Genomic DNA, 113,501 nt, shown 5'->3' with positions numbered 1-113,501 from the left:
GGTGATCCGGCCGCTGCAGGGTCAGGGCCACATCGATTTCCCGCATCAGCAGGTTCTGCACCAGTTCGCGACTATGGGCACTGGACAGTTCGCACAGGCTGTCCGGGTAGCGGCGGGTCCATTCGCTGATGGCCGGTGGCAGCAGCGCCAGGGCCAGGGCCGGGGTGGCGCCGATGCGCAGGCTCAGGCCCGGTGTCCGGCGCAGGTTCTGCGCCAGCCGCCGTACCCCTTGCAGGCTTTCGCTGACCTTGTCCACTTCCCGCTCCAGCTCCAGGGCTTCGGGCGTGGGCTGCAACTTGCCTCGTACCCGCAGGAACAACGGAAAACCCAGTTGCAGTTCGGCGTGCTGCAGGACCTTGCTCACTGCCGGCTGGGAGACGTGCAGCAGCTGCGCGGCGCCGCTGATGGAGCCGGTCTGGCGAATGGCCTGGAAGATTTCGATGTGACGCAGTCGCATGGGCAGTCCATAACCTTTGTTTATGGGTGGTCCATCTTTATTCATTGTTCGGCGCCTGTCACCTGCCCCTAACCTTGCGTCATTCAACAAGCGGTCGGGGACGGTCATGAGTCAGCGGGTTTGCATCATCGGCGGTGGAGTCATTGGCCTGGCCAGCGCCTATGCCCTGGTTCGTCAGGGCCTGGAAGTGACGCTGGTGGAAGCCCAGGACGCCCTCGGCAGCCAGACCAGCTTCGCCAATGGCGGACAGTTGTCCTATCGCTATGTCGCGCCCCTGGCTGATGCCGGTGTGCCTTGGCAGGCCCTGGGCTGGATGCTCAAGGGCGACTCGCCGCTCAAGCTGCGCCCGCGCCTGGACCCGGCGCAATGGCGTTGGTTGGCGGGGTTTCTCGGTGCCTGCCGGCACTCGGTGAACCAGCGCAATGGCGCCCACCTGCTGCGTTTGGCATTGCTCAGCCAGAGCACCCTGCAACGCTGGCGCGAAGAGGATGGCCTGCAGGGCTTCGACTGGCGGCGCAACGGCAAGCTGGTGACCTTTCGTGAGCCCGGCAGCTTCGAGCATGCTCGGCACAACCTGGCGGACAGCCGCCAGCAGCAGGTGTTGTCCGCCGCCGAATGTTCCGCGCTGGAGCCGACGTTGGGCGACAGGTCTTTTGTGGGCGGCATCTACACCCCCGACGAGGAAGTGGCCGACTGTCACGCGTTCTGCCAGCAACTGGCGGCGCGGCTGCGGGCTTCCGGGCGTTGCGAGATGCTCCTGGGCCAGCGAGTCCGGGCCATTCATCACCAGGGCGACCGGGTTCAGGCCATCGATCTGGGCGACCGGCACTTACCTGTGGAGCACTTGGTGCTGGCGGCCGGTCACCGCAGCGCCGAGCTGCGCCTGCCCGGGCTCAAGCTGCCGCTGTATCCGCTCAAGGGCTACAGCCTCAGCGTGCCCATCGGCCCGCAGCACCGGGCGCCGGATATCAGCATCACCGACTACAACCGCAAGATCGTCTACGCCAGGATCGGCCAGCAATTGCGGGTGGCGGCCATGGTCGACATCGTCGGCTTCGACCCGTCCCCGGACCCGGCTCGGCTGGCCTTGATGCGGCGTCAGGCCGAGCAGACCTTCGCCGCCGCCGGTGATTATGCGGCAGCCATCGAATGGGCCGGTATGCGTCCCGCCACTCCCAGCGGCGTGCCGCTGATCGGAGCCACCGCCTATCGCAATCTGTGGCTCAACCTTGGCCACGGCGCGCTGGGATTTACCCTGGCCTGCGGCAGTGGCCAGCTGCTTGGCGAACTGATCGGCCAGCGTTCCACCAGCATCGACATGCAGGGCCTGGCGCCCCGCGTCGCCTGAATGTTCAACAGGAGTCTTCAGATGAGTATCCAGCGTATCCACAGCAACAATCGCCTCAGCGGCGCCGTCACCTTTGCCGAACTGGTGTTCCTTTCCGGCCAGGTGCCGGGCTCTAGCAGCGACATCGGCGGTCAGACCCGGGAGGTCCTGGAGAAGATCGACGCCTTGCTGGTCGAAGCCGGCAGTGACAAGGATCATCTGCTCAGCGCAACGCTCTACCTCAAGGACATCCAGGCGGACTTCGCGGCCATGAACGTGGTCTGGTCGGCCTGGCTGTCTCCGGGCCAGGCACCGGCTCGCACTACCTTGCAGGCGGCCCTGGCACGTCCGGAGATCCTCATCGAAATCAGCGTCATCGCTGTTCGCCGCTGAATCACTTCTACCCACAACGGAGAATAACAATGCATAAGATCACGTTGCTCGGCTGCACCCTGGGACTGTTGTTCAGCGCCATTTCCAACGCCAGCGAAGTGCCCCTGGACGGCACCCTGGCCAAGATCGCCAATAGCTCCACCATTACCTTGGGTTATCGCGATGCATCGGTGCCGTTCTCCTATGTCGGCGACAACAGTGGCCAGCCCATGGGGTATTCGGTGGAACTGGCGGGCAAGGTGGTGGAGCGCATCCAGCAACAGTTGCACCTGCCCAAACTCGCAGTGAAGTACAACCTGGTGACCTCCCAGACGCGCATTCCCCTGGTGCAGAACGGCACCGTGGACCTGGAGTGCGGTTCCACCGGCGTGACGGCCGAGCGGCAGAAGCAGGTGGCGTTTTCCTATGGCTTCATCTACGTCAAAGGTCAGTTGCTGACGGCCAAGGACAGCGGAATCAAAAGCTTCGCCGACCTGCGGGGCAAGAACGTGGTGACTACGGCGGGAACCACCAACGAGCGTTTTCTCAAGAGTTACAACGTCGAGCATAAGATCGACATGTTCGTGATCAGCGCCAAGGACCACGGCGAGGCGTTCCAGATGCTGCAGTCGGGGCGTGCGGCGGCGTTCTATATGGATGATGCGCTGCTTTACGGCGAGCGGGCCAAGGCGCGGGACCCACACAACTGGGTCGTGGTGGGGGAGGAGCAGTCGCGGGAGATCTACAGCTGCATGGTGCGCAAGGATGACCCGCAGTTCCTGGCCCTGGTCAACGGCGTCCTGGCGGATCTGTATCGCAGTGGAGAGATCAACGGCATCTATCAGCGCTGGTTCCAGCAGCCGATTCCGCCCAAGGGCCTGAATCTGGAGTTCCCCATGACTGCCGAGCTGAAGGCGATCATTGCCCAGCCCACCAGTGACCCGGTGCAATAACCAGCGAAGGTGACTTTGAGACGTGCACAGGACTGATGGGCGCCTTCGCTGGCAAGCCAGCTCCTACCCAAACCGGCCTTGCTGGGCTCAGAAATCGCCCCACAGTTGCTGGGCCACGGCCAGGGCGACCACGGGGGCGGTTTCGGTGCGCAGCACGCGAGGGCCAAGGCGGGCGGGCAGGAAGCCTGCGCCGTGGGCCTGCTCCACTTCGGCATCGGACAGGCCGCCTTCCGGGCCAATCAGGAAGGCCAGGGTCTGCGGTTTGGCATGGCTTTCCAGAGGTTGGGCCACCGGATGCAGGACCAGTTTCAGGTCCGCCTGAGTCTGCTTGACCCAGTCCGCCAGCAATACCGGTGGATGAATCAGCGGAACGCGGGAACGACCGCATTGCTCACAGGCGCTGATGGCCACCTGGCGCCAATGCAGCAGGCGTTTGTCTGCGCGTTCGTCCTTGAGCCGTACTTCACAACGCTCACTGAAGATCGGGGTGATTTCACTGACCCCAAGCTCGGTGGCTTTCTGGATCGCCCAGTCCATGCGCTCGCCCCGGGACAGGCCCTGGCCCAGGTGAATCTGCAGTGGTGATTCGTCCTGGCCGGCAAAGCTTTCATCCAGCTGGACCCGTACCCGCTTCTTGCCCACTTCCACCAGCGTGCCGCGAAACTCCATGCCCGAGCCGTCGAACACCTGTAGCGCATCACCTTCGGCCATGCGCAGCACGCGTCCGATGTAATGGGCCTGGGCTTCCGGCAGTTCATGTTCGCCGAGGCTCAAGGGGGCATCGATAAAGAAGCGGGACAATCTCATCTGGTTTCTCTGTTGAATGTGAATCGGTAAACAGCATTCCATGGCGAGGGAGCTTGCTCCCTCGCCACAGTCAATGAACCGCTCTAGCCCGGATCGCGAAAGCCCGGGTGGAAGTCCTTGGGCACGGCCACGCTGACGGTGTCGCGGGTGGCGATGTCGATGCCTTCGCTGGCGACTTCGGCGAGGAAGTCGATCTGCTCCGGGGTGATCACGTAGGGCGGCAGGAAATACACCACGTTGCCCAGGGGGCGCAACAGGGCGCCGCGTTCCAGAGCGTGCTGGAAAACCTTCAGGCCGCGACGTTCCTGCCACGGATAGGCGCTCTTGCTGGCCTTGTCCTGGACCATCTCGATGGCCAGGACCATGCCGGTCTGGCGCACTTCGGCCACGTGGGGGTGATCCACCAGATGCGCTGTGGCGCTGGCCATGCGCTGGGACAGGGCCCGGTTGTTCTCGATGACGTTGTCCTGTTCGAAGATGTCCAGGGTCGCCAGCGCCGCCGCACAGGCCAGCGGGTTGCCGGTGTAGCTGTGGGAGTGGAGGAAGGCGCGCAGGGTTGGATAGTCATCGTAGAAGGCGCTGTAGACCTCGTCGGTGGTCATGCATGCGGCCAGGGGCAGGTAGCCACCGGTCAGGGCCTTGGACAGGCACAGGAAATCCGGACGGATGCCGGCCTGTTCGCAGGCGAACATGCTCCCGGTACGGCCGAAGCCCACAGCGATCTCATCATGGATCAGGTGCACGCCGTAGCGGTCGCAGGCTTCGCGCAATAGCTTGAGGTACACCGGGTGGTACATGCGCATGCCGCCGGCGCCCTGGATCAATGGCTCGACGATGACCGCGGCTACCGTGTCGTGGTGTTCGGCCAGGGTCTGTTCCATGGCGGCGAACATGTTTCGCGAATGCTCTTCCCAGCTCATGCCTTCGGGACGCAGGTAGCAGTCCGGGCTGGGCACCTTGAGGGTGTCCAGCAGCAGGGCCTTGTAGGTCTCGGTGAACAGCGGTACGTCGCCCACCGACATGGCGGCGATGGTCTCGCCGTGGTAGCTGTTGCTCAGGGTGACGAAGCGCTTCTTGGCCGGCTGACCGCGGTTGAGCCAGTAGTGGAAGCTCATTTTCATCGCCACTTCGATGCACGACGAACCGTTGTCGGCGTAGAAGCAGCGGGTCAGGCCTTCGGGGGTGATCTTCACCAGGCGCTCGGACAGCTCGATCACCGGCTGGTGGCTGAAACCGGCGAGGATCACGTGCTCCAGCTGGTCCACCTGATCCTTGATGCGTTGGTTGATGCGCGGATTGGCGTGGCCAAACACATTGACCCACCAGGAGCTGACCGCGTCCAGGTAACGTTTGCCTTCGAAGTCTTCCAGCCAGACACCTTCACCGCGCTTGATGGGGATCAAAGGCAGTTGTTCGTGGTCTTTCATCTGGGTGCAGGGATGCCACAGCACCGCGAGATCGCGTTGCATCCACTGATTATTCAGGCCCATGTAGAGTCTCCTGGAGGCGGAATCGGGCAAGCCTATGCAATGCATGGCCGCGGGACAACCTATTGTGTGGTGCGGCGGTCAGACAGCCGCACTCTGTACGCAAAGACGTGTCTGAGAGCTGCCAGGGCACCCGCCCTTGGTTATCCCTGATTCTTCTGAAAATCCCCTTAATCTTTTCTTAACGAGCCCAGTCCAGACTATCGATCGTATTTCTCGATATTTCAAAGCAAAAATTTCCGCTTTAATTCGATAGGTAAATCGCTAGTCTTGGTCAGCGTTTCTTACAGGATGCAACTAGATGCAGTTACGTAATTCTTCTTCGCGCTACGGCTGGGTAAGCATTGTTCTGCACTGGGGGGTGGCACTGGCAGTCTTCGGATTGTTCGCTCTGGGCCTGTGGATGGTCGGTCTCGACTACTACAGCACCTGGCGCAAGGACGCCCCGGACCTGCACAAGAGTATTGGCCTGACGCTGTTTGCGATCATGCTGCTGCGGGTGTTGTGGCGTTTTGTCAGCCCACCACCACCGGCACCGGCCAATCATGGACGTCTGACCCGCTTGGGGGCCAAGTTGGGACATGGGTTCCTGTACCTTGGCCTGTTCGCGGTCATGATGGCCGGTTACCTGATCTCCACCGCAGACGGCGTCGGTATCCCGGTGTTTGGCTTGTTTGAAGTTCCTGCCCTGGTTTCCGGACTGCCGGACCAGGCAGATGTAGCAGGTGTGGTGCATTTGTACCTGGCCTGGGCGCTGGTGATCTTTGCCGGTATCCATGGCCTGGCTGCCTTGAAGCACCACTTTATCGATCGTGATGCGACCCTTACCCGAATGCTGGGTCGCAAAGCCTGATGTTCAACCTTGACTCAAAAGGAATAGAAAGCATGTTGAAAAAGACTCTCGCCGCTCTGGCAATCGGATCTGCTGTATTGGCGGCCGGTCAAGTGATGGCAGCGGACTACGTGATCGACAAGGAAGGCCAGCACGCCTTCGTCGACTTCAAGATCAGCCACCTGGGCTACAGCTTCATCACCGGTACCTTCAAGGACCTGGACGGCAAGTTCAGCTTCGACGCGGCCAAGCCTGAAGACGCCAAGATTGAAGTCAACGTGCGCACCGCCAGCGTGTTCACCAACCACGCCGAACGTGACAAGCACATCACCAGCAAGGACTTCCTCGACGCTGGCAAGTTTGCCGATGCCAAGTTTGTCTCCACCAGCGTCAAGCCTACCGGCAAGAATGCCGACGGCAAGCTGACCGCTGACGTGGCTGGCGACCTGACTCTGCACGGCGTGACCAAGCCGGTCGTGGTCAAGGCCACCTTCCTGGGTGAAGGCAAGGACCCATGGGGCGGCTACCGTGCCGGCTTCGAAGGCACCACCAGCATCAATCGCCAGGATTTCGGCAAGATGATGGACCTGGGCCCGGCGTCCAACAACGTCGACCTGTACATCAGCTTCGAAGGTGTGAAAGCGAAGTAAATCTCGCTGGTAGTCACGAAACGCCGACCTTGTGTCGGCGTTTTGCTTTGCTGGCGAAGGCGGCGTTGAGCGTTAGCGAGTGTTCGCTGGCAAGCTGGCCTCTACGAAAAACGCCCCGGGTCTTGCGACCCGGGGCGTTTTTCATTTCAACCTGCGGACTCAGCGATTGCGGGTCAGCAGTGCCGGCTTCTCGCCCCGTGGGCGGCTTGGCAACTGGTCCAGTTGCTCAGGCGTCGGGAAGCGATCGGCCTTGGACTCCTTGTGCATGATCTTCGGCTGATTGCCCCGAGGATTCTGCACTGCCGGTTCCTGGCGTGGCTGTTCGTCACGGTTCGGGCGACGATTGCGCGATTCGTCGCGACGGCCCTGGCTGTCACGAGGGGCGCCGTTGCGTGGGCCGCCGCTGCGCTTGGCCGGCGCGGTGCCGGTGGTGCTGCCGTTGCTGTTGCGTGGGTTGCCGGAGCGACCCTGGCCACCACCAGCGCCACCACCAGCACCACCGCGTGGCGGATTGCCGGCACCGGCGCCTGCGCCCTGGGCCGGAGCCCCTGGACGGCGACCACGGCCCTGGTTGTTCTTGTTCTGGTACGGGCTGACGTAGTCAGCGCGGTTACCGAAGTTATCCACGTCGTCGTCGAGGAACTCATCCGGTGCCCGGTCGGCACGTGGAGTCGGCTGGCGCTGTTCGCGGGCCGGAGTGCCTTCACGAGGTTTCTGCTCGCGGGCGGGGCGCTCGCCACGGGCCGGCTTGTCTTTGCCGCCCTTGTCCTTGCCCTTGTCCTTGCGACCACCGCCGCCGCCACCGTTCGGGCCATCGCCACGAGGGCCGCGGGAGTTGCGCGGGTTGCGCACATCCGGACGCTCGCGCACTTCCGGCTTCTCGGCTTCCACAGCGCTGGCATCGAAGCCCATCAGGTCGCCGTCGGCGATCTTCTGCTTGGTCATGCGCTCGATGCTTTTCAGCAGTTTTTCTTCGTCAGGGGCTACCAGGGAGATGGCCTCCCCCGAGCGGCCGGCGCGGCCGGTACGACCGATACGGTGCACGTAGTCTTCGTCGACGTTAGGCAGTTCGAAGTTGACCACGTGGGGCAGTTGGTCGATATCCAGGCCGCGGGCGGCGATATCGGTGGCGACCAGGATGCGTACGTCGCCGGCCTTGAAATCGGCCAGGGCCTTGGTACGGGCATTCTGGCTCTTGTTACCGTGGATCGCCACAGCGCTCAGGCCGTGCTTGTCCAGGTACTCGGCCAAGCGGTTGGCGCCGTGCTTGGTACGGGTAAACACCAGCACCTGTTCCCAGGCACCGGCGGTGATCAGGTGCGCCAGCAGCGAGCGCTTGTGACTGGCAGGCAGGCGGAACACCCGCTGCTCGATACGCTCCACCGTGGTGTTCGGCGGGGTGACTTCGATGCGCTCGGGGTTGTGCAGCAGCTTGCCGGCCAGGTCCGTGATGTCCTTGGAGAAGGTCGCGGAGAACAGCAGGTTCTGACGCTTGGCAGGCAGGCGGGCGAGGACCTTCTTGACGTCATGGACGAAGCCCATGTCGAGCATGCGGTCGGCTTCGTCGAGCACGAGGATTTCCACGTGGGACAGATCGACGCTGCCTTGGCCGGCCAGGTCCAGCAGACGGCCGGGGCATGCCACCAGCACATCGACGCCACGGGCCATGGCCTGGACCTGCGGGTTCATGCCGACGCCGCCGAAGATGCAGGCGCTGACGAACTTAAGGTCGCGGGCGTACAGCTTGAAGCTGTCATGCACTTGCGCGGCCAGTTCGCGAGTCGGGGTCAGGACCAGTACGCGCGGTTGGCGCGGGCCGTGACGCTGGGATTTGTCCGGGTGACCGTTGGGAAACAACCGCTCCAGGATCGGAAGGGCGAAACCGCCGGTTTTACCAGTACCTGTCTGTGCCGCGACCATCAGATCGCGACCTTGCAACACGGCGGGAATGGCCCGCTGTTGCACCGGAGTAGGCTGGGTGTAGCCGGCGGCTTCAATGGCACCGACTAAAGCCTCGGAGAGACCGAGGGAAGCAAAGGACATGAGTAATCCTGTTTTAGTGAGGGCTTGGCCCAAAGGGATAATCTTGCCGAGCGTGAATCGCGTTTAAGAGGACGCAATCCCGTCCGGTCCTGCTGGCCTGAAGACTCATCCATCGCAGGCTCGCGCGGGCCGGTTGGCTGCGCCGTAGCGGGGTGGAGATGCCTTGAACAGGGTCCAGCGTCCGGGCGTAAGCCTGGCGGGAGGCCGGAGTATAACAGAGCAATCAGTGTGCGCTGCTTTCCTGCTGCTCAACGGTTTTTTCTGACTCCCGGGTGGAGGAGGACCTGACAGGGGGCAGCACAGGTTCTGCTCCGTACTTGGCGCTCAACTCGGCGTAAGCCGGTTCGCGCTTGAAGCGCTTGAGTTCGGCGCCGAAGCGTTGCACCAATAGGTCCATCCCGGCGTTGCGGCGTACCGCCAGGTACTGGCTTTGGCGGCTGATGACCGCGGGGTTCTGGCTGACCTGATCGCGAATGCCCAGGCTGTCCAGTAGATGCTGACCCACTCGCTTATCGGTAATCAGCAGGTCGATCCGCCCCAGTAGCAGCTTGCCGAAGTTGGCTTCATGGGTCGGTGCCGGCTCGCGGTTGAACAGGGTCGAGTTGCTGAAGTCATCGCTATACAGATAGCCGGGAGAGGTACCGATGGTCAGCCCCTTGAGTTCATCCAGGTGCTTGAACGGATGGGGACGCTGCTTGGCGTAGAACATCACGAATTCCACGTCCGAGAGAGGCTCGCTGGGGTAGAGCAGGGTGCTGTCGCGCTGGTCGCTATGAAAGATATCCAGGGCTCCGTCGGCCTGGCCGGTTTCCAGCATGGCCAGGCAGCGTTTCCACGGCAGGAACTGCCACTCCACTTCTATCCCCAGGCGCTGAAAGACAATGGCCGTGGTTTCGTAGTCCAGCCCCCGGGCCTTGCCGTTTTCCTCATAGACATAAGGTGCCCAGGGTTCGGTGACAACGCGCAGCTTCTCGCCATGGGCAGCGAGGCTCAGGCAAGTGCAGAGAAGGGCTGTCAGCAGCTGGGCAATGACGGACATTGCTGGAGATTACGACGAGAGAACATGCAATTGCTAGGGGCAGTTCCAGCCGCTCTAGATCAAGGCTGAGGCAAATAAAAAGGCCCCGGTTTGCGCCGGGGCCTGGTGAAGCGTTGCCGATCAGCGCGGCAGCTTCAGGTTGTTCCAGATTGCCAGGCTCGGGTCGGCCTGGTTCAGGGTGTAGAAGTGCAGTCCTGGTGCGCCGCCCTGCAGCAGGCGCTCGCACATCTCGCTGATGACCTGCTCGCCAAAAGCCTGGATGCTGGCGCTGTCGTCACCGTAGGCCTCCAGCTGCTTGCGGATCCAGCGAGGGATCTCGGCGCCGCAGGCGTCGGAGAAGCGCGCCAGCTTGCTGTAGTTGGTGATCGGCATGATGCCCGGCACGATCGGGATGTTCACACCCATCTTCTGCACGCGCTCGACGAAGTAGAAGTAGCTGTCGGCATTGAAGAAGTACTGGGTGATCGCACTGTCGGCACCGGCATTGGCCTTGCGTACGAAATGGGTGAGATCGTCTTCGAAGTTGCGTGCTTGCGGGTGCATCTCCGGGTAGGCGGCGACTTCTATATGGAAGTGGCTGCCGGTTTCTTCACGAATGAAGCTCACCAGATCATTGGCGTGGCGCAGCTCGCCGCTGGCCATGCCCATGCCCGAAGGCAGGTCGCCGCGCAGGGCTACGATGCGCTTGATGCCGGCTGCCTGGTATTGCTGCAGCAGGTCGCGCAGGTCGTCCTTGCTGTCGCCAACGCAAGACAGGTGCGGAGCGGCAGGGACTTTTACTTCGCTCTCCAGTTGCAGCACGGTGTTGACCGTACGATCACGGGTCGAGCCGCCGGCACCGTAGGTGCAGGAGAAGAAGTCGGGGTTGTAGCCAGCCAGCTGACGGGCAGTGGCGAGCAGTTTTTCATGCCCAGCATCGGTCTTGGTCGGAAAGAACTCGAAGCTGTAGCGACGATCTTGGGACATGGAAGCAACCTCCAGCTACAAGTCACAAGCTGCAAACGCCAAGAGAAGCGTGGGTGCGCTCATCTCCTGATTCTGGAGCCTGTTGCCTGACGCTGTTTAAGCAAATAGGGGCAAAGCTTGAGGCTTTGTGCGGCAAGCCTGGCTTGTGGCCCTGGCTTGCCGCTTGAAGCTCAACGCTTGCAACTGCTCTTAGTAGCGATAAGCGTCTGGCTTGAACGGACCTTCAACGGTCACGCCGATGTAGTCAGCCTGTTGCTTGGTCAGTTGAGTGACCACGCCGCCGAAGCCGCGCACCATTTCCAGGGCCACTTCTTCGTCGAGTTTCTTCGGCAGTACTTCAACGGTCAGGCGCTCGGCTTTCTGGGCCGGCGACAGGTCGGCGTACTTCTGGCCGAACAGGAAGATCTGCGCCAGAACCTGGTTGGCGAACGAACCGTCCATGATGCGGCTTGGGTGACCGGTGGCGTTGCCCAGGTTTACCAGGCGGCCTTCGGCCAGCAGGATCAGGTAGTCGTCGTTCTGTGGGTCGAAATCGCCATGGCCGGTACGGTGGATCTTGTGTACCTGTGGCTTCACTTCTTCCCATGCCCAGTGCTTGCGCATGAAAGCGGTGTCGATTTCGTTGTCGAAGTGGCCGATGTTGCAGACCACGGCGCGCTTTTTCAGGGCCTTGAGCATGTTTGCGTCGCAAACATTGACGTTACCGGTGGTGGTCACGATCAGGTCGATCTTGCCCAGCAGGGCCTTGTCGATGCTGGCTTCGGTGCCGTGGTTGATACCGTCGATGAACGGCGAAACCAGTTCGAAACCGTCCATGCAGGCTTGCATGGCGCAGATCGGGTCGACTTCCGAAACCTTGACGATCATGCCTTCCTGGCGCAGGGACTGGGCCGAGCCCTTGCCCACGTCACCGTAGCCGATGACCAGCGCTTGCTTGCCGGACAGCAGGTGGTCGGTGCCGCGCTTGATGGCGTCGTTGAGGCTGTGACGGCAGCCGTACTTGTTGTCGTTCTTGCTCTTGGTCACCGAGTCGTTGACGTTGATCGCAGGAACCTTCAGCTCACCCTTGGCCAGCATGTCCAGCAGGCGGTGTACGCCAGTGGTGGTTTCTTCGGTCACGCCGTGAACGCGCTCCAGCACCTGTGGATACTTGTCGTGCAGCAGCTGGGTCAGGTCGCCGCCGTCGTCGAGGATCATGTTGGCGTCCCAAGGCTGGCCATCCTTGAGGATGGTCTGCTCCAGGCACCACTCGTACTCTTGCTCGGTCTCACCTTTCCAGGCGAACACAGGGATGCCGGCGGCGGCGATGGAGGCGGCGGCCTGGTCCTGAGTCGAGAAGATGTTGCAGGACGACCAGCGAACTTCGGCACCCAGGGCAACCAGGGTTTCGATCAGCACGGCGGTCTGAATGGTCATGTGGATGCAACCGAGGATTTTCGCGCCCTTGAGCGGCTGTTCGGTCAGGTACTTGCGGCGCAGACCCATCAGGGCCGGCATTTCCGACTCGGCGATGATGGTTTCGCGGCGGCCCCAGGCGGCCAGGGAAATGTCGGCGACTTTGTAATCGGTAAAATCTGCAGGCGTGTTTACAGCGCTCATGAAGAGCCTCCATTCGTAATGTGCGAATGGGCGCCGTTGTGCGTTTAGTGTCCGTACAGGGAAGCCTGTACCGACAACGCCCCATCCGAGCCTGACAGGTCATGCCTGCTGCAGCGCCCCTCGGACAGGTGGCGGGAAAACGGTATCAAGTGCAGATGACCGTTTTGAAACGGTGGCGATTATAGCCGCCTGGGCCAGACTTCCAAAAGTGTTTCTGTTGCCTGGATGAAGATCGTTAATCGCGACCATAGTCGATGTTGCATAGAGCATGACTGCCCGGTCTGCCATTATGCCGGGCATCAATTGGCAGGACGGTCAGGAGTGCATATGAATTTCCACACCCGCAAGTGGGTAAAACCCGAAGACCTCAACCCCAACGGCACGCTGTTCGGCGGCAGCCTGTTGCGCTGGATCGACGAAGAAGCGGCGATCTACGCCATTGTCCAGCTGGGCAACCAGCGAGTGGTTACCAAGTACATCTCGGAAATCAACTTCGTCAGTGCCTCACGCCAGGGCGACATCATTGAGCTGGGCATCACCGCCACCGAGTTCGGTCGTACGTCTATTACCCTGACTTGCGAAGTGCGCAACAAGATCACCCGCAAATCCATTCTCACCGTAGAGAAGATGGTCTTCGTCAACCTCGGTGAAGATGGCCTGCCGGCGCCCCATGGCCGCACCGAGATCAAGTACGTCAAGGATCAGTTCAAGGACGAAGCCTGAAACCACTCGCCGGCGAGGGCCTTGGTCCCATTCGCCAGGCAGGACGGAACAGCCCTGAACCCCGCATGTCGTAATTCATACGGCCCACTTGGTTCAGGACTCTCATGGACACTCGAAACGACGGTAAAACCCCCGGTCTTTCGGCCGCGGAGCAGCAGGACGTCGACCGCAACCAGCCGCCCCGCGCGGCGGTCCTGCACGAAATCATCCGCACCCAGGGCGATCAGGAGCTGGAGCGTAGCGTCGCCGCCCTGTGGTGGTCGGCTCTGGCGGCCGGCCTGACCATGGGCCTGTCCCTGATGGGCATGGGCCTGCTCAACTCCCGTCTGCCGGATGGCGAAGCCTTCAAGGTGATCGCCAGCTTCGGCTACTGCGCGGGCTTTCTGGCGGTGATTCTCGCGCGCCAGCAACTGTTCACGGAAAACACCCTGACCGCGGTACTGCCGGTGATGAGCAAGCCGAGCCTGAGTAACTTCGGGCGGTTGCTGCGCTTATGGGGCGTGGTGCTGGTGGGTAATCTGTGCGGCACCCTGCTGGTGGCTTACGTCATGCTGCATCTGCCAATCTTCGACAGCCGGACCGACCAGGCCTTTCTGGAAATCGGCCGCAAGGTGATGGAGAACGACAGCTCGCAGATGTTCGCCAAGGGCATCATCTCCGGCTGGATGATCGCCACCATGGTCTGGATGATTCCGTCCATGGAGAGCGCCAAGATGTGGATCATCATCCTCATCACCTACCTGATGGCGCTGGGGGATTTCACCCACATCGTGGTGGGGTCGGCCGAGGTCTCTTATCTGGTGTTTGCCGGCGAGCTGGGGTGGCGGGATTTCTGGCAGGTTTTCGCCGGGCCGACCCTGGCGGGGAACATCATCGGTGGCAGTTTCATCTTCGCCCTGATCAGCCATGCCCAGGTGCGCAGCGAGAGCGGCACAGCGAACAAAAACGCGGATCGGGCAGCGGCGCCCGATCCGCGACAGATCAAGAAGTGATCAGTGGGCCTCGGTCTTGGCTACCGGGGCATCCTGGGTAACGTGACGCACCAGCTTGCCGATGCTCAGGCCCTGCAGCAGGATCGAGGACAGCACCACGATGTAGGTGATGCTCAGTACCAGGTCGCGCTCCGGCCCCAGGGGCAGAGCCAGCGCCAGCGCCACCGAGACGCCACCGCGCAGGCCGCCCCAGGTCAGTACGCGAATGGTGCCCCGGGGCACGCTGCGCCAGCGGCGCAGCAGGAGGATTGCCGGGGCCACGGTGAGCAGGCGCGACAGCAAGATGGCCATGGCCAGCAGGCTGGCGGCCGCCAGGTGCAGCCAGTTGAACGGCAGTAGCAACAGTTCCAGGCCGATCAGGGCGAACAACAGGGCGTTGAGCATGTCGTCCAGCAGCTCCCAGAAACCATCCAGGTAACGCCGGGTCATGTCGTTCATCGCCAGGTTGCGCCCCAGATTGCCGATGATCAGGCCGGCTACCACCATGGCGATCGGCGCCGATACGTGGATCTCGCTGGCCATGGCCGAACCGCCGATCACCAGAGCCAGGGTCAGCATCACTTCGATCTGGTGCTGCTCGATGCTCTTGATCATCAGGTACACCAGGTAGCCGATCAGGCCGCCGAACACTACGCCGCCAATGGCTTCATGCACGAACAGCCAGGCAGTGGCGCCCACCGTCGGGGTTTCACCCAGTTGGGCGATGCCCAGCAGTACAGTGAACACCACTACCGCTGTGCCGTCGTTGAACAGCGACTCGCCGACGATAGTGGTCTTCAGCGGCTTGGAGGCGTTGGCAGTCCGCAGTACGCCCAGCACTGCGATGGGGTCGGTGGGGGAGATCAGTGCGCCGAACAGCAGGCAGTAGAGGAAGCTCACATGCCAGCCGAACAGACCGAAGATCCAGTAGGCCAGGCTGCCGATGACGAAGGTGGCGATCAGCACGCCGACGGTGGCCAACAGGCCGATGGGCCAGCGGTAACTGCGCAGATCGTTGAGGTTGACGTGCAGGGCGCCAGCGAACAGCAGGAACGACAGCATCCAGTTCATCAGCAGGTCGCCGAAGTCGATCTTGCCGATCAGTTCCTCGACATGTTCCTCCAGGCCGGGGAAGCCGAGGTAGCTCAATCCCTGCAGCAGCAAGGAGAAGAGCAGGGCGGTGACCATCACGCCGATGGTCGGCGGCAGGCCGATAAAGCGGAAATTGACGTAGGTGAGCAGGGTGGTCAGGCAGATAAAGGCAGCGACAAGTTCAAGCATCCGGACTCCTTTGGATGATCACAGGAAAAGCAGCCTGAACTCTTTCAGGCCAAAGGTTTGATGTGCCAGCGGCGGGACGGGACACAGTTTGTTATGGCGCGGGCGTCTGCTCCCTTGCCATGGCAGTGCTATTCAGTCGCACCCATTGACCGCAGCGCGGGGGTGACGTTGCAGGTCTATCGGAAAAAAGCCCCGGGCAGGCCCATGCTGCCGAATTCGCTGCCGCCACTGCCAAAAATGCCGGCGGCCAGTGCAAGCCGGGCAGCTGCTATGCGAGGATTCCCCCTCTGTGGTTGGGCGCTCTGGCCAGGCATGGCTGTACCGCACGAGATTCGATGACCTTCAGGCAAACAGGGAGTGCGAGGTGCTAGCGACAAGTCTGGTTCTGGTGGCGGCGCTGCTGCATGCGGCATGGAACACCCTGATCAAGTTCAGCGGTGAACGATTGCTGGTGGTGGCCTGCATGGACAGCGTGGCGCTGCTGTTCGTGGCAATCATGCTGTTTTTCCTGCAATGGCCGCCGCTGGAAATCTGGCCCTGGATCATCGCCTCGGCGGCCTTCGAGCTCTTGTACCGCTATTTGCTGATCCAGGCGTATCGGGTAGGCGACCTGGGACTGGTCTATCCACTGATGCGCGGCTTGTCGCCCCTGGTGGTGCTGGCCCTGACCCTGATCTTTGCCGGCGAGGCCCTGAGCACTCAGCAAATTCTCGGCATCCTGCTGATTCCCTTCGGCATGCTTTGCCTGCTCTGGCAGGGTGGAGGTGGCGCGCGCCTGCCCTGGAGCATGCTGCCGGTGGTGGCGCTGATCGGGCTGTGCATTGGTTGCTACACCTTTATCGATGGCCAGGCCCTGCGCCGCTGGTCACACCCGCTGGACTACCTGACCTGGGTCACGCTGCTCAGCGCCTGGCCTTTTCCCCTGGTGGCCGTGGTGTGGAAACGGCCCGCGTTTGTGCAGTTCTGGCGTGAACAATGGCGCCTGGGGCTGAGCGTCGGCTTCTGTGTACTGTTCAGCTACGCTCTGGTGCTTTGGGCCATGCAGTTGGGCTCGATTGCAGAAGCGGCGGCGCTGCGTGAAATCAGTGTGATTCTGGTGGTGCTGTTCGGTATGCGCTACCTGAAAGAACCTTTCGGCCGGCCACGGCTCTTAGCCTGTGGATTGGTGCTGATTGGCATGTTGGTGATGAAGTTCTGAACACTCCCTAAAATTCTAAAAAAGGATTTGCTCCATGACTGTCGCTTTCTGGTGTGTGTTGATCGCAATTGTTCTGCCCTATCTGTGTACCGCCATCGCCAAGGGCGCCGGCAAATACGGGCTCCGCTACAACCATGACCCACGGGCGTTCCTGAGTACCCTGGAGGGTCTGCCCAAGCGTGCCCACAACGCGCAGCTCAATGGTTTCGAGGTGACCCCGGCATTCGCAGCGGCGGTGATCATCGCCCATGTGGCGGGTAACGCCGAACTGGTGACCATCAACGTGCTGGCGGTGCTGTTTGTCACCAGCCGCCTGCTGTACATGATCTGCTACCTGGCGAACTGGGCGATCCTGCGCTCCCTGGTGTGGTTCGTGGGCATGGGCCTGATCGCCAGTTTCTTCTTCGTTTCAGTCTGACCCTTGCCTTCGTAGGAGCCGGCTGCGGGCAGGGGCACCCGCAAGATCGTCTTCGCCGGCAAGCCGGCTTCTATACGGGGTTAAGGGGTATTGGGAACTTCCGGCACTTTGGGCAGCGCCGCCCCCTTGGGCCAGAGCATCCAGATCTGGCCGGACTGCTTCATGTCGCCGGCCAGTTGTCCGGCGGCGTCGCCAGTGCCCCAGAACAGGTCGGCGCGCACTTCGCCGGTGATAGCGCCGCCCGTGTCCTGGGCGGCCACGGGACGTACCAGGCTGCTGCCGTCGGGACGGGTGGTGGACAGCCACAACAGGCTGCCCAGGGGGATGACCTTGCGATCCACTGCGACGCTGTAGCCAGAGGTCAGCGGTACGTTCAGCGAGCCCCTGGGGCCTTCGTTGCTGTCCGGGTTGCGATTGAAGAACACGTAGCTCGGGTTGCTGCCCAGCAGTTCGGGAATCCGCGTCGGATGGGCCTTGGCCCAGGCGGCGATGGTGCCCATGGTCACGTCTTCTTTTTTCAGTTCCCCCTGCTCCACCAGCCAGCGGCCGATGGGCCGGTAGGGATGGCCGTTCTGGTCGGCATAGCCGATCCGCAGTTGGCGTCCGTCATCCAGCTGGATCCTTCCCGAGCCCTGGATCTGCAGGAATTGCAGGTCCATCGGATCAGTCAGCCAGGCCAGCACCGGAGCCTTCACCCCCTTGGTCTCGATGGTCGCGGCATCGTCATAGGGCTTGAGGACCCTGCCTTCGAGGCGGCCCCTCAGGCGCTTGCCCTTGAGCTCCGGATAGATGCTGTCCAGAGCGACGATGATCATGTCGTCCGGCACGCCGTACACTGGCACATTGGCCGTCTGGGTCTGGGTCAGGCTGCCGGGATACACCGGTTCGTAATAGCCGGTGATCAAGCCGGTGCTGCTGCCGCTGCCCGAGCGCAGCCCATAGACCTCCAGGTGCTCCTTGAGAAAATCGCGGATAGCGGCCGGGGTCTGTGGCACGTTGGCTGCTGCAGCGCAGGTGGCGCCCCACACCGGGTCGGCTTTGAGGCGGGTGCAGGCGCTGCGCCAGGAGCCGAAACCGGCCAGCAGGTCGTTATCGGCAACACTGGGCAGAGAGTCCCACGGTGCACTGTTGTAGGTGGCCAAGGCGTGAGTTGGCGCAGGCTTGCCGTTGTCGCCGCCGTTGCAGCCGGCGAGCAGTGCCAGGGCCGGCAGGGTCCAGAGCAGGTGGCGACGCCAGCGGGGGAAGCTCGGGTTCATGCTGTATTTCCTTTAAGAGTTATCCACAGACTGCGTGACTGCGAACAACCCCTATTATTAATAGGGCTATTGGTGTTTGCCGGGGAGGCGAGGATACTGGCCGCCGTTTCCGTGACCTGACCTGAAGCCACCATGACGCTAAAAAGACTTTCTGTTGTATTGCTGGCCTGCCTGACGCTTTCCGCCTGTGGCGGTGTCGACCCCAACTCTCCCCTGGGTCAGCGCAAGGCGATCTTCAAACAGATGCTCAAGACCGGCGAGGACCTGGGAGGCATGCTGCGTGGGCGGATTCCTTTCGACGGTGCACGTTTTGCCGAAGGTGCGGTCAAGCTCGACAGCCTGTCCCATGAACCCTGGAAGCACTTCCCTGAGGTCAAGGAAGAGGATCACACCAGCGCCACCGATGACGTCTGGCGCAAGCAGGCGCGATTCCAGGAGCTGGCGCGCAACCTCGAGGCGGCCACCGGCGAACTGGTGACCATCAGCCAGGTTCAGCCTTACAAGGCCAGTAACCTGGGGCCGGCAGTGCAGAAGGTTGAAGACGTCTGCAGTGCGTGCCACAAAGAATTCCGCAATCACTGAGTGGCGCTTCTGACAAGCTGGTTTGCGCTGGCGAGGGAGCAAGTTCCCTCGCCACGACAAGCGCCGCTTACTTGTCCAGTTCGTCCAGGGCTTGCTGCAGTTCCTTGCGGGACTCGGCGAGCTTGTCCTTGCGCTTGTTGATCTTCTCCGAGTCGCCTTTTTTCATGGCCTTTTCCAGGTCGGCCTGGCGCCGGCTGACTTCGTGCTTGGCTTCCAGCACCTTGTTTTCCCGATCCTTCTTCAGCGAGGCATCAGTGCAGTGGGCGGTGACTTCGCTCAGGGCGCGCTCCAGGCCGGCTTGCTGATTGCTGTTGTCATGGGCCTTGGCCTGTTCGATCTGGGTCATGATGGCTTGGCGCTTGGCGGCGCAACCGGTCAGTTGCGGGGCTTGCTCGGCGGCCAGCAGGGGCGCGCTCATCAGGCTGCACAGGGTCAGGGCAGCGAGGGATGGAAACAGTTTCATGGAAGGCTCCAGGTGAAAAAAGATCAAAAAATAACCAATTTAAATATTGACGCTGGTATCGGGAGTGGGTTGTTGGAACCCAATCACGCCTGGGTGGTTCAACCTGCGCCCCAGGATGACGGATTAAAAACCATCGATACCCGCTTCACTCAAGGTGGCACGCAGGGCCAGTACCTGTGAATCACGAAAGAATGCCGTCAGTTGCGCAGCACGTTCCGCTCCTATTCCTGCTTCGTCCTGCCAGTCCTGGCTGCTTTTGCGCGCCAGGGTTTGCCATGGCCCGCTCAGGTCAGCTGAGCCACTGGGTGGCAATCCGAGGGATTTCAGCCAGCGAGGGAAGGGTTGCTGCCTTGCCCGGTGCAGGCTCTCGAGCAAACGAGAGCTGCTGCGTTTGCCGAAGCCGGCAATGTTAGCAAGCTCTGCCTGATCCAGGGTCAGCCAATCCAACAGGCCTTTGATACGCCCTGTTTCAACCAGCCTGGTCCAGGTCTGCTCGCCGATATTCTGCAGGTCCAGGCCCTGCCTGCTGCTGAGCCAGGTCAGTCGCGCGAGAAACTGACTCTCGCAACCGGGAGATGGCTGCCAGCAGCTCAAGCCATGAAAGTCCTCCTGGGCCGGAGCCTGGATGGCCTGGCGTTGCGGGCTCCTGAGTACCACACCCTCCAGGCGAGGAATGGTCAGTCCGGCAAGGCTGATGGCCACCTGATCGCCGGGCACTATATCCAGCGCCCGCCAGCGTTGTAGCGAACCGACGCTGACCCGGCGGATTTTTCGGTCATCGAGGGTGACAGGCTCGACATCCAGCAAGGGGGTGATGCGTCCGGTGCGGCCGATCCGGAATCGCACCTGGCGCACATGGGCCAGGGCCTGGGCGTAGGGATATTTCCACGCGGCAATCCAGTGTGGAGCTTTGGCCTGCCAGCGCTCGGCAGCCGGGCGCTGGCTCTGTCGCAGAATGATGCCGTCGCTGGCAAAGGGCAGGGGCGAGCGGTACCAGTGCTCCCGCCATTGCCGGGCCTCGCTGAACCCGTTGATGGGCCGGCTGTATTCGCGGCCTTCGGCAAAGCCCAGTTGCGCCAGTTGCTCCAGGCGTTCACTCAAGGTAGCGGGGCCTTGGGGCCAGTCCCAGACAAACAGGCCGATCTGTTCTGCCTCCGCCATCGACAGGTGTTTGCGCGCCAGCCATCCGGCGACTCGGCTGCGAGCATTGAGACTGCCTGCGCGGGCCTGGATGTGTTGATCCAGTCGTTGATACAGCTCCCCTTGCAGCAGCAGATCCACGGGTTGTGGCAATTGTTTGGGAATGGCCGGGATCTGTCGGGCATTGGCGCTCCAGTCATGGCCCAGCACCCCGTCACCTCGGCTTAATGCCTGGCGGAAGCGGCCCTGGCGGTAGATCAGGGTCACGGCCACGCCGTCGATCTTGGGCTGCGCCCAAATACCTTCGCGGCCTTTTAGCCAGAGCTGTACGGCGTTGTCGTCGGGGAGTTTTTCCACTCCGGTGTGAGCAATGGGGTGAGGGATGCTGCCCCGGGCGTCAAGCAACGGCCGGTCAGCAGTCACGGGTATCTGTGGGAAGCAGCGCTGCAAGTTGGCCAGGCGCTGACGGGACTGGTCGTAGAGTTCGTCGGCTACAGGCGATTGGCCGTGCCGGTGGTAGCGGGTGTCCCAGTTCTTGAGCTGTTGTTGCAGGGCGCTGATTTCCAGGTCGGCCTGGGACGTTGGCCATTTGGGACATTGGGCCAGGGCGGGTAGGCCTGCGAGGGCCAGAAGCAGCAGGAAGAGTCTTGGCAGCATGGGGAGCATCCTTGCTCTGATGGGCATGCGCTAAAGGCTAGAGGGGATTGGCGGCGGGCTTGGACGAAGGTGTTTGCTGGGTGTTTCATCGGGCGCCAACACTCGTCGTCAATGGCCCGGAGCCCTGTATCGACGGTTGTCGGCTGGCTTTGGAAGGAAACCTTCAGCCACAAAAAAGCCCCGCCGGGCGAGCCGGGCGGGGCTTTGGATGTTGCCAGGTGAAGCTTACAGGCCGGCAGCAGCGCGCAAGGCGTCGGCGCGGTCGGTTTTTTCCCAAGTGAAGGTGGTGAAGGTGTCCTCACCCACGGTCTTGGTTTGTGGCGCACGGCCGAAGTGACCGTAGGCCGCGGTTTCCTGGTACATCGGGTGCAGCAGGTCGAGCATGGTGGTGATCGCGTAAGGACGCAGGTCGAAGTGCTCGCGGACCAGTTTGACGATCTTGTCGTCGCTGATCTTGCCGGTGCCGAAGGTGTTCAGCGAGATCGAAGTCGGTTGCGCCACGCCGATGGCGTAGGACACCTGGATCTCGCAACGCTCGGCCAAGCCAGCGGCGACGATATTCTTGGCGACATAGCGGCCGGCGTAGGCTGCCGAACGGTCGACCTTGGATGGATCCTTGCCGGAGAACGCGCCGCCGCCGTGACGGGCCATGCCGCCGTAGCTGTCGACGATGATCTTGCGGCCGGTCAGACCGCAGTCGCCCACTGGGCCACCGATGATGAACTGGCCGGTCGGGTTGATGTGGAATTGGGTGTCTTTGTGCAGCAGTTCAGCAGGCAGCACGTGCTTGACGATCAGTTCCATCACGCCTTCGCGCAGGTCGTTGTAGGACACTTCCGGGTTGTGCTGGGTCGACAGCACTACCGCGTCGATGCCGACCACGATGCCGTTTTCATAGCGGCAGGTGACCTGTGACTTGGCGTCCGGGCGCAGCCACGGCAGCAGACCCGATTTGCGCGCTTCAGCCTGGCGATGTACCAGCTGGTGCGAGAACGCGATCGGAGCCGGCATCAGCGCTGCGGTTTCGTTGCTGGCGTAGCCGAACATCAGACCCTGGTCGCCGGCGCCCTGATCTTCAGGCTTGGCACGGTCGACACCCTGGTTGATGTCAGGGGACTGCTTGCCGATGATGTTCATCACGCCGCAGGTCGCGCCATCGAAGCCGACTTCGGAGCTGGTGTAGCCGATGTCGCAGATCACGTCGCGGACGATCTGTTCCAGGTCGACCCAGGCGCTGGTGGTGACTTCGCCGGCGACGATGGCAACACCGGTCTTGACCAGGGTTTCCACCGCTACGCGGGCGTGCTTGTCCTGGGCAATGATGGCGTCCAGCACCGCATCGGAAATCTGGTCAGCGATTTTATCCGGATGCCCTTCAGACACGGACTCGGAGGTGAAAAGGGAGTATTCGCTCATCTCGACGGTTTCCTAAAATTTACCGATGGTGAGTGTCGCCAGCCGGTCGCTGAAAATGGCGGACCTGGATCTGGAAACCATTACGTAAGCCTACATAGAGACTTTCCCCGGGAGTCAGTCCCGCAGCGGTGGCCCAACGAGCCAAATCATCTTGTTCGAACCCTAGCCAGAGATCGCCGCAAGCCTCTTTGGCCCAACTCTGGTTGTGGCTGCACAAGTCTGTTACCAACAGGCTACCGCCTGGTTGCAGCAATTGGGCCATCTGCTTGAGGGCTTCGGCCGGTGCGGCGAAATGGTGCAGGACCATGTTCAGCACTACGCAATCGGCCGTCAGCTGTACGCCATCCAATGCATCGGCCAGTTGCAGGCTGACGTTAGCCAATGTTTCGCGCTCACACAGCTGGCGCGCCAGTTCAAGCATTGCCGGACTGTTGTCCAGCGCGGTTACCCGGGCAAAGCGTCGGGCCAGTTCAGGGAGAAATCCACCGTCACCGGGACCCACTTCAATGGCTGTGGCCATTGGGTTGAAACTCAGCTTGTCCAGCAGCGCGAGAACACTGTCGCGGTACTGGGGCAGTCCTGCGATCAGGTCCTGCTGGGCGCGGAATTTCTCCGCCACCCGGGAAAAGAAGTCTTGGCTGGCCGCGGCCCGTTGCCGGTGCACCAGGCCGATCCGGCCCTGGACATCCACCGGCAGCCGTACCTGGTCGACTTCGTCCAGCAGGGCTGCGTGGAGCTTGCCCCCCAGAAGTTCGGTATGGGGCAGGGCACGGCGATAGAAAATCGCATTGCCTTCACGGCGGGTCGCCACCAGGCCGGCCTGGGCCAGGACCTTCAAGTGGTGACTCATGCCGGACTGGCCGATAGCAAAGATCTGAGCCAGTTCCAGTACGCCGAACGAGTCGTTGCTCAGTGCGCGCAAGACATTGAGCCGTAGAGGATCGCCGCCGGCCTTGCACAGGGCTGCCAGTTCGTCGCAATCGTCATGCTCAATGGAGGGTGCGTGCAGGTTCATAGGGGCGCAGTCTAGAGGTGCCTGCAAAGGCCTGCAACACCAATATCAAAAAGTTTTGATATTGGTGTTGCAGGGGCCTTTGCCAGAGCTGTTCGTTGCCTTGTCAACGAACGGCAAGCGGGTTTCTCCAGTGGATTGAGTGCTTATCCATGGGAAAAACATGCCTGAGTGACTATCTGTCATTGCCCCCGCCAGACGCCTGAGGGAAAATGCAGGCCTTTTTTCCGTTTCGTTTTATTCAATCCTCAGGAGATCAGCGATGCCCAGCCGTCGTGAGCGTGCCAACGCCATTCGTGCCCTCAGCATGGATGCCGTGCAAAAAGCCAACAGCGGCCATCCAGGTGCCCCTATGGGTATGGCGGATATCGCCGAAGTACTTTGGCGTGACTACCTGAAGCACAACCCGAGCAATCCATCCTTCGCCGACCGTGACCGCTTCGTGCTGTCCAACGGTCACGGCTCGATGCTGATCTACTCGCTGCTGCACCTGACCGGCTACGACCTGTCGATCGATGACCTGAAAAGCTTCCGCCAACTGCACAGCCGCACTCCGGGTCACCCGGAATTCGGCTACACCCCAGGTGTGGAAACCACCACTGGCCCACTGGGCCAGGGCCTGGCCAATGCCGTGGGCTTCGCCCTGGCGGAAAAAGTCCTGGCGGCGCAGTTCAACCGTCCAGGGCACAACATCGTCGATCACCACACCTACGTGTTCCTGGGTGATGGCTGCATGATGGAAGGCATTTCCCATGAAGTCGCTTCCCTGGCCGGTACCCTGGGCCTGGGCAAGCTGATCGCTTTCTACGATGACAACGGCATTTCCATCGACGGCGAAGTCGAAGGCTGGTTCACCGACGACACGCCGAAGCGTTTCGAAGCCTACAACTGGCAGGTGATCCGCAATGTCGACGGCCACGATCCGGAAGAGATCAAGACCGCCATCGACACCGCGCGCAAGAGCCCGCTGCCAACCCTGATCTGCTGCAAGACCACCATCGGTTTCGGTTCGCCGAACAAGCAAGGCAAGGAAGACTGCCACGGCGCGCCACTGGGTGCCGAGGAAATCGCCCTGACCCGCGCTGCGCTGAAGTGGAACCATGGCCCGTTCGAAATCCCGGCTGATATCTACGCCGAGTGGGACGCCAAGGAAGCCGGTCGCGCCGTGGAAGCCGAGTGGGATCAGCGCTTCGCTGCCTACTCTGCGGCCTTCCCAACCGAAGCCAATGAACTGGTACGTCGCCTTGCGGGTGACCTGCCGGCAGACTTTGCCGAGAAGGCCGACGTCTATATCGCTGAAGTCGCGGCCAAGGGCGAAACCATCGCCAGCCGTAAAGCCAGCCAGAACACCCTGAACGCCTTCGGCCCGCTGCTGCCTGAATTCCTCGGCGGTTCGGCTGACCTGGCCGGTTCCAACCTGACCCTGTGGAAAGGCTGCAAGGGCGTCAGCGCTGAAGACGCCAGCGGCAACTACATGTACTACGGCGTGCGCGAGTTCGGCATGACCGCCATCATGAACGGCGTTGCCCTGCACGGTGGCCTGGTGCCTTACGGCGCGACCTTCCTGATGTTCATGGAATACGCACGCAACGCAGTGCGCATGTCGGCGCTGATGAAGCAGCGAGTGATCCATGTCTACACCCACGACTCCATCGGTCTGGGCGAAGACGGCCCGACTCACCAGCCGATCGAGCAACTGACCAGCCTGCGCACCACCCCGAACCTCGACACCTGGCGTCCAGCCGATGCCGTGGAATCGGCGGTGTCCTGGAAGTACGCCCTGGAGCGCAAGGACGGCCCATCGGCGCTGATCTTCTCCCGCCAGAACCTGCAGCACCAAACCCGTGATGCCGGGCAGATTGCTGACATCAGCCGTGGTGGCTATGTGTTGAAAGACTGCGCAGGCGAGCCTGAGCTGATCCTGATCGCCACCGGTTCGGAAGTGGGCCTGGCGGTGCAAGCCTTCGACAAACTGACCGAGCAAGGCCGCAAGGTGCGCGTGGTTTCCATGCCGTGCACCAGCGTGTTCGATGCCCAGGATGCGGGCTACAAGCAATCGGTTCTGCCGTTGCAGGTCAGCGCGCGGATCGCCATCGAAGCTGCTCACGCCGACTTCTGGTACAAGTACGTCGGTCTGGAAGGCCGTGTGATCGGCATGACCACCTACGGCGAGTCGGCGCCAGCGCCGGCCTTGTTCGAAGAGTTCGGCTTCACCCTGGACAACATCCTGGGCCAGGCTGAAGAGCTGCTGGAAGACTAAAAAAGCACGCGGTGGCCCAGCCACCGCGATCCCTTTGTAGGAGCTGGCTTGCCAGCGATTCGCGGTCTGCCTGGCACACCGCTGATCGCTGGCAAGCCAGCTCCTACGATGGGGTGCGTATAACAAGTTCGTCTGCCTGTGCCTGATCGAGAACCCCATGCCTCAACCGCGTCCCTATAAAGTTGCACTCAACGGCTACGGCCGGATTGGTCGTTGCGTCTTGCGTGCTCTGTTCGAGCGGGGGGCTGCGGCCGGATTCGAGATCGTTGCAATCAACGATCTGGCCGACATGGCCAGTGTCGAATACCTGACACGCTTCGACTCCACCCACGGCCGGTTTCCCGGCGAGGTGAAGGTCGATGGCGACTGTCTGCATATCAATGGCAACTGCGTGAAAGTGCTGCGCAGTGCCACCCCTGAAGGCATCGATTGGGCGTCCCTGGACGTCGATCTGGTGCTGGAATGCTCCGGCGCCTACCACACCCGTGAAGACGGCCAGCGTTTTCTCGACGCCGGCGCGCCGCGGGTGCTGTTCTCCCAGCCGATGGCCAGCGAGGCGGATGTCGACGCCACCATCGTTTATGGGGTGAATCAGGAGTGCCTGACCGGCGCCGAGCTGCTGGTTTCAAACGCCTCCTGCACTACCAACTGCGGTGTGCCGCTGTTGCGCCTGCTGGATCAGGCCATCGGCCTGGAATACGTGTCGATCACCACCATTCACTCGGCGATGAACGACCAGCCGGTGATCGATGCCTATCACCACGAGGACCTGCGCCGTACCCGTTCGGCGTTCCAGTCGGTGATCCCGGTGTCCACTGGTCTGGCGCGTGGTATCGAGCGCCTGTTGCCGGAACTTGCCGGGCGAATTCAGGCCAAAGCTGTGCGAGTGCCGACGGTCAACGTGTCCTGCCTGGATATCACCATGCAGACCGTGAGCGATACCGACGCCACCGAGGTCAACCGGATCCTTCGCGAGGCCGCCACCAGCGGTCCGCTCAAGGGCCTGCTGGCGTATACCGAGCTGCCTCACGCCAGCTGTGATTTCAATCATGATCCCCATTCGGCGATCGTCGATGCCAGTCAGACCCGCGTTTCCGGCCCCCGGCTGGTGAACATCCTGGCGTGGTTCGACAACGAATGGGGTTTTGCCAACCGGATGCTGGATGTTGCTGGGCACTACCTGCAGACAGCCACTCCACGCTCTGACTCTAAACTCTCTGTTTCTGAAGAACAGTAACCCAGGAATTGCGACCCATGACCGTGTTGAAGATGACCGACCTCGATCTGCAAGGTAAGCGCGTGCTGATCCGCGAAGACCTCAACGTCCCAGTCAAGGACGGTGTTGTCACCAGCGATGCGCGGATCCTGGCTTCGCTGCCGACCATCAAGCTGGCCCTGGAAAAAGGCGCGGCAGTGATGGTCTGCTCGCACTTGGGCCGCCCGACCGAAGGCGAGTTCTCCGCCGAGAACAGCCTCAAGCCGGTAGCTGACTACCTGAGCCATGCCCTGGGCCGTGAAGTGCCGCTGGTGGCCGACTACCTGGGTGGTGTCGAGGTCAAGGCCGGCGACATCGTGCTGTTCGAGAACGTGCGCTTCAACAAGGGCGAGAAAAAGAACGCCGACGAGCTGGCTCAGCAATACGCTGCCCTGTGCGACGTGTTCGTGATGGACGCTTTCGGCACCGCGCACCGCGCCGAGGGTTCGACCCATGGCGTGGCCAAGTTCGCCAAAGTGGCCGCTGCAGGTCCCCTGCTGGCTGCTGAGCTGGACGCACTGGGCAAGGCCCTGGGCAACCCGGCCAAGCCGATGGCGGCCATCGTTGCCGGTTCCAAGGTGTCCACCAAGCTGGATGTGCTCAATAGCTTGAGCCAGATCTGCGACCAGTTGATCGTCGGCGGCGGCATTGCCAACACCTTCCTGGCCGCTGCCGGGCATCCGGTGGGCAAGTCGCTGTACGAGCCGGACCTGCTGGACACCGCCCGCGCCATCGCCGCCAAGGTCAGCGTACCGCTGCCGGTGGACGTGGTCGTGGCCAAGGAGTTCGCCGACAGCGCCGAAGCTACCGTCAAGCTGATTGCCGACGTGGCCGCTGACGACATGATCCTGGACATCGGCCCGCAAACCGCGGCCCAGTTCGCCGAACTGCTGAAAACCTCCAAGACCATCCTCTGGAACGGTCCTGTAGGTGTGTTCGAATTCGACCAGTTCGGCAACGGCACCAAGGTACTGGCCCAGGCCATCGCCGACAGCGCCGCGTTCTCCATTGCCGGCGGTGGCGACACTCTGGCGGCCATCGACAAGTATGGCGTTGCCCAGCAGATCTCCTACATTTCTACCGGTGGCGGCGCCTTCCTCGAGTTCGTCGAGGGCAAGGTGCTGCCGGCGGTTGAAGTCCTGGAAGCCCGGGCCAAGGCCTGAGATTCCCGTTGGCCGGGCAAAGGAGTGTTCTGATGGTCAAGACATTGCCACTGTTGATCGCCGTGGCTTTGCTGGCGGGGTGCTCCGGCACTCCACAGGCAAAGTCGGCCGATGAGGCCGGCGAGCCGGACAAGGGCTGCTACCAGGCCGATTGGCAGGCCGAGACGGCACCGGTGATTAACAAGCGCCTGGGCCCTGAGGGTCTGGAGAAGTACGAGACACCGTCAAAGACCAGGGAACAGGGTTGCCCTTGACGGGTCGGATTGGATAACGCAACGCGCTGGGGCCTGTGGGCTGCCGGCCGAGGAACATCGATGAAAGGTTTGATCGCCGTGGCGATGCTGGGCTTGCTGGCAGGTTGCGCCAACCTGAACCTGCTCAAGTCGCCGACCACTGACAACTGGACGACCTGGACCTGTGACAGCCAGGCCCAGGTGCTCTGGCGCTACACCGACGATAGCCGCAAGGCGGTCGATGTGCGCCTGGGGGGCGACGATCAGGTTCGGCGCCTGAAGCTTGAGCCCAGTGGTTCGGGTTCGCTGTACAGCGATGACATGCTGGCGTTTCACGTCAAGGGCGAGGAGGGCCTGGTCTACTGGGTCGCCACCAACGACCTGATCGGCCGCGGCTGCAAGGCCATGTAGGTGCTGGCTTGCCAGCGAAGGCGGCCTCCAGACCTGTGCAAGGTTCAAGGCCCCTTTCGCCGGCGAGCCGGCTCCTACAGGGCTGTAGAGATTTGGTTTTAACGGATAGAGCAGGGCGGGCTGACCCCCGATCTGCAATCACTTGAATAGCAGTCGCCGCTACGGCAGGCTTGCACGATTAACGACCCTCGACCGGGAGAGACACACACAATGGCACTCATCAGCATGCGCCAGATGCTGGACCACGCAGCCGAGTTCGGCTACGGCGTTCCAGCCTTCAACGTCAACAACCTTGAGCAGATGCGCGCCATCATGGAAGCCGCTGACAAGACTGACTCCCCGGTGATCGTTCAGGCGTCGGCCGGTGCGCGCAAGTACGCCGGTGCGCCGTTCCTGCGTCACCTGATCCTGGCGGCGATCGAAGAATTCCCGCATATCCCGGTGTGCATGCACCAGGACCACGGCACCAGCCCTGACGTCTGCCAGCGCTCGATCCAGCTGGGCTTCTCCTCGGTCATGATGGACGGCTCCCTGGGCGAAGACGGCAAGACCCCGACCGACTACGAATACAACGTGCGCGTCACCCAGCAGACCGTGGCCATGGCCCACGCCTGCGGCGTGTCAGTAGAAGGCGAGCTGGGCTGCCTGGGTTCCCTGGAAACCGGCATGGCCGGTGAAGAAGACGGCATCGGCGCCGAAGGCGTGCTGGATCACAGCCAGATGCTGACCGACCCGGAAGAGGCTGCGGACTTCGTCAAGAAGACCCAGGTCGACGCCCTGGCCATCGCCATCGGTACCAGCCACGGTGCCTACAAGTTCACCAAGCCGCCTACCGGCGACGTGCTGGCCATCGACCGCATCAAGGAAATCCACAAGCGCATCCCCAATACCCACTTGGTGATGCACGGTTCTTCGTCGGTTCCGCAAGAGTGGCTGGCGATCATCAACCAGTACGGCGGCGACATCAAAGAAACCTACGGCGTGCCGGTTGAAGAAATCGTCGAAGGCATCAAGTACGGCGTGCGCAAGGTCAACATCGACACCGACCTGCGCCTGGCGTCCACCGGTGCCATGCGTCGTCTGATGGCCACCAACCCGAGCGAGTTCGACCCGCGCAAGTTCTTCGGTGCCACCGTAACCGCCATGCGCGACGTGTGCATCGCGCGTTACGAAGCCTTCGGTACTGCCGGCAACGCTTCGAAGATCAAGCCGATCTCCCTGGAAGCGATGTTCCAGCGTTACCTCAAGGGTGAGCTGAACGCCAAGGTCAACTAAGCCTTAGCGTCATCCGGAAAGCCCGCAGCGATGCGGGCTTTTTTGTGCCCGCAATTCCCGCCTCCTACAGGTGGCCGAGGTGTTTTTTTGTAGGAGCTGGCTCGCCAGCGAAGAGGACCTTTGGGATTGCGCTGTGTTCAAGGGCGCCTTTGCCGGCAAGCCGGCTCCGACAGGTGGTCGAGGTGTTTTTTTGTAGGAGCTGGCTTGCCAGCGAAGAGGGCCTTTGGGCATGCGCTGGGCTCAAGGGCGCTTTCGCCGGCAAGCCGGCTCCTGCAGGAGAAGGGGGTCAGATTTTGTTGTGGTCGATATCCAGCTTGGAGAAGGTCACTTTGCCGCCCTCGCTGGTGTAGCCGCTGTTGTCCTGGACATAAACCCCTGCCTTGAAATACAGCGGCTTGTCGCGCCAGGTGGCGCTCAGCTGGCCATCCCATTGATAGCCTGCCGCACTGATCCCCAGGGCGCCACCGGGACTCAGATGAATCAGGTAGGAAAATTCACGATCCAACGGCACGTTCTTGGCGAGGGTAATGACCCGGCCTTCGTCGTCATCCGGACGCATGCGCACCTTGGCCACGATATTGCCGCTGCCTTTGCTGGCCTTGTACTGGTACTCCACTTTCACCAGGGGCTTGGTGCTGTTGTAGGCATGGATCTGGCCAACGACGATCTTGCCCGTCGAGGGCACCTGTTTCACCGCCAGGGTGGCGTACAGCAGGTTGTCGGCTTCGGGATAGGTCCAGTTGCGCAGGTTGCCGTTGGAATAGGTTTCCCGCAGCTCGGTGCGTGGGTAAATGGCGTTCTCGGTTTTCGAGCCGGTGACCGGTGACCAGAAGAACAGGGTGCCGCTGTCGGAGTGGAAGTACTGGTCCTTGAAGCCTTTGACCAGGGTTGGGGTGTCAATGGTTGCCGGTGGGCTGCCGACGGGAACGCTGAGGTTCCAGGTTGCCAGATCGATCATGGTGAGGGGTCCGCAAGGATAGGTCTGGAGCAGGTCGCCGAGGGCTTTAGCCTGCGCTTCTTCGGGCGTCTTTATAGCGCAGAACTGATGCCGGGCGAGGTCCGTACGGCGGATATATGACGTCAGCAAAATGTCGAAATGCCATCTTTCCCGGTTTTTATGAGGCAAAACTGTGACCGTTAGTCGGGAGCCGGTGCCATTGGTGGAGTGATGGCGTGATGGCAGCTTCTGCTTTTGAAGAACCGGGTCTAGAGTGAGTCCACAGTTTTAGTCAGGTTTTCTCACCCGTTCAGTCTTATTACAGACAAGAGAAGCAGCATGGAATGCGTGCACCCGGAGGTAGCCGAAGGCCACTCCACTCTCCTGATCGTTGATGACTATCCTGAAAATCTCCTAAGCATGCGCGCGCTGTTGCAGCGTCAGGACTGGCAGGTGATGACCGCTGCCTCCGGTGTCGAGGCCCTGGGCCTGTTGCTCGAGCATGAAGTGGATCTGGTGCTGCTGGATGTGCAGATGCCCGGGATGGATGGTTTTGAGGTGGCTCGCCTGATGCGCGGCAGCCAGCGTACCCGGCTGACACCAATCATCTTTCTCACCGCGAACGAACAGTCCCAGGACGCCGTGATCAAGGGCTATGCCAGTGGCGCGGTGGACTACCTGTTCAAACCCTTCGATCCGCAGATCCTCAAGCCCAAGGTCCAGGCCCTGCTGGAGCACCAGCGCAATCGCCGGGCCCTGCAGCACCTCAGCCATGACCTGGAGGTGGCGCGAGCGTTCAATGCCTCGGTGTTGGATAACGCCGCCGAAGGCATCCTGGTGGTGGACGAGGGCGGCCATGTGCGCTTCGCCAATCCAGCGGTTTCGCGCTTGCTCAATGCCCAGGTGAAAGATCTGGAAGGCTCGCCCTTCCTCGACTATCTGCAAAAGCCCCACGTCCCCGACTGGAACGAATCCGAACTCTATGCCTGCTACCGCCGGGGCGAGACCTATCGTCTGCATGATGCCCTGTTGCGTACCGTCCCCGGTCAGCAGCTCAGCGTGGCCCTGTCCTGCGCGCCCCTGCCCAGCGAGCAGAAGGCCATGGTGGTGACCTTGCTGGACATGTCCGAGGTACGACACCTGCATCAACAGCTGGAGTACCAGGCCGTTACCGATCCGCTGACGGGCCTGCTCAACCGGCGCGGTTTCTATCAGACGGTGGAGAACATCCTGCTGCGCAGCGATCGCTCGGGAAAGTCTCTGGTCCTGCTCTATCTGGACCTGGATGGCTTCAAGCGGGTCAACGACTCCCTGGGGCACGATGCCGGCGACCGGGTGCTGCGCTGGGTCTCCGAACAGTTGAAGGAATGCCTGCATTCGTTCGACATTCTCGGGCGCATGGGCGGCGACGAGTTCACGGCCTTGCTGGAGCTAAGCTTCCCTGAGCAAGCGGCAAAGATCGCCGAGAAGCTGATCGAGCGCCTGTCCATCAGCCAGCAAATCGATGGCATGGAGGTGGTGCTGGGAGCCAGCATTGGCATCGCCATCTACCCTGACTGCGGTTCCAATCTGGAAGGCCTGTTGCGGGCAGCGGATATCGCCATGTACGAGGCCAAGCGTGCCGGCCGTCAGCAATACCGTTACTACGATCATGAAATGAACGGCCGTGCCCGTTCCCGGCTGATGCTTGAAGAAAGCGTGCGCAGCGCGGTGGAACGCAAGGAGTTCACCCTGGTGTATCAACCCCAGGTGGCCATTGCCGATGGCCGCTTGCGGGGATTCGAGGCGTTGCTGCGCTGGCGGCACCCGAGTGTCGGCGATGTACCGCCGGGGCTGTTTCTACCGTTGCTGGAAGAGGCCCGGTTGATCAGCCGCCTGGGCAGCTGGATCTATCAACAGGGGGCCGCTCAGCGCAAGGATTGGGAGCAGGTGTTCAGCCCGGACCTGGTGCTGGGGGTCAGCCTCAGCGCTACTCAGTTCGGCATGCCCAACCTGGTTACCGAACTGCGCCAAGTGCTGTTGCGCCATGGCCTGCAGCCTCGTCAGCTGGAGGTGGAGGTTACCGAGGCGGCACTGACCCAGAACCTGGACGAGACCCGCAAACAGTTGCAACAGCTGCATGAACTGGGGGTGCGGGTCGCCCTGGACGATTTCGGTTCAGGCAGTTGCTGTTTGGCGTACCTGCGCGACCTGCAGTTGGACACCCTCAAGCTTGACCGGCACCTGATCGCTCGCCTGCTCACTTCGCCGCGAGATGCCGCCATCGCCCGCAGCGTAATCGACCTGTGCAAACAGTTCGGCCTGCTGGTGATTGCCGAAGGTGTGGAAACCCTCGAACAATACGAGTGGCTCAAGGCCAACGGTTGTGAATACGTGCAGGGTTTCCTGGTGGCTCGCCCCCTGACTGCCAACAGTGCCAGCCAATTTGCCCAGCCTTTTGACTGGAGCGCGTTGCCGGCCTGAATTCGCTACACTGGCGCTCTTTGCACCTTGCGTTGCCCCTTCATGACTGCACTCAAATACCTCCAGGCCTACCCCGTCGCCCTGCAACAGCAGGTGCGCCAGCTGATCGACGAAGATCGCCTGGGGGACTACCTGAGTCGGCGTTATCCGAACAAGCACGCGGTGCAGAGCGACAAGGCGTTGTACAGCTACGCTCTGGAGCTGAAGCAGGAGTACCTGCGCAACGCCCCGGCCATCGACAAGGTGCTGTTCGATAACCGCCTGGACCTGACCCACCGCGCCCTGGGCCTGCACACCACGGTGTCCCGGGTGCAGGGCGGCAAGCTCAAGGCCAAGAAGGAGATCCGCATCGCCTCCCTGTTCAAGGAGGCGGCGCCGGAGTTCCTGCGGATGATCGTGGTGCACGAGCTGGCGCACTTCAAGGAGTCGGACCACAACAAGGCGTTCTACAAGCTCTGCGAGCATATGCTGCCGGGCTATCACCAGATGGAGTTCGACCTGCGGGTCTACCTGACCTGGCGCGACCTGCATGCCAAGGCGGGAGCGGCGGATTAGTGCTTAGTGAAAGGGAGTAGGCGATGGATGTAAGCAAGACCAAGAGCAGTTTCTACCGCCGCCTGTATGTGGCGTATCTGATCGACAGCGGCCTGGCCAGCAGTGTGCCGGCGCTGACCGAAGTCACCGGCATGCCTCGACGCACGGCCCAGGACACCATCGCCGCCCTGGCGGACCTGGATATCCTCTGCGAGTTCGAGCAGCAGGACGGCGCCCGCAATCATGCCGGGCGCTACCGGATCCATAGTTGGGGTGCCATCGACAAGGGCTGGATCGAGCCCAATCTGCGGCAAATCAAGACGGTGCTGGGTTATCCCTGAGTCTCAGGCCCGGCGCATGCCGATATGGGGAATGCCGTCTTCCAGGTACTCCTCGCCCGCGACGATGAAGCCGTAGCGTCCGTAGTAATCCTGTAGATGGGCCTGGGCCGAGAGGTAGATCGGGGTTTCTGGCCAGTGTCGTTGTGCCTGTTTCAGCGCCTGCTCCATCAGGGCATGGCCCAGGCCCTGGCCACGGGCCTGTTCGGCGATCACTACGCGGCCGATCACTACGTCGCCGCCCTGGGAGATCGGGTCCAACAGGCGCAGATAGGCCAGCAGGCGGTCGTCGTCCCAGGCCATCAAGTGGCAGGTATCGCCTTCAAGATCGCGGCCGTCCACTTCCTGGTAGGGGCATTTCTGTTCCACGACAAAGACTTCGGTGCGCAGTTGCAGGATGGCGTACAACTGTTCCTTGCCCAGATCGGTGTGATGCTTGCAGACCCATTCGATGGTCATCTTCATATCCTGTAGAAAGTGCTGCGCGAAATACTAAGCACATCGCCGCGGGATGTCTTGTCGAGCATTACCAAGAGGCTGTTTCTGTGAGTTAGGTCAAAATGCCACCATTGTTGTTACTGGCATTTGTCTTCTTTGTGTAATCTGTTTTCAAGTCCTGTACAGCGGTATTGATGAGCTAATGTTAGGAGCTGGGCTGCCCTGTCGAATACCGGTAGGGGCCCTCGAGTGTCGGCTGGAACGCGCTGGGCCCTGGGCCCGCTAAGGATCTTTTAGCATGCTGCGATTGCATCGAGCTTTGGCTTTGATCGGATTGCTGTTGCTGGGCCAGAGCGCTTCTGCAGAGAAGCTGCGACTGGTCGCTGACGCCTGGCCCCCCTTTACTGACGCGACCCTGGTCAACGGCGGGGTGGCCACCGATATCGTCAGCACTGCCCTGTCCCGTGCCGGCTATGCCAGCGAGTTCGAACAGGTGCCCTGGGCCCGAGCCCTGCTGGGTATTGGCGAGGGGCGCTACGACGTGCTGGTCAATGCCTGGTACAACGAAGAGCGCACCCAATTGGGGCAGTTCTCCTCGGAGTACATGCTCAACCGGGTGCGCTTCATCAAGCGCAAGGACGCTCCGCTGGAATACAGCAACCTCAAGCAACTGCATGAGTACCCGGTGGCGGTGGTACGTGGCTACGCCTACTCCCCTGAATTCGACAATGACCCGGACCTGCAGAAGGTGCCGGTGCACAACTTCGCCATGGCGGTGCGCATGCTGGCGGCGGATCGGGTCAAGCTGACCCTGGAAGATGAATACGTGGCGCGTTACTACCTGGCCCGGGAATCACCGCGGGTGCGCAATGCCGTGGAGTTCCTGCCCAAGCCTCTGAGCGAGAACAGCCTGCATATTCTGGTCAGTCTGAAGAACCCCGAGCACGCGCAGATCGTGGCCCGGTTCGACCAGGAAATCGCCGCCATGAAGGCCGACGGCAGCTACGACCGCCTGCTACGCCAGCACGGTATGTAACCGAACAGGGGCTGGCTTGCAGGAGCTGGCTTGCCAGCGAACGCGGCCCTGAATGTGGGGTAAGTCCTCAGGCCTCTTTCGCCGGCAAGCCGGCTCCTACGCTTCTGCGGTGTCGCTGGTGTCTTTGATCAGGTGTGCCGCCAGGGTCCGTAACGGGCCCAGCTGGCGGCAGATCAGCGCCAGCTGGGTCTGCACCAGGCGCTGGCCTTCGTCGATTTCATCCGGCATCTGCTCCAGTTCATTGGCCAGTGCTTCCTCGGCATCGCTCTGGATGGCGATCGGGGTCTTGTCGGCCAGGCCCTGGGCAATCTCGTCGATGCTCGCCGCCAGGCTGACCCCAGCACCGTTGATCAGGTGCTCGCGGACTTCCCCCGGCAGTTGGGTTTCCCGGTGCGCGCCCAATCCCGACAGGTAGCTGAGCAGGGTGTGGGACAGCACCAGGAAGCGGAACCCCACGTCTGCCTCCTTACGGAAGTGCCCCGGCTCCATGAGCATGTTGGCCAGGGTGGTGGACAGCGCCGCATCGGCGTTGTGGGCGTTGCGCCGGGCCAGGCGATAGGCCAGGTCGTCGCTCTTGCCGGCGGCGTACTGCTGCATGATCTGCCGCAGGTAGATGCTGTTGCAGGTCAGGGTATTGGCCAGCACCTTGTTCAGGCGCCGGCCCTGCCAGTCCGGCAGGAACAGGAACACCGCCAGCCCGGCGATCAGACTGCCCAGCAGGGTATCGAACAGCCGCGGCAGGAACAGCCCGTAGCCGTCGCCCACCTGGTTGAAGCAGAACAGCACCATCAGGGTGATGGCGGCCGTGGCCAGGGTGTAGCGGGTGGTGCGGTTGGTGAAGAACACCACCCCGGCGGCGATGGCGAACAGCGACTGCACCAAGGGGCTCGGGAACAGGTCGAACAGCGCCCAGGCGATGGTCAGGCCGATGGCGGTGCCGATGATCCGCTGCCCCAGCTTGCGCCGGGTGGCGCCGTAGTTGGGCTGGCAGACGAACAGCGTGGTGAGGATGATCCAGTAGCCCTGGGAAGGGTGGATCAGATGCACCATGCCGTAGCCGATACTCAGCGCCAGGGGCAGGCGCAGTGCATGGCGGAACAGCAGCGAGGTCGGCGTCAGCTGGGTGCGCAGCCGAGTCCAGACATCCTTGAGGTTGCGCGGCGAGCGGTCCAGCAGGCTGCTGTCGGTGGCATCGGCCAGGGCGTCGGGGTTGCTGGCGTCGCTGAGCAGTCGGTCGAGGGTGCCGAGGTTGGCCGCCAGGGCGCGTAGCGAGCGCAGCAGCCCGCGCCAGGCCGGATTGCTCTGGATGCGCAGGTGTTCCAGGGAGGCGTGCAGGTCACCCAGGGCTTGGGCAAAGCTGGCGTCATAGACGAACGGCTGGCGCAGCTGGATGGATTCCGCCAGGGCGCGGCAGGCCTTGCCCTGCTGGCGCAACAGGCGCTGGCAGCGGAACAGCACGTCGCTGTGGAAGAAGGCGTCGGTCAGGGCGTTATAGGGGTAGTGGGACGAACTGGCACGCTCGTGGATGTCCTGGGCAAGGAAGTACAGCTTCAGGTAGCGGCTGACTTTCGACCCCGGCCGGCCATTGCCCACCCGGTGCAGGATGATTTCCTTGGCGGCGTTGAGGGCGGCCACGACCTTGCCATTTTGCTGGGCCAGCTCCAGGCGCCGGGCTTCCACATCCAGCTGGCGGATCGGCTCGAACAGGGATGACTTGAGCTTGAGGTAGAAACCCAGCTCACGGAACAGCCGGGCCAGGCTCTGCTGCACCGGCTGGTTGGAGAACAGCGCTTGCCACAGCACCGAGAGCAGGCCATACCAGGCCGCGCCGGCTACCAGCAGCAGCGGCTCGTGCCAGAAGTCGAGCACCGCGCCACCGCGCTGGTCGACGCCGATCATGGTGTAGACCGAGAGAATCAGGGTCGCCGAGGCGATGGCGCCGTAGCGCTCCCCCAAGGCCCCGAGCATGGTCAGGCCGAAGCTGGCCAGGGCCAGGGCAATGGCAAAGATCCAGGGATAGGGGAACAGCAGTTCCACCGACAGCGCGGCGATGCTGAAGCACACCAGGGTCACGGCCAGGGCGTTGAGCCGGCCTTGCCAGCTGTCGTCGGTTTCCGCCAGGGCGCTGGCGATGATGCCGAGGAACAGCGGAATCAGCAGGCCCATTTCATCCTGGTACCAGCACAGCGCCATGCTGCCGGTCAGGGCGATGAACACCCGCACGCTGTAGCTGAATTTATCCAGCGCCCAGAGACGGCGCAGGGACTGACGAAAAGAGGTCGATGACATGGAGTGGGACAGGCCTTCCGGGGCGATGCAGCTAAATTGAGCCAGTATTGACGACGGCGCAATGCCGCCGTCACATCCGATAGCAAATTCTGTTCCCACCCAGAAACTGGAGAAGCGAGGACGCGCCCCTCGCTCCTACGTGCGCATCAGGCTCAGACGTACTGGGCCGCCGCGTAGCCCGAGGCCCAGGCCCACTGGAAATTGAAGCCGCCCAGGTGGCCGGTGACGTCCAGCACTTCACCGATGAAATACAGCCCCGGGCTTTTCAGGGACTCCATGGTCTTGGACGAGACCTCACGGGTGTCGACGCCGCCCAGGGTCACTTCCGCGGTGCGGTAGCCCTCGGTGCCCGCCGGTACCAACTGCCAGCTGCCGAGTTTTTGCGCTACGTCCGCCAGCTCGGCCGGGGTGTACTGCTTCATCGGTTTGGAGACGAACCAGTGATCGGCCAGCAGGCCCGCCATCTTCTTGGTGAAGATTTCCCCCAGGAGTGTCTTGAGCTCGCTGTTGGGGCGCTCGGCCTGCTGTTGTTGCAGCCAGCCCAGGGCGTCGTGGTCTGGCAGCAGGTTGATCTCGACGCTGTCGCCGGGCTGCCAGTAGGAGGATATCTGCAGGATCGCCGGGCCGCTGAGGCCGCGGTGAGTGAACAGGATGTTCTCGCGGAAACTCTGGTCGTTGCAGCTCACCAGACAATCCACCGAAGTGCCCGACAGCTCGCCGCACAGCTCCTTGAGCTGGTCGGTGATGGTGAAGGGCACCAGGCCGGCGCGGGTCGGCAACAGTTCATGGCCGAACTGCCTGGCCACCTGATAACCGAAACCGGTGGCGCCCAGGGTCGGGATCGACAGGCCTCCGGTGGCGATCACCAGGGACTGGCACTGCACCTGGCCCAGGGTGGTCTGCAGCAGATAGCCCGACTCCAGCTTCTCGATCTGCTGGATCGAGGTGTCCAGGCGCAGGTCCACACCCACTTGATCGCATTCATCGAGCAGCATGCCGAGGATGTCGCTGGACTTGTTATCGCAGAACAGCTGGCCGAGTTTCTTCTCGTGGTAGGGCACGCCGTGCTTGGCCACCAGGCCGATGAAATCCCACTGGGTGTAGCGAGCCAGGGCCGACTTGCAGAAGTGCGGGTTCTGCGAGAGGAAGTTGGCCGGTTCGGTGTACATGTTGGTGAAATTGCAGCGGCCACCGCCGGACATCAGGATCTTCTTGCCGGCCTTGTTGGCGTGGTCCAGCAACAGCACCTGGCGTCCGCGGCCGGCCGCGGTCAGCGCGCACATCAAGCCTGCGGCGCCAGCGCCAATGATCACGACTTCGGTAGAACGCAAAACGGTGTCCTCTTGATGGGGCGCGACAAAACAAACTGTGGGAGCGAGCCGGCTCGCTCCCACAGGGGATCTCCTTTGGATGGAAGATCAGTTACAAAACACGCACGCGCAGCGAACGGCCCTTGATCTTGCCGTTGTTCAAACGCTGCAGCGCCTGCATGACCACGGTGCGTTCAACCGCCACATACGACTGGAAGTCGAAGATCGCAATCTTGCCGACCTGGGCGCCCGGGATGCCGGCGTCGCCAGTCAGTGCACCGAGAATATCGCCCGGACGCACTTTGTCCTTGCGCCCGCCAGCGATGCACAGTGTGCTCATCGGTGGCTGCAGCGGGGCGCCGCCCTGGGACTTGAGGTTGTCGACCTGATCCCAGTTCAGCGGGGCTTTCTGCAGCTGTTCGATGGCTTGCGCGCGATGGGCTTCGGACGGTGCGACGAGGCTGACCGCGATACCTTTTTCGCCAGCGCGACCGGTACGGCCAACGCGGTGAATGTGGATTTCCGAATCGCGGGCCAGCTCGACGTTGATCACCATGTCCAGCGCATCGATGTCCAGGCCACGGGCCGCCACGTCGGTGGCGACCAGTACCGAAGTACTGCGGTTGGCGAACATCGCCAGCACCTGGTCGCGGTCACGCTGTTCCAGATCGCCGTGCAGGCCGACGGCGGAAATGCCTTTGGAGGTCAGGTGATCGACGGTTTCCTGCACTTGCTGCTTGGTGAAGCAGAAAGCGACGCAGGAAGCCGGGCGGAAGTGGTGCAGGACTTTGGTCACTGCGCTCATGCGTTCTTCCGGGGAGATCTCGTAGAAACGCTGTTCGATCTGCGTGTCGTCGTGGAACGCTTCGGCTTTCACCGTCTGCGGATCACGCATGAATTTCGACGCCAGTTGCTTGATGCCCACCGGGTACGTGGCGGAGAACAGCAGGGTCTGCCGGCGCGACGGGGTCTTCTCGATGATGTCTTCGATAGCGTCGTAGAAACCCATGTCGAGCATGCGGTCGGCTTCGTCGAGGATCAGCGTGTTCAGGCCATCAAGCACCAGCGAACCCTTGCGCAGGTGTTGCTGGATACGCCCCGGGGTGCCGACGATGATGTGCGCGCCGTGTTCCAGGGAAGCGATCTGCGGGCCGAAGGACACGCCGCCGCACAGGGTCAGGACCTTGATGTTGTCTTCGGCCCGGGCCAGGCGCCGGATTTCCTTGGCCACCTGATCGGCCAGCTCGCGAGTCGGACAGATCACCAGGGCCTGGCAGCCGAAGTAGCGCGGGTTGATCGGGTTCAGCAGGCCGATGCCGAAGGCGGCGGTCTTGCCGCTGCCGGTCTTGGCCTGGGCAATCAGGTCCATGCCCTTGAGGATCACCGGCAAGCTCTGCGCCTGGATCGGCGTCATCTGGGCATAACCGAGGGAGTCGAGGTTAGCCAGCATGGCGGCGGACAGGGGCAAAGTATTAAAAGCGGTGGCGATGGTGGTCACGGGACTGGCCTGCAAAACAAAATGTCGCGCAGTGTATCAGTCTCGCTCCCACAACCTGCAAATTCTGGACGAGCAACCGCGCAGGGGCGGTTCTGGGTAGGAGCTGGCTTACCAGCGAAGGCGGACGCAAGGCTCAAGGGCCTCTTCGCCGGCAAGCCGGCTCCTACGGGGAGAGGTGTGTGGGTTCAGTGTTCGATGTGCTGCTCCTGGACCTTGCGCGCTCGGCGGCCATCGGTGGGCGACAGCTGGAGGAAGATCGCCGCCGCCAGCATCGCCATGATTCCTACCGTGAGGAAGGTCAGCTGGAAGGCGCCGAGTACGGTGTCGACTCCGTCATTGCCCACTTCAGCAGTAAAACCGCCCAGCAGTGCCCCGGCACACGCCACTCCCAGGCTCAGGGACAGTTGCGCCACCACCGACAGCAGGCTGTTGCCGCTGCTGGCCGCGGCATCGTCGAGGTCGATCAGGGTCACGGTGTTCATCGCGGTGAACTGCAATGAGTTGATCGCCCCCAGCACCGCCAGCATGCCCAGCAGCAGCGGATAAGGCGTGTGCTCGCTGACCAGCCCCATGCTGGCCAGCATCAGCCCCAGGGCCAGGGTGTTGCCGGTGAGCACGATGCGGTAGCCCAGGCGCTCGATCAATGGCCGGGCAATGGACTTGGCCAGCATCGCCGCGGCCGCCAGGGGCAGCATGCTCATCCCGGCCTGGGAGGGGGAATAACCCAGGGCCACTTGCAACAGCAGGGGCACCAGAAAGGGCAGGGCACCGCTGCCCAGGCGGGCGAACAGGTTGCCGAGGATGCCCACGGCAAAGGTCCGCACTTTAAACAGCGAAGGGGCGAACAGCGGGTTGTCGATATGCCCGGCTCGCAGCCAGTAGGCCGCCAGGCAGGCCAGGCCGCCAAACAGCAGCAACATCACCCGCAGGTGCGGCAGGTGCAGTTCACCCAGGCCTTCCATGGCGATGGTGATCAGCACCATCGCCGCGCCGAACAGCACAAAGCCCAGGCCATCGAAACGGGTGCGCTCGCTGCCCCGCAGATCGGGAATGAAACGCCACACCGCGTAGCAACCCACCGCACCCACTGGCAGGTTGATCAGGAAGATCCAGTGCCAGGTCAGGTACTGCACCATCCAGCCGCCCATGGTCGGGCCGATCAGCGGGCCCAGCAGCCCGGGAATGGTGATGAAACCCATGATCCGCACCAGCTCGGAGCGCGGGTACGCCCGCAACACCACCAGCCGCCCCACCGGCAGCATCAGCGCACCCCCCAGGCCCTGGATCACTCGGGCGCCGATCAGTTGGGACAGGGTGTTGGACATCGCGCACAGCAGGGAGCCGATGCTGAACAGCAAGATGGCGCCGAAGAAAATCTTCTTGGTGCCAAAGCGGTCGGCGATCCAGCCAGACGCCGGGATCAGCAGGGCCACGGTGAGCATGTAGGCGATGATCACCCCCTGCATGCGCAGCGGGTCTTCCGCCAGGTCCTGGGCCATGGCCGGCAGCGCCGTGTTGAGGATGGTGCCGTCCAGGGATTGCATGAAGAAGGCGATGGCCACTACCCAGGGCACCCAGCGGGCGGTGGTAGCGTCGAGAGGCGGGCGTTCGGGCATGGGACCTCGATGTGAGTTCAGGTAGGAGCCGGCTTGCCGGCGAAGGGCGCGCTGCATTCGGGCCAGGGCGTCGCGTCGTTCGCTGGCAAGTCAGCTCCTACAGCTTTGCGGGCAGTTCCTATAGGGTCAGGGTCAGGCGGCTGACCAGTGCTCCTGGCAAATGCATCGAGGCGGTCTGGCGCTGGCCATAGGTGCTGGCCGAAAGCAGCAGTTCCCGTTGCTCGGTCAGGGCCTCCAATTGCGAACCCAGCAGGCTGTAGACGCTGTCGTCGAAACGCATGGTGCTCACCGGGGCCTGGATCTCGCCGTTCTCCACCCAGAAGGTGGCGAAGCGGGTCATGCCGGTCAGGCGCGCCGCCGGCAGGTCCGAGTAGTTCAGGTACCACAGGTTGCTGATGTACAGGCCGGTGCCCAGTTGCTTGAGGATTTCCTGCTGGGATAGCTGGCCCGCCGCCATGTTCAGTGCGCTGGGGTATTCGCCGCTGCCGGCGCCATTACTGCTCAGGTCGTACTCGGCGGCGCTGCGGGAGTTGATCAACTGGGCATTGGCACTGCCCGCGGCAATCAGCGACAGGTCGCTGCGCGGGTAGCCCTCATCGGAAAACGCCGGGCTCAGGGAGCCGCTGACCTGTTCGTCCAGGGACACCAGGGGACTCAGGGTGGCATCGCCCGCGTAGAGTTTCTGCAGAGGGCTGTGTTTGCTGGCAATGGACTGGGCCGAGAACCCGCCCCAGGCCAGCATGCCCATGATCTCCTCCAGGGCCGCCGGCGCCAGGTAGGCGCGGTACTGCCCCGGCGCCAGGGTGCGCAGCGGTCGACCAAGGAACTCCAGTTGCTGGCGGGCCTGGTCGAAGCGCTGGGCGAAGGCTTCGTCGTCCCAGGCGTGTCCCGCGTAGCTGGCCTTCACCGCTTCGCCGTTTTCGTGGAACAGGCTGAAGTCGAAGTTGAAGCTGTTGGCCTGATGCCAGCCGAACGCTCCGCCGGAGCTGGCAAAACCTCGGCTGATGGGGCCGGCGGCATAGATGCCCACCAGATCCAGGCCGGCCCCGGCGCGGCCGATTTGTGCCACCACCTGCTCGCTGCTGGGCAGCGGATGGTCCTGCACGTGATGGGATTGCCATTGGGCATGATTGAGCATCAGGTACGGGTCCGCCGGCAGCAGCGGCAGGGTTTCCCGCAGCTGTTGCAGGGCTTCGACCAGGCGCTGACGGTCGACCTCGGGGTCGTTGCTCAAGGTGATGCTCAAGTCGGCGTGGCGTCCGTCGTCGATCAGCTTGAAATGCAGGCTGGCCTGCTGCACCTGCCCGGCCTGACGCACTTTGGCGTGGTTGAAGCGGATGAACTCCGAAGACTCCGCAGCGTAGCTCAGGGTGAACTGTTCCGATTCCCTGATCGCGTCCTGCAGCCACTGCACCCATGCCTTGAACTGCTCGGCCTGATTCATCGTCCTGCTCATCAGGCATCTCCTCCAAATACGTCAATCTTGCTGAACACGCAGGCCGGCGAAGCGTGGCCGACGCGGATCACCTGGTTGGGCTCGCCCTTGCCGCAGTTGGGCGTGCCCAGGACCTGGAAGGTGCTGCGGTCGCCGACGGCGCTGAGGTTGCGCCAGAACTGTGCGGAAATACCCCGGTAGTTGGGGTTCTTGACCACGCCCTTGAGCTCGCCGTTTTCGATCAGCTGGCCCCATTCGCAGCCGAACTGGAACTTGTTGCGGGCGTCGTCGATGGACCATGAGCGGTTGGTGGACATCAGGATGCCGTGTTCGATCTGGCCGATCAGGCGTTCCAGTGGCTGGTCGCCGGGCTCGACGTTGAGGTTGGCCATGCGGTCGATGGGCGCGCGGTTCCAGCTGCTGGCGCGGCTGTTGGCAACGCCGTCGAGGCCGCTGCGGTACTGCGACAGGGCGCTGCCCAGGGGGCGCACCAGCAGTCCCTCGCGGATCAGGAACTGCTTGCTGGCGGCGCTGCCATCGTCGTCATGTCCGTAGCTGGCCAGCTCCTCGGGAATCTCCGGGTCGAAGGTCACGTTGAGCAGGGACGAGCCGTATTGCAGGCGGCCGAAGTCTTCCTGTTTGACGAAGCTGGTGCCGGCGTAGTTGCGCTCGTCGCCGAGGATGCGGTCCAGCTCCAGGGGATGGCCGATCGACTCGTGGATCTGCAGCATCATTTGGTCCGGCATCAGCAGCAGGTCCCGCTGGCCCTGCGGGGTGTTCGGCGCCAGCAGCAGTTGCAACGCCTGGTCGGCCACCCGTGGCGCCGCTCCCAGCAGGCCGCAGCGGCTGATCACATCGCCAGCGCCCTGCTGGCCGAAATTCTCCCGGCCCAGGCTGCGGGTCTGACTGTCGCTACCGTCGTAGGCGGTGACATCCAGGCCCGGGTAGACGAAACGCTGAGCCTGGCGCAGCTCGGCGCCGGCACTGTTGAGGTAGATCTGCTCGACCTGGGTCACGCCGATGCCCACTTGCCAGTTCACCAGGCGCTCGTCCTTGGGCACCGAAGCCGATTCATCGCCCAGCAGCTGGTAGCAGTCGCTGAGGGACGGGAAGGGCTGGTCCAGGTTGGGCGAAAGGTAGTCCGCACGGTGGCTGGATACCGGTTGCTCGCGCAGGTCCAGCAGGGCGTGGGCGGCAATCACCCGAGCCTGTTGTTCGGCACGGTCGAGGGCGGCTTGCAGGCCGCCTTGCGAGAGGTCGTTGGTGGCGGCGTAGGCTTCCACACCGCGCACCCGTACGGTCAGCATCGCCCCTTCGTCACGGCCCAGGCTCGGTGGTTCGGCAATGTTCTTGCGCACTGACAGGTACTGGTCCGACTCGCGCACGTAGCGCAGGGAAAAGAATTCGGCGCCCGTGCGCAAGGCAGCAAAGCGCTGCTTGAGCTGGGGGTGAAAGTCGAACATGGAGGACCTCCTTGTGAGGCGCGATAGCGGGCCGGCGCGTTTCGCCAGCAAGCTGGCTCCTACAGGTTATAGGTGCTGATGGGCTCGGGGACGAAAGGGGATGTGCAAGTTGCAGAACTGTAGCCGCTGCCGAAGGCTGCGATCAAGGATGGAGTTCTGGGGGATACGGGGAACAGAGAAAGGGCACCGACCGTTGCGGTCGGCGCCCGTGCTGCTTACTGCGCGGTTGGAGTGATATCGCGCATTGGCTTGCCACGCACCGGGGCGTCGCCCGCGACGTAGTAGTCGGCCTTGCTGCGAGGCAGCGGCTGACGGCCACGGATCTTGTCGGCGATTTTCTCGGCCATCATGATGGTCGGCGCGTTGAGGTTGCCGGTGGTGATGATCGGCATGATCGAGGCATCCACCACGCGCAGGCCTTGCATGCCGTGCACGCGACCCTGGCCATCCACTACTGCCATGTCGTCGGTGCCCATCTTGCACGAGCAGGATGGGTGGAAGGCGGTCTCGGCGTGCTCGCGGACAAACTTGTCCAGTTGCTCGTCGGTCTGCACCTCGATGCCCGGGCTGATTTCGCGACCGCGGAAGGGGTCCAGGGCCGGCTGTTGCATGATTTCACGGGTCAGGCGGATGCCGTCGCGAAATTCCTGCCAGTCCTGATCGGTGGCCATGTAGTTGAAGAGGATACTCGGGTGCTGGCGTGGGTCCTTGGACTTGAGCTGCACGCGACCACGGCTCGGCGAGCGCATGGAGCCCATATGAGCCTGGAAGCCATGCTCTTTCACACCGTTGCTGCCGTTGTAGTTAATCGCTACCGGCAGGAAGTGGTACTGGATGTTCGGCCATTCGAACTCTTCACGCGTACGGATGAAACCGCCGGCTTCGAACTGGTTGCTGGCGCCGATGCCGGTGCCGTTGAACAGCCACTCGGCACCGATGGCCGGCTGGTTCCACCACAGCAGCGATGGGTACAGGGACACGGGCTGGGTACAGGCGTACTGCAGGTACAGCTCCAGGTGGTCCTGCAGGTTTTCACCCACGCCCGGCAGGTCGTGGACCACCGGGATGTCCAGGCTTTCCAGGAGGGCGCGGGGGCCGACGCCGGAGCGTTGCAGCAGTTGCGGCGAGGCGATGGCGCCGGAGCTGACGATCACTTCCTTGCGGGCGCGGGCTTCCACGCGCTCTTCGGTGCTGCCTTGCAGGTAACTCACGCCGATGGCGCGCTTGCCGTCAAACAGGATCTTGTCGGTCAGGGCGTGAGTGACGATGGTCAGGGTCGAGCGCTTTTTAGCGGTGTCCAGATAGCCGCGCGCGGTGCTGGCGCGACGACCTTTAGGGGTGACGGTACGGTCCATCGGACCGAAGCCTTCCTGCTGGTAGCCGTTCAAGTCTTCGGTACGCGGGTAACCGGCTTGCACGCCGGCTTCGACCATGGCGTGGAACAGCGGGTTGTTGCCGGCTTTGGGCGTGGTCACGCTGACCGGGCCTTCGCCGCCGTGGTAGTCGTTGGGGCCGATGTCACGGGTCTCCGCCTTGCGGAAATACGGCAGGCAGTCCAGGTAGGTCCAGTCTTCCAGGCCTGGCAGCTTGGCCCAGCCGTCGTAGTCCATGGCGTTGCCGCGGATGTAGCACATGCCGTTGATCAGCGACGAGCCGCCCAGGCCCTTGCCGCGACCGCACTCCATGCGACGACCGTTCATGTGTGGCTCTGGATCGGTCTCGTAGGCCCAGTTGTAGCGACGGCCTTGCAGTGGAAAGGCCAGTGCCGCCGGCATCTGGGTACGGAAGTCGAAACGATAGTCCGGGCCGCCGGCTTCCAGCAGCAGGACGGTGACGCCTTCGTCTTCAGTCAGACGGGTCGCCAGGGTGTTACCGGCTGAGCCGGCACCGATGATGATGTAATCGAATTCTTGGGCCATTGGAGCCTCCGTGGAGAGCTGCAAGCCTCAAGCTTCAAGCTGCAAGAGAAGGCAGCGAAGCGGGCTTGGCATTGAATGAGGAGCAGGCGGCAAGCCAGGCTGTTGCCTTGGCTTGCCGCTTGTAGCTGGCTGCTGCTTAGAACACCGAGGCGTAGTCGCCCAGCTCGACCTGTACCGATTTGATGCGAGTGAAGTTGTTCAGCGAGCTGATGCCGTTCTCACGGCCAACACCCGATTGCTTGTAGCCGCCAACCGGCATCTTGGCGTCGGATTCGCCCCAGGCGTTGATCCAGCAGATACCGGCTTCGAGCTGGTGAATCACGCGGTGAGCGCGGTTCAGATCCTTGGTGACCAGGCCGGCAGCCAGACCGAAGTCGGTGTCGTTGGCGCGGCGGATCACTTCTTCTTCGGTCTCGTAAGTCAGGATCGCCATCACTGGGCCGAAGATTTCTTCACGGACGATGGTCATGTCGTCGGTGCAGTCGGTGAACACGGTCGGGGCAACGAAAGCACCCTTGGCGAATTCGCCGTCGGTCAGGCGCTCACCGCCGCACAGTACGCGGGCACCTTCTGCTTTGCCCTTGGCGATGTAGCCCAGCACGCTTTCCATGTGCGGGAAGCTCACCAGCGGACCGAAGTTGGTGTTTTCGTCTTCCGGGTTGCCGATGCGAATGCGCGCAACACGCTCGGCGATCTTGGCTTCGAAAGCGGCTTTCAGGTGGCTCGGTACGAACACGCGAGTACCGTTGGTGCAGACCTGACCGGAGCTGTAGAAGTTGGCCATCATCGCGGTGTCGGCGGCGCGATCCAGGTCGGCGTCGTCGAAGATGATCAGCGGCGACTTGCCACCCAGTTCCATGGTCACGTCTTTGAGCGAAGAGCTGGAAGCGCTGGCCATGACCTTCTTGCCGGTGTCGGTGCCGCCGGTGAAGGAGACTTTCTCGATGCGCGGGTGCTCGGTCAGCCAGGTGCCGACTTCACGGCCGCTGCCGGTCAGGACGTTGAACACGCCGTCCGGCAGGCCGGCTTCGGTGTAGATCTCGGCCAGTTTCAGGGTGGTCAGCGAGGTGACTTCGCTCGGCTTGAAGATCATCGCGTTACCGGCTGCCAGGGCTGGAGCGGATTTCCACAGGGCGATCTGGATCGGGTAGTTCCAGGCGCCGATGCCGGCGACCACGCCCAGGGGCTCGCGACGGGTGTAGACGAAGGAAGTGGTGCGCAGCGGAATCTGCTCACCTTCGATGGCCGGTACCAGGCCAGCGTAGTATTCCAGCACGTCGGCGCCGGTGACGATGTCGACATACTTGGTTTCGGAGAACGCCTTGCCGGTGTCCAGGGTTTCCAGAGCGGCCAGTTCGTCATTGCGCTCGCGGAGGATTTCCACAGCGCGACGCAGGATGCGCGAACGCTCCATGGCGGTCATGGCGGCCCAGATCTTCTGGCCTTTTTCGGCGCTGACCACGGCGCGTTCCACGTCTTCCTTGGTCGCACGTTGCACTTGTGCGAGAACTTCACCGTTGGCCGGGTTGATGGCATCGAAAGTGGCATCGCTGCCGGCATCGGTGTAGCCGCCGTCGATGTAGAGTTTTTGCAGTTCGAAACGGGCCATAGTGTCCTCGCAAGTGCATTAAGTAGTGGGCTTGACCACCGGGCGTGTCCTGAAGTTCAGGGCACGTTGATCAGTGGCGGGTCAGGGGCCGAGCGTCTCTTTTGTGCTCTAGCGCTCCTGTTTAGCCAGTTGTAGATCCATGTATTCGTAAGCGATCCGTATCGCCTGGTCGGTGTCGAATTCATCACCCGACAAGGCACCACGCAGCCACAAACCGTCGATCAAAGCCGCCAGGCCGCGTGCTGCCTTGCGCGCATGGTAGAGCGGCAGGGCACGGCGGAACTGGCAACACAGGTTGGAATACAAGCGGTGGTCGTTGATCCGCTGCAACCTGTGCAAATCGGGCTGGTGCATGCTGGAAGCCCAGAAGGCCAACCAGGTTTTCATTGCCGGGCCGTTCACCTGGCTGGCATCGAAGTTGCCCTCGATGATCACTTTCAGGTGAGCGCGCGGGCTGTCGTCCGTCAGGGCCTGGCGGCGTGCTCTGACGCCTTCGTTGAGCATGCTCATGATGTAACCCATCGTCGCTGCGATCAGGCCGTTCTTGTCCCGAAAGTAGTGACTGATGATGCCGTTTGAAACACCGGCCAAACGGGCGATCAGCGCAATGCTGGCGTCCCCCATTCCGACCTGATCGACCGCCTGTAGCGTGGCTTCGATCAATTGCTGGCGGCGTATGGGTTGCATACCGACCTTGGGCATCTGATACCTCTCCTTAGGCCTGTCGACAGGCGTATTACGCCGGTCGACTTGTGGGCCAGTCTATTTTGTTTTGATTGAACGTTCAATCAACAAAGAATAAGATCTGCGACAAATCGTCGCTGCCTGAGGAGTTTCTCCTACTCGCAGATGGCGGAAAAACGACCTCCGAAAATGCCCGAAACTTACATGCGGCATGGCGTGGACCGGCAAGAGAACAAACGTGTTGAAGGGGCAGGACGCTCCGGGATTCAGGCGATGAACTGCAGGTTCATCACCGGCCCCGGATGCGGTTGCGCAACGCGGCTTTTGCGGTTTCGGGTGTTTTCGGGGTGTCTTTATATCACCCGACGATCGGCTGCCAACTAACCGATTGATCGGGTGCCGTGTTGCCTTGTGTCCTTCTCTCGCACTGCCCGGAGCATCTGCGCAATGAGTTCTGCCTCTCTTATAAAGACCCCACCGGAGAAGGTGCGGGTCAACGGTTGGGTGTTCTACACCTCCACCGCGTTGATCCTGTTGTTGACCGCGATTCTGATCATCGCCCCGCAAGAGGCCGGCCGACTGCTGGGCATTGCCCAGGCCTGGTTGTCTCGCAGCTTCGGCTGGTACTACATGGTGGTGATCGCCGCCTACCTGGTGTTCGTGGTGGGCCTGGCGTTCTCCTCCTACGGCAAGCTCAAGCTGGGGACCAAGCAAGACACCCCGGACTTCAGCTACGGTGCCTGGGCCGGGATGCTGTTCTCTTCCGGTATCGGTATCTCGCTTTTGTACTTCGGTGCTTCCGAGCCCCTGGATCACTACTTCAACCCGCCTGAAGGCGTACCCGGCAGCAACCTGGCCGCACGCCAGGCGCTGCAGCTGACCTTCCTGCACTGGGGGCTGCATGGCTGGGCGATCTATGCCCTGGTGGGCCTGGCGGTGGCGTACTTCGCCTATCGCCATAACCAGCCGCTGGCCCTGCGTTCGGCGTTGTATCCGCTGGTGGGCGAGCGCTGGGTCAAGGGTGCGGCCGGCCATGCGGTGGACGGTTTCGGCATGTTCGTGACCCTGCTGGGCCTGGTGACCAACCTCGGGATTGGTTCGATGCAGGTGTCTTCCGGTCTGGAAAACCTGTTCGGCATGGAGCACAGCAACACCAACCTGCTGATCGTGATCATCGTCATGAGCACGGTGGCCACCATCGCTGCGGTGTCCGGTGTGGAAAACGGCATCCGCCGCCTGTCCAACCTGAACATCGTGCTGTTCAGCGGCTTGTTGATTTTCGTTCTGCTGTTTGGCCCGACCCTGCACCTGCTCAACGGCTTCGTGCAGAACATCGGCGACTACCTCAACGGCGTGGTGCTCAAGACCTTCGATCTCTACGTGTATGAAGGCGATAGCGCCAAGTCCGATCGCTGGCTGGGCCTGTGGACCCTGTTCTACTGGGCCTGGTGGATTTCCTGGGCGCCATTCGTGGGCATGTTCATTGCGCGTATTTCCCGTGGTCGCACCGTGCGTGAACTGGTGGCCGGCGTGCTGCTGATTCCCCTGGGCTTCACCCTGGCATGGCTGTCGATCTTCGGCAACTCGGCCCTGGACCTGGTGGTCAACCAGGGCGCGGTGGAGCTGGGCAAGACGGCGCTGGAACAGCCGTCCATGGCGATCTACCAGCTGCTTGAGCACTACCCGGCCTCGAAGATTGTCATCGGTGTATCGATCTTCGTCGGTTTCGTGCTGTTCCTGACCCCTGCCGACTCCGGCGCGGTGATGATGGCCAACCTGTCGTGCAAGGGCGGCAACGTCGACGAAGACGCCCCGCACTGGTTGCGGATCTTCTGGTCGGCGGTGATCACCCTGGTGACTATCGGCCTGTTGTTCGCCGGCAACTTCGAAGCCATGCAGACCATGGTGGTGCTGGCCGGCCTGCCGTTCTCGGTGGTGCTGATCTTCTTCATGTTCGGCTTGCACAAGGCCATGCGCCAGGACGTGCAGATCGAGCAGGAGCAGGCGCAACTGGCTGAGCGCGGTCGTCGTGGTTTCAGCGAGCGCCTGACCCAGCTGGACCTGCAACCGACCCAATCGGTGGTGCAGCGCTACATGGACAAGCACGTCAGTCCGGCCCTGCAGGAAGCGGCGGTGCAACTGCGCAACCTGAGCCTGGAAGTGCAGACCAACCTGGGCAAGTCGAAGAACCTGCTGGGCCTGCGCGTGGAAATGGATGAAGGCAATCCCTTCGTCTATGAAGTGAGCCTGGACGGCTACCTGGCGACGCCGAGCGAATCGACCCAGCCGGAAGGGGCGGACAGTGAAGTGCGCAGTCGTTTCTACCGCGCCGAGGTGTACCTGCACAACGGCAGCCAGGAATACGACTTGATGGGCTTTACCCAGGAGCAGATCACCCGTGATGTGCTCGATCAGTTCGAAAGCCATCGGCAGCTCCTTGGCCGTGTCTATAGCTGAGTGAAGTCAGGGGCCGCTCCCGAGGGGGCGGTTCCAGCCGCTGTAGGAAGCCGGCTTGCCGGCGAAGGCGTCCTCAAGGGCGCTGCAAGGCTTCAGGGCCTGTTCGCTGGCAAGCCAGCTCCTACAGAAGGTGGTGGGTGGTTAAAGCAAAACGCCGCGATTGCTCGCGGCGTTTTTGTGTCTGCGGCTTAACCCAGGTTCTTGCCGAGCAGGGCGTGGTAGAGCTCGCTGTCGCCGAGAATCCCCACTACCTGCTGGTTGTCGTGGAGCACCAGTTTGTTGCCGGTCTGGTAGCGGATCTGCAGGGCGTCGCGCATACCGATGTTGGAGTCCACCAGGGTCGGGCGCCGGCCCAGTTCTTCCACCGCTTGCCCCGGAACCCAGTTCTGCAGGTCCATCTGCGAGCCGTTGCGTCGGGCGCCCTTGATGGTGTTGCCCTCGGCCAGGTCGAGCCAGGAATCGCCGCCCGGGTCCAGGCACACCGAGCCGTTGACGCGTTTGCAGTTGTCCAGGCTGCGCATCAGGCTGCGACCGCAGAGCACGTTCAGCGGGTTGGTGTGGGCGACGAAGGTGCGCACATAGTCGTCCGCAGGATTGAGCACGATCTCTTCCGGCTTGCTGTACTGGATGATCCGCCCGTCTTTCATGATGGCGATGCGGCTGCCCAGTTTCAGGGCTTCGTCCAGGTCGTGGCTGACGAAGACGATGGTCTTGCTCAGCTTGCGTTGCAGTTCCAGCAGTTCGTCCTGCAGGCCCTGACGGATCAGCGGGTCGAGGGCCGAGAAGGGTTCGTCCATCAGCAGGATATCGGCGTCCATGGCCAGGGCGCGGGCCAGGCCCACCCGCTGCTGCATGCCGCCGGACAGCTCGTCGGGCTTCTTGTTGCGCCACTGGGTCAGACCCACCAGCTCAAGTTTCTCGTCCACCAGCTTGCGCCGCTCCTTCTCGGGGCGACCCTGCATCTCCAGGCCGAAGCTGATGTTTTCCCGCACCGTCAGCCAGGGCATCAGGGCGAATTTCTGGAACACCATGGCGATGCGCTGGGTGCGCATCATCTTCAGTTCGGCGGGGGTGCAGGAGGCAATGTCGATCTGCTTGCCTTCGTGTTCGACGAACAGCTTGCCGCGGCTCACGGTGTTGAGGCCATTGATGCAGCGCAACAGGCTGGATTTTCCGGAGCCGGAGAGGCCCATCAGCACGCAGATCTCGCCTTTCTGCACGTCCAGGCTGGCTTTTTCCACGCCCACGATCTGCCCGGTCTTCTTCAGGATTTCGTTGCGGGTCATGCCCTGGTCCAGCAGCTTGAGCGCCTCCCGTGGGTCCTTGGAGAAGATAACGTCGACGTTATCGAAGCGGATTATGCTCATGCGTCACCCCCTACTTTGGCTTCAGGTTGTTTGCAGATGCGGTCGAGCATGATCGCCAGCAGCACGATCGCCAGGCCAGCTTCGAAGCCCAGGGCAATGTCGGCGGTGTTGAGTGCGTTGACCACGGGTTTGCCCAGGCCGTCGGCGCCGACCAGGGCGGCGATCACCACCATCGACAGCGACAGCATGATGCATTGGGTAATACCGGCGGCGATGCTCGGCATGGCGTGGGGCAGCTCAATGCGCGACAACAACTGACGGCGCGAACAGCCAAAGGCCTTGCCTGCGTCCATCAACTCTTGTGGAACATCGCGAATGCCCAGGTAGGTCAGGCGGATCGGTGCGGCAATGGCGAACACCACCGTGGAGATCAGGCCGGGCACCACCCCGAGGCCGAACAGGGTCAGGGTCGGGATCAGGTAGACGAATGTGGGAACGGTCTGCATCAGGTCGAGGACCGGACGCATCATGGTGTAGAACAGCGGCTTGTGCGCGGCGACGATTCCCAGGGGCACGCCGATCAGCACGCAGACCAGGGTGGCGAACAGCACCTGGGCCAGGGTTTCCATGGTTTCCTGCCAGTACCCCAGATTGAGGATCAGCAGGAAGGACAGCACGACAAATACAGTCAGGCCCCATTTGCGCTGGATCAGGTGCGCCAGCAGGGCGATCAGGCCGATCAGGGCCAGGGGATTGAACCAGGTCAGCGCGAACGTCACGCCGTGGATCATGGTTTCCAGGGTGGTAGCGATCGCATCGAAGGTGCTGGCACCGTGTTTCGTCAACCACTCTACGAAAGCCGCGATGTACTGGCCCAGGGGGATTTTCTGATCAGTGAGCATGGTATTGAACGTCCGCATGCAAGGAAAAAACAGCCCGGGCAGGCGAACCCGCCCGGCGTAAGCGAGTTACTTAATTCGAAGCTTGTTCAAGCTTGGCTTTCACGGCTTCCAGGCCAGGTTTACCGTCAATGGTGGTGACGCCAGCGAGCCAGGTATCGAGCACCTGTGGATTCTTCTTCAGCCAGGCCTTGGCGGCCGCGTCAGGCTTCATCTTGTCGTCCAGAACGTTGCCCATCAGGGTGCTTTCCATGTTCAGGGTGAACGACAGGTTCTTCAGCAACTGGCCAACGTTGCTGCATTCGGTGGTATAGCCCTTGCGGGTGTTGGTGTAGATGGTGGCCTGGCCGAAGTTGGGGCCGAAGAAGTCGTCGCCACCGGTCAGGTACTTCATCTTGAAGCGCGTGTTCATCGGGTGCGGTTCCCAGCCCAGGAACACCACCGCAGTGTCGCGACGCTGCGCGCGCTCGACCTGGGACAGCATGCCCGCCTCGCTGGACTCCACCACCTTGAACCCTGCGTCCTTGAGGCCAAAGGCGTTCTTGTCGATCATCGTCTGGATGGTGCGGTTGCCGTCGTTGCCCGGCTCGATGCCGTAGATCTTGCCGTCCAGCTCCTTCTTGAACTTGACGATGTCGGCGAAGTCTTTCAGGCCCTTGTCATACAGCGACTCGGGTACTGCCAGGGTGTACTTGGCGTTTTCCAGGTTGGCGCGCACGGTTTCCACGGTGCCGGCATCACGGTAGGGCTTGATGTCGTTTTCCATGGTGGGCATCCAGTTGCCGAGGAACACGTCCATGTTCTTGCCGTCGGCCAGGGACTTGTAGGTCACCGGGACGGAAATCATCGTGGTCTTGGTCTTGTAGCCCAGGGCGTTGAGCACGACGCTGGTGGTGGCGGTGGTCACGGTGATATCGGTCCAGCCGACATCGGAGAAGTTTACGGTGCTGCATTGCGCCGGTTCTGCGGCTTGTGCCAGAAGCGGCAGACTCAGCATGGCGGCCAACAACAACGACGGGGAACCTTTCATAGGGGAGACTCCTGGATGTTTTTTTGGCGGCGTATGGACCGCGCTTATAAGTGTGGCGGTTGGTGTGCCGGGGACAGCTCTACCACCGTGCCTTGCAATCGAGTCGAGACTGATCATGTACCAGTGAAAAACTGTCGCCTACAGGGTGCGTCGTATCCAGTACAGGGAGGGTCGCATCCAGTGTCGGTGAGGTCGCTTACAGTGTTTTTGGGCATTTTTTCCTGCATCTGAGCCGCAAAAAACGCCCAGAACCCGAGCCTCGCGCCAGGCGGCGTTGGTGGACATGAGTGAGTCGGTGTCAGACGTCGCGAGTCGCTGTAAAAGCCTGATGATGCGCCCTTCTCGGCGGATTGCAGCTTGAGCGTAGCAGCTCCGTCAGTGGGCGTTTTCAGCGCCTGGACTGTGCTCATCGAGGAGTTACGCAGTAATGGCTATCAGTGTTTTCGACTTGTTCAAGATCGGCATCGGGCCTTCCAGTTCCCACACCGTCGGGCCCATGCGCGCCGCGGCGTTATTCGTCCAGGTATTGAAGGAACGCCATCTGCTGGAGTCGGTGCGGCGGATCGAGGTGCAACTGTTCGGCTCGCTGTCGGCCACCGGCATTGGCCATGGCAGCGACAACGCCGTGATCATGGGCTTGATGGGAGAGTGGCCGGATGCAATCGATCCGTCGTTGATCGGCCCGCGCATCGAACAGCTCAGGGAAACTCAGACCCTGTTGCTGGACGGACGGCTGCCTGTGCCTTTCATCTGGTCCCGGGACATGCGCCTGCTGGACGAGAACCTGCCCTTTCACCCCAATGCCATGACCCTGGTGGCTGAAGGTGAAGGCGGGGAGTTGTTGCGCGATACCTACTATTCGGTGGGTGGCGGTTTTGTCGTCGACCAGGCCCAGGCCAGCAGCGGCGTGGCAGACCTGGACCGTAGCGAGCTGCCTTACGATTTCTCCAGTGCGGTGGAACTGCTCAGCCTGTGCCAGCAGCACAACCTGCGGGTCGCCGAACTGATGCTGGCCAACGAGAAGGTCTGGCGTTCGGAGGCAGAAATCCGCAGCGGGCTGATGGTGCTCTGGCGGGCCATGCAGGATTGTGTGGAGCAGGGGCTCAAGCACGAAGGCATCCTGCCCGGTGGGCTCAATGTGCGCCGTCGCGCGGCCAAGTTGCATCGCAGCCTGCAGGAGCTCAACAAACCCAATGTGATCGGCTCGACCTTGAGCGCCATGGAGTGGGTCAACCTGTTCGCCCTGGCGGTGAACGAGGAGAACGCCGCCGGTGGACGCATGGTCACCGCCCCCACCAATGGCGCAGCGGGGATCATTCCGGCGGTGCTGCACTACTTCATGAAGTTCAGCGAGGACGTGACCGACGCCAACGTGGTGGACTTCTTTCTCGGCGCGGCGGCCATCGGCATCCTGTGCAAGAAGAACGCCTCGATCTCCGGCGCCGAAGTCGGCTGCCAGGGCGAAGTCGGTTCGGCCTGTGCCATGGCTGCGGCGGGGTTGGCGGAGATTCTCGGGGCCACGCCCGAGCAGTTGTGCAACGCCGCGGAAATCGGCCTGGAGCATAACCTCGGCCTGACCTGCGATCCGGTGGGCGGTTTGGTGCAGGTGCCCTGCATCGAGCGCAACGCGATTGCCGCGGTGAAGGCGATCAATGCCGCGCAGATGGCCTTGCGCGGCGATGGCCAGCACTTCATCTCCCTGGATCGGGTGATTCGCACCATGCGTGATACCGGGGCGGACATGCATGACAAATATAAAGAGACCTCTCGCGGCGGGCTGGCGGTGAGTGCAGTGGAGTGTTGAGCCCGCATGCAGCGGTACGCCGGCGGCTGCACAGGGCTGGCGGCGCGCCCAAATTGCTCATCAGGGGAGGGGCGCGCCACCTTTTAGCGCGTCGTGAATAGACAAGTGGCCAACCGGGCTGATGGACCTCTGCGTCCGTCGGCCGGTTGTGCTTTGAGTGACACTCGCCAGTCCTGGCCCGACGCATCGGTCGCGCAAGTGCTACCTAACTGCTCACCGCTCTGGCGCCCGCCTTCTGCGCGGTGATTCCGGCGCTTCTTATCCGCACATTGACAAGGGCTATGTAGACACGTCGCGACGTCGTTTTCAGGAGTTATTGAATGCCCATTCAACTTTAGGCATGGCAATTGCTCTGTGAATTTCAAGCCCGCCTCTCTTGAGCAGCAGGGCACATAAAAAGAGCCTCCGCCTGAGGCCATCACCCGCTTTGTGTGAGGAGATACCGCGATGACGTCGTTCAACTCCGGGGCCCAACCCCAGAACCGTGCGCCTCAATCCATCGGCTTTCTGCTGCTGGACAATTTCACGCTGATTTCCCTGGCCTCCGCAGTCGAACCCCTGCGCATGGCCAATCAACTGTCCGGCCGCGAGCTGTATCGCTGGACCACCCTCAGCGTCGATGGCGGTCAGGTCTGGGCCAGTGATGGCCTGCAAATCACCCCCGACGCGGCCATGCACAAAGCCCCCAGCCTCGATACCGTGATCGTCTGCGGTGGCATCGGCATCCAGCGCACCGTGACCCGTGAACATGTGTCCTGGTTGCAAAGCCAGGCCCGCCAGTCGCGCCGCCTCGGCGCGGTGTGCACCGGCAGTTGGGCCCTGGCCTGCGCCGGCCTGCTGGACGGCTTCGATTGCAGCGTGCACTGGGAATGCCTGGCGTCGATGCAGGAAGCCTTCCCCCGGGTCGCCATGAGCACCCGCCTGTTCACCCTCGACCGCAACCGCTTCACCAGCTCCGGTGGCACCGCGCCGCTGGACATGATGCTGCACCTGATCAGCCGCGATCATGGCCGTGAGTTGTCGGCAGCGATCTCGGAAATGTTCGTCTACGAACGCATCCGTAATGAACAGGATCACCAGCGCGTGCCGCTCAAGCACATGCTCGGCACCAACCAGCCCAAGCTCCAGGAAATCGTTGCGCTGATGGAGGCCAACCTCGAAGAGCCGATCGATCTGGACGAACTGGCGGTTTACGTGGCCGTCTCCCGGCGACAATTGGAGCGGCTGTTCCAGAAGTACCTGCATTGTTCGCCGTCGCGCTACTACCTCAAGCTGCGCTTGATCCGTGCCCGGCAACTGCTCAAGCAGACGCCGATGTCGATCATCGAAGTGGCTTCAGTCTGTGGCTTCGTCTCTACGCCGCACTTCTCCAAGTGCTACCGCGAGTACTTTGGCATTCCGCCTCGTGACGAGCGCATCGGCTCCAACACCACCCAGCAGGTGGCAATGATGCCGCTGCCGCAAGCCATGGTCCTGGCGCCGCTGTCCGGCCCGCTGTCGGCCTTGAGCCAGGCGCGCAACGAGTCGACCTTCGCCAGCGTGCGTCTGTAGTCACAGACGCTTCTTGAAGTACACCACGCGTTCGGTTTCCTCGAAGCCCAGCGCGTGGTGCAGTGTCTGGCTGACCAGATTGTCCAGGCTGGTGTCAGACGCGATCTCCACGCACCCGGCCTGGCGTCCCCACTGGCTGACCTGTTCGATCAGTTGCTGGGCAACGCCCCGGCGACGGTGCTCGGGAGCCACATAGATCCCTTCGAGAAACACCACCGGCGAACTCTCGGTGCCGTTGACGTAGTCGTGGCGCAACGCCGCCTCGGCCAGGCCGATGGCTTCACCGTTCTCGGCAAAGGCCAGCCAGCAGCCATAGCGCTGGGGGGCGTTCAGCATCTGGCGGATTTCGGCCTGGTGCTCGTCGGGCGCACAGTCAGGCCACAGGCCCAGGCGCAATTGCAGCCAGCCGGGCGCGTCGGCGGATGAGCCGGGTTGTATCGCTATCATGAGTGCTTGCCTGTTTTCGCCAGAGGGACGCGCACTCTAGCAATCCGCTCAGGGCACAGGGAGACTCAGGCGCGTTTTTGCTGCAGGTACTCGGCCAGGGCCGGCAGCAACTGGCGATCGATGGCCTGGCGGACCGCGGGAAGAATGGTCGCATTGCCGGTAAGCATCTGCTCCACCATGCCCTTGAGCGCCTTGGCCCGCGCATCGCTCAAACCCCGCACCGCACACTCACAGGCCTGCTCGGCGCTGGCGCCTGCGGGCATCTCGAAACCCAGGGCCCGGAGTTGTCCCAGCAGGTCGTCCTGATCAATCAAATCCGCATGCATCATGACGCTCATCCTTATTCAGGTAACGTGGTCGTCAGTCGATTCTGGTAGGCCGTCCGGGTGACGGCAAGGGCAGATGGTCGCGATGGCCCGATTACCTATGAACAGGTCGTTTTCGGCTAACTCGATGGTCATGGCCGGTTGCAACAGCGCCTGGAAAAGGCGGTCGATCAAGTCTCGCGGCGCTTGCGTGTGATGGCCCGGGCTTGCATAAGGGTGGATATTGAGCCGTGCTGCCGCTCAAGCTCGCCAGCTGCAAGCGGTGGGGGTGGGCAGGATGGCCGTTGGGGCAAAAGAATAGGGAGCTGTAGTGGATGAAAGTGCTGTTCAACCTGGGTTTGGCCTGTTTGTTGTGGATGGTTTGCAGCGTGGCTGCGGCAGCCACCGCGTGTGGCGATTTTTTGCGGGCCATGAGCGATCCGCCGAAGTCCCTGGAGTTTTTCCAATGTGAGTCGCAGCCGCAGGATCAGGGCGCACCGCTGACCGCCAGGTATCGGGTCAAGGGTCAGGATGCCCATGAGGTAGAGCGTTATCTGCAACGGGAGTTGGGGTTGCAGGAGGGGCTTAGGTTTGTCTGCTGTGGCTGGGAAACGAAGGGGTTCATGTCCTATAGGGATAAAAGGACCGGGCGTAATTATCAGGTCGGCATGGGCTCGGAAGAGACGCCCTACAACCAGCGCCGGGATTGGCACAAGATCGGCTATTTCTACGTGACGGTGGTGTTCTATACCGAGGACATCTGAACGCTTGTAGTGGCCCTAATACCTATGAGCAGGTCGCTCTCGGCTAACTCGCGGGCAGGCAGAGTGGGCAGACTGAAACCAGCTGGCGTCGTGACGGTTTGGTCACCTTCTCACTGCAGCTCCTCAGAAGTAGTCCCTGCCTCGATCCTGTCACGGCTTGATCGGGGCTTTTTTTTGCCCGGGGAACGTTGCACCGCTGCCCGGCTCCTGTGCGGGAGCCGGGCAGCAGGTAGGGCGATCAGCGCTGTAGCACCAGGATTCTGGATAACAGCTCGTCGCGATCGATGTAGCAACCCTGGAAATGCCGGGCGCCGCTGGACGGGTCGAAGGCGTTGCGGGCATGCAGGGTACGACGGTTGTCGAAGCACCAGAGCTGGCCCGGGTCGAGGCGACGGATTACCCGGAACCGCGCCTCCCGGGTCATGGCGATAAACCGGCGGTAGGCGCGGTACAGCCGGGGCATCTGTTGCTCCGAGGTGTCGAAGGGCCCCCGCAGGAAGTTGGCCATGCGGATCTCCGCCACCCGGCCCAGGGCATCCAGGGCAATGATCGGCGCCAGGCAGCGGTAGTCGCTGTGGCGGTCCTTGTTGCGAAACTCCACGGGTGTTTCACACAAGGTCAGGAAGGCCTCGGGGTCTTCACGGCGCAAGGCATCGGCGATGGCGAAGCCGTCGACGAAGATGCTTTCACCACCCACGGCGTCATTGACCAGGCAATGCAGGAACTGCAGCCCCGGTTGCAGTTCGCGGGTAGGCAGGTCGCTGTGCAGCGGCAGGTTGAAAGCGGTGTAGGCGTTGCTGTCGGCGTCGGCCTTGGATTGCACGTTGAACAGCACGCCGAAGTTGCTCTCGCGGATAAACGAGATACGTCGGGCGATCAGCGCCAGCGAACCCGGCTCGGTGGGGGCGCCCCGGACCTGGGTCAGGCCGGTGTCGCGCAGGGCCAGCAGCCATTGCAGCAGAGCCTCGGGATCGTCCATCAGGGCCTGATAGTCGAATACCGGCAACTGCAGGGTGCTGTCCCACAACCGGCTGTGCGCCGCATGGGCGCGGCGTTCCTTGCGGGATTGCTCGTCATAGGCGTGGGCCCGCAGCCAGCCGGGATCGAAGCGGCTGTGGTGGCCGCTCGACCAGTCGAGGCATAGGCAGCCCTGGCTATCGATGTGCGCCCCGTGGCAACCGAGGTCCTCGGCGACATCGACGATTTCCAGCACCTGTTCGCGGGTCACGCTGTAGACGCATTCCGGGCAGGGGCAGTTGTCCCGCAGCCATTGATGATGAAAGGGGCTGAGGCGGCCATCGGCCCAGTGCACCTGGACCCGGTCCGGCAGGACCTGGACGCTGCTCAACGGGCTGATCAGCGGATAACGGCGATAGTCGGCAAGGGCGGCGATGTTCACGGCGATCTCCTGTTCGGGCTGGTTGTCATTTTTCCGTAGGCAGGCCAATCACCCGGCCGATGTAGGTGGGGCGCGGCAGGTCGGCCTGCTCGGCTGTCATGGCTTGCAGGCGCTGCAATAGCGGCTCGCTGAACGGCGCGGAACGGGGGCCGGCGAGGTCGACGTGGAGCAGCATCTGTTCGTTGCCGGCCAGTTCCTGGGTATCACCGACCTTGTGCAGGCTGTGATACAGGTGCAGGCGCTTGCGGTCGTGGCCGATGATCCGGGTATGGACTTCGACCTCGGTGTCGAGCTTTACCTCGTGCAGGTAGTTCAGGTGCAGTTCCAGGGTGAACAGCGAGTGGCCGCTGGCTTCGCGATTGTCGCTGTCGAGCCCCAGGCGATCCATCAGGGCATCGGTGGCATAGCTGAAGATCAGCAGATAGAAGGCATCGCGCAGATGGCCGTTGTAGTCGACCCAGTCGCTGATGATGCGGGTGCTGTAGGTGGTCAAGGCAGGCATAGGATCACCGGATGAATGTAGGAGCCGGCTTGCCGGCGAAGGCGTCCGTTGGGTGTGCGCCTGGCGTGAGGGCCTATTCGCTGGCAAGCCAGCTCCTACAGTGATTGGGGTTAGTCGTGAAAGTGCATGCCGTGCTTGGCCTTGGTGGTTTTCACCGCCTCCAGCACTGCCAGCAGGCAGTCATCACGATAGCGCTCCAGGGCCGCAATGCTGTGCGTGCCCAGTTGCTCGGCGGTGCCCTCGACCACGTCATCGATCAGTTTGTCGGTCAGCTCCGGGGCCGGCAGGTAGGTCCAGGGCAGTTGCAGCGCTGGGCCGAACTGGGCCATGAAGTGGCGCATGCCGGCGTCGCCTCCCGCCAGGGTGTAGGTGAGAAAGGTGCCCATGAACGACCAGCGCAGGCCGGCGCCAAAGCGGATCGCGTCGTCGATTTCCCCGGTGGTCGCCACCCCGTCATTGACCAGGTGCAAGGCTTCGCGCCACAGGGCTTCGAGCAGGCGGTCGGCGATGAATCCCGGGACTTCCTTGCGCACGTGCAGTGGACGCATGCCCAAGGATTCATAGACCTGGATCGCCGCCTGTATCGCCTCGGGTGCGGTGTGCTTGCCGCCCACCACTTCCACCAGTGGCAGCAGGTATACCGGGTTGAACGGGTGACCCACCACGCAGCGTTCCGGGTGGGTCGAGCCTTCGTAGAATTCGCTGGGCAGCAGGCCCGAGGTGCTGGAGCCGATCAGGGCGTTTGGCTTGGTCGCGGCGCTGATCTTGCTGTGCAGTTGCAGCTTGAGTTCCAGGCGCTCGGGAGCGCTTTCCTGGATGAAGTCGGCATCTTTCACGCATTCTTCGATGGTGGCGACAAAGCGCAGGCGCTGTTGTGAGGCGCCAGGTGCCAGGCCCTGTTGTTCCAGGGCGCCCCAGGCGTTGGCGACCCGCTTGCGCAGGGCCGCTTCAGCGCCGGGGGCCGGGTCCCAGGCCACTACGTCCAGGCCGTGGGCCAGGGCACGGGCTACCCAGCCGCTGCCGATCACGCCGCTGCCCAGAGCGGCGAAGGTTTTGATGTTGGTGATAAAAGTCATCGCGTCTTCCTGAAAAAAGAGTCGGTAGAAGCGGGCTTGCCAGCGAAGCGGTTGGCGGCCTTGCGGGCTTCTTCGCCGGCAAGCCGGCTGCTACGAGCTCGGATGTGACGGCCTCTTCGCGAGCAAGCTCGCTCCTACGGGGGGAGAGGTGGATTAGGGTCAGCCGCGTTGCTTCAGGCCCATTTTCTGGCGGCCTTCGGCCGGGGTCAGGACCCGGGCGCCGAGGCGGCTGAGGATCTCTGTGGCCCGTTCCACCAGTTGGCCGTTGGTGGCGAGCACGCCGCGATCCAGCCACAGATTGTCCTCCAGGCCGACCCGCACGTTGCCCCCCAGCAGCACCGCTTGCGCGGCCATGGGCATCTGCATGCGCCCGATACCGAAACCGGCCCAGACCGCCTCCGCCGGCAGGTTGTCCACCATGGCCTTCATGGTGGTGGTGTCCGCGGGGGCGCCCCAGGGAATGCCCAGGCACAGTTGGAACAGCGGGTTGTCCAGCAGGCCTTCCTTGATCATCTGCTTGGCGAACCACAGGTGCCCGGTGTCGAAGATCTCCAGCTCGGCTTTCACCCCCAACTCCTGGATGCGCTTGGCACCGGCCCGTAGTTGGGCCGGGGTGGACACGTAGATGGTGTCGCCGTCACCGAAGTTGAGCGTGCCGCAGTCCAGGGTGCAGATCTCCGGCAGCAGTTCCTCGACATGGGCCAGGCGGGTCAGGGGGCCGACCAGGTCGGTGTTGGGGCCGAACTCCATGGGGTTTTCGCCGCCGCCGATCTCCAGGTCGCCGCCCATGCCGGCGGTGAGGTTGACGATGATGTCGATGTCGGCCTCGCGAATCCGCTCCATGACTTCGCGGTACAGCGCCACATCCCGGCTGAACTTGCCGGTCGCAGGGTCCCGGACGTGGCAGTGAACCACCGTGGCGCCGGCCTTGGCGGCTTCTACCGCGGCGGCGGCAATCTGTTTTGGGGTGACCGGCACATGGGGGCTCTTGGCGGTCGTGTCGCCAGCACCGGTGAGTGCGCAGGTGATGATGACGTCGTGGTTCATGGGGCGATTCCTTACAGGCATGTTTGCTGGGGGCATGAGGTGGCCGTGCGCAGCCCTGGGCGGGCTGCGGGGCGCTGGTGGCGGTGCTTACTTGTTGGTCAGTTGCAGGTGTTCGGCGGCCGGTTTGCCATCGAAGGTGGTCACCCCGTCAAGCCAGCGCTGCTGGTCCTGAGGGTGATCCTTGAGCCACTGCCTGGCAGATTCCAGGGCGTCCTTGTGATCCAGCAGCGGCTGCATCATCCGGCTCTCGTCTTCGGCGCTGAAGGTCAGGTTGGTCAGCAGCCGGTGCACGTTCGGGCACTGCTCGGCATAGGTCGGTGCGGTGACGGTCCAGACCGTGGCCTGGCCCTCGTTGGGCCCCAGGGCGTTTTCACTGCCGCTGAGGTAGGTCATCTTGATGTTGACGTTCATCGGGTGCGGCGCCCAGCCGAAGAACACGATGGCTTCGTTGCGTTTCACCGCTCGGGCCACCGCCGACAACATGCCCGCCTCGCTGGACTCCACCAGCTGGAACTTGCCGAGGCCGAACTGGTTCTTGGCGATCATGTCCTTGATCTGGGTATTGGCCCCCGAGCCGGGCTCGATGCCGTAGATCTTGCCCCCCAGCTCCTTCTGGAACCTGGCGATGTCGGCGAAGGTCTTCAGGCCCTTGTCGGCCAGGTAGGAGGGGACGGCCAGGGTGGCGCGGGCGTCCTTGAGGCTGGGCTCGGCCAGGACCTTGACCTGATTGGCGTCGACGAACGGCGTGATGGTCTGGGTCATCAGCGGGTTCCAGTAGCCGAGGAACAGATCCAGGCGCTGGTCACGGATGCCGGCGAAGATGATCTGCTGCGAGGCGCTGGTCTGCTTGGTCTTGTAGCCGAGACCGTCGAGCAGGACCTGGGTCATGGCGCTGGTGGCGATCACGTCGGTCCAGTTGACCACCCCAAGGCGCACGTTCTGGCAACTGGCGGCGTCGGCGGCCATGGCCCCTGAACTCAGAAAAACGCTACCACTTAGCGCAAGCACACAATGGCTGATCAGTCGTTTCATGGTGGTTCCCTCGGCAGGTCGTTATTGTCGGTCCCGGCGTCTTTGTGCGTCGGTGATGCCAAGGTACGCAGGCGTCGCAGGCGGTAAACGCACAGCGGCGACCGACTCTTGCACTGCAGCGACCTGGCCTCTTGTGGCTGTGGGGCATTTGGCGTATCACAGGGCCCACGCTGGCCGTCACCGGAGTGCGTTGCATGTCCCTGGATTGCTACTTCCTGCTGATGCCGGGGTTCTCCGCCATCGGTTTCATTTCCGCCATCGAGCCGCTGCGGGTGGCCAATCGTTTTCGTGGCGAGCTGTATCGCTGGCAGGTGCTCAGCGCCGATGGCGGCGCGGTGCTGGCCAGCAACGGGATGTCGGTGAATGTCGATGCGGCCCTGGAGCCGCTGAAGAAGGGCGCAACCTTGTGGGTGGTGGCCGGTTTCGAGCCGTTGAAGTTCCTGAGTCCTGCTCTGGAACACTGGCTGCGGCGCCTGGATGTGGAGGGCGTGACCCTCGGCGGTATCGATACCGGCAGCGTGATTCTCGCGGAGTCCGGGTTGCTGGAAGGGCACCGGGTAACCCTGCACTGGGAAGCCATCGAGGCCTTCAAGGAGTCTTATCCACAGCTGAGCGTGACCCAGGAGCTGTTCGAGATCGATCGGCGGCGCATCACCTGTGCCGGCGGCACCGCGTCCATCGACATGATGCTCGACCTGATCGCCCAGGCCCACGGTCCGGAACTGGCGATCCAGGTCAGCGAACAATTCGTGCTCGGGCGCATCCGCCCGCGCAAGGATCACCAGCGCATGGAAGTCGCCAGCCGCTACGGCATCAGCAACAAGAAACTGGTGCAGGTGATCGGCGAGATGGAGCAGCACAGCGAGCCGCCCCTGAGCACCCTGGCCCTGGCGGAGTCGATCAAGGTGACCCGGCGCCAGCTGGAGCGGCTGTTCCGCCTGCACTTGAACGACACCCCGAGCAACTTCTATCTGGGCCTGCGCCTGGAGAAGGCCCGGCAGCTGCTGCGCCAGACCGACATGAGCGTGCTGGAGGTGAGCATCGCCTGTGGGTTTGAGTCGCCGTCCTACTTCACCCGCAGTTACCGCGCGCGTTTCGTGCACTGCCCCCGTGAAGACCGACGCCTGCAAGGGAGGGGCCGGGAGTCGGTTTGACAGGGGTTTATAGTCAATTATACTCGCGACTATAAATTATAGTCCTGGCAATAATTGAGTATAAAACCATGTCGAAAAACACCGGTTTCGTGTTTCGTCGTCCTGCACTGGCGCTCAATATTGCCGATGGCCTGGTGGGCTCGGGGATTCAGGATTACAGCTCGGGGCTGTTCCTGGCGGCGCCTCGGCGCACCGGGAAAAGCACCTTTCTGCGAGAGGACCTGCTGCCCGAGTGCCAGAGCCGTGGCTGGCTGGCGGTTTATGTCGACCTTTGGGCCAATCGCGAAAAAGACCCTGCCGAGCTGATCGCCGCGGCCATTGCCGGGGCGCTGGTGCCTTTCGAGAAAGGCATTCGCAAACTGGCCAAGTCCCTTGGGGTGGAGAAGCTCAGCTTTCTGCGCACCCTGTCCTGGGACTTCAGCAAGTCCCAGTTGCCCGAAGGCGCGACCCTGACCCAGGCCCTGGAATTGCTCCACAGCGCCGCGGGCAAGACGGTGGTCCTGGTGATCGACGAGGCCCAGCATGCCTTGAGCTCGGAGGCCGGGTTGAATGCCATGTTCGCTCTCAAGGCGGCCCGGGATCAGCTCAATCAGGGACGGGACATGGACACCAGTGGCCTGCGCCTGGTGTTCACCGGGTCCAATCGCGACAAGCTGGCCCATCTGGTGCTCAACCGTAACCAGCCATTCTTCGGTTCGAGCATCACCCCGTTCCCGCTGTTGGGACGGGATTTCACCAAGGCCTACACCGCCCATCTGAACGCTCATCTGGCGCCCACCAATCAGTTCAATGCCGATGATCTGGACCAGGCCTTCGAATGGGTTGGCCGGCGTCCGGAAATGCTTCGCAGCATCATTGGCCAGGTGGCCCTGGAACTGGGGGAGGCGAGCCAGCTCAACGAGTTGTTGCGCAGCAGTGCCGAGGTTCTGCGAGCCGGGGTCTGGAGCGAATTCGAAAGCGCCTGGAACGGTCTGACCCTGTCCCAGCGGGCGGTGCTGGAAGTGATGGTGGAGCGTTCGCGCAACAACCTGCCGTTCGCGCCCTTTACCGACGACACCCTGGCGGCGGTGGCCAAGGCGTTGCAGGCCATGGGCAGCGATACGCAACCGGGCACCCAGACGGTGCAAGCCTGTATCGATGCCCTGCGGGAAAAGGAGCTGGTGTGGAAGTCCAGCCGGGGCGCCTATGCCCTGGAAGACAATTCATTCGCCGACTGGCTGCAGCATTATCGGCGTAGCGTATAGCGGCCTCTGCGCCGGCAAGCCGGCGGCTACCGGTTATTTTTTCAGCAAGGCGGCGCAGGCGCTTTTGTAGGCCTCGTGCTGGTATTTGTTGAGGCTCGCCGGCAGGCTGAAGTCGTGCTTCTTGTACTGGGCGTTGATGGTCTGTGGCGACAGCAGGGTCACTTCGCAGTGTTCCAGCAGCTGCAGCACGCCTTCGATCTTGAAGGTAGTAGGGCCGCCGGCGAATTCGCCTTTCTTGCTACGTTTCTTGATGGCGATGCGGGTAATCCCGTGCTCACGGACAAAGGCGCCGATCTGGGCGGCGAAGGCCCGGACGTTGCCCGCTTCATCGTCGTCTTCCAGAGCGATTTTCTTGATGGCCAGCGCCTGGTGTTGCGGTGCGCCGTCTTGCAGGGAAGCGAGGGCGAAGATGGCTTCGCTGCCCTTGATCTCGATACCGCAGATGCTCATGAGTAACCCTTTCAATCGTTGAGTGGGGCGCAGCTTACAGCTCCAGCTGGTCGGCGCGTATAGCGAAGACGGCGGCAATCTTTTCCCGGGTGGTCTTGCGGGGGCGGGCCAAGCTCAGAACCTTGTCCCTTTGTTGCCCGTGCCGCCGTTACCAGGTCGTGGACTGCCCGCGCCGGTCCACTTCGTACACCTTGTGTCGTAACAGGCGTTCCTTGAGCCAGCGTTCGGCCTTGCCCATCACTCGTTGTCGGGCCCAGAGCAGGTCCACGCCCACCAGCCAGTCGGTGTGGGGATAGGCGCCCAGTTGCAGTTCCACCAGTTCGCCCTGGGCCAGTTCACGCTGGATCAGTTGCCGGGGCAGGGTGGCCCAGCCCAGGCCGGCGCGGACCATCTCCAGCAGCGCCAGGTAGTTTTCCGCTTGCCACAATTGGCTGCAGCGCAGGTACTCGCTGCTGGGCAGCTTGTCGGCATGGGCGCTGAAGGCCAGGCGCCGGTGCCCATGCAGGTCGTCGAAGGTCACGTTGTCCAGACGGGCCAGGGGATGATCCGGGTGGCAGACGTGCAACATGATCAGCTTGCCCATCTGCTGGAACTCCAGCTCCTGGGGATAACCCGGTTGTGAAAAGGCGATCCCCAGCACCGCATCGCCACGGGCCACCAGCTCGCTGGCATCTCCGGACAGCGGGTGACGGATCAGCAGGTCGACATAGGGGAAGGCCTGCTCGAACTCGCGCAAGGCCGGCATCAACGGGCCGTACGGGGTTTCGATCACGATGGACAACTGCGGCTCCAGCGCCTGCGACAGACCCTCGGCATTGGCCTGCAGGGTCAGGCAGCGCTCCAGTACCGCCTCAGCCTGCAGCAGCATTTTCTGTCCTCTGGCGGTCAGCACCGGGCTGCGGCTGCTGCGGTCGAACAACTCCACCCCCAGATCGGCCTCCAGGTTGGCAATGGCCACGCTGACCGTGGACTGGGTCTTGCCCAGCTTGCGTGCAGCGGCCGAGAACGAGCCGGTTTGTGCGGCCTGAACGAACATCTGCAGTTGTTCCAGTGAAAAGCGCATCGCGTCTCCCGACCCCAGGACAGGGTTGTCCAATCCATCGTTAAAAACGATGGCTGCTCATTTGTTTCATCGTATTCAAGCACAGATCATGGGCGCCGACGTTCGTACATCCTGCCGGGGCATTGCTCCCGGATGCCTGCCAGAACAACAACAAGAGCTGCACTTTCAGGAGATCTGCGACATGAACATTCCCCGGGTTCACCCAGTGGACGAGGTCCTGCCCGTCCGCCAGTTGTTCACCTTCGGCTTGCAGCATGTGCTGGTGATGTATGCCGGTGCGGTGGCGGTGCCGTTGATTCTAGGCAATGCCCTGGGCCTGACTGCGGCCCAGGTGGTGTTACTGATCAATGCCAACCTGCTGACGTCCGGCATTGCCACCCTGATCCAGACCCTGGGTTTCTGGCGGTTCGGCGCACGCTTGCCGTTGATCCAGGGCTGCTCCTTCATCGCCCTGGCGCCGATGATCATGATCGGCAAGCAGTTCGGCCTGGCCGAGGTGTTCGGCGCGGTGATCGCTGCCGGGTTTCTCACCATCGCCATGGCTCCACTGTTCAGCCGTCTGCTGAGGTTCTTTCCCCCGGTGGTGATCGGCAGTCTGATTACCATCATCGGCATTTCCCTGATGCCGGCGGCGGCCGTCTGGCTGGGGGGCGGCAACCCCGCCGCCGAGGATTTCGGCGCACCGGCCAACCTGTTGCTGGGGCTGGCCACGGTGGCGGTGACCCTGGTGATCTACGGCAAGTTCTCGGGCTTTATCGGCAACCTCAGTGTGCTGATCGGGCTGCTGGTGGGCAGCCTGATCGCTGCGGCCTTCGGCATGACGCACTTTGCCCAGGTGGGTGAAGCGGCCTGGTTCGAGCTGAGCCCGCCCATGGCCTTCGGAGCTCCGCAATTCTCCCTGATGCCGATCCTGATCATGACCCTGGCGATGCTGGTGATCATGGCCGAGACCACCGGCAACTGCCTGGCCATTGGCAAGCTCACCGGCAAGCCCATGACCCAGCGCACCCTGGGTAACGCCTTTCGCGCCGACGGTCTGTCCACCATGCTCGGCGGCCTGTTCAACAGCTTCCCTTACAACGCCTTTACCCAGAACACCGGACTGATCGCGCTTTCCAAGATCAAGAGCCGCTTCGTGGTGGCGGCAGCCGGCGCAATCATGGTGCTCATGGGGCTGTTTCCCAAGCTCGGGGCGCTGGTGGCTGCGGTGCCGACCCCGGTACTGGGCGGCTGCGCCATCGTCATGTTCGGCATGACCACCGTGGCCGGCATCCAGGAGCTGTCACGGGTGAAGTTCGAGGGGACGCGCAACGGCATCATCGTTGCGGTGTCGGTCAGTGTCGGCGTGCTGCCGATGTCCTTTCCAGCGTTGTTCGCCCATGCCCACGGCCCTCTCAAGCTGCTGCTGGAAAGCGGCATCTTCCTCGGCGCCATCACCGCCATCGTGCTCAACCTGTTGCTCAATCCCCGCACGTCTGCCGCCGAAGAACTGGCAGCTCATGCCGGGCTTGGCGATTGAAGACGGCTATCAGCCCCGTCTTTTTCGGCGGGTTCCTGTCCATGAAAAGGAGGTCAAGATGACCCAGATTCTCTCCCCTATCCCTGCCGGTGTCAGCGAACTGGACCTGCAACTGCTGCGTCAGAGCATTGCGCTGGCCGAAGAGGCCAAGGCCCGTGGCCGCCACCCGTTCGCCGCCCTGGTGGCGGACCGCAACGGCAAGATCGTTGCCAGTGCCGGCAACAACTCCATGCCCCCCGAAGGCGACCCGACCCAGCACGCCGAACTCGCCGCTGCCGCCAAGGCCGCCAGGCTCCTGGGCCCCGAGGAGCTGGCCCAGTGCACCCTGTACACCAGCGCCGAGCCTTGCTGCATGTGCGCCGGGGCCATTTACTGGACCGGCATTGGCCGGGTGGTCTACGCCTTGTCCGAGCATGCCTTGCTGGCACTGACCGGCGATCACCCGGAAAACCCGACCTTCTCCCTGCCATGCCGTGAAGTCTTTGCCCGGGGGCAGCGGCAGATCCCGGTGTTGGGGCCGATGCTGGAAAACGAAGCGGCCCAGGCCCATGTGGGGTTCTGGAAATGAATGGCGGAGTGTCCATCCACGTGGTGGATGTCGCCAGCGGCAAGGTGGCCGCGGGCATGCAGGTTCGGGTGCGCCGCCTGGGCGAGGAGTGGCTCTGTGAAGGACAGATTGCCGACAACGGCCTGCTGGCCCCGTTGAGCGAGCTGGCGGCCCGCTTCGACCGGGGCGTCTACGAGGTGGAGCTGGACGTGGCGGCGTTCTATCGAGCCCAGGGCCAGGTCTCGGGGCAAGTGCCGTTTCTCGATGTGCTGGTGTATCGCTTCGGCCTGGATGACCCGCGCCAGCACTACCACCTGCCGTTCAAGCTGACGGCCTGGGGCGTCTCGTGCTTTCGCGGCGGCGCCTGACTCCGTGACCTGCGTAGGAGCGAGCTTGCTCGCGAAGCTTTTCCCGCCGCGACATGGGGCGGGGTCGGGCATGCTTCGCGGGCAAGCCCGCTCCTACAGGGGGCGGATCATTCCTGGGCGATGGACTCGATGAACTCCGAGCGCTCGTCGCTCATCCGCGCCAGGCAATCATTGGTGGCGATGGTGTAGGCCTTGGTTCCGGACTTGGCCGGGAAGGACTCCACCGCACAGTCGGCATCGCGCTGCTTCTGCCACAACTGCTGGGCGTTCTTGACCTTGGCGCTGATGTCGCTCAGTTGCGCCTTGTCGTTGCCGTACAAGGTACCGAGGCGTTCCAGCAGGCTCTGCACGTTGTCAGCCAGCAACTGCTCGGCGGTGGTCCGGTTGTAGGTGGCGCATTCCAGGGTCTGCACGTCGTTTTCCACGCCGTCGCAGGGAGAACTGTCGGTTTCTTCGGCCGCCTGCACGCCAGTCGCCATCAGAACCAAGGCCAGGAAGATCGGTTTCATTGCAGCGCTGCCTCTAATCCAGTGAAGCTTTCGTTGGAACGGCGAATTCTGGCGCAAGCCCCAGGCAAAGAACAGAGGGCGCCACGCCCCCACATCCGGCCCTTTGTCGGGTCTTGACGCTTTCGGCAATTCCCCTGTCGTTTTTGCACCGGGGCGCCCTGGTCCTCAAGCATATGCTGACCCCAAAGCGCCGGCAGACGATTCGGCGCATGAATCGCCAATAAGGGGACAGCCTGATGAGCCCAGCCGAATTACACGCCGACAGCATCGTTATCGACGGGCTGATCATTGCCAAGTGGAACCGCGAGCTGTTCGAAGACATGCGCAAGGGCGGCCTGACCGCAGCCAACTGCACCGTGTCGGTCTGGGAAGGGTTTCAGGCCACGGTCAACAACATTGCCTCCAGCCAGAAACTGATCCGCGAAAACAGCGACCTGGTAATGCCGGTGCGCACCACTGCGGATATCCGCAAGGCCAAGGAGGTGGGCAAGACCGGTATCCTCTTCGGCTTCCAGAATGCCCACGCTTTCGAAGACCAGATCGGCTACGTCGAGGTGTTCAAGCAGCTGGGCGTGGGCATCGTGCAGATGTGCTACAACACCCAGAATCTGGTGGGCACCGGCTGCTACGAGCGTGATGGCGGGCTCTCCGGGTTCGGCCGCGAGATCGTCGCCGAGATGAACCGCGTCGGGGTCATGTGCGACCTGTCCCACGTCGGTTCCAAGACCAGCGAGGAAGTGATCCTCGAATCCAAGAAGCCCGTCTGCTACTCCCACTGCCTGCCGTCGGGGCTCAAGGAGCACCCGCGCAACAAGTCCGATGCAGAACTGAAGTTCATCGCCGACCATGGCGGCTTCGTTGGCGTGACCATGTTCGCGCCGTTCCTGGCCAAGGGCATCGACTCCACCATCGACGACTACGCCGAAGCCATCGAATACACCATGAACATCGTCGGTGAGGATTCCATCGGCATCGGCACCGACTTCACCCAGGGCCATGGCCAGGACTTCTTCGAGTACCTGACCCACGACAAGGGCTACGCCCGCCGCCTGACCAACTTCGGCAAGATCATCAACCCCCTGGGCATCCGCACCGTGGGCGAGTTCCCCAACCTCACCGAGACCCTGCTCAAACGCGGCCACAGCGAGCGCGTGGTGCGCAAGATCATGGGCGAGAACTGGGTCAACGTCCTCAAGGACGTCTGGGGCGAGTAAACCTCTCCAGCCCCCTTATCCGATTTCCCCCTGCCGTTCGCGCAGGGGCATTCACTGAATTTCTGGAGTCACGTTTCCATGGCCAAGATCGCCCCGCAATTGCCTATCGAAGTCGACAGCGAAACCGGTGTCTGGACCTCCGACGCCCTGCCGATGCTCTACGTGCCACGGCATTTCTTCGTCAACAACCACATGGGCATCGAGGAAGTCCTGGGCAGCGATGCCTACGCCGAGATTCTCTACAAGGCCGGCTACAAGTCCGCCTGGCACTGGTGCGAAAAAGAAGCCGAATGCCACGGCCTGGAAGGCGTCGCGGTGTTCGAGCACTACATGAAGCGTCTGTCCCAGCGCGGCTGGGGCCTGTTCAAGATCCAGGACATCGACCTGGATCAAGGCACCGCCAGCGTCAAGCTCGAGCACTCGGCGTTCGTCTACGTGTACGGCAAGGTCGGGCGCAAGGTGGACTACATGTTCACCGGCTGGTTCGCCGGTGCCATGGACCAGATCCTGGAAGCCCGTGGCAGCAAGATCCGCACCGTGGCAGAGCAGGTTTACGGTGGTTCCGAAGAAGGCCACGACGATGGCCTGTTCGTCGTCAAACCGTTGTAAGCGGAGTTAAGAAAAATGGCTTTCGAAGCGATGTTCCAGCCGATCCAGATCGGCAAACTGACCATCCGCAACCGTGTGCTGAGCACCGCGCACGCTGAGGTCTACGCGACTGACGGCGGCATGACGACCGAACGGTATGTGAAGTACTACGAAGAAAAGGCCAAGGGCGGCATCGGCCTGGCCATCTGCGGTGGTTCCTCGGTGGTGGCCATCGACAGCCCCCAGGAATGGTGGAGCTCGGTGAACCTGTCCACCGACCGCATCATCCCGCACTTCCAGAACCTCGCCGACGCCATGCACAAGCATGGTGCCAAGATCATGATCCAGATTACCCACATGGGCCGGCGCTCCCGTTGGGACGGCTTCAACTGGCCGACCCTGATGTCGCCGTCCGGCGTACGTGAGCCGGTGCACCGCGCCACTTGCAAGACCATCGAACCGGAAGAGATCTGGCGGGTGATCGGCAACTACGCCCAGGCTGCGCGCCGGGCCAAGGCCGGCGGTCTGGACGGCGTCGAACTGTCGGCGGTGCACCAGCACATGATCGACCAGTTCTGGAGCCCACGGGTCAACAAGCGCACCGACGAATGGGGCGGCACCTTCGAGAAGCGCATGCGCTTTGGTTTGGAAGTGCTCAAGGCCGTGCGCGCCGAAGTCGGTGATGATTTCTGCGTCGGCATGCGCATCTGTGGCGACGAATTCCACCCGGACGGCCTGTCCCACGAGGACATGAAACAGATCGCCAAGTACTACGACGACACCGGCATGCTGGATTTTCTCGGTGTGGTCGGCTCGGGCTGCGACACCCACAACACCCTGGCCAACGTGATCCCCAACATGAGCTTCCCGCCTGAGCCGTTCCTGCACCTGGCGGCGGGCATCAAGGAAGTGGTCAAGGTCCCGGTGCTGCACGCACAGAACATCAAGGACCCCAACCAGGCCACGCGGATTCTCGAAGGCGGTTACGTCGACATGGTGGGCATGACCCGCGCCCACATGGCCGACCCGCACCTGATCGCCAAGATCAAGATGGGCCAGATCGACCAGATCAAGCAGTGCGTCGGCGCCAACTACTGCATCGACCGCCAGTACCAGGGCCTGGACGTGCTGTGCATCCAGAACGCCGCCACGTCCCGTGAATACATGGGCGTGCCGCATATCATCGAGAAGACCACCGGCATCAAGCGCAAGGTGGTAGTGGTCGGTGCCGGTCCTGCCGGTATGGAAGCCGCCCGTGTCGCCGCCGAACGTGGCCACGACGTGACCCTGTTCGAGAAAAAAGAAGCCATTGGCGGGCAGATCACTACTGCCTCCAAGGCCCCGCAACGGGACCAGATCGCCGGTATCACCCGCTGGTATCAGCTGGAGCTGGCGCGACTGAAAGTCGACCTGCGCCTGGGCACCGCGGCGGACACCGCGACCATCCTCGACCTGCGCCCCGACGTGGTGGTGCTGGCGGTGGGCGGCCATCCGTTCATCGAGCAGAACGAGCACTGGGGCGCCGACCAAGGGTTGGTGGTCAGCAGCTGGGACATCCTCGACGGCAAGGTGGCGCCGGGCAAGAACGTGCTGGTCTACGACACCATCTGTGAGTTCACCGGCATGTCGGTCACCGACTTCATTGCCGACAAGGGCTCGCAAGTGGAGATCGTCACCGACGACATCAAGCCGGGTATCGCCGTGGGCGGCACCTCGTTCCCCACCTACTACCGCAGCCTGTATCCGAAGGAAGTGATCATGACCGGGGACCTGACCCTGGAGAAGGTCTACCGCGAGGGCGACAAGCTGGTGGCGGTGCTGGAGAACGAATACACCGGCGCCCGCGAAGAGCGAGTGGTGGACCAGGTGGTGGTGGAGAACGGTGTGCGTCCTGACGAAGAGCTCTACTACGGGCTCAAGGAAGGATCGCGCAACAAGGGCCAGATGGACGTCGAGGCGCTGTTCGCGATCAAGCCGCAGCCGTGCCTGAGCGAGACCGGGGAGGGCTACCTGTTGTTCCGCATCGGCGACTGCGTATCCCAGCGCAATACCCATGCCGCGATCTACGACGCACTGCGCCTGTGCAAGGATTTCTAAGCCATTTCCTGTAGGAGCCGGCTTGCCGGCGATCGGCACTGGCGAGATACCGCGAGCTGCCTGATCGCTGGCAAGCCAGCTCCTACAAGGCCCCAGGTCTTTGGGAGCTCCACCATGTTGAACACCCTTCTTCCCATTCTGTTGTTCGCCGCCGTCGGCCTTGCGGTCCTCGGCGCGCTGCGACGCGTGGCCATGTGGCGCCGGGGGCGAGCCTCCAAGGTCGATCTGCTCGGCGGGCTCCTGGCCATGCCCAAGCGCTACATGGTGGATCTGCACCATGTGGTGGCTCGGGACAAATACATGGCCAACACCCACGTGGCCACGGCGGGCGGTTTTGTCCTGGCGGCGGTGCTGGCGATCCTGGTTCATGGTTTTGGTCTGCATAACCGCATTCTCGGCTACGCCTTGCTGCTGGCCACCACGCTGATGTTCGTCGGCGCGCTGTTCGTCGCCAAGCGTCGGCGCAATCCACCGGCACGCCTGTCCAAGGGCCCGTGGATGCGCCTGCCGAAAAGCCTGCTGGCGTTCTCGGTGAGTTTCTTCCTGGTGACTTTGCCGGTGGCGGGCATCCTTCCGGAACATTTCGGAGGCTGGCTGCTGGCGACGATTCTGGCGGTCGGTGTGCTGTGGGGCGTGTCCGAGCTGTTTTTCGGCATGACCTGGGGCGGGCCGATGAAGCACGCTTTCGCTGGCGCCTTGCACCTGGCCTGGCACCGGCGCGCGGAACGCTTTGGTGGCGGACGCTCCACTGGCCTCAAGCCGTTGGACCTGGAAGACCCAAGCGCGCCTTTGGGGGTGGAAAAGCCCAAGGATTTCACCTGGAACCAACTGCTGGGCTTCGACGCCTGCGTGCAGTGCGGCAAGTGCGAGGCGGCATGCCCGGCCTTCGCCGCCGGCCAGCCGCTGAACCCGAAGAAACTGATCCAGGACATGGTGGTCGGCCTGGCCGGCGGCACCGACGCACAGTTCGCCGGCAGCCCGTACCCATCCCTTGACGGCAGTGGCAAAGCCATTGGCGAACATGGCGGCAACCCGCACCAGCCTATCGTCAACGGCCTGGTGGACGCCGAGACCCTGTGGTCCTGCACCACCTGCCGCGCCTGTGTCGAGGAGTGTCCGATGATGATCGAGCACGTCGACGCCATCGTCGACATGCGTCGCCACCTGACCCTGGAGAAAGGCGCGACCCCGAACAAGGGCGCCGAGGTTCTGGAGAACCTCATCGCCACCGACAACCCCGGCGGCTTCAACCCCGGTGGGCGGATGAACTGGGCGGCGGACCTGAACCTGACCCTGCTTAGCGAAAAACCAAGCACCGACGTGCTGTTCTGGGTCGGCGACGGCGCCTTCGACATGCGCAACCAGCGCACCCTGCGCGCCTTCGTCAAAGTGCTCAAGGCGGCCAAGGTGGACTTCGCCGTGCTCGGCCTGGAAGAACGCGACAGCGGCGACGTGGCCCGACGCCTGGGGGACGAAGCCACTTTCCAGCTATTGGCCAAACGCAATATCCAGACCCTGGCCAAGTACCGCTTCAAGCGCATCGTTACCTGCGATCCCCACAGTTTCCATGTGCTGAAAAACGAGTACGGCGCCTTCAACGGCAACTACCTGGTGCAGCACCACAGCACCTACCTGGCCGAGTTGATTGGTGCCGGTGCGCTGAACCTGGGCCAGCACAAGGGCAGCAGCGTGACCTATCACGATCCTTGCTACCTGGGCCGCTACAACGGCGAGTACGAAGCTCCTCGGGACGTACTGCGGGCCCTGGGCATCGAGATCAAGGAAATGCAGCGCTCGGGCTTCCGTTCCCGTTGCTGCGGCGGTGGCGGCGGGGCGCCGATCACCGACATTCCGGGCAAGCAACGGATACCCGACATGCGCATGGAAGACATCCGCGAGACCGGCGCCGAGTTGGTAGCCGTGGGTTGTCCACAGTGCACCGCCATGCTCGAAGGGGTGGTGGAGCCGCGGCCGATGATCAAGGACATCGCCGAACTGGTGGCCGATGCCTTGCTCGAAGACGCCGCTCCGGGCAAAGCGCCGGCGTCGGTGAAACCTGAACCTGCGGAGGTGCACTGATGAGCGACATTATCCGCCGCGATCCCCGGGCCGAATGGATTGCCCGCAACCGCCTGCACCCGCTGCACGCGGCCATGCAGCCGGCGCAACACAGCTGGATGGGGCCCAATGGCCTGATCCGCAAGAATCCCCATGGCATCGGTTTCATCGGCCCCAACGGCCTCAAACGCATCGACCGCAGTGGCGCCCAGCAGGGCGGCAGTGCCAAGCGCACGGCGGCGGCCGAGGTGCAGTTGCCGCTGCATCAAGTGGCGCAGCCGGCGTTCTACATCAGCGTGGTGCCGGACATGGTTGGCGGCCGCCTGAGCAGTCACGACCGCGATCTGCTGGGCCTGGCCCATCAGTTGGCGGGCGAGGACGGCGCGGTGCTGGCGGTGGTGTTTGGCGAGCACAAGGAGTCGGCCTTTGCCACGGCGGGTGTCGACCGCCTGCTGGTGCTGCAAGGCAGCGAGTTCGACGGTTATGCACCGGAACAACGGGTACAGGGCCTGCGGGCTGTGGATAACCAGTTCAGCCCGCGCCATTGGCTGCTGCCTGACAGCCGCACCGGGGGTGGCGAACTGGGCCGGCGCTTTGCCGCGGCCCTGGGCGAACGCCCGGCGACCCGGGTCTGGCAGGTCAAGGACGGCCAGTGCATCGGCCGTGCCGGTGCCGGTCTACAGGACCTGGCGCGGCCAGTGGCACGGTTGATCCTGGCCGCGGCCGAATGTGCCGAGCCGGTCAGCGAAACCCGCCACGAAGCCTTGCCGGTGGAGTTATCCACAAGCGTGGCCCGCAGCCTGGCGCGGATCGAGGATTTGGGCGCGGTGGCGGTGGACCCGGCGGCGATTCCCATGGCCGAGGCCGAGTTCATCTTTTCCGGGGGCAACGGGGTCAAGGACTGGCCACTGTTTCACCAGACCGCCGCGGCCCTGGGCGCCACCGAAGGCGCCTCGCGGGTGGCGGTGGACGACGGCTTCATGGCCCGGGACCGGCAAGTGGGGGCCAGCGGCATCTGGGTCACCGCGCGGGTCTACGTGGCGGTGGGGATTTCCGGGGCAATCCAGCACCTGCAGGGCATTGGTGCTTGCGACAAGGTGGTGGCGATCAACCTCGACCCGGGCTGCGACATGATCAAACGCGCCGACCTGTCGGTGATTGGCGACAGCGCGGAAATTCTCAAGGCCTTGATCGCGGCGGTGGCGGCCTACCGCAACGACGCCAAGCGCGATGCGGCTTAAGGGGACGTTATGAACAGCAATGTGATCAGCCTGGTATCGATTGGTGCGCACCCGACCTCCGGTCGCCCGCGGCGTGCCGAACAGGACGCCCGGGCGGTGGAACTGGGCCTGCAACTGGCTGGGGACAAGCTGCAAGTGCTGCATGCCGGCGACGTCGCCGAGCCGGCTCTGCGCGCTTACCTGGGCATGGGGCTGGAGCAGTTGCATGTGCTGGAACAGCCGGCAGGCGCCGATGCCCTGCCGATCCTGACCCAGTACCTGCGCGACGCGGGCGTTCAGGTGGTGCTCACCGGCAGCCAGGCGGAAACCGGCGAAGGCTCCGGCATGCTGCCATTCCTGCTGGCGGAGAGCCTGGGCTGGCCGCTGGTGGTGGGACTGGCGCACGTCGAATCCCTGACCGATGGCGTGGCCCACGTCCTGCAAGCTTTGCCCCGTGGCCAGCGGCGGCGACTCAAGGTGCGCCTGCCATTCCTCGCCACTGTGGATAACGCCGCGCCGAAACCGCGCCAGAGCGCCTATGGCCCGGCGCGCCGTGGTCTGTTGCAGGCCGATCAGGTCGTGGTGGTGGAAGACGAGTTACTCACCGTCTCCAGTCTGCAACCGGCCAAACCCCGGCCCAAGCGCCTGAAAGTGATCAAGGCCAAGAGCGGCGCGGATCGCATGAAGGCCGCCACCGCCAAGGCCAGCGGCGGCACCGGGCAAGTGCTCAAGGGCGTCAGCCCGGAAGCCGGCGCCGAAGCGATTCTCAAATTGCTCATCGAAGAAGGCGTGGTCCGCTGAGCTCAGGTTTATGCACAACCCCACCTCTGGACACCGCCGTTCGCTGGCAAGCCAGCTCCTATAAGGGAAATCGCGCCTGCACCCACCGTAGGAGCCGGCTTGCCGGCGAAGGGGGCGTCATGTTTTTGCACATCTCTGGGCATCGCCATTCGCTGGCAAGCCAGCGCCTACAAGAGTCGCGATGGGTTACTCACAATCCCTGTGTGCGTACCTGTGGATAAGGTGTTCGCGCCTTGCTCAAGCCCATGTGGAACAAGCCCTGTAGCCATCTGTACGAAATTTGACCAGCCTAAGCTGGCGATTTTTATGGCTTTTTTTCCAGGGCAGGGAATTATCCGAAGAGACTTTTGCACAGCACTTGCCCCCAAAGTCTGTTGGCGCTTCTGTGGATAAGATGTTCGCTTACCGCTGCAGGCCCCGCAGAACCTGGCTTTGAATGGGTTGATCAAAAAACATCCAAGTACGCTGTTCAGGCTCGATTATTCGGGTAAAGCCCCGATATTTCGCGGCTTCCAGGGGTTTTCCACAGTCGCTGGCGCCTCTGGCCCCAGTTGCCCCCAAAGTCTGTTGGCCGTTCTGTGGATAAGGTGTTCGCCTTCCGCTACAGGCCTTTGAATACGGGGGTTTCAGAGTTTTGTTCAATAATTGATCAAACGCTGGAGAAACCGCTGTTTTCCCATAAGTCACGGATTTTCTTGGCATTGCCCACTGAAATATCCCCAACACCTGCGCACTTGCCCACAGTTGCTGTGGGCCAAGGTGTGGATAACATGTTCGCGGAAGGCTGCGCCCCTTGTAATTCATAGCGTGTAAGGCAATAGATCAAATTTCATACAGTTCTAATGGCTTTCTTGACAGTGACAAGTGGCCTGTCTTCACTGATGGCACAAGGACTTAGCAGCTACTTATCCACATACGGTTGGGGGAGCGCAGGCAATGGATTGTCGTTTATCGCAGGTTTCCCCGATCCGGACTTCCCTACCTCGACGTACCCGTCGCCGCGCCGCCAATCAGCGCGCTCGTCTATAGCCTTGCCCGCGAGCTAACGGCTCCGACTCCATCACTGATTCCACTGTTTGTGTTTCTGGCGCCAAGGCCTGCCCGTTCGGCTGCCTGCTGCGCGATCGGTTTTACCCATTAGAGGCGACCACAGAGTTGCCCCATCTGCCTGAGAGGAACCCCGCCATGACTCGGATCGCGACCCCCATCAGCGAGATCCAGGAACACTACGACGTTATTGTCATCGGCTCCGGCTACGGGGGGGGCATCGCCGCTTCCCGATTGTCCCGGGCTGGTCGGCGGGTCTGTCTGCTGGAACGAGGGCGGGAGATCCAGCCTGGCGAGTACCCCAACACCCTGGCCACGGCCACTGAGGAGTTGCAGGTGCATGATCCCGACGGCCATATCGGCTCGCGTACCGGGCTCTTCGATCTGCACGTCAATGCCCAGCAGAACGTGGTGGTGGGTTGCGGCCTGGGCGGTACATCGCTGATCAATGCCAACGTCGCCCTTGAGCCCGAGCCCGGGGTCTTCGACGATCCGCGCTGGCCCCGGGCGGTACGCGAGCATCGCGATACCCTGCTCAAGGAGGGGTATGCCCGGGCCCGGGAGATGCTCAAGCCCACTCCCTATCCCGACTCGGCGCCCACCTTGCCCAAGCTCCAGGCCAACCAGAAGTCCGCGGAGTTTCTCAAGCAGGGCGCGCACTTCTACAAGCCGCCGATCAACGTGACCTTCGCCAAGCTGCCCAACAACCTCAACCATGTCGGGGTCGAGCAACTGCCCTGCAACCACTGTGGCGACTGTGTCTCGGGCTGTAACAACAAGGCCAAGAACACCACCTTGATGAATTACCTGCCGGATGCCAGCAATCATGGCGCCGAGATTTTCTGCCAGGCTGAGGTGCGTTACCTGGAGCAGGAGGGGGATGGCTGGATCGTGCACTTCCAATACCTGGACAGCGGACGCGAGAAGTTCTCGGCGCCGACCCTGTTCGTCAAGGCCGACATCGTCGTGCTCAGTGCCGGCACTCTGGGTTCCACGGAAATCCTCCTGCGCTCCAAGGCCAAGGGCCTGTCCACCTCGGACCAGTTGGGTGAGCACATGAGCGGCAACGGCGACATCCTCGGGTTCGGCCATAACTGTGAGCAAACCATCAACGGCATCGGTTTCGGCACCCATTCGGCCAGTGAGCTCAAACCCGTGGGGCCGTGTATCACCTCCATCATTGACATGCGCACCGAAGGCGACTGGCGCAGCCGCATGGTCATCGAGGAGGGGTCGATTCCCGGCGCCTTGGGCCGGGCCATGGTGCCCAGCATGGCGCTGTTCGCCAGCACCCTGGGCAAGGCCACCGACCAGAGCCTCAGCGGCCAGTTGGGCTACAAGGCGCGGGAGGCCGAAAGCTTTCTGCGGGGGCCTTACTACGGCGCGCTGCACAACATGCAGACCTACCTGATCATGAGTCATGACAATGGGCGCGGCCGCATGCTGCTGGACGCCAAGGATCAGCTGCGCATCGACTGGCCCGGGGTTGGTCAGCAACCCAATGTGATTCTCGGCAACGAGCGCCTGTACCAGAGCACCAAGGCGCTGGGTGGAGTCTGGGTGGAGAACCCGATCTGGACCAAGCTGCTCAAGCACAGCATCGTCTCGGTGCACCCGTTGGGCGGCTGCGTAATGGGCGAAGACGCCGGCCAGGGGGTGGTCAACCACAAGGGCCAGGTGTTCAGCGGCGTCAGCGGCAGCCAGGTCTATCCCGGGCTGTATGTGGCGGACGGCGCGGTGATTCCCACCTCGCTGGCGGTCAATCCGTTGCTGACCATTTCGGCGGTCAGTGAGCGCAACATGCGCCTGCTGGCCGAAGATCGCGGCTGGAAGATCGACTACAGCCTGCCCTCGGCCCCGAGCAAGGCGGTGCCGGCGCCGACCCTGGGCGTGCAGTTCACCGAGACCATGAAGGGCTATTTCTCCACCGCCTTCACCCAGCCCCAGGGCACCGATCTGGCGCTCTACCAGGAGGCGGCCAAGCGCGGCGAGGCGCAGAACTCCCCCATCGAGTTCACCCTGACCATCACGGCCAACGACCTCAACCGGATGATCAAGGAGCCCGAGCACGCCGCCACCCTGGTGGGCACCCTGGAGGCTCCGGCGCTGTCGGCACAGCCCTTGGTGGCCAGCCACGGGGTGTTCAACCTGTTCGAGGAATTCCAGCAGCAGGTAGGCGTGCGCCACATGAACTACGACATGCGCCTGACCGCCGAGGACGGTAACGAGTACTACTTCAGTGCCTTCAAGACCGTGCCCGAGGATCACGGTGTGCTGAACATCTGGCCCGACACCAGCACCCTGTATGTGACCCTGTACCGCGGCCAGAACAAGAGCGGCCCGGTGCTCGGCTCCGGGGTGATGCACATTCTGCCGGCGGACTTCGCCAAGCAGATGACCACCATGAAAGTGCTCAATGCGCGCAACGAGCGTGAGCGCATCGAGGCCCTGGCGCGCTTCGGCAAGTTCTTCGCCGGGATTCTCTGGGAAAGCTACGGCGGCGTATTCGCCGGGGACATCTACTTCAATCCCGACGCGCCGCCGCGGATCAAGCGGCCCCTGGATGCGCCGGTGCCGACGGTGCAGTTCTTCGAAACCGAAGACCGGGTGCAGCTGCGCCTGACCCGCTACCAGGCCGGCAGCAAAGGCCCGGTCATGTTGGTACACGGCCTGGGCGTGGGCTCCAACATCTTCTCCACCGACACCATCCAGACCAACCTGCTGGAGTACCTGTGCAAGCACGACTATGACGTCTGGCTCCTGGATTTCCGGGTCAGCATCCTACTGCCGGCGAGCAAGCAGGAATGCAATGGCGACCAGATCGCGGCCTATGATTTCAAGGCCGCCATCGGCCAGATCAAGCAGGCGACCGGGGCCCGTGACGTGCAATGCGTGGTGCATTGCTACGGCGCCACGACCTTCTTCATGTCGTTGCTGGCGGGCCTGCAGGACGTGCGTTCGGTGGTCTGCTCGCAGATTGCCGCCGACACCGTGGTGGCCACCGCTACCGGGATCAAGGCCGGATTGCACCTGCCGGGCATGCTCGACGCCATCGGCATCAGGTCGCTGACGGCCTACGCCGACAGCAAGGAAAGCCTGTTCAACCGGCTCTACGATACGGCGCTCAACGGTTATGCGCGGATCGAGGCCCAGGGCTACTGCACCAATCCGGTGTGCCACCGCATCACCTTCATGTACGCCTCCCTGTACCGCCACGACACCCTCAACCAGACCTTGCACGACAACCTGCACGAGCTGTTCGGCGCCTCCAATATCGAGACCTTCGAGCATCTGGCACTGATCTGTCGCAAGGGGCACCTGGTGGACTTCAAGGGGCGTGACGTCTACATGCCGCATTTCGACCGGCTGAAGTTGCCGATCTGCTTTATCAGCGGCGCCGACAACCAGTGCTACCTGCCGTTAAGCACCCAGAAGACCTATGAGCGCCTGTGCCAGCTGCATGGCCCCGAGCTGTTCAGCCGCCACGTGGTGCCGGGTTACGGACACATCGACTGCATCTTCGGCAAGAACGCCGTGGTGGATGTGTACCCGCTGATGCTGGCGCACCTGGAGAAGACCGCCCTGGGCTGACGACGACCGGCTCGCGGCCTGCGGTGCGCCCGTGCCGCAACCGGGCTTGGCGATAGGTACCGCAGGACAGGCTCCTGGAGCCTGCCCTGCGGCAGCGGCTACACATGGATGCAGGGAAGGTTCAGATGAACGCTTATATCCGCTGGTTCCAACGCTTTATCTGGCTGGGCATCGCCATGAACATGGTGTTCGCCCTGCCGGCGCTGTTTGCCCCGGCGCTGCTGACCGCGGTGGTCGGCTTGCCGCCGGTGCTGTCCGACCCCTGGCTGGAAAACACCGGCATGCTGCTGGTGGGCATCAGCCTGTTCTACATGCCTTCGGGCTGCAACGCGCCGCGCTTTGTGGTGCATTCCTGGCTGTGCGTGCTGTCGCGGCTGATCGCCGTGGCGTTCTGGATCTACCTGATCGACACCAGCAACCAGGCCCAGGTGTTCGTGCCCATGCTGATGGGCGACCTCAGCATGTTCCTGATCCTCGGCATCCTGCTGTACCTGGGCAGTGCCCCGGCCAACCGGCCCTGGGCCTTGCTCTGTGCCGGGCTGCACGACTGGCGCCAGTACTGGGCCGCCTGCTGGAAGCGCCACAGCTTTCGCGTGGGCAGCCTGGTCCTGCTGTTGGTCCTGGGGGTGGTCGGTTATGCCACCTGGGTCAACATGATTCGCGAGGTGCCCCAGCCGCCGGAAGCCTCCGATGAGGATCACTTCAAGTACGCCGCCATCGGCCTGGGGATCGAGGCGCGGATTCCTTACTACCTGTTCGCCGTGCTGCCGCAACTGTGCCCGGAAAAACTGCCCCGGCCCGGTGGCTACGAGGTCTTCGGCTTTCTCTACGAGAACGGCCGGGACCTGCCGGTGGGCATGGCCAAACGGCAGTTGGGCTACCCGACGGTGGAACCCAACTGCGCCCTGTGCCACACCGGTGCCTACCGGGCCAGCGCCAGCGATGTGTCCCAGGTGGTGCCCACTGCACCGGCCAACCTGATGCAGCTCCAGGCCTTCCAGTGGTTCGCCTACGACTGTGCCAGCGATCCGAAATTCACCGTGGATGCGGTGATGAACGCGATCAACGCCAAGTTCCAGCTGGGCTTTGTCGAGCGCTTGTACAACCGCTACCTGATCATCCCCATGGCCAAGAGTGCGCTGCTCAAGCAGAAGCAGGCCTATGCCTGGCAGAAGCTGCGGCCGCAGCAAGGCCCGGGGCGCACCGACACCTTCAACCCGACCAAGATGGTGGTGTTCGGCTTCCCTGACGATTCCACCATCGGCACCGTGGACCTGCCGCAGATCTGGAACCAGAAGCCCCGGGAATCGATGTACCTGCACTGGGACGGCAACAACAACCAGATTCGCGAGCGCAACTACGCGGCGGCGATGGCGGTGGGTGCGACCCCGGAATCGGTGCTGCCGCAGAGTTTCAACCGGGTCACCAACTGGCTGCTGGGGCACAAACCGCCGACCTGGCCGTTTGCCATCGATCAGGCCAAGGCCGCTCAGGGCAAGCCGCTGTGGGAGGCCAACTGCGCCGGTTGTCATGACTTCGGCAAGGCCGATACCGGGCAGGTCACCACCAGTATCCAGACGCTGGGCACCGATCCCCACCGCTTGGACTCCTTCACCACCGGCCTGGTGCAAGCCTTCCATGGCTTCAAGAAGCCGCCTTTCGACTTCGGTGCCTATCGCAAGACCCAGAGCTACAGCAACACCCCCACCGACGGTGTCTGGCTGCGGGCGCCGTACCTGCACAACGGCTCGGTGCCGAGCCTCTGGGACCTGTTGCAGGCACCGGAGCTAAGGCCCCAGGTGTTCTACACCGGCTCGGATGTGTATGACCCGCAGAAGGTCGGTTTCATCACCAGCGGTGCGACGGTGCAGGGGCCGGGCCACTTCAAGTACGACACCCACCTGGAGGGCAACAGCAACAGCGGCCATCTGTACGGCACGCAGCTTTCCGCAGAGCAGAAATGGCAGTTGATCGAATACATGAAGACCCTGTGACGCCCGTCCGGCGTTTGTGCAAAGGGACCATCAAGAGGGATGCCAGCATGTCATTTGTGAGCAATCTGGAACATGAATACGAACAGGTGAAAGCCCGGGTCGACGGGCTGCTGGCCAGGCTCGACCTGGCCTGGAAAAAACTCCGTAGCCAGCTCGAACCGGCGGAACTGCAGGCGATCGTGCAACTGTTGCAGCGCGCCCATGACCAGGCGCAGTACGCCCTGATCCACGGCGACTTGCCCCCCGGTCAGGCGCCGGTGCCCTGGGAACTGGCCCACGGTCTGTCGGTCCTGCACTTGGGGAACGCCTCGCCCTTGCCGCAAACGGTGGACGAGCTGAAGACCCAGGTGATGAAGGACGGCACCCTGCTGGGCTGTCGCCAATGGGAGCTGCTGGACCTGCGCTGGAGCGAGGCCTTGCTCAACTGGATCGAGAACCTGCGCAAGCACGCGGCCTTCGGCACCACCCCGGCGCTGATCGAGATGGCCGACAACGTGCTGCTGGACATGGCCGGGGATTGGGGCACCGGATATTTCCAGCCCGATTCGGCAGCGCAGCGCGTGGCGGACTTGATCACCCAGGACAAGCCGGACTTCACCATCCACCTGGGAGATGTGTATTACGCCGGTACCGGCAGCGAGGAGGACGCCGACCTCACGGACTGGCCCATGGGCAGCCAGGCGTCCTTCAGCCTCAACTCCAACCACGAAATGTACAGCGGTGCCCATGGCTACTTCGCCGAGATCCAGGCGCTGTTCCCCAAGCAGCAAGGCACCAGCTACTTTGCCCTGTTCAATAGCCACTGGCTGATCGTCGGTCTGGACAGCGCCTATGCCGCCGACGAAATGAACCTGTACATGGACGGCAACCTCAATGCCCCGCAGCAGCAATGGCTCAAGGACCTGGTGGCCAGCAAGGGGCAGGGGCGCAGGATCATCGTGCTCAGTCATCACCAGGGGCTGGACATCAGCGGTCAGCAGCAGACCACGCTGTACAAACAGGTGGTCGCGGCCCTGGGGCGGTTGCCGGACTACTGGTATTGGGGGCACCTGCACAATGGCATCTGCTACGCACCTAGTAACGGCATGTACGGACGCTGCATCGGTCACGGCGCGATCCCCTATGGCCCCACCAGCGAGCTGAAGGGCAACCCTCAGGTGCAATGGTCGGAAACCTTGTCGGCAGATGATCCGAACTATCCGCTGCGGGTGCGCAACGGTTACGTGAGGGTGAAGTTGCAGGGCGAGACGCTCACCGAGGCGTTTGTTGGCGAGAACGGCGCCATCAGTTGGCCGCTTGCTTGAAACGACCGGCTGTAACGGCAGCACCCGGGGGCGGGCGCACCCCGCCCCCGGGCTCTTGTCTGAGCGTTTATTGCTGATTGCGCGCGGCCGGGTTTATCCGTGGACCGGCACGCCCTTGAGGTAAGGCGCCGGTTCCGCACCGAGGTTGCTCAGCATGCGCTCGCTGTACCAGTCGACGAAGTTGACCACGCCGAACTCGTAGGTCTTGGAGTACGGACCCGGCTGGTAGGCGGTGGAGTTGATGCCGCGCTGGTTTTCTTCCGCCAGGCGCCGGTCCTGGGCGTTGGTGGCATCCCACACCTGGCGCATGCGCTCGACGTCGTAGTCCACGCCTTCCACCGCGTCCTTGTGCACGATCCACTTGGTGGTGACGATGGTTTCCTGGGCGCTGATGGGCCACACGGTGAACACGATGATGTGGTCGCCCATGCAGTGGTTCCACGAGTGCGGCAGGTGCAGGATGCGCATCGAGCCCAGATCCGGGTTCTTGATCCGTCCCATCAGCTTGGCGCAGCCCTGCTTGCCGTCCATGGTCATGGACACGGTGCCCTTGAGCAGGGGCATGCGCACGATGCGATTGCGCAGGCCGAAGCTGGCGTGGGCGTAAGGGATCTTTTCGGCTTCCCAGGCGGCGGCGGAAGCGGCCACGTGGTCCTTGAACGCCTGGTCGGCCCGGGGGTCGGTGACGTCGTCCCATTCCAGCAGAGTTTTCAGCAATTCAGGGTGCGAGCCGCCGCAGTGATAGCACTCGCGGTTGTTCTCCAGCACCAGTTTCCAGTTGGCCTTTTCGTGCAAGGTGGTCTGCACCGCCACCTTGGTGTTCTCCATGTCGTAGGGCTCCATGTAATGGGCCAGCGTGGAGAGGAAGTCGTCGATGGCCGGCGGATTCTCTGCCAGGGAGATGAAGATGTAGCCGCCGGCGGTCTTCACGTTCACCGGTTTCAGGCCGTATTGCTTCATGTCGAAGTCGGCGCCCATCTCGGTGCCGGCGAACAGCAGGCGCCCGTCCAGCTCGTAGGTCCACTGGTGGTAGTGGCAGACCAGCTTGGCCACCTTGCCCTTGTCGCTGGTGCACAGCCGTGAACCGCGGTGGCGGCAGACGTTGTGGAAGGCGTGGACCACGCCGTCGGCGCCACGGATGACGATGATCGGGTTCTTGCCGATCTGCAGGGTGATGTAGTTGCCCTTGGTGGGGATCTCGCAGGTCATGCCGGCGATCAGCCATTCCTTCTGGAAGATCTCCTGCATGTCGATATCGAACAGCCTTTCATCGCAGTAGAAGGGCTGCGGCAGGGAGAAGGTCCGCTCGCGCTCCTGCAGCATCTGTGCAGTGGCCTTGCGTGCGGGTTCCAGTGGATCGCCCAAGCTCAGGGTTGCGGTGACGTCCATCGTTCAAGTCCTCATGGCCGTTCGGTGCGGCCGGCGAATTAAATAGTGGCTACGGTGGGTGCTACGCAAGTCACGAAAAATCGGCTGTCGTGTTTGAGGCGAGTGTGGGTCCGCAGGCGCCTTGAACCTTATCCATGGGCGACATGGCCCAATCTGTTCCCGACGGGGGAGCCCCTGTAACTGGGGGCTGGTCGCGATAAGCATGTGAATGTCGCAGATAGGTAAATGGGCGCGAGAAGCCTTACGCAGAATCGCTGACAAGACGCCGACAGTCGGCCGTGGAGAACAGCATGTCCAACACCTTCCTCAACCCGGTAACCACCCAGACCTGGGCCAATGGCCGTCACATCGTCCGTTGCGTCAAAGTCATCCAGGAAACCTGGGATGTGCGGACCTTCTGCTTCATGGCCGACCAGCCGATCATGTTCTTCTTCAAACCGGGGCAATTCGTCACCCTGGAGCTGGAAATCGAAGGCCAGCCGGTGATGCGTTCCTACACCATTTCCAGCTCGCCGTCGGTGCCCTACAGCTTCTCGGTGACCATCAAGCGCGTGCCCGGAGGCAAGGTTTCAAACTGGCTCCACGACACCCTGCACGAAGGCCAGGAACTGGCGGTGCACGGGCCGGTGGGGTTGTTCAACGCCATCGATTTCCCCAGCCCGAAAGTGCTTTATCTCAGCGGTGGCGTCGGCATCACCCCGGTGATGTCCATGGCGCGCTGGTTCTACGACACCAACGGCAACGTCGACATGGTGTTCATCCACAGCGCCCGCTCACCCAAAGACATCATTTACCACCGCGAGCTGGAACACATGGCGTCGCGGATCGACAACTTCAGCCTGCACCTGATCTGCGAGAAACACGGTCTGGGCGAGCCCTGGGCCGGTTATCGCGGTTACCTGAACCACAAGATGCTGGAGTTGATGGCCCCGGACTTCCTTGAGCGGGAAGTGTTCTGCTGCGGGCCGACGCCCTACATGAGTGCGGTCAAGCGCCTGCTGGAAGCCGCCGGTTTCGACATGGCGCGTTACCACGAGGAATCCTTCGGTGCGACCCCGGCCGAAGCCCGGGCTGACGCCGTGGAGCATGCCGAACAAGCCGCCGAAGCGCCGGAAGTGGATATTGCCGACCTGCATCAGGTGGAGTTCACCGCTTCCGGCAAGAGCATCCGCGTGGCCCCGGGAGAAACCGTGCACGCGGCGGCGGCCAAGCTTGGTCTGATGATTCCCAAGGCCTGCGGCATGGGCATCTGCGGCACCTGCAAGGTGCTCAAGCTGGGCGGCGAAGTGGAGATGGAACACAACGGCGGGATCACCGAGGAGGACGAAGCCGAAGGCTACATCCTGTCCTGCTGCAGCGTGCCCAAGGGCGATGTGCGTGTGGAGTTCTGATCGCCGGCAAGCCGGCTCCTACACCCGTTTCCTGTAGGAGCTGGCTTGCCAGCGAACAAGGGCAACCCGGTTACTGATACAACGCCGGACGCCGATCCAGGTGCACGTGGTTATGTTCACTGATGGACTTGTGCCAGGCCTGGGCCAGGTCCAGATCCGCCAGCAGCAGTTGCTCCCGGCTCTCCCGATCCTTGCCCGCCAACGGATAGCCATCGGCATCGACTATGGTCGAGCCGCCCACCCAGTTCACCCCGCGCTCCTCGCCACAGCGATCGCAAGCGGCAACGAACATCCGATTGACCGCCGCATTGGCCTGTACCCGAACCATCTCCGCCGGCCGTTCGCTCACCGGGCGCGGGCCGTCCGGCCAGTTCACCGGCGCGCACAGCAGCGCCGCCCCGGCCAGGGCGGGCAGGCGCACCCACTCGGGGAACTCCAGGTCGTAGCAGATCATCATGGCAATCGGCCCGAAGCGCGTGGCCACCACCGGTGGCGGCTCGTCACCCGGGGTGAAGATCAGGTTCTCCTGATCCCACAAGTGGGCCTTGCGGTACACCGTCAGCGTTCCTTCCGGCTCTATCAGGGCGGCGCTGTTGGCCACCCGATCATCGTCCAGGCGCTCGCAGAAGCCGCCGACAATCACCACCTGCAGCTCTTGGGCGAGACTTTTCCACAGGCTGAGGGTCGGCCCGTCGAGGCGTTCGGACAGCGCCAGGGCTTCGGCCAGACCGCTGAACACGTAGCCGCTTTGCACCAGTTCCGGCAGCACCACCACCTGGGCGCCGCGGGCGGCGGCCTGGCGGATGGCCTCGGCGCTGAGGGTGCGGTTGTAGTCCAGGTCGCCGATCCGTGGTGCCAGCTGCTGGCAGGCCACTTTCAGGGATGTCTGGGGGATCATTGCGCGCCTCCTTCCAGTTGCTGTTCGCTGGCCTGGATGGCCAGGCGTTCCGCTTCCAGGTCCAGGTTGCGGGTCAGGGCCCAGTAGACCAGCCCGGCCACCGCCAGGCCAATCACGAAGGCGATGTCGGCGCCGCCCAGGGCCTGGGACAGCGGGCCCCGGTAGAAGCTCAGGGACATGAACGGCACCATCGCCAGCAGGCCGAGGAAATACGCCAGCAACCCGGCGCTGGACCAGCGGCCATAGATTCCGGCGGGATTGAAGATGTGGCTGATGGCGTAGCGGCCTTTGCGCACCAGGTAGAAGTCCGCGAGGTTGACCGCGGTCCAGGGCACCAGGAAATACAGCATCAGCAGGACAAAGGTGTTGAAGCTGCCCAGGTAGCTTTCGGGAATGTTCATGGCGATCAGGAAGATCACCACCGCCACCAGCAGGATGCCGGTCACCCGGCTCTTGAGGTTGGGCTTGATCGACTTGAAGCCGTCGACGGCGCTGATGCCGGTGAGCATGGCGCCGTAGCAGTTGACCGCCATGATGCCCACCAGTGCCGGCACCGCGATCAGTACCGTGAAAGTACCGAAGCCGGGAATCAGGCGGTTGCCCACTTCGCGCACGCTGGCGATGGCATCGGGGGAGGGCAGGGCCGAGGCCAGGAAGGCCCCCAGGGACATCAGCCACAGGGCCGAGCCGGCGGCGCCCAGGTAGGTCCAGAAGATCACCTGGCGCGATGGCGTCTGGTGCGGCAGGTAGCGCGAATAGTCGGACACGTACACCGAATAGCTGATCTGGTAACCGGCGGCGGCCGACAGTTGGATCAGGAATGCCGACCAGGAAAAGTGCGGGTCGGCCAGGGCCGAGTCGGCCTGCAGGGTCAGCAGAGCGCTGACGGTGAGCACCGCGAATACGCTGATCATCACGTAGGTCAGCCAGCGTTGCACGGTGTGCAGCAGGTCATGGCCAACCACCGCGATCAGCACCGCCAGGGCGATCATCAGGGTGTACCAGGGCGCCCGGGCGCCGGGGATCACTGTATTGATGGCGTCGGTGGCGAGGATCACGTTGAACACGTTGAAGCCGATGTAGACGAACACCACCGCAGTGAATGGCACGATGGCGCCCCGCAGGCCGAACTGGGCGCGGGACTGGATCATCTGCGGCAGGCCCATGCGCGGGCCCTGGTTGGCGTGGAAGGCCATGCAGAAGGTGCCCAGGCACACGCCGATGACGATTGCCAGGATGGCGTAGTGCAGACTCAGGCCCAGGGCCGCGCCGGTGAAGCCGGTGACCATGGTGGTGAGTACGAAGTTGCCGGTGAACCAGAAGGGCCCCTGATGCCAGACCTTGCCGTGGCGTTCATGGCGCGGCACGTAGTCGATGGAACGGGTTTCGATCGCAAGGCCCGGAGGATGGGCTTTCTCGGTGACGCAAGAAGAGGTCGTCATGGGCTACAGCCTTGTTTTTATAGGTCGACCCCGGAGTCTCGGACAAACGCAGCGGTTGTTGAATCAGTGGCGGCAAATAATCAGTTCAGGAATTTGTGAACTGATGAGGGGGACTTGCTGGCAAAGGCGTCGGCGAGATCGGCACCCGGGTTGGGGGCCTCTTCGCTGGCAAGCCAGCTCCTACGGGAGCGGAGAGGGCGCGGGCCCTTGTAGGAGCCGGCTTGCCGGCGAAGGCGTCGGCGGGATCGACGCCTGGCTTGTGGGTCAGGCGCTCATCACGGTGCGGATGTCGGCTGCCAGTTCGCGCACGCGCTCTTCTTCGGTGTCCCAGGAGCACATGAAGCGCGCGCCGCCTTTGCCGATGAAGGTGTAGAAGCGCCAGCCCTTGGCGGTCAGCGCGGCAATCGCCGGTTCCGAGAGCTGCAGGAACACGCCGTTGGCCTGCACCGGGAACATCAGCTCAACACCGGGAATGTCCTCCACCAGCTTGGCGAGCAGTTGCGCGCAGTGGTTGGCGTGGCGGGCGTGCTTGAGCCAGGCGTCGTGTTCCAGTAGGCCGACCCAGGGCGCCGAGAGAAAGCGCATTTTCGAGGCCAGTTGGCCGGCCTGCTTGCAGCGGTAGTCGAAGTCTTCCGCCAGCTTGTGGTTGAAGAACAGGATCGCTTCACCCACGGCCATGCCGTTTTTCGTGCCGCCAAAGCACAGCACGTCCACCCCGGCCTTCCAGGTCAGATCCGCCGGGGTGCAGCCGAGGAAGGCGCAGGCGTTGGAGAAGCGTGCGCCGTCCATGTGCAGGTTCAGCCCCAGTTCCTTGCAGGTGGCGCTGATGGCACGGACTTCTTCCGGGGTGTAGACGCTGCCTACTTCAGTGGCCTGGGTCAGGGTCACCACTCGCGGCTTGGGGTAGTGGATGTCCTGGCGCTTGAGGGCGATTTCGCGGATCGATTCTGGGGTCAGCTTGCCGTTCTGGGTGCCGGCGATCAGCAGCTTGGAACCGTTGGAGAAGAACTCCGGTGCACCGCATTCGTCGGTTTCGACGTGGGCGGTTTCCGAGCAGATCACGCTGTGGTAACTCTGGCACAGCGACGACAGGGCCAGGGAGTTGGCGGCGGTGCCGTTGAAGGCGAAGAACACTTCGCAGTCGGTTTCGAACAATCTGCGGAAATGATCCGAGGCGCGAGCGGTCCACTGATCGTCGCCGTAAGCGCGCTCGTGGCCGTGGTTGGCCTGCTCCATGGCGGCCCAGGCTTCAGGGCAGATGCCGGAGTAGTTGTCGCTGGCGAATTGTTGGCTCTTGTCGGTCATGGCCGGCTCCGTGGTCGATGATGGTGCGCACTTTACCCAAGAATAATGGCCCAGCACACGCTCTGTTTATGCCGGAATAATGCATGGCCCATAAGGATTTATGCGTGAAGCGATGCTGAAAACCGACAACGGCCGGCGCGATGGGGCGCTGGATGCGCTGAAGTGGCTGGCGCTGCTGAGCATGGTTCTCGATCACCTGCGTTATGTAGGCCTGAGCCTGGACTGGCTGTATGTGCCTGGGCGCCTGGCATTTCCCTGGTTCTGCCTGGCAATGGCGGTGAATCTGATGCGCCTGGGCGAGCGCGAAGGGCGCCCGTCCGGGCAATGGCGCTACCTGGGCTGGTTGCTGCTGTTCAGCGGGCTCAGTGAGATTCCCTATCGCCTGTTTGTTCCTGATCCCGACACCTTGAATGTATTGCCGACCCTGGCCCTGGGGCTGCTGGTGGCCCGGGGCTGGCAGCGGCCCGGGGGGCTGGCGTTGGCGCTTGGCTTGGCGGCCCTGCTGTTGGCGCTGGGGTTTTCCCGCTGGCTGATGTTTGGTGCGTTCGGGGTGTTGCTGCCGTTGGCCCTGGTGCTGGTGCTGCGTCGGTCCTGGTATTTCAGCCTGTTGCCGGGGGCCTTGTGTCTGGCGGCCAACCAATGGGAAACCTTGTTCCCGGCGGCGCGCCTGGGCAATTGGGTGGCGACCTGCGGTATTGCCGCTTGTCTGTTGGCGCCACTGTTGGGGCTGATGCTGCTGCGGGTCTTGCGCGGTTGCCCGGCGCCGGCGATGCGGCGTTGGGCGTATGGGCTGTATCCCCTGCATTTTCTTCTTCTGCTGGCCCTGCGCGCCTCCTTGTAGGAGCCGGCTTGCCGGCGAAGGCGTCCGTCGGATTTGTGTCTGGCTTGAGGGCCTGTTCGCTGGCAAGCCAGCTCTTGCGGGGGAGGGGCGTGGCGGGGCGGGGGAGGGACAGGCCCGATCCAGAGCCGTTGGCGGGTGGCGCGGGCAGGCATTTGTCCGTGGGCGCCAGGGCATGTCGTAAACGCACCTTTGTGTGGCGTCCATAGGCATTTGAGTTCCCCTTGCCGGTCATACCATCGCATCCAAAGGGCACAGCTTTAAGGCTGGCCTCACCGAGACGAAAGGCGCACCGCCGCCGCTGGGAGAGACGTGATGTTCAGCAAGCAAGACCAGATCCAGGGTTACGACGATGCACTGCTGGCGGCGATCAATGCCGAGGAACAACGCCAGGAAGATCACATCGAGCTGATCGCGTCGGAGAACTACACCAGCAAGCGGGTGATGCAGGCGCAAGGCAGCGGGCTGACCAACAAGTACGCCGAAGGCTATCCGGGCAAGCGCTACTACGGTGGCTGCGAGCATGTGGACAAGGTCGAGGCCCTGGCCATCGAGCGTGCCAAGCAGCTGTTCGGTGCCGACTACGCCAACGTCCAGCCGCATTCCGGTTCTTCGGCCAACAGCGAGGTGTACCTGGCCCTGCTGCAGGCCGGCGACACCATCCTCGGTATGAGCCTGGCCCATGGCGGCCACCTGACCCACGGCGCCAAGGTGTCGTCCTCGGGCAAGCTGTACAACGCCGTGCAGTACGGTATCGATACCCGCACCGGGCTGATCGACTACGACGAGGTCGAGCGCCTGGCCGTTGAACACAAGCCGAAGATGATCGTCGCCGGCTTCTCGGCCTACTCCAAGACCCTGGATTTCCCGCGCTTCCGGCAGATCGCCGACAAGGTCGGGGCACTGCTGTTCGTCGACATGGCCCACGTCGCCGGGTTGGTCGCCGCTGGTCTGTATCCCAACCCGCTGCCCTATGCCGATGTGGTCACCACCACCACCCACAAGACCCTGCGCGGTCCCCGTGGCGGCCTGATCCTGGCCAAGGCCAACGAAGAGATCGAGAAGAAACTCAACGCTGCGGTGTTCCCGGGTGCCCAGGGCGGTCCGTTGATGCACGTGATCGCCGCCAAGGCGGTGTGCTTCAAGGAAGCGTCGGAGCCGGGCTTCAAGGCCTATCAGCAGCAAGTGATCGACAACGCCCAGGCCATGGCCGGCGTATTTATCAAACGTGGCTACGATGTAGTGTCCGGCGGCACCGACAACCACCTGTTCCTGGTCAGCCTGATTCGTCAGGGCCTGACCGGCAAAGATGCTGATGCCGCCCTGGGCCGTGCCCACATCACCGTGAACAAGAACGCCGTGCCCAACGACCCGCAGTCGCCGTTTGTGACGTCCGGCCTGCGCATCGGCACCCCGGCGGTCACCACCCGCGGATTCAAGGTCACCCAGTGCATTGAACTGGCTGGCTGGATCTGCGACATCCTCGACCACCTCGGCGATGCCGACGTCGAGGCCAATGTCGCTCGCCAGGTGGCGACCCTGTGCGCTGATTTCCCGGTTTACCGCTGAGAGCCGCAACTGGAGCAATGACTATGCAACGCTATTCGGGCTTCGGCCTCTTCAAGCACTCTCTCAGCCACCATGAAAACTGGCAGCGCATGTGGCGCACGCCGACCCCGAAGAAAGTCTATGACGTGGTCATAGTCGGCGGTGGCGGGCACGGCCTGGCGACCGCCTACTACCTGGCCAAGGAACACGGCATCACCAACGTCGCGGTGGTGGAAAAAGGCTGGCTGGGCGGCGGCAACACCGCGCGCAACACCACCATCGTGCGTTCCAACTACCTGTGGGACGAGTCGGCGCAGCTTTACGAGCACGCCATGAAATTGTGGGAAGGCCTGTCCCAGGACCTCAACTACAACGTGATGTTCTCCCAGCGCGGGGTCTACAACCTGTGCCACACGCTGCAGGACATCCGTGATTCCGAGCGTCGGGTGAGCGCCAACCGCCTCAACGGCATCGACGGCGAGCTGCTCAACACCCAGCAGGTAGCGGACGAGATCCCTTACCTGGACTGCTCGAAGAACACCCGCTACCCGGTGCTTGGCGCCACGGTCCAGCGCCGTGGCGGCGTGGCCCGTCACGATGCCGTGGCCTGGGGTTTCGCCCGGGCCGCCGACGCCCTGGGCGTGGACCTGATCCAGCAGACTGAAGTCATTGGCTTTCGCAAGGAAAACGGCGTGTGCATCGGCGTCGAGACCAACAAGGGCTTTATCGGCGCCAAGCGCGTCGGAGTGGTCACGGCCGGTAACTCCGGGCACATGGCCAAGCTCGCGGGCTTCCGTCTGCCGATCGAATCCCACCCGCTGCAAGCGCTGGTGTCGGAGCCGATCAAACCGATCATCGACAGCGTGATCATGTCCAACGCGGTGCACGGCTATATCAGTCAGTCGGACAAGGGCGATCTGGTGATCGGTGCCGGTATCGACGGCTGGGTCGGCTACGGCCAGCGCGGCTCCTACCCGGTGATCGAGCACACCATCCAGGCCATCGTCGAGATGTTCCCGGTTCTCTCCCGAGTGCGCATGAACCGGCAGTGGGGCGGCATCGTCGACACCAGCCCGGACGCCTGCCCGATCATCTCCAAGACGCCGGTGCCGAACATGTTCTTCAACTGCGGTTGGGGCACTGGTGGCTTCAAGGCCACCCCGGGCTCGGGCAACGTGTTTGCCGCCAGTCTGGCCAAGGGCGAGATGCATCCTCTGGCCGCTCCTTTCTCCATCGACCGTTTCCACAACGGTGCGCTGATCGACGAACACGGCGCTGCTGCGGTCGCCCACTAAAAGGACAAATACCTATGTTGCATATCTTCTGTCCTCACTGCGGCGAACTGCGCTCCGAAGAGGAATTCCACTCGTCCGGCCAGGCGCACATTCCACGGCCCCTGGACCCCAACGCCTGCACCGACGAGGAGTGGGGCGACTACATGTTCTTCCGCGACAACCCCCGCGGCCTGCACCACGAGTTGTGGATTCACGCCGCCGGTTGCCGCCAGTACTTCAACGCCACCCGCGACACCGTCACCTACGAAATTCTTGAAACCTACAAGATTGGCACCAAACCGCAGGTCACCGCCAAGGCTGCTGGAGAGAAGGTATGAGCCAGACCAATCGCCTGTCCAACGGCGGACGCATCGACCGCAACAAAGTCCTCACCTTCACCTTCAACGGCCAGACCTACAAAGGCTTCGAGGGCGACACCCTGGCCTCGGCCCTGCTGGCCAACGGTGTGGACATCATCGGTCGCAGCTTCAAGTATTCCCGGCCCCGGGGCATCTTCGCCGCGGGCTGTGAAGAGCCCAACGCGGTGCTGCAGATCGGCGCCACCGAAGCCACCCAGATCCCCAACGTGCGCGCTACCCAACAGGCGCTGTACCAGGGCCTGGTGGCCACCAGCACCAACGGCTGGCCCAGCGTCAACAACGACATGATGGGGATTCTCGGCAAGGTCGGCGGCAAGCTGATGCCACCGGGCTTCTACTACAAAACCTTCATGTACCCGCAATCGTTCTGGATGACCTACGAGAAGTACATCCGCAAGGCCGCGGGCCTGGGCCGTTCGCCCACCGAGAACGATGCGGACACCTACGACAACATGAACCAGCACTGCGACGTGCTGATTGTCGGCGGCGGCCCCGCCGGTCTCGCCGCTGCCCTGGCCGCTGCCCGTAGCGGCGCCCGGGTGATCCTGGCCGACGAGCAGGAAGAATTCGGCGGCACCCTGCTGGACAGTCGCGAAAGCCTGGACGGCAAGCCGGCGGTGGAGTGGGTGGCCAGCGTGGTCGCCGAACTCAAGTCGCTGCCGGATGTGTTGCTGCTGCCACGGGCCACGGTCAACGGCTACCACGACCATAACTTCCTGACCATTCACGAGCGTCTCACCGATCACCTGGGCGACCGTGCGCCGATCGGCCAGGTGCGCCAGCGTATCCACCGGGTTCGCGCCAAGCGTGTGGTGCTGGCCACCGGCGCCCACGAGCGGCCGCTGGTCTACGGCAACAACGATGTGCCGGGCAACATGCTGGCCGGTGCCGTGTCCACCTACGTGCGCCGCTACGGCGTGGCCCCGGGCAAGAAGCTGGTGCTGTCCACCAACAACGACCATGCCTACCGCGTGGCCCTGGACTGGCTCGACGCCAGCCTGCAAGTGGTGGCCATCGCCGATGCGCGGCACAACCCCCGCGGCGCTCTGGTGGAAGAAGCCCGGGCCAAGGGCATCCGCATCCTCACTTCCAGTGCGGTGATCGAAGCCCGTGGCAGCAAACACGTGACCGGCGCGCGCATAGCGGCCATCGACGTCAAGGCGCACAAGGTCACCAGCCCTGGCGAATGGCTCGATTGCGACCTGATCGCCAGCTCCGGCGGCTACAGCCCAGTGGTGCACCTGGCTTCGCACCTGGGCGGCAAGCCGGTGTGGCGTGAAGACATCCTCGGTTTTGTGCCCGGTGAAGCGCCGCAGAAACGCGTGTGCGTCGGTGGCATCAACGGCGTCTACAGCCTCGGCGACACCCTGGCCGATGGTTTCGAGGGCGGTGTACGCGCCGCCAGCGAAGCCGGCTTCCAGAGCGTGGAGGGCGTGCTGCCCAAAGCCCTGGCCCGCCTTGAAGAACCGACCCTGGCGCTGTTCCAGGTGCCCCATGAAAAAGGCACTGCTCGGGCGCCGAAGCAATTCGTCGACCTGCAGAACGACGTCACCGCCGCCGCCATCGAACTGGCGACCCGCGAGGGCTTCGAGTCGGTGGAACACGTCAAGCGCTACACCGCCCTGGGCTTCGGTACCGATCAGGGCAAGCTGGGCAACGTCAACGGCCTGGCCATTGCTGCCCGCTCGCTGAACGTCAGCATCCCGCAGATGGGCACCACCATGTTCCGTCCGAACTACACGCCGGTGACCTTCGGCGCCGTGGCCGGTCGTCACTGTGGGCACATCTTCGAGCCGGTGCGTTTCACCGCGCTGCATGCCTGGCACGTGAAGAACGGCGCCGAGTTCGAAGACGTCGGCCAGTGGAAGCGCCCTTGGTACTTCCCGAAAAACGGCGAAGACCTGCACGCCGCGGTCAAGCGTGAATGCCTGGCCGTGCGTGACAGCGTTGGCCTGCTGGACGCCTCGACCCTGGGCAAGATCGACATCCAGGGCCCGGACGCCCGTGAATTCCTCAACCGCATCTACACCAACGCCTGGACCAAGCTCGACGTGGGCAAGGCCCGCTACGGCCTGATGTGCAAGGAAGACGGCATGGTCTTCGACGACGGCGTCACTGCCTGTCTGGCCGACAACCACTTCCTGATGACCACCACCACCGGCGGCGCGGCTCGCGTGCTGCAGTGGCTGGAGATCTACCAGCAGACCGAATGGCCGGATCTCAAGGTGTACTTCACCTCGGTCACCGACCACTGGGCCACCATGACCCTGTCGGGCCCCAACAGCCGCAAGCTGTTGAGCGAAGTCACCGACATCGACCTGGACAAGGACGGCTTCCCGTTCATGACCTGGAAGGAAGGCCTGGTGGGCGGCGTGCCGGCGCGGGTGTTCCGTATCTCCTTCACCGGCGAGCTGTCCTACGAGGTCAACGTCCAGGCCGACTACGCCATGGGCGTGCTGGAGCAGATCGTCGAGGCCGGCAAGAAGTACAACCTGACCCCCTATGGCACCGAGACCATGCACGTGCTGCGGGCCGAGAAGGGTTTCATCATTGTTGGCCAGGACACCGACGGTTCCATGACCCCGGACGACCTGAACATGGGCTGGTGCGTGGGCCGGACCAAGCCGTTCTCGTGGATCGGCTGGCGCGGGATGAACCGTGAAGACTGCGTGCGCGAGGAGCGCAAGCAACTGGTGGGGCTCAAGCCGATCGACCCGACCCAGTGGCTGCCGGAAGGCGCGCAACTGGTGTTCAACCCCAAGCAGGCGATTCCCATGAGCATGGTCGGTCACGTGACCTCCAGCTACGCCCACAACTCCCTGGGTTATTCCTTCGCCCTGGGCGTGGTCAAGGGCGGCCTCAAGCGCCTGGGCGAGCGGGTCTTCGCGCCCCTGGCCGATGGCCGGGTGATCGAGGCGGAAATCGTTTCTTCGGTGTTCTTCGACCCCAAAGGCGATCGTCAGAACATCTAAGGCACAACACGGTTCACGTAGGAGCCGGCTTGCCGGCGAAGGCGGCCTCAGGGCCGGCACAAGGCCCAAGCGCCTCTTCGCCGACAGCCGCCCCCACAGGGCTGGCGTTATCAACAGAATTCAGGACAGGTGCTCTATGACCGCAGTCAACGTTTACCAACAGCGCCCTACCAGCGGGGCCAAGGCCGAGTCGTCCTTGCACCACGCCGACCTGCCGAGCCTGGTGGGCAAGGGCCGCAAGAACGCCGGGGTGATCCTGCGCGAGAAAAAACTCCTCGGCCACCTGACGATCCGTGGCGACGGCCACGATCCGGCCTTCGCCGCCGGCGTGCACAAGGCCCTGGGTATCGAATTGCCGGGCGCCCTGAGCGTGGTGGTCAACGGCGACAGCAGCCTGCAATGGCTGGGCCCGGATGAGTGGTTGCTGATCGTGCCCAGCGGTGAAGAATTCGCCGCCGAGCAGAACCTGCGCGCAGCCCTGGGCGACCTGCATATCCAGATCGTCAACGTCAGCGGTGGCCAGCAGATCCTCGAACTGTCCGGCCCCAACGTGCGTCAGGTGCTGATGAAGTCCACCAGCTACGACGTGCACCCGAACAACTTTCCGGTGGGCAAGGCGGTGGGCACGGTGTTCGCCAAGTCGCAGCTGGTGATTCGCCGTACAGGCGAAGACACCTGGGAACTGCTGGTACGCCGCAGCTTTTCCGATTACTGGTGGATGTGGCTGCAGGATGCCGCCGCTGAATATGGCCTGAGCGTGCAGGACTGAACCCAGCTTGGCTTGGTAGAGAATCGACCGCGCTGCGGTTGCCCCAACGAACAGGAGTTACTGCCCATGAGCCGCGCCCCCGATACATGGATTCTCACCGCCGATTGCCCCAGCGTGCTCGGCACGGTGGACGCGGTGACCCGCTTTCTGTTCGAGCAGGGCTGCTACGTCACCGAGCACCATTCCTTCGATGACCGGCTCTCGGGCCGCTTCTTCATTCGCGTGGAATTTCGCCAGCCCGACGGCCTCGACGAACAGGGCTTTCGCGATGGCCTGGCGCAGCGAGCCAAGGCCTTCGAGATGAACTTCGAACTGACCGCGCCACACTACCGGCCGAAGGTGGTGATCATGGTCTCCAAGGCCGACCACTGCCTCAACGACTTGCTCTATCGCCAGCGCATCGGCCAGTTGCCCATGGACGTGGTGGCGGTGGTGTCCAACCACCCGGACCTCAAACCCCTGGCCGACTGGCACCAGATTCCCTACCACCACTTCCCCCTCGACCCCAACGACAAGCCGTCCCAGGAGCGTCAGGTGTGGCAGGTGATCGAGGACTCCGGTGCCGAACTGGTGATTCTTGCCCGCTACATGCAGGTGCTGTCGCCGGAGCTGTGCCGCAAGCTCGATGGCAAGGCGATCAATATCCACCACTCCCTGCTGCCGGGTTTCAAGGGCGCCAAGCCTTATCACCAGGCCTACAACAAGGGCGTGAAACTGGTGGGCGCCACCGCGCACTACATCAACAACGACCTGGACGAAGGCCCGATCATCGCCCAGGGCGTGGAAGTGGTGGACCACAGTTACTACCCCGAAGACCTGATTGCCAAGGGCCGGGACATCGAAGGCCTGACCCTGGCCCGGGCGGTGGGTTATCACATCGAACGGCGGGTGTTCTTGAACGGCAACCGCACGGTGGTGCTCTGATGATTCTTGGGGCGGCTGCGCAGCCCTTCGCGAGCAAGCTCGCTCCTACAGGCGTTGCGCCTGTTCGCGTGAAAGCGATTTTGAAAACGAAACAGCATCTGTACCCGAGCAATCCACGTGTTTCCCCTGTGGGTAACGCGGTTCCATAACAACAACAGCGAGGTGAAAGCATGTCTGGTAATCGTGGTGTCGTGTATCTCGGCAGCGGCAAGGTCGAAGTACGGAAAATCGACTATCCAAAAATGCAGGACCCGCGTGGCAGGAAGATTGAGCACGGCGTCATCCTGCGCGTGGTCTCCACCAACATCTGCGGTTCGGACCAACACATGGTCCGTGGCCGTACCACCGCCCAGGTCGGCCTGGTCCTGGGCCACGAAATCACCGGCGAAGTCATCGAGAAGGGCAGTGACGTCGAGAACCTGAAGATCGGCGATCTGGTTTCGGTGCCGTTCAACGTGGCGTGCGGGCGCTGCCGTTCCTGCAAGGAGCAACACACCGGGGTCTGCCTGACCGTCAACCCGGCCCGCGCCGGTGGTGCCTACGGCTACGTCGACATGGGCGACTGGACCGGTGGCCAGGCCGAGTACGTGCTGGTGCCTTACGCCGACTTCAACTTGCTGAAACTGCCGAATCGCGACAAGGCCATGGAGAAGATCCGCGACCTGACTTGCCTCTCCGACATCCTGCCCACCGGTTATCACGGCGCCGTCACTGCTGGCGTTGGCCCGGGCAGCACCGTTTATGTGGCCGGTGCCGGTCCGGTCGGTCTGGCGGCCGCCGCTTCTGCGCGCTTGCTGGGGGCGGCGGTGGTGATTGTCGGCGACGTCAACCCGGTGCGCCTGGCCCACGCCAAGGCCCAGGGTTTTGAAATTGCCGATCTGTCCAAGGACACCCCGTTGCACGAACAGATCGCCGATTTGCTAGGCGAGCCGGAAGTCGACTGCGCAGTGGACGCCGTGGGCTTCGAAGCCCGTGGCCACGGCCATGCCGGTGCTCAGCACGAAGCCCCGGCCACCGTGCTCAACTCGCTGATGGGCGTGGTGCGGGTGGCGGGCAAGATCGGCATTCCCGGCCTGTACGTCACCGAAGACCCGGGAGCCGTGGACGCCGCGGCGAAGATGGGCAGCCTGAGCATCCGCTTCGGCCTGGGCTGGGCCAAGTCCCACAGCTTCCACACCGGCCAGACCCCGGTGATGAAATACAACCGCCAACTGATGCAGGCCATCATGTGGGACCGCATCAACATTGCCGACGTGGTGGGGGTTGAAGTCATCAGCCTCGACGACGCCCCGCGCGGCTATGGCGAGTTCGACGCCGGCGTGCCGAAGAAATTCGTCATCGACCCGCACAAGCTGTTCAGCGCTGCCTGAGGACCGTCAGCCTTTGGGTTGAAGCCTGTCAGTCACTTAAAACGCCGCCTTCTCTTGCCGAGAACGCGGCGTTTTTTTCTTCTGGGGGGAGGCACTTTCAATCAGGCGATCAGTGTGGCGCACAAGCGCCGTCCCAGCACATCCATCAGGTCGCAGCCATCGGTTGATGTCTTGCAGGAATTGTCGGTTGTTCGGCGAGTGCTCGGTAACGGTTGCGGATGGTGAGTCAATAGCCTCTACCCGGGTAGTCGAACCAGTGTTCGCCACTCAGGATTTCCTTTATGTCGGTCTCGGCCAGGATGCCTGGCGCATCCCGCTGGAAGCGCGAGCGCCACTGGGGCAGCCACCAGTAGTTCAGCGCCGTGCCTCTTGGTATCAGCACCAGGGTCAGGACGGGGCGGTCCATGGCGCCGCGCTGGTACAGCTGGTGGCTGCGGTCCATGAGGTCCAGGTAGTAGTCGAGGGGCAGGGACAGCATCAGGGCCGTGGTATGCACCTTTTCTGTCTGGGTTCGCTCTGGGTCCTGCAGCAGGTTCAGGGCTTCGCAGTAGTAACGCTCGGGTTGGCGGGCGAACGCCTGGGCCTCGGCAACGCCAAGAATGCCCAAGGCACTGCCGTCGTCGCGCCAGTCGGCTCCCTGGCGATCGCTGAAGTGCTGGCGGATGAAGCCGGTCAGGGGGCCCGGGGCCGCGTCGGTGCATTGGCTGCTATCGACCGGGGTGCCGATTCGCCAGAGGAACAGGGCCGTTGCCAGGGCCAGCAGGATGCAGCTGTATAGCGCAGCTCTCATAAGAGTCCGTTCGGTTGATGGCGCCAGGTGGCGCGGGGTCTTCCATGGCAGGCAGGGGGGCTGTCTGCAAAGGCGTGGGTGGGGGCCTGGGCGCGGAGTTTACCTTGAGGGCGTTCGCGGGCAAGCCCGCTCCTACGCCAGCGGGTGCCGGTTACAGCACTGTAAGTTGTCCCTGGTACAGCACCGGCCCGGTGGGTTGCCCGGTAGGCGAGCCGCCGTGGGGTTCGAGGCTCACCGCCAGGGCGATCGGGGTGCCCAGCAGCTCGCGCTGGGCCGGGCTCAGGTTGATCTTGCCTTTGCCCCCCACCGGCACCACGCCGAGGGAAATCGGCTGGCCGTCGGCAGGGATCGCCCAGAGTTCCAGGCTGCGGTCCAGGCCAACAGCCGCCAGGGTCAGGGGTTCGACTTGCAGGTACTGGGCGTGAGCCTTGATCCGCAGCGCCGGTTGCTGGTCGGCGCTGAGCAGGGTGGCGCTGTAGCGCACCTGATCGCTTTGCTGGATAAAGCCGATGTACAGGGTCGCCACGACTGCGCAGGCGGCAATCGCCAGGCGCAGGCGCATCCACAGTGGATTTTTCTTCGGTACATGCAGGACCTGGGGTTCGATGCGTGCCTGGATACCCTCCCAGACCCGCTCCGGCACCACCTCTTCAGGCAAGGCGTCGGTCAAAGGGGCCAGGCTTTCCTGCCACTGCGCCAGTTCTTCACGCAGGGCGGTGTCATCCAGCAAGAGCATTTCAAAGCGCCGGCGTGCGGCGCCCTGCATCAGGCCGATGGCGTAGTCGGCGGCCAGGGCGCGGCGTCGTTCAGGGGTTTGATAGTTCATGCTTCAAGGCACCGGCGCAGGCGTTCCATGCCCCGGCGAATCCAGGATTTCACCGAGCCCAGGGGCGCCGCCAAGTGTTCGGCCAGCTCCGAGCAGGACAGGCCCTGGAAGTAGGCCACGGTGATGGATTGGCGTTGCATGCCGTCGAGGTTTTCCAGACAGCGGTTCAGGGCCTGGGCTTGGCGCGCGCTGTCCAGTTGTTCGTGGGCTGAAGGGCTTTGGTCCTCCAGCTGTTGTTCTTCGAACTCGCCCAACGGCCGTTCGCGGTGTTTGCGCAACTGGTCGATGGCCTGGTTGCGGGTGATGTTGATCATCCAGGTCAGGGGCGCGGACAGGTGCGGCTGGTAGCGCACGGCGTTGTTCCAGATGCGCACGAAGCTTTCCTGCAGCACCTCTTCGGCCAGATCGCGGCGGCCCATGAAGCGCAGGGCGACGCCGTGCAGGCGTGGCGCAACACTGCGATAGAGGGTTTCGAAGGCCCGGCGATCGCCCAGTGAACACTGGGCCAGCAGGTGCCGCAGCTGATCGGTGTCGAGGGTCGAGATAGCGGTTCTCCTGGCAGGAACTGGGGCAAGGGGCAACGACAGACGCCGACTGACGCAGCCAAAGATTAGTCCAGGGGGGGCGGTTGTTCCATTCACGTCCTGTTGCCTCGTGCCGGGGCTGGGATAGGCGCTTGTGAACGATATACGTAGCAGCAGCGGGCCTGGATGCAGCCGCCGGACGGCAGGGTGGGTGTCGGAACATTCGCCGTCGGCCTCAGTCAAAACACTGTTTTCCCGCTGCCCGAATCCGGGTGGTTTCTCGCCCCATGAGGTTGTTTCGATGAATATTCCACGCGGTTTCGCCCTGGCTACCCTGATGACCCTGGCAGCCGGTTCGGCTTTGGCCGGCGGTTTCAGCCTGAACGATGCGGCCAATGCCATTGCCGGCATGCAGGGCGGCGACAAGGCCGCTGCTGCCGCACCGACCTCCCAGACCGCCGGTCTGCTGGGCACCCTGTCGCAACTCAATGTCACCCCTGAGCAAGCCGTCGGCGGCACCGGCGCCATGCTCGGCCTGGCGAAGAATCAACTGAGCAGTTCGGACTATTCACAACTGAGCAAAAGCGTACCGGGCCTGGACCAGCTCTCGGGCAGCAACGCCCTGGGCAGTTTGGGCGCCTTGGGCGGCCTGCTCGGTCAGTCTTCCGGTAAAACCGCCGGCCTGGACAGCGCCCTGGGCAACGTCAAGGACACCAATGACTTGAACAACGCCTTTGGTGCCCTGGGCATGGACAGCGGCATGATCGGCCAGTTTGCCCCGTTGATCCTGCAGTACCTGGGCCAGCAGGGCGTCGGCGGTTCTCTGCTGCAAAGCCTGAGCGGCATTTGGGGCGTGGCCAAGTAACGCCCTGCAGCCCCGGCGCCGGGCGCGTTGGGGCTTTTCCTGATTGTTGATGCACTCGTCTTTACCTTTCCTGGAGTTTTCGTCGAATCGGGCCTGTGCTATATCTCGCGCCCCGTTTTCCAAGGAAGCTTGAACGCGATGTTCATGGATGCACTGAAGATGTCTCTGCCCGCCGATGCGGTGCTCGGTTTCATGCTCTACATGCTGGGCGCTGCCCTGGTCTTTGCCCTCTACGCGTTCATCTACACGCGCCTGACGCCTTATAACGAATTCGCCCTGATCCGCCAGGGCAACAGTGCCGCGTCGATCGCCCTGTCCGGTGCCTTGCTGGGCTTTGCGATTCCGGTGGCCAGCGCAATTTCCCATTCCATTTCGATCATCGATTTCCTGCTCTGGGCCGGCGTCGCCGCGGTGGTGCAATTGCTCACGTTCCTGGTGGTCAGCCTGATCCTCAAGGGGCTGTCCCAGCGCATCGCCAACCAGGAAAACGCCGCAGCGATCCTGGTGGCTTCGGTCTCTGTCGGTGTCGGCCTGCTGAATGCGGCCTGCATGACCCCATCGGTCTGAGGGCGTCGGCATGAAGCGCAGTAAAAGTGTGCGCCTGGTGCTGCTGGGCAGCGTGCCGTTCGCCCTGGCCGCCTGTGACGGTCAGCCCCAGGCGACCCGGGAAGTGCGCCAAACCCAGAACTTCACCAGTCTGAGTGAATGCGAGCGAGCACAGATCCCGTTGGCGATCTGCCAGGCGGCTCGGGCTGATGCCAGCGAGCGTGGAGAGAGCGTGGCCCCGCGTTACCTGGATCTGCAACGCTGTGAGGAGGAGTTCTTCACGGGCAAGTGCATGGTCTCCCGGGACAACCGCGCCTACGTGCCGCTTTCCAGCGGCTTTGCCCTGACCACTCAGCGCACGGTGCCGGTCGAGCCCGAGGAAGAACAGCAACAGAGCAGCTCCAGCAGCAGTTCAGGTAGCAGCAGCAGCAGTGGTGGTGGTGGTGGTGGTGGCCGTAGCAGCAACTCCTCCAGCACCGGTTCCAGCTTCTGGCGCTGGATCGGCCTGGACTCGACCCCGGAGCCGCGCTATTTCAGCGAGCCCCTGTATCAGGAGCGCGACGGTCGCGGCGGTACGCGACTGAGCACCCTCAGCCAGCAGGTGGAGGCCGGCAAGACCTTCTCCGGCGCCAACGGTGGACGCTTCGGTATTTCCAGCCCAGAACACTTCACCAGCGCCGGCAACTCCCTGGCCGGTGCCCATGAAGTGGTCAGCCGCAGCGGCTTCGGTTCCTCCAGCCACAGCAGTTGGAGCTTCGGTTCTTGAAACGCATCCCCAGCACCCCGCGGGCGGACTGGCAGGCCACGGCGGAACAACTGGGCTTCGCTTTCCACACCTTCGACGGCGAGCCTTACTGGGACGAGTCGGCGTATTACCGCTTCAACCTGCGACAGATCGAGGACGACCTGGAAGACCCGACCCAGGAACTGCACGAGCTGTGCATGGCCCTGGTGGCCGAGGTGGTGGACAGCGAAGAGTTGCTGGAGCGCCTGGCCATCCCCGAGGCCTTCCATGAGTTGATCCGCCAGTCCTGGAAGCAGGGCGAGCCCCATCTCTATGGGCGCATGGACCTGTGCTACGACGGCGCAGGTCCGGCCAAGCTCCTGGAAACCAACTACGACACGCCGACCTCGCTGTATGAGGCGAGCTTCTTCCAGTACGTCTGGCTCGAACAGCAGATGCAGCGCGGACAACTGCCGGCGGGCTGCGATCAGTTCAACAGCATCGAAGACAAGCTGCTCCAGGCCTTCGTCCAGGGTGGCTTCAAGTCGCCGATGCACTTCGCCTCGGTCAGGGACTCGCTTGAGGATCGCGGCACCGTCGAATACCTGCGGGACATCGCCCGTCAGGCCGGCCTGGGTACGCGGCTGATCGATATCGAGGCGATTGGCCTGAATGCCGGCGGGCGTTTTGTCGACCTGCTGGGCACGCCCATTGAAAGCCTGTTCAAGCTCTATCCCTGGGAGCATTTGTTCAACGAAGCCTTTGGCCCGGCGATTGCCGGCAGCGGCACGCAGTTTGTCGAGCCGCCGTGGAAGGCGATCCTGTCCAACAAGGGCGCCATGGCCCTGCTCTGGGAGCGGCACGCGGGGCACCCGAACCTGCTGCCGTCGTTCATCGACGACGCCCCCTGCGCCAGCCTGAATGCGGGCTGGGTGCGCAAGCCGTTCTTTTCCCGTGAAGGGGCCAATGTGGAAATCTGCACCGCGGGTGGCGAGCGTTTGATCGAAGCCGGGCCCTACGGTGGTGGCCCCTGTATCCGCCAGCAGTTTCAGCCGCTGCCGACCTTTGCCGGTAATCACACAGTGATCGGCAGTTGGGTGATCGGCGATCAGCCGGCGGGGATTGGCATTCGTGAGGACAACTCGCCGATCACCAAGGACAGCAGCCGCTTCCTGCCCCACGTGATCATCGATTGATCAGCGGTTTTCGCTCAGCAGTTCGCTGATGCGCTGGTCCTTGTCGGTCCATAGCCGGTTGACCCAGTCCTGCACTTGCTGGCGGAACGCCGGGTCGTTTTCGTAATCGCCGTGCCACAGCGACGGGTCCAGCTCGCGGGTACGGATGTCGATGATCACCTTGGGCACGCTGCCGCAGATCAGGTCCCAAAAACCGGGGGTGCGTGCTTGTGGATAGACCACAGTCACATCCAGCACCGCGTCCAGTTGTTCACCCAGGGCTGCGAGAACGAAGGCCACGCCGCCAGCCTTGGGCTTGAGCAGGTGCTGGAAGGGGGAGTTCTGCTGCTGGCGCTTGGCTGGGGTGAAACGGGTGCCCTCCAGGTAGTTGACCACGGTCACTGGCTGGCGCTTGAACAGCTCGCAGGCAGCCTTGGTGATTTCCAGGTCCTTGCCTTGCAGTTCCGGGTGCTTGGCCAGGAACGCCTTGCTGTAGCGCTTCATGAAGGGGTAGTCCAGGGCCCACCAGGCCAGACCGAGGAAGGGCACCCAGATCAGTTCCTTCTTGAGGAAAAACTTGAAGAACGGCGTGCGCCGGTTGAGGGTCTGGATCAGCGCCGGGATGTCGACCCAGGATTGGTGGTTGCTCACCACCAGGTAGGAGGTGTCTTCACGCAGGCCTTCGCCGCCGCGGATGTCCCAGTGGGTAGGGATGCACAGGGCAAAGATCAGCTTGTCGATTTCGGCCCAGGTTTCGGCGATCCACATCACCGCCGCGGAAGCGTAGTCCCGCAGGCGCCCCGGGAGGACCAGCTTGAGCAGGGCAAACACCATCAGCGGGCCGAACAGCACCAGGGTGTTGAGCAGCAGGAGCAGGGTGACGAAACAGCCGGTGAGCAGGCGGCGCATAAGGCACTCTTTACAATCTTTTGGGCGCGCCATGATAAGCAGCTTCGCCGGACAGGCCAAATGCTAGTGTGCTGACGAATGTTTCACTTGGGGACGGGTAGGGTGTTGGGCAGGCTGGGCCTCTTCGCCGGCAAGCCGGCTCCTGCAGGGCAGGGGTAGAACCAATTCGTTGGCAGCGGTCTAAAATCCCGCTGCCCCTCTCACAAGGAATCCACTGTCGTGAAATCTGTCCTTGCTCTTGTTTCTCTGTTGGCGCTGCCGGTGATGGCCGCCGAGCCGACGCTGTATGGCCGTTACGAATACATCCGCCTGCCGGAAATCGGTGAAACCCTGCAGGCCAAGATGGACACCGGAGCCCTGACCGCTTCGCTGTCGGCCAAGGATATCCAGACCTTTACCCGCGACGGCGAGGACTGGGTGCGTTTCCGCCTGGCCACCAAGGATGCCGGGAGCAAGGTCTATGAACACAAGGTGGCGCGGATCAGCAAGATCAAGAGCCGTTCCGACGAGGGCGATGAGGTTGAAGAACCGCAGTCGGCCAAGCGCCCGGTGGTGGAACTGGAAATGTGCCTGGGCAACGTCAAGCGCACGGTGGAGGTCAACCTCACCGACCGCAGCAGCTTCAACTACCCGCTGCTGATCGGCGCCAAGGCTCTGCGTGAATTCGGCGCGGCGGTGAACCCGGCGCGGCGTTATACCGCAGACAAGCCCGACTGCTGATTGACGGCTTACCGGGCATCCGGCACCGTTCGCCCACTGAATTTGCGTGCTTGGATGCCATGCCCCATATCCTGATTGTCGAAGACGAAGCGGCGATTGCCGACACCCTGATCTTTGCCCTGCAAGGCGAAGGTTTCACCACCACTTGGCTGAGCCTGGGCCGCGGGGCCCTGGACTATCAGCGGGCCACCCCGGCGGACCTGATCATCCTCGATATCGGTCTGCCGGATATCAGCGGCTTTGAAACCTGCAAGGAGCTGCGCCGCTTCAGCGAGGTGCCGGTGATGTTCCTCAGCGCCCGGGACGGTGAGATCGACCGGGTGGTGGGGCTGGAGATCGGTGCCGACGACTATGTGGTCAAGCCTTTCAGCCCGCGGGAAGTGGCGGCGCGGGTCAAGGCGATCCTCAAGCGCATGACCCCGCGAGCCGCCCCCGAACCGGCGATGGCCTTGTTTGCTATCGACGCGGAACGGGTGCAGATCAGTTATCGGGCCCAGCCCCTGAGCCTGACCCGGCATGAATTCCGTCTGTTGCAATGTCTGCTGGAGCAGCCCGAGCGAGTCTTCAGCCGCGAGCAACTGCTGGACGCCCTGGGGGTGGTGGCGGATGTGGGCTACGAGCGCAATATCGACAGCCACATCAAAAGCCTGCGGGCCAAGTTGCGCCTGGTGGCGGCCCAGGCCGAGCCAATCCAGACCCATCGCGGCCTGGGCTACAGCTACAGCCCGAGTCACGCCTGATGACTCTGGGCATCCGCATCTTCCTGGTCTATCTGCTGTTCATCAGCCTGACTGGCTATTTCGTGCTGAGCACGGTGATGAAGGAGATCCGCCCCGGCGTGCGCCAGTCCACCGAGGAAACCCTGGTGGACACCGCCAACCTGCTGGCGGAGATCCTGCGGGACGATTTCAAGGCCGGCACCCTCAGCGAAAACCGCTGGCCGCAGCTGCTGCGCGCTTACGGCGAGCGGCAACCGGCAGCGACCATCTGGGGCCTGCCGAAGAATCAGGTCAACCACCGTATCTACGTCACCGACGCCAAGGGCATCGTGGTCCTGGACTCCAGCGGCCTGGCGGTGGGCCAGGATTATTCGCGCTGGAATGACGTGTACCTGACCCTGCGTGGCCAGTACGGCGCCCGTTCGTCGCGCTCGCTGGCCGACGATCCCAACTCCTCGGTGATGCACGTGGGCGCGCCGATCCGTGACAACGGCCAGATCATCGGCGTGGTCACCGTGGCCAAGCCCAACAGTTCCCTGCAGCCCTATGTCGACCGCACCGAACGCCGCCTGCTGTGGTACGGCGCCGGGCTGATCGCCATGGGCCTGCTGTTTGGTGCCTTGCTGTCCTGGTGGCTGAGCGCAGCGCTGCGACGCATGACCGCTTACGCCCTGGCGGTCAGCGAAGGCCGTCGCGCCGAGCTGCCGCACTATCGCGGCGGCGAGCTGGAGCAACTGGCGACGGCGGTGGAACACATGCGCACCCAGCTCGAAGGCAAGGCCTATGTGGAGCGCTACGTGCACACCCTGACCCACGAGCTCAAGAGCCCCCTGGCGGCGATTCGCGGCGCGGCGGAGCTGCTGCAAAGCGAGATGCCCCTGGAGCAGCGCCAGCGCTTCGTCGGCAATATCGACAGCGAAAGCGCACGCATGCAGCAGCTGATCGAGCGCCTGTTGAACCTGGCGCAAGTGGAACAGCGCCAGGGCCTGGAAGAGCGGAT

99 protein-coding genes and 1 riboswitch (2 of these 100 only partly in view) are annotated in these 113,501 nt (G+C 62.9%); of the genes, 54 read left to right on the top strand and 45 right to left on the bottom strand.

Annotation, left to right across the window (positions count from 1 at the left end):
* Positions 1-457 carry the 5' portion of a LysR family transcriptional regulator gene (locus tag ACSSVC_RS01555; RefSeq protein WP_346633216.1) on the bottom strand. It extends 449 nt beyond the left edge of the window, so the window shows 457 of its 906 coding nt (coding positions 1-457); it begins with the start codon at positions 455-457; its stop codon lies beyond the left edge, outside the window.
* 106 nt (positions 458-563) lie between these two features.
* Here ACSSVC_RS01555 and ACSSVC_RS01550 point away from each other — a divergent pair, with 106 nt between their 5' ends.
* Genes ACSSVC_RS01550 through ACSSVC_RS01540 form a run of 3 tightly spaced genes read left to right on the top strand, consistent with a single transcriptional unit; the run spans position 564 to position 3,109 of the window.
* On the top strand, positions 564-1,805 hold the full coding sequence (locus ACSSVC_RS01550; protein ID WP_404937838.1) for a D-amino acid dehydrogenase: 1,242 nt from the start codon (positions 564-566) through the stop codon (positions 1,803-1,805).
* A 21-nt stretch (positions 1,806-1,826) separates the two neighbouring features.
* Positions 1,827-2,177 (top strand): RidA family protein, encoded by a 351-nt coding sequence (locus tag ACSSVC_RS01545; protein WP_015637347.1) that lies wholly within the window; start codon positions 1,827-1,829, stop codon positions 2,175-2,177.
* A 29-nt stretch (positions 2,178-2,206) separates the two neighbouring features.
* Positions 2,207-3,109 (top strand): transporter substrate-binding domain-containing protein, encoded by a 903-nt coding sequence (locus ACSSVC_RS01540; protein ID WP_446439357.1) that lies wholly within the window; start codon positions 2,207-2,209, stop codon positions 3,107-3,109.
* Between the two features lie 87 nt (positions 3,110-3,196).
* Here ACSSVC_RS01540 and ACSSVC_RS01535 read toward each other — a convergent pair whose 3' ends face one another.
* Together ACSSVC_RS01535 and ACSSVC_RS01530 are read right to left on the bottom strand one after the other, a co-directional pair.
* Positions 3,197-3,916 (bottom strand): 16S rRNA (uracil(1498)-N(3))-methyltransferase, encoded by a 720-nt coding sequence (locus ACSSVC_RS01535; protein WP_346633213.1) that lies wholly within the window; start codon positions 3,914-3,916, stop codon positions 3,197-3,199.
* An 83-nt stretch (positions 3,917-3,999) separates the two neighbouring features.
* Positions 4,000-5,406, bottom strand: a complete 1,407-nt coding sequence (locus ACSSVC_RS01530; RefSeq protein WP_346633212.1) for an adenosylmethionine--8-amino-7-oxononanoate transaminase — start codon at positions 5,404-5,406, stop codon at positions 4,000-4,002.
* 298 nt (positions 5,407-5,704) lie between these two features.
* Here ACSSVC_RS01530 and ACSSVC_RS01525 point away from each other — a divergent pair, with 298 nt between their 5' ends.
* Both ACSSVC_RS01525 and ACSSVC_RS01520 read left to right on the top strand, forming a co-directional pair.
* Positions 5,705-6,256, top strand: a complete 552-nt coding sequence (locus ACSSVC_RS01525) for a cytochrome b (RefSeq protein ID WP_346633211.1) — start codon at positions 5,705-5,707, stop codon at positions 6,254-6,256.
* A gap of 32 nt (positions 6,257-6,288) precedes the next feature.
* A complete protein-coding gene (locus ACSSVC_RS01520; protein ID WP_011063976.1) occupies positions 6,289-6,885 on the top strand; it encodes a YceI family protein in 597 nt (198 codons plus the stop codon).
* A 159-nt stretch (positions 6,886-7,044) separates the two neighbouring features.
* Here the strand turns inward: ACSSVC_RS01520 and rhlE2 are convergent, their stop codons facing one another.
* The 4 genes from rhlE2 to ahcY form a co-directional block, all read right to left on the bottom strand.
* Positions 7,045-8,928 carry an RNA helicase RhlE2 gene (rhlE2, locus tag ACSSVC_RS01515; RefSeq protein ID WP_492611930.1) on the bottom strand — a complete coding sequence of 628 codons (1,884 nt, stop codon included), beginning with the start codon at positions 8,926-8,928 and terminating at the stop codon, positions 7,045-7,047.
* Positions 8,929-9,151: 223 nt separating this feature from the next.
* Positions 9,152-9,967 carry a substrate-binding periplasmic protein gene (locus ACSSVC_RS01510; protein WP_346633209.1) on the bottom strand — a complete coding sequence of 272 codons (816 nt, stop codon included), beginning with the start codon at positions 9,965-9,967 and terminating at the stop codon, positions 9,152-9,154.
* A gap of 120 nt (positions 9,968-10,087) precedes the next feature.
* Positions 10,088-10,933: a methylenetetrahydrofolate reductase [NAD(P)H] gene (gene metF / locus ACSSVC_RS01505; protein WP_346633208.1), complete on the bottom strand. Its 846-nt coding sequence runs from the start codon at positions 10,931-10,933 to the stop codon at positions 10,088-10,090.
* 189 nt (positions 10,934-11,122) lie between these two features.
* Complete coding sequence (gene ahcY / locus ACSSVC_RS01500) at positions 11,123-12,532, bottom strand: adenosylhomocysteinase (protein WP_123726624.1); 1,410 nt, start codon at positions 12,530-12,532, stop codon at positions 11,123-11,125.
* Positions 12,533-12,553: 21 nt separating this feature from the next.
* A riboswitch (S-adenosyl-L-homocysteine riboswitch) is annotated at positions 12,554-12,660 on the bottom strand.
* 199 nt (positions 12,661-12,859) lie between these two features.
* Between ahcY and ACSSVC_RS01495 the strand changes: the two genes are divergently transcribed.
* A complete protein-coding gene (locus ACSSVC_RS01495; protein WP_060841501.1) occupies positions 12,860-13,255 on the top strand; it encodes an acyl-CoA thioesterase in 396 nt (131 codons plus the stop codon).
* Between the two features lie 104 nt (positions 13,256-13,359).
* On the top strand, positions 13,360-14,247 hold the full coding sequence (locus tag ACSSVC_RS01490) for a formate/nitrite transporter family protein (RefSeq protein WP_346633207.1): 888 nt from the start codon (positions 13,360-13,362) through the stop codon (positions 14,245-14,247).
* Here ACSSVC_RS01490 and ACSSVC_RS01485 read toward each other — a convergent pair whose 3' ends face one another.
* Positions 14,248-15,507 (bottom strand): cation:proton antiporter, encoded by a 1,260-nt coding sequence (locus tag ACSSVC_RS01485; protein WP_404937836.1) that lies wholly within the window; start codon positions 15,505-15,507, stop codon positions 14,248-14,250.
* Positions 15,508-15,871: 364 nt separating this feature from the next.
* Between ACSSVC_RS01485 and ACSSVC_RS01480 the strand changes: the two genes are divergently transcribed.
* Together ACSSVC_RS01480 and ACSSVC_RS01475 are read left to right on the top strand one after the other, a co-directional pair.
* Positions 15,872-16,705: an EamA family transporter gene (locus ACSSVC_RS01480; protein ID WP_404937835.1), complete on the top strand. Its 834-nt coding sequence runs from the start codon at positions 15,872-15,874 to the stop codon at positions 16,703-16,705.
* 34 nt (positions 16,706-16,739) lie between these two features.
* Positions 16,740-17,123, top strand: coding sequence for an MAPEG family protein (locus tag ACSSVC_RS01475; protein ID WP_492611929.1), 384 nt, complete (start codon positions 16,740-16,742; stop codon positions 17,121-17,123).
* 80 nt (positions 17,124-17,203) lie between these two features.
* Here the strand turns inward: ACSSVC_RS01475 and mltA are convergent, their stop codons facing one another.
* A complete protein-coding gene (gene mltA, locus ACSSVC_RS01470) occupies positions 17,204-18,379 on the bottom strand; it encodes a murein transglycosylase A (RefSeq protein WP_346633204.1) in 1,176 nt (391 codons plus the stop codon).
* A gap of 132 nt (positions 18,380-18,511) precedes the next feature.
* Between mltA and ACSSVC_RS01465 the strand changes: the two genes are divergently transcribed.
* Positions 18,512-18,961 carry a c-type cytochrome gene (locus tag ACSSVC_RS01465; RefSeq protein WP_025131121.1) on the top strand — a complete coding sequence of 150 codons (450 nt, stop codon included), beginning with the start codon at positions 18,512-18,514 and terminating at the stop codon, positions 18,959-18,961.
* 67 nt (positions 18,962-19,028) lie between these two features.
* Here ACSSVC_RS01465 and ACSSVC_RS01460 read toward each other — a convergent pair whose 3' ends face one another.
* From ACSSVC_RS01460 to ACSSVC_RS01445, 4 genes are all read right to left on the bottom strand, one after another.
* Positions 19,029-19,424, bottom strand: coding sequence for a DUF1090 domain-containing protein (locus tag ACSSVC_RS01460; protein ID WP_492611928.1), 396 nt, complete (start codon positions 19,422-19,424; stop codon positions 19,029-19,031).
* A 123-nt stretch (positions 19,425-19,547) separates the two neighbouring features.
* Complete coding sequence (gene ligB / locus ACSSVC_RS01455) at positions 19,548-21,230, bottom strand: NAD-dependent DNA ligase LigB (RefSeq protein ID WP_492611927.1); 1,683 nt, start codon at positions 21,228-21,230, stop codon at positions 19,548-19,550.
* Positions 21,231-21,446: 216 nt separating this feature from the next.
* Positions 21,447-22,637, bottom strand: a complete 1,191-nt coding sequence (gene metK, locus ACSSVC_RS01450; RefSeq protein ID WP_346633201.1) for a methionine adenosyltransferase — start codon at positions 22,635-22,637, stop codon at positions 21,447-21,449.
* Positions 22,638-22,656: 19 nt separating this feature from the next.
* Complete coding sequence (locus ACSSVC_RS01445) at positions 22,657-23,652, bottom strand: ArsR/SmtB family transcription factor (RefSeq protein WP_346633200.1); 996 nt, start codon at positions 23,650-23,652, stop codon at positions 22,657-22,659.
* A gap of 259 nt (positions 23,653-23,911) precedes the next feature.
* Here ACSSVC_RS01445 and tkt point away from each other — a divergent pair, with 259 nt between their 5' ends.
* The 6 genes from tkt to fba all read left to right on the top strand — a co-directional run bounded on the left by tkt (position 23,912) and on the right by fba (position 30,246).
* A complete protein-coding gene (gene tkt / locus ACSSVC_RS01440; protein WP_492611926.1) occupies positions 23,912-25,909 on the top strand; it encodes a transketolase in 1,998 nt (665 codons plus the stop codon).
* A gap of 157 nt (positions 25,910-26,066) precedes the next feature.
* Positions 26,067-27,146 (top strand): erythrose-4-phosphate dehydrogenase, encoded by a 1,080-nt coding sequence (gene epd / locus ACSSVC_RS01435; protein WP_346633198.1) that lies wholly within the window; start codon positions 26,067-26,069, stop codon positions 27,144-27,146.
* A gap of 17 nt (positions 27,147-27,163) precedes the next feature.
* Positions 27,164-28,327, top strand: coding sequence for a phosphoglycerate kinase (locus tag ACSSVC_RS01430; protein WP_346633197.1), 1,164 nt, complete (start codon positions 27,164-27,166; stop codon positions 28,325-28,327).
* A 32-nt stretch (positions 28,328-28,359) separates the two neighbouring features.
* Positions 28,360-28,581: a hypothetical protein gene (locus ACSSVC_RS01425; RefSeq protein WP_346633196.1), complete on the top strand. Its 222-nt coding sequence runs from the start codon at positions 28,360-28,362 to the stop codon at positions 28,579-28,581.
* Between the two features lie 60 nt (positions 28,582-28,641).
* Positions 28,642-28,971 (top strand): MliC family protein, encoded by a 330-nt coding sequence (locus tag ACSSVC_RS01420; protein ID WP_011063956.1) that lies wholly within the window; start codon positions 28,642-28,644, stop codon positions 28,969-28,971.
* 210 nt (positions 28,972-29,181) lie between these two features.
* Complete coding sequence (fba, locus tag ACSSVC_RS01415; RefSeq protein WP_003229012.1) at positions 29,182-30,246, top strand: class II fructose-bisphosphate aldolase; 1,065 nt, start codon at positions 29,182-29,184, stop codon at positions 30,244-30,246.
* A gap of 286 nt (positions 30,247-30,532) precedes the next feature.
* On the opposite strand, the gene ACSSVC_RS01410 is transcribed toward fba, so the two are convergent.
* A complete protein-coding gene (locus ACSSVC_RS01410; RefSeq protein ID WP_346633195.1) occupies positions 30,533-31,204 on the bottom strand; it encodes a polysaccharide lyase family 7 protein in 672 nt (223 codons plus the stop codon).
* 318 nt (positions 31,205-31,522) lie between these two features.
* On the opposite strand from ACSSVC_RS01410, the gene ACSSVC_RS01405 reads away from it, so the two are divergent.
* From ACSSVC_RS01405 to ACSSVC_RS01395, 3 genes are read left to right on the top strand one after another with little or no spacing between them, the layout of a single operon-like run.
* A complete protein-coding gene (locus ACSSVC_RS01405; protein WP_346633194.1) occupies positions 31,523-33,646 on the top strand; it encodes a putative bifunctional diguanylate cyclase/phosphodiesterase in 2,124 nt (707 codons plus the stop codon).
* Positions 33,647-33,688: 42 nt separating this feature from the next.
* Complete coding sequence (locus tag ACSSVC_RS01400) at positions 33,689-34,201, top strand: M48 metallopeptidase family protein (RefSeq protein ID WP_492611925.1); 513 nt, start codon at positions 33,689-33,691, stop codon at positions 34,199-34,201.
* A gap of 23 nt (positions 34,202-34,224) precedes the next feature.
* Positions 34,225-34,521 carry a winged helix-turn-helix domain-containing protein gene (locus tag ACSSVC_RS01395; protein WP_102862029.1) on the top strand — a complete coding sequence of 99 codons (297 nt, stop codon included), beginning with the start codon at positions 34,225-34,227 and terminating at the stop codon, positions 34,519-34,521.
* A gap of 3 nt (positions 34,522-34,524) precedes the next feature.
* Here the strand turns inward: ACSSVC_RS01395 and ACSSVC_RS01390 are convergent, their stop codons facing one another.
* The gene (locus ACSSVC_RS01390; protein WP_102862028.1) at positions 34,525-34,977 is read right to left on the bottom strand and encodes a GNAT family N-acetyltransferase; all 453 of its coding nucleotides are present in this window, start codon (positions 34,975-34,977) and stop codon (positions 34,525-34,527) included.
* A 277-nt stretch (positions 34,978-35,254) separates the two neighbouring features.
* Between ACSSVC_RS01390 and ACSSVC_RS01385 the strand changes: the two genes are divergently transcribed.
* Positions 35,255-35,992: a substrate-binding periplasmic protein gene (locus ACSSVC_RS01385; RefSeq protein WP_346633192.1), complete on the top strand. Its 738-nt coding sequence runs from the start codon at positions 35,255-35,257 to the stop codon at positions 35,990-35,992.
* 96 nt (positions 35,993-36,088) lie between these two features.
* On the opposite strand, the gene yccS is transcribed toward ACSSVC_RS01385, so the two are convergent.
* The 9 genes from yccS to betI form a co-directional block, all read right to left on the bottom strand.
* Positions 36,089-38,281 (bottom strand): YccS family putative transporter, encoded by a 2,193-nt coding sequence (gene yccS / locus ACSSVC_RS01380; RefSeq protein ID WP_346633191.1) that lies wholly within the window; start codon positions 38,279-38,281, stop codon positions 36,089-36,091.
* Positions 38,282-38,433: 152 nt separating this feature from the next.
* Complete coding sequence (locus tag ACSSVC_RS01375; RefSeq protein WP_346633190.1) at positions 38,434-39,612, bottom strand: BaiN/RdsA family NAD(P)/FAD-dependent oxidoreductase; 1,179 nt, start codon at positions 39,610-39,612, stop codon at positions 38,434-38,436.
* Positions 39,613-39,703: 91 nt separating this feature from the next.
* The gene (gene dbpA, locus ACSSVC_RS01370; RefSeq protein ID WP_346633430.1) at positions 39,704-41,041 is read right to left on the bottom strand and encodes an ATP-dependent RNA helicase DbpA; all 1,338 of its coding nucleotides are present in this window, start codon (positions 41,039-41,041) and stop codon (positions 39,704-39,706) included.
* 233 nt (positions 41,042-41,274) lie between these two features.
* Positions 41,275-42,705, bottom strand: coding sequence for a multidrug transporter subunit MdtD (gene mdtD, locus ACSSVC_RS01365; protein ID WP_404937833.1), 1,431 nt, complete (start codon positions 42,703-42,705; stop codon positions 41,275-41,277).
* Positions 42,706-42,823: 118 nt separating this feature from the next.
* On the bottom strand, positions 42,824-44,161 hold the full coding sequence (locus ACSSVC_RS01360; protein ID WP_492611924.1) for a TldD/PmbA family protein: 1,338 nt from the start codon (positions 44,159-44,161) through the stop codon (positions 42,824-42,826).
* Positions 44,161-45,603, bottom strand: coding sequence for a TldD/PmbA family protein (locus tag ACSSVC_RS01355; RefSeq protein WP_404937831.1), 1,443 nt, complete (start codon positions 45,601-45,603; stop codon positions 44,161-44,163). The genes ACSSVC_RS01360 and ACSSVC_RS01355 overlap by 1 nt, the downstream gene beginning before the upstream one ends.
* Before the next feature lie 215 nt (positions 45,604-45,818).
* Entirely contained in the window at positions 45,819-47,522 is a 1,704-nt protein-coding gene (betA, locus tag ACSSVC_RS01350) for a choline dehydrogenase (protein WP_346633186.1), read from the bottom strand.
* A 136-nt stretch (positions 47,523-47,658) separates the two neighbouring features.
* Positions 47,659-49,131 carry a betaine-aldehyde dehydrogenase gene (betB, locus tag ACSSVC_RS01345; RefSeq protein ID WP_446439352.1) on the bottom strand — a complete coding sequence of 491 codons (1,473 nt, stop codon included), beginning with the start codon at positions 49,129-49,131 and terminating at the stop codon, positions 47,659-47,661.
* A 108-nt stretch (positions 49,132-49,239) separates the two neighbouring features.
* Entirely contained in the window at positions 49,240-49,833 is a 594-nt protein-coding gene (gene betI / locus ACSSVC_RS01340; protein ID WP_123726597.1) for a transcriptional regulator BetI, read from the bottom strand.
* Between the two features lie 486 nt (positions 49,834-50,319).
* Between betI and ACSSVC_RS01335 the strand changes: the two genes are divergently transcribed.
* Positions 50,320-52,272 carry a BCCT family transporter gene (locus tag ACSSVC_RS01335; protein WP_346633429.1) on the top strand — a complete coding sequence of 651 codons (1,953 nt, stop codon included), beginning with the start codon at positions 50,320-50,322 and terminating at the stop codon, positions 52,270-52,272.
* A 188-nt stretch (positions 52,273-52,460) separates the two neighbouring features.
* On the opposite strand, the gene choV is transcribed toward ACSSVC_RS01335, so the two are convergent.
* The 3 genes from choV to ACSSVC_RS01320 form a co-directional block, all read right to left on the bottom strand.
* Positions 52,461-53,639 (bottom strand): choline ABC transporter ATP-binding protein, encoded by a 1,179-nt coding sequence (gene choV, locus ACSSVC_RS01330; RefSeq protein ID WP_346633185.1) that lies wholly within the window; start codon positions 53,637-53,639, stop codon positions 52,461-52,463.
* Positions 53,636-54,481 carry a choline ABC transporter permease subunit gene (gene choW, locus ACSSVC_RS01325; protein WP_060841472.1) on the bottom strand — a complete coding sequence of 282 codons (846 nt, stop codon included), beginning with the start codon at positions 54,479-54,481 and terminating at the stop codon, positions 53,636-53,638. The genes choV and choW overlap by 4 nt, the downstream gene beginning before the upstream one ends.
* Before the next feature lie 70 nt (positions 54,482-54,551).
* The gene (locus tag ACSSVC_RS01320) at positions 54,552-55,508 is read right to left on the bottom strand and encodes a choline ABC transporter substrate-binding protein (protein ID WP_346633184.1); all 957 of its coding nucleotides are present in this window, start codon (positions 55,506-55,508) and stop codon (positions 54,552-54,554) included.
* 427 nt (positions 55,509-55,935) lie between these two features.
* Here ACSSVC_RS01320 and ACSSVC_RS01315 point away from each other — a divergent pair, with 427 nt between their 5' ends.
* Both ACSSVC_RS01315 and gbdR read left to right on the top strand, forming a co-directional pair.
* A complete protein-coding gene (locus ACSSVC_RS01315) occupies positions 55,936-57,312 on the top strand; it encodes an L-serine ammonia-lyase (protein WP_404937829.1) in 1,377 nt (458 codons plus the stop codon).
* A 447-nt stretch (positions 57,313-57,759) separates the two neighbouring features.
* On the top strand, positions 57,760-58,863 hold the full coding sequence (gene gbdR / locus ACSSVC_RS01310; protein WP_011063935.1) for a choline metabolism transcriptional regulator GbdR: 1,104 nt from the start codon (positions 57,760-57,762) through the stop codon (positions 58,861-58,863).
* Here the strand turns inward: gbdR and aac(6') are convergent, their stop codons facing one another.
* Entirely contained in the window at positions 58,864-59,310 is a 447-nt protein-coding gene (gene aac(6'), locus ACSSVC_RS01305; protein ID WP_346633182.1) for an aminoglycoside 6'-N-acetyltransferase, read from the bottom strand.
* 65 nt (positions 59,311-59,375) lie between these two features.
* Positions 59,376-59,639, bottom strand: coding sequence for a hypothetical protein (locus ACSSVC_RS01300; protein ID WP_025131152.1), 264 nt, complete (start codon positions 59,637-59,639; stop codon positions 59,376-59,378).
* Between the two features lie 311 nt (positions 59,640-59,950).
* On the opposite strand from ACSSVC_RS01300, the gene ACSSVC_RS01295 reads away from it, so the two are divergent.
* The gene (locus tag ACSSVC_RS01295; protein WP_346633181.1) at positions 59,951-60,379 is read left to right on the top strand and encodes a DUF4952 domain-containing protein; all 429 of its coding nucleotides are present in this window, start codon (positions 59,951-59,953) and stop codon (positions 60,377-60,379) included.
* A 238-nt stretch (positions 60,380-60,617) separates the two neighbouring features.
* Here ACSSVC_RS01295 and ACSSVC_RS01290 read toward each other — a convergent pair whose 3' ends face one another.
* From ACSSVC_RS01290 to ACSSVC_RS01270, 5 genes are all read right to left on the bottom strand, one after another.
* Entirely contained in the window at positions 60,618-61,778 is a 1,161-nt protein-coding gene (locus tag ACSSVC_RS01290; RefSeq protein WP_492611923.1) for a gamma-butyrobetaine dioxygenase, read from the bottom strand.
* A gap of 25 nt (positions 61,779-61,803) precedes the next feature.
* Positions 61,804-62,280 (bottom strand): thioesterase family protein, encoded by a 477-nt coding sequence (locus tag ACSSVC_RS01285; protein WP_404937827.1) that lies wholly within the window; start codon positions 62,278-62,280, stop codon positions 61,804-61,806.
* A gap of 110 nt (positions 62,281-62,390) precedes the next feature.
* Complete coding sequence (locus tag ACSSVC_RS01280; protein ID WP_404937826.1) at positions 62,391-63,356, bottom strand: L-carnitine dehydrogenase; 966 nt, start codon at positions 63,354-63,356, stop codon at positions 62,391-62,393.
* 159 nt (positions 63,357-63,515) lie between these two features.
* Entirely contained in the window at positions 63,516-64,403 is an 888-nt protein-coding gene (gene cdhC / locus ACSSVC_RS01275; RefSeq protein WP_370058182.1) for a 3-dehydrocarnitine:acetyl-CoA trimethylamine transferase CdhC, read from the bottom strand.
* 87 nt (positions 64,404-64,490) lie between these two features.
* Positions 64,491-65,435 (bottom strand): choline ABC transporter substrate-binding protein, encoded by a 945-nt coding sequence (locus tag ACSSVC_RS01270; RefSeq protein ID WP_402892548.1) that lies wholly within the window; start codon positions 65,433-65,435, stop codon positions 64,491-64,493.
* Positions 65,436-65,629: 194 nt separating this feature from the next.
* Between ACSSVC_RS01270 and ACSSVC_RS01265 the strand changes: the two genes are divergently transcribed.
* Both ACSSVC_RS01265 and ACSSVC_RS01260 read left to right on the top strand, forming a co-directional pair.
* Positions 65,630-66,589, top strand: a complete 960-nt coding sequence (locus tag ACSSVC_RS01265) for a GlxA family transcriptional regulator (RefSeq protein ID WP_492611922.1) — start codon at positions 65,630-65,632, stop codon at positions 66,587-66,589.
* Positions 66,590-66,657: 68 nt separating this feature from the next.
* Positions 66,658-67,833 carry an AAA family ATPase gene (locus ACSSVC_RS01260; RefSeq protein ID WP_346633174.1) on the top strand — a complete coding sequence of 392 codons (1,176 nt, stop codon included), beginning with the start codon at positions 66,658-66,660 and terminating at the stop codon, positions 67,831-67,833.
* A 33-nt stretch (positions 67,834-67,866) separates the two neighbouring features.
* On the opposite strand, the gene ACSSVC_RS01255 is transcribed toward ACSSVC_RS01260, so the two are convergent.
* Both ACSSVC_RS01255 and ACSSVC_RS01250 read right to left on the bottom strand, forming a co-directional pair.
* Positions 67,867-68,283 carry a DUF3010 family protein gene (locus ACSSVC_RS01255; RefSeq protein ID WP_404937824.1) on the bottom strand — a complete coding sequence of 139 codons (417 nt, stop codon included), beginning with the start codon at positions 68,281-68,283 and terminating at the stop codon, positions 67,867-67,869.
* 148 nt (positions 68,284-68,431) lie between these two features.
* Positions 68,432-69,346 carry a LysR family transcriptional regulator gene (locus tag ACSSVC_RS01250; protein WP_492611921.1) on the bottom strand — a complete coding sequence of 305 codons (915 nt, stop codon included), beginning with the start codon at positions 69,344-69,346 and terminating at the stop codon, positions 68,432-68,434.
* 181 nt (positions 69,347-69,527) lie between these two features.
* Between ACSSVC_RS01250 and ACSSVC_RS01245 the strand changes: the two genes are divergently transcribed.
* The 3 genes from ACSSVC_RS01245 to ACSSVC_RS01235 are packed head-to-tail and all read left to right on the top strand — an operon-like array spanning position 69,528 to position 71,780.
* Positions 69,528-70,865 (top strand): nucleobase:cation symporter-2 family protein, encoded by a 1,338-nt coding sequence (locus tag ACSSVC_RS01245; protein WP_346633171.1) that lies wholly within the window; start codon positions 69,528-69,530, stop codon positions 70,863-70,865.
* Positions 70,866-70,923: 58 nt separating this feature from the next.
* Complete coding sequence (locus tag ACSSVC_RS01240) at positions 70,924-71,433, top strand: nucleoside deaminase (RefSeq protein ID WP_346633170.1); 510 nt, start codon at positions 70,924-70,926, stop codon at positions 71,431-71,433.
* An 8-nt stretch (positions 71,434-71,441) separates the two neighbouring features.
* On the top strand, positions 71,442-71,780 hold the full coding sequence (locus ACSSVC_RS01235; protein WP_346633169.1) for a hydroxyisourate hydrolase: 339 nt from the start codon (positions 71,442-71,444) through the stop codon (positions 71,778-71,780).
* Positions 71,781-71,887: 107 nt separating this feature from the next.
* Here ACSSVC_RS01235 and ACSSVC_RS01230 read toward each other — a convergent pair whose 3' ends face one another.
* A complete protein-coding gene (locus tag ACSSVC_RS01230; protein ID WP_346633168.1) occupies positions 71,888-72,289 on the bottom strand; it encodes a lysozyme inhibitor LprI family protein in 402 nt (133 codons plus the stop codon).
* 236 nt (positions 72,290-72,525) lie between these two features.
* Here ACSSVC_RS01230 and ACSSVC_RS01225 point away from each other — a divergent pair, with 236 nt between their 5' ends.
* The 9 genes from ACSSVC_RS01225 (at position 72,526) to ACSSVC_RS01185 (ending at position 88,203) form a co-directional block, all read left to right on the top strand.
* On the top strand, positions 72,526-73,503 hold the full coding sequence (locus ACSSVC_RS01225; RefSeq protein ID WP_123726579.1) for a dipeptidase: 978 nt from the start codon (positions 72,526-72,528) through the stop codon (positions 73,501-73,503).
* A 78-nt stretch (positions 73,504-73,581) separates the two neighbouring features.
* The gene (locus tag ACSSVC_RS01220; RefSeq protein WP_346633167.1) at positions 73,582-74,112 is read left to right on the top strand and encodes a DUF5943 domain-containing protein; all 531 of its coding nucleotides are present in this window, start codon (positions 73,582-73,584) and stop codon (positions 74,110-74,112) included.
* A 15-nt stretch (positions 74,113-74,127) separates the two neighbouring features.
* On the top strand, positions 74,128-76,188 hold the full coding sequence (dgcA, locus tag ACSSVC_RS01215; RefSeq protein WP_346633166.1) for a dimethylglycine demethylation protein DgcA: 2,061 nt from the start codon (positions 74,128-74,130) through the stop codon (positions 76,186-76,188).
* A 114-nt stretch (positions 76,189-76,302) separates the two neighbouring features.
* Positions 76,303-78,267, top strand: coding sequence for a dimethylglycine demethylation protein DgcB (dgcB, locus tag ACSSVC_RS01210; protein WP_346633165.1), 1,965 nt, complete (start codon positions 76,303-76,305; stop codon positions 78,265-78,267).
* On the top strand, positions 78,267-79,487 hold the full coding sequence (gene etfA, locus ACSSVC_RS01205; protein WP_346633164.1) for an electron transfer flavoprotein subunit alpha: 1,221 nt from the start codon (positions 78,267-78,269) through the stop codon (positions 79,485-79,487). The genes dgcB and etfA overlap by 1 nt, the downstream gene beginning before the upstream one ends.
* Before the next feature lie 9 nt (positions 79,488-79,496).
* Complete coding sequence (etfB, locus tag ACSSVC_RS01200; protein WP_346633163.1) at positions 79,497-80,267, top strand: electron transfer flavoprotein subunit beta; 771 nt, start codon at positions 79,497-79,499, stop codon at positions 80,265-80,267.
* Positions 80,268-81,452: 1,185 nt separating this feature from the next.
* A complete protein-coding gene (locus ACSSVC_RS01195) occupies positions 81,453-84,905 on the top strand; it encodes a GMC oxidoreductase (protein ID WP_446439346.1) in 3,453 nt (1,150 codons plus the stop codon).
* 125 nt (positions 84,906-85,030) lie between these two features.
* Complete coding sequence (locus tag ACSSVC_RS01190) at positions 85,031-86,899, top strand: c-type cytochrome (protein WP_492611920.1); 1,869 nt, start codon at positions 85,031-85,033, stop codon at positions 86,897-86,899.
* Between the two features lie 47 nt (positions 86,900-86,946).
* Entirely contained in the window at positions 86,947-88,203 is a 1,257-nt protein-coding gene (locus tag ACSSVC_RS01185; RefSeq protein ID WP_492611919.1) for a metallophosphoesterase family protein, read from the top strand.
* A 93-nt stretch (positions 88,204-88,296) separates the two neighbouring features.
* Here the strand turns inward: ACSSVC_RS01185 and gbca are convergent, their stop codons facing one another.
* Positions 88,297-89,592 carry a glycine betaine monooxygenase oxygenase subunit gene (gbca, locus tag ACSSVC_RS01180; protein ID WP_346633159.1) on the bottom strand — a complete coding sequence of 432 codons (1,296 nt, stop codon included), beginning with the start codon at positions 89,590-89,592 and terminating at the stop codon, positions 88,297-88,299.
* Between the two features lie 290 nt (positions 89,593-89,882).
* On the opposite strand from gbca, the gene gbcB reads away from it, so the two are divergent.
* On the top strand, positions 89,883-90,983 hold the full coding sequence (gene gbcB, locus ACSSVC_RS01175) for a glycine betaine monooxygenase reductase subunit (RefSeq protein ID WP_346633158.1): 1,101 nt from the start codon (positions 89,883-89,885) through the stop codon (positions 90,981-90,983).
* 70 nt (positions 90,984-91,053) lie between these two features.
* Here the strand turns inward: gbcB and ACSSVC_RS01170 are convergent, their stop codons facing one another.
* The 3 genes from ACSSVC_RS01170 to ACSSVC_RS01160 form a co-directional block, all read right to left on the bottom strand.
* Positions 91,054-91,881: a nitrilase-related carbon-nitrogen hydrolase gene (locus tag ACSSVC_RS01170; protein WP_346633157.1), complete on the bottom strand. Its 828-nt coding sequence runs from the start codon at positions 91,879-91,881 to the stop codon at positions 91,054-91,056.
* Complete coding sequence (locus ACSSVC_RS01165; RefSeq protein WP_492611918.1) at positions 91,878-93,323, bottom strand: purine-cytosine permease family protein; 1,446 nt, start codon at positions 93,321-93,323, stop codon at positions 91,878-91,880. The genes ACSSVC_RS01170 and ACSSVC_RS01165 overlap by 4 nt, the downstream gene beginning before the upstream one ends.
* Positions 93,324-93,587: 264 nt before the next feature.
* On the bottom strand, positions 93,588-94,628 hold the full coding sequence (locus ACSSVC_RS01160; protein ID WP_346633155.1) for a threonine aldolase family protein: 1,041 nt from the start codon (positions 94,626-94,628) through the stop codon (positions 93,588-93,590).
* 100 nt (positions 94,629-94,728) lie between these two features.
* Between ACSSVC_RS01160 and ACSSVC_RS01155 the strand changes: the two genes are divergently transcribed.
* The 8 genes from ACSSVC_RS01155 to fdhA all read left to right on the top strand — a co-directional run bounded on the left by ACSSVC_RS01155 (position 94,729) and on the right by fdhA (position 104,703).
* The gene (locus ACSSVC_RS01155) at positions 94,729-95,469 is read left to right on the top strand and encodes a TraX family protein (RefSeq protein ID WP_492611917.1); all 741 of its coding nucleotides are present in this window, start codon (positions 94,729-94,731) and stop codon (positions 95,467-95,469) included.
* Positions 95,470-95,781: 312 nt separating this feature from the next.
* A complete protein-coding gene (locus tag ACSSVC_RS01150; RefSeq protein ID WP_346633153.1) occupies positions 95,782-97,035 on the top strand; it encodes a serine hydroxymethyltransferase in 1,254 nt (417 codons plus the stop codon).
* 23 nt (positions 97,036-97,058) lie between these two features.
* Complete coding sequence (locus tag ACSSVC_RS01145; RefSeq protein WP_011063903.1) at positions 97,059-98,309, top strand: sarcosine oxidase subunit beta family protein; 1,251 nt, start codon at positions 97,059-97,061, stop codon at positions 98,307-98,309.
* Positions 98,310-98,323: 14 nt separating this feature from the next.
* Positions 98,324-98,626, top strand: a complete 303-nt coding sequence (locus tag ACSSVC_RS01140; RefSeq protein WP_492611916.1) for a sarcosine oxidase subunit delta — start codon at positions 98,324-98,326, stop codon at positions 98,624-98,626.
* Positions 98,623-101,640 carry a sarcosine oxidase subunit alpha gene (locus ACSSVC_RS01135; protein WP_404937812.1) on the top strand — a complete coding sequence of 1,006 codons (3,018 nt, stop codon included), beginning with the start codon at positions 98,623-98,625 and terminating at the stop codon, positions 101,638-101,640. Before ACSSVC_RS01140 ends, ACSSVC_RS01135 begins: the two co-directional genes overlap by 4 nt.
* Positions 101,641-101,776: 136 nt before the next feature.
* Positions 101,777-102,409, top strand: a complete 633-nt coding sequence (locus ACSSVC_RS01130; protein WP_492611915.1) for a sarcosine oxidase subunit gamma — start codon at positions 101,777-101,779, stop codon at positions 102,407-102,409.
* A gap of 66 nt (positions 102,410-102,475) precedes the next feature.
* Positions 102,476-103,333, top strand: a complete 858-nt coding sequence (purU, locus tag ACSSVC_RS01125; RefSeq protein WP_041752650.1) for a formyltetrahydrofolate deformylase — start codon at positions 102,476-102,478, stop codon at positions 103,331-103,333.
* Positions 103,334-103,503: 170 nt separating this feature from the next.
* Positions 103,504-104,703 (top strand): formaldehyde dehydrogenase, glutathione-independent, encoded by a 1,200-nt coding sequence (gene fdhA / locus ACSSVC_RS01120; protein ID WP_015637296.1) that lies wholly within the window; start codon positions 103,504-103,506, stop codon positions 104,701-104,703.
* 226 nt (positions 104,704-104,929) lie between these two features.
* On the opposite strand, the gene ACSSVC_RS01115 is transcribed toward fdhA, so the two are convergent.
* The 3 genes from ACSSVC_RS01115 to ACSSVC_RS01105 form a co-directional block, all read right to left on the bottom strand.
* Positions 104,930-105,493 carry a hypothetical protein gene (locus ACSSVC_RS01115; protein ID WP_492611914.1) on the bottom strand — a complete coding sequence of 188 codons (564 nt, stop codon included), beginning with the start codon at positions 105,491-105,493 and terminating at the stop codon, positions 104,930-104,932.
* Between the two features lie 151 nt (positions 105,494-105,644).
* The gene (locus tag ACSSVC_RS01110) at positions 105,645-106,319 is read right to left on the bottom strand and encodes an anti-sigma factor (RefSeq protein WP_346633150.1); all 675 of its coding nucleotides are present in this window, start codon (positions 106,317-106,319) and stop codon (positions 105,645-105,647) included.
* Complete coding sequence (locus ACSSVC_RS01105) at positions 106,316-106,960, bottom strand: sigma-70 family RNA polymerase sigma factor (protein ID WP_404937809.1); 645 nt, start codon at positions 106,958-106,960, stop codon at positions 106,316-106,318. The genes ACSSVC_RS01110 and ACSSVC_RS01105 overlap by 4 nt, the downstream gene beginning before the upstream one ends.
* A 184-nt stretch (positions 106,961-107,144) precedes the next feature.
* Here ACSSVC_RS01105 and ACSSVC_RS01100 point away from each other — a divergent pair, with 184 nt between their 5' ends.
* From ACSSVC_RS01100 to ACSSVC_RS01085, 4 genes are all read left to right on the top strand, one after another.
* The gene (locus tag ACSSVC_RS01100) at positions 107,145-107,708 is read left to right on the top strand and encodes a DUF2780 domain-containing protein (RefSeq protein WP_123726552.1); all 564 of its coding nucleotides are present in this window, start codon (positions 107,145-107,147) and stop codon (positions 107,706-107,708) included.
* A 138-nt stretch (positions 107,709-107,846) separates the two neighbouring features.
* On the top strand, positions 107,847-108,275 hold the full coding sequence (locus tag ACSSVC_RS01095) for a DUF350 domain-containing protein (RefSeq protein ID WP_446439337.1): 429 nt from the start codon (positions 107,847-107,849) through the stop codon (positions 108,273-108,275).
* Between the two features lie 10 nt (positions 108,276-108,285).
* Positions 108,286-109,020, top strand: a complete 735-nt coding sequence (locus ACSSVC_RS01090) for a DUF1190 domain-containing protein (protein ID WP_492611913.1) — start codon at positions 108,286-108,288, stop codon at positions 109,018-109,020.
* Positions 109,017-110,174: a glutathionylspermidine synthase family protein gene (locus tag ACSSVC_RS01085; RefSeq protein WP_346633146.1), complete on the top strand. Its 1,158-nt coding sequence runs from the start codon at positions 109,017-109,019 to the stop codon at positions 110,172-110,174. The genes ACSSVC_RS01090 and ACSSVC_RS01085 overlap by 4 nt, the downstream gene beginning before the upstream one ends.
* Here the strand turns inward: ACSSVC_RS01085 and yihG are convergent, their stop codons facing one another.
* Positions 110,175-111,062, bottom strand: a complete 888-nt coding sequence (gene yihG / locus ACSSVC_RS01080) for a 1-acylglycerol-3-phosphate O-acyltransferase, YihG family (protein WP_492611912.1) — start codon at positions 111,060-111,062, stop codon at positions 110,175-110,177.
* Positions 111,063-111,281: 219 nt separating this feature from the next.
* On the opposite strand from yihG, the gene rloA2 reads away from it, so the two are divergent.
* The 3 genes in view from rloA2 to creC are tightly spaced (at most 59 nt apart) and all read left to right on the top strand, a layout consistent with a single transcriptional unit that may run on beyond the window.
* Positions 111,282-111,782 carry a retropepsin-like aspartic peptidase RloA2 gene (rloA2, locus tag ACSSVC_RS01075; RefSeq protein ID WP_346633144.1) on the top strand — a complete coding sequence of 167 codons (501 nt, stop codon included), beginning with the start codon at positions 111,282-111,284 and terminating at the stop codon, positions 111,780-111,782.
* Positions 111,783-111,841: 59 nt separating this feature from the next.
* A complete protein-coding gene (gene creB / locus ACSSVC_RS01070; protein ID WP_492611911.1) occupies positions 111,842-112,522 on the top strand; it encodes a two-component system response regulator CreB in 681 nt (226 codons plus the stop codon).
* On the top strand, positions 112,522-113,501 hold the 5' portion of the coding sequence (creC, locus tag ACSSVC_RS01065; protein WP_404937806.1) for a two-component system sensor histidine kinase CreC. The gene runs 439 nt beyond the window's last position; only the first 980 of its 1,419 coding nucleotides appear in the window; its start codon is at positions 112,522-112,524; the stop codon falls past the right edge of the window. Before creB ends, creC begins: the two co-directional genes overlap by 1 nt.

It is taken from the genome of Pseudomonas sp. E1BtOHC1 (assembly GCF_058744285.1).
Note: the sequence above shows the minus strand (reverse complement) of the source record. Positions and strands in the feature narration are given on the sequence as shown.

Excerpts from the sequence above, each read along its gene's own strand:
- gbdR (WP_011063935.1), top strand. The coding sequence starts at position 57,760 with ATGACGTCGTTCAACTCCGGGGCCCAACCCCAGAACCGTGCGCCTCAA.
- ACSSVC_RS01510 (WP_346633209.1), bottom strand. The coding sequence starts at position 9,967 with ATGTCCGTCATTGCCCAGCTGCTGACAGCCCTTCTCTGCACTTGCCTG.
- fba (WP_003229012.1), top strand. The coding sequence starts at position 29,182 with ATGGCACTCATCAGCATGCGCCAGATGCTGGACCACGCAGCCGAGTTC.
- rhlE2 (WP_492611930.1), bottom strand. The coding sequence starts at position 8,928 with ATGTCCTTTGCTTCCCTCGGTCTCTCCGAGGCTTTAGTCGGTGCCATT.
- ACSSVC_RS01240 (WP_346633170.1), top strand. The coding sequence starts at position 70,924 with ATGACCCAGATTCTCTCCCCTATCCCTGCCGGTGTCAGCGAACTGGAC.
- ACSSVC_RS01250 (WP_492611921.1), bottom strand. The coding sequence starts at position 69,346 with ATGCGCTTTTCACTGGAACAACTGCAGATGTTCGTTCAGGCCGCACAA.
- ACSSVC_RS01255 (WP_404937824.1), bottom strand. The coding sequence starts at position 68,283 with ATGAGCATCTGCGGTATCGAGATCAAGGGCAGCGAAGCCATCTTCGCC.
- ACSSVC_RS01525 (WP_346633211.1), top strand. The coding sequence starts at position 5,705 with ATGCAGTTACGTAATTCTTCTTCGCGCTACGGCTGGGTAAGCATTGTT.
- ACSSVC_RS01445 (WP_346633200.1), bottom strand. The coding sequence starts at position 23,652 with ATGAACCTGCACGCACCCTCCATTGAGCATGACGATTGCGACGAACTG.
- choW (WP_060841472.1), bottom strand. The coding sequence starts at position 54,481 with ATGCTCACTGATCAGAAAATCCCCCTGGGCCAGTACATCGCGGCTTTC.
- ACSSVC_RS01460 (WP_492611928.1), bottom strand. The coding sequence starts at position 19,424 with ATGAAACTGTTTCCATCCCTCGCTGCCCTGACCCTGTGCAGCCTGATG.
- betA (WP_346633186.1), bottom strand. The coding sequence starts at position 47,522 with ATGGCCCAAGAATTCGATTACATCATCATCGGTGCCGGCTCAGCCGGT.
- ACSSVC_RS01285 (WP_404937827.1), bottom strand. The coding sequence starts at position 62,280 with ATGCCTGCCTTGACCACCTACAGCACCCGCATCATCAGCGACTGGGTC.
- ACSSVC_RS01245 (WP_346633171.1), top strand. The coding sequence starts at position 69,528 with ATGAACATTCCCCGGGTTCACCCAGTGGACGAGGTCCTGCCCGTCCGC.
- ACSSVC_RS01390 (WP_102862028.1), bottom strand. The coding sequence starts at position 34,977 with ATGACCATCGAATGGGTCTGCAAGCATCACACCGATCTGGGCAAGGAA.
- ACSSVC_RS01165 (WP_492611918.1), bottom strand. The coding sequence starts at position 93,323 with ATGACGACCTCTTCTTGCGTCACCGAGAAAGCCCATCCTCCGGGCCTT.
- ahcY (WP_123726624.1), bottom strand. The coding sequence starts at position 12,532 with ATGAGCGCTGTAAACACGCCTGCAGATTTTACCGATTACAAAGTCGCC.
- ACSSVC_RS01095 (WP_446439337.1), top strand. The coding sequence starts at position 107,847 with ATGTTCATGGATGCACTGAAGATGTCTCTGCCCGCCGATGCGGTGCTC.
- choV (WP_346633185.1), bottom strand. The coding sequence starts at position 53,639 with ATGAGCATAATCCGCTTCGATAACGTCGACGTTATCTTCTCCAAGGAC.
- ACSSVC_RS01385 (WP_346633192.1), top strand. The coding sequence starts at position 35,255 with ATGCTGCGATTGCATCGAGCTTTGGCTTTGATCGGATTGCTGTTGCTG.
- ACSSVC_RS01140 (WP_492611916.1), top strand. The coding sequence starts at position 98,324 with ATGTTGCATATCTTCTGTCCTCACTGCGGCGAACTGCGCTCCGAAGAG.
- ACSSVC_RS01405 (WP_346633194.1), top strand. The coding sequence starts at position 31,523 with ATGGAATGCGTGCACCCGGAGGTAGCCGAAGGCCACTCCACTCTCCTG.
- ACSSVC_RS01130 (WP_492611915.1), top strand. The coding sequence starts at position 101,777 with ATGACCGCAGTCAACGTTTACCAACAGCGCCCTACCAGCGGGGCCAAG.
- ACSSVC_RS01400 (WP_492611925.1), top strand. The coding sequence starts at position 33,689 with ATGACTGCACTCAAATACCTCCAGGCCTACCCCGTCGCCCTGCAACAG.
- ACSSVC_RS01110 (WP_346633150.1), bottom strand. The coding sequence starts at position 106,319 with ATGAACTATCAAACCCCTGAACGACGCCGCGCCCTGGCCGCCGACTAC.
- etfA (WP_346633164.1), top strand. The coding sequence starts at position 78,267 with ATGAGCGACATTATCCGCCGCGATCCCCGGGCCGAATGGATTGCCCGC.
- ACSSVC_RS01155 (WP_492611917.1), top strand. The coding sequence starts at position 94,729 with ATGCGTGAAGCGATGCTGAAAACCGACAACGGCCGGCGCGATGGGGCG.
- ACSSVC_RS01425 (WP_346633196.1), top strand. The coding sequence starts at position 28,360 with ATGGTCAAGACATTGCCACTGTTGATCGCCGTGGCTTTGCTGGCGGGG.
- mdtD (WP_404937833.1), bottom strand. The coding sequence starts at position 42,705 with ATGCCCGAACGCCCGCCTCTCGACGCTACCACCGCCCGCTGGGTGCCC.
- ACSSVC_RS01320 (WP_346633184.1), bottom strand. The coding sequence starts at position 55,508 with ATGAAAGGTTCCCCGTCGTTGTTGTTGGCCGCCATGCTGAGTCTGCCG.
- gbca (WP_346633159.1), bottom strand. The coding sequence starts at position 89,592 with ATGGACGTCACCGCAACCCTGAGCTTGGGCGATCCACTGGAACCCGCA.
- metK (WP_346633201.1), bottom strand. The coding sequence starts at position 22,637 with ATGAGCGAATACTCCCTTTTCACCTCCGAGTCCGTGTCTGAAGGGCAT.
- gbcB (WP_346633158.1), top strand. The coding sequence starts at position 89,883 with ATGTCCAACACCTTCCTCAACCCGGTAACCACCCAGACCTGGGCCAAT.
- ACSSVC_RS01495 (WP_060841501.1), top strand. The coding sequence starts at position 12,860 with ATGAATTTCCACACCCGCAAGTGGGTAAAACCCGAAGACCTCAACCCC.
- ACSSVC_RS01260 (WP_346633174.1), top strand. The coding sequence starts at position 66,658 with ATGTCGAAAAACACCGGTTTCGTGTTTCGTCGTCCTGCACTGGCGCTC.
- ACSSVC_RS01315 (WP_404937829.1), top strand. The coding sequence starts at position 55,936 with ATGGCTATCAGTGTTTTCGACTTGTTCAAGATCGGCATCGGGCCTTCC.
- ACSSVC_RS01530 (WP_346633212.1), bottom strand. The coding sequence starts at position 5,406 with ATGGGCCTGAATAATCAGTGGATGCAACGCGATCTCGCGGTGCTGTGG.
- dgcB (WP_346633165.1), top strand. The coding sequence starts at position 76,303 with ATGTTGAACACCCTTCTTCCCATTCTGTTGTTCGCCGCCGTCGGCCTT.
- metF (WP_346633208.1), bottom strand. The coding sequence starts at position 10,933 with ATGTCCCAAGATCGTCGCTACAGCTTCGAGTTCTTTCCGACCAAGACC.
- ACSSVC_RS01185 (WP_492611919.1), top strand. The coding sequence starts at position 86,947 with ATGTCATTTGTGAGCAATCTGGAACATGAATACGAACAGGTGAAAGCC.
- ACSSVC_RS01220 (WP_346633167.1), top strand. The coding sequence starts at position 73,582 with ATGGCCAAGATCGCCCCGCAATTGCCTATCGAAGTCGACAGCGAAACC.
- dgcA (WP_346633166.1), top strand. The coding sequence starts at position 74,128 with ATGGCTTTCGAAGCGATGTTCCAGCCGATCCAGATCGGCAAACTGACC.
- ACSSVC_RS01225 (WP_123726579.1), top strand. The coding sequence starts at position 72,526 with ATGAGCCCAGCCGAATTACACGCCGACAGCATCGTTATCGACGGGCTG.
- yccS (WP_346633191.1), bottom strand. The coding sequence starts at position 38,281 with ATGTCATCGACCTCTTTTCGTCAGTCCCTGCGCCGTCTCTGGGCGCTG.
- ACSSVC_RS01395 (WP_102862029.1), top strand. The coding sequence starts at position 34,225 with ATGGATGTAAGCAAGACCAAGAGCAGTTTCTACCGCCGCCTGTATGTG.
- ACSSVC_RS01545 (WP_015637347.1), top strand. The coding sequence starts at position 1,827 with ATGAGTATCCAGCGTATCCACAGCAACAATCGCCTCAGCGGCGCCGTC.
- tkt (WP_492611926.1), top strand. The coding sequence starts at position 23,912 with ATGCCCAGCCGTCGTGAGCGTGCCAACGCCATTCGTGCCCTCAGCATG.
- ACSSVC_RS01135 (WP_404937812.1), top strand. The coding sequence starts at position 98,623 with ATGAGCCAGACCAATCGCCTGTCCAACGGCGGACGCATCGACCGCAAC.
- ACSSVC_RS01295 (WP_346633181.1), top strand. The coding sequence starts at position 59,951 with ATGAAAGTGCTGTTCAACCTGGGTTTGGCCTGTTTGTTGTGGATGGTT.
- ACSSVC_RS01150 (WP_346633153.1), top strand. The coding sequence starts at position 95,782 with ATGTTCAGCAAGCAAGACCAGATCCAGGGTTACGACGATGCACTGCTG.
- yihG (WP_492611912.1), bottom strand. The coding sequence starts at position 111,062 with ATGCGCCGCCTGCTCACCGGCTGTTTCGTCACCCTGCTCCTGCTGCTC.
- ACSSVC_RS01265 (WP_492611922.1), top strand. The coding sequence starts at position 65,630 with ATGTCCCTGGATTGCTACTTCCTGCTGATGCCGGGGTTCTCCGCCATC.
- betB (WP_446439352.1), bottom strand. The coding sequence starts at position 49,131 with ATGGCCCGTTTCGAACTGCAAAAACTCTACATCGACGGCGGCTACACC.
- ACSSVC_RS01540 (WP_446439357.1), top strand. The coding sequence starts at position 2,207 with ATGCATAAGATCACGTTGCTCGGCTGCACCCTGGGACTGTTGTTCAGC.
- ACSSVC_RS01300 (WP_025131152.1), bottom strand. The coding sequence starts at position 59,639 with ATGATGCATGCGGATTTGATTGATCAGGACGACCTGCTGGGACAACTC.
- ACSSVC_RS01145 (WP_011063903.1), top strand. The coding sequence starts at position 97,059 with ATGCAACGCTATTCGGGCTTCGGCCTCTTCAAGCACTCTCTCAGCCAC.
- ACSSVC_RS01280 (WP_404937826.1), bottom strand. The coding sequence starts at position 63,356 with ATGACTTTTATCACCAACATCAAAACCTTCGCCGCTCTGGGCAGCGGC.
- purU (WP_041752650.1), top strand. The coding sequence starts at position 102,476 with ATGAGCCGCGCCCCCGATACATGGATTCTCACCGCCGATTGCCCCAGC.
- ACSSVC_RS01490 (WP_346633207.1), top strand. The coding sequence starts at position 13,360 with ATGGACACTCGAAACGACGGTAAAACCCCCGGTCTTTCGGCCGCGGAG.
- mltA (WP_346633204.1), bottom strand. The coding sequence starts at position 18,379 with ATGAACCCGAGCTTCCCCCGCTGGCGTCGCCACCTGCTCTGGACCCTG.
- ligB (WP_492611927.1), bottom strand. The coding sequence starts at position 21,230 with ATGCTCCCCATGCTGCCAAGACTCTTCCTGCTGCTTCTGGCCCTCGCA.
- ACSSVC_RS01465 (WP_025131121.1), top strand. The coding sequence starts at position 18,512 with ATGACGCTAAAAAGACTTTCTGTTGTATTGCTGGCCTGCCTGACGCTT.
- ACSSVC_RS01360 (WP_492611924.1), bottom strand. The coding sequence starts at position 44,161 with ATGAGCAGGACGATGAATCAGGCCGAGCAGTTCAAGGCATGGGTGCAG.
- fdhA (WP_015637296.1), top strand. The coding sequence starts at position 103,504 with ATGTCTGGTAATCGTGGTGTCGTGTATCTCGGCAGCGGCAAGGTCGAA.
- creB (WP_492611911.1), top strand. The coding sequence starts at position 111,842 with ATGCCCCATATCCTGATTGTCGAAGACGAAGCGGCGATTGCCGACACC.
- ACSSVC_RS01475 (WP_492611929.1), top strand. The coding sequence starts at position 16,740 with ATGACTGTCGCTTTCTGGTGTGTGTTGATCGCAATTGTTCTGCCCTAT.
- etfB (WP_346633163.1), top strand. The coding sequence starts at position 79,497 with ATGAACAGCAATGTGATCAGCCTGGTATCGATTGGTGCGCACCCGACC.
- ACSSVC_RS01535 (WP_346633213.1), bottom strand. The coding sequence starts at position 3,916 with ATGAGATTGTCCCGCTTCTTTATCGATGCCCCCTTGAGCCTCGGCGAA.
- betI (WP_123726597.1), bottom strand. The coding sequence starts at position 49,833 with ATGCCCAAGGTCGGTATGCAACCCATACGCCGCCAGCAATTGATCGAA.
- ACSSVC_RS01090 (WP_492611913.1), top strand. The coding sequence starts at position 108,286 with ATGAAGCGCAGTAAAAGTGTGCGCCTGGTGCTGCTGGGCAGCGTGCCG.
- ACSSVC_RS01410 (WP_346633195.1), bottom strand. The coding sequence starts at position 31,204 with ATGATCGATCTGGCAACCTGGAACCTCAGCGTTCCCGTCGGCAGCCCA.
- epd (WP_346633198.1), top strand. The coding sequence starts at position 26,067 with ATGCCTCAACCGCGTCCCTATAAAGTTGCACTCAACGGCTACGGCCGG.
- ACSSVC_RS01355 (WP_404937831.1), bottom strand. The coding sequence starts at position 45,603 with ATGTTCGACTTTCACCCCCAGCTCAAGCAGCGCTTTGCTGCCTTGCGC.
- ACSSVC_RS01230 (WP_346633168.1), bottom strand. The coding sequence starts at position 72,289 with ATGAAACCGATCTTCCTGGCCTTGGTTCTGATGGCGACTGGCGTGCAG.
- ACSSVC_RS01190 (WP_492611920.1), top strand. The coding sequence starts at position 85,031 with ATGAACGCTTATATCCGCTGGTTCCAACGCTTTATCTGGCTGGGCATC.
- ACSSVC_RS01100 (WP_123726552.1), top strand. The coding sequence starts at position 107,145 with ATGAATATTCCACGCGGTTTCGCCCTGGCTACCCTGATGACCCTGGCA.
- ACSSVC_RS01430 (WP_346633197.1), top strand. The coding sequence starts at position 27,164 with ATGACCGTGTTGAAGATGACCGACCTCGATCTGCAAGGTAAGCGCGTG.
- ACSSVC_RS01485 (WP_404937836.1), bottom strand. The coding sequence starts at position 15,507 with ATGCTTGAACTTGTCGCTGCCTTTATCTGCCTGACCACCCTGCTCACC.
- ACSSVC_RS01270 (WP_402892548.1), bottom strand. The coding sequence starts at position 65,435 with ATGAAACGACTGATCAGCCATTGTGTGCTTGCGCTAAGTGGTAGCGTT.
- cdhC (WP_370058182.1), bottom strand. The coding sequence starts at position 64,403 with ATGAACCACGACGTCATCATCACCTGCGCACTCACCGGTGCTGGCGAC.
- ACSSVC_RS01115 (WP_492611914.1), bottom strand. The coding sequence starts at position 105,493 with ATGAGAGCTGCGCTATACAGCTGCATCCTGCTGGCCCTGGCAACGGCC.
- ACSSVC_RS01160 (WP_346633155.1), bottom strand. The coding sequence starts at position 94,628 with ATGACCGACAAGAGCCAACAATTCGCCAGCGACAACTACTCCGGCATC.
- ACSSVC_RS01170 (WP_346633157.1), bottom strand. The coding sequence starts at position 91,881 with ATGATCCCCCAGACATCCCTGAAAGTGGCCTGCCAGCAGCTGGCACCA.
- dbpA (WP_346633430.1), bottom strand. The coding sequence starts at position 41,041 with ATGCTGGCTAACCTCGACTCCCTCGGTTATGCCCAGATGACGCCGATC.
- ACSSVC_RS01420 (WP_011063956.1), top strand. The coding sequence starts at position 28,642 with ATGAAAGGTTTGATCGCCGTGGCGATGCTGGGCTTGCTGGCAGGTTGC.
- ACSSVC_RS01550 (WP_404937838.1), top strand. The coding sequence starts at position 564 with ATGAGTCAGCGGGTTTGCATCATCGGCGGTGGAGTCATTGGCCTGGCC.
- ACSSVC_RS01520 (WP_011063976.1), top strand. The coding sequence starts at position 6,289 with ATGTTGAAAAAGACTCTCGCCGCTCTGGCAATCGGATCTGCTGTATTG.
- ACSSVC_RS01195 (WP_446439346.1), top strand. The coding sequence starts at position 81,453 with ATGACTCGGATCGCGACCCCCATCAGCGAGATCCAGGAACACTACGAC.